This is a genomic window from Azospirillum sp. Marseille-Q6669 (genome assembly GCF_965111635.1).
The window spans coordinates 1-115343 of sequence record NZ_CBCOOP010000007.1 but is presented as its reverse complement, the minus strand read 5'-3'; the positions used below and the strand labels follow the sequence as shown (position 1 = coordinate 115343).

Here is a 115343-nt window from a genome sequence, read left to right as displayed (position 1 = left end):
TACGCCCCGGACATCGAAAAGGACAAGATCGCAAACCTCGACAAGTGCGAGGCACAGCTTCACGGCATGCGCATCATGGTCGAGGAGGCCTTGTCGATCCTTGGCAGCCCGCAGCGGGATCTGAATGATCTCGGCCGGCTGCTTCACGAAAGCTGGATGCTGAAGCGCACGCTGTCACCCAACGTCTCCAATGCCGCCATCGATGAGCTTTACAAGACCGCCCTCGGCGCCGGCGCCCTGGGGGGCAAGCTTCTGGGGGCCGGCGGCGGCGGCTTTCTCCTCCTGTTCGTTCCACCGGATCGCCAGGACAGCCTGCGCAAACGCTTGAAGGAGTTCACCGCGGTGAAATTCCGTTTCGACAATGCCGGTAGCAAAATCGTAGTCTACGAGCCCAACGATTTCGAGAAACAGGCAAGAGAGTAACGGAAGGGGCCGCTATCTTCGGCTGAAGCGGCTTGTTTTGGCATCTTGCAGTGAGGCTTTTGTGGACCCGGAAAATCAAGGGGATTTGGACCCGCAGACGATCATCCGCCTGTACCGCAGGATGCGCCTGATCCGCCACCTGGAGGAGGAAATCGCACGCGTCTATCCGACAGACAAGATCAAGAGCCCCATCCACCTGTCCATCGGGCAGGAGTTCATCGCCGTCGGCGTGTGCGACGTCCTGACGGCAAAGGACCGTGTTTCCATCACCTATCGCGGTCATGCAGCCTATGTCGCCAAGGGCGGCGACCTCCGCGCCATGGTCGCGGAGATGTACGGCAAACGCACGGGCTGCGCCAAGGGGCGTGGCGGCTCCATGCATCTGATCGATATGGAAGCCGGCCTGCTCGGCGCCTCGGCCGTCGTGGGCACCAACATCCCGGTCGCGGTCGGATTCGCGCTCGCCGCCAAGCGCCAGTTGTCCGGACAGGTGATTGTCTGCTTCCTCGGGGACGGCGCCACCGAGGAGGGTTGCTTTGCCGAGAGCCTGAACTTTGCGGCCCTGCACAAGCTGCCCATCCTGTTCGTCTGCGAGAACAATGGGTACGCCATTCACGAACCGCTTTCCAAGCGCTGGGCGACCGATCGCTTAGTCGAGCGTGTTGCCACCTATGGCATCCCGGCTGAGCGCATCTGCGACGGCAGTCTTGCGACCGTGCGGGCGCGCGCCGCCGAAGCGATCGCAGCGATGCGGGCCGGTGCGGGTCCGGCCTTCCTGGAGGTGCTGTGCTACCGCTGGCAGGAGCATGTCGGTCCCAGCCGCGACTATGACCAGGGGTACCGTTCGGCGGACGAACTCGCGCCTTGGAAGGCGAACGATCAGGTTGCGCGCCTTGCCGACCGGATCGAACCTGCCCTGCGCGAGCGGATCGACGCGGAAGTCCAAGTGCAGATTGCCGAAGCCTTCGCCTTTGCCGAAGCCAGTCCCTTTCCAGAACCCGAGGAGCTTTATGAGCACGTCTATGGCTGAAGGACGCCTGCTCCGCTATGTCGACGCTTTGCAGGAAGCGTTCGCGCAGGAAATGGCGCGCGACGAAAGCGTGTTTCTCTTCGGGCTCGATGTGGACGACCACAAATCAATCCAAGGGTCGACGCGGGGGCTGCTCCAGAAGTTCGGTCCCGAGCGCGTATTTACCACGCCGCTGTCGGAAGACGCCATGACCGGCGTGGCAATCGGAGCCGCGATGGCCGGTATGCGCCCCATACACGTACACATTCGTATGGATTTCCTGCTGCTGTGCATGAATCAGCTTGTGAACATCGCGGCTAAGGCCCATTCGATGTATGGCGGAGCGGTCAAGGTGCCGCTGGTTGTGCGCAGCATGGTTGGGAAGTCCTGGGGCCAAGGCGCCCAGCACAGCCAAGCGCTGCACTCTCTCTTCATGCATATTCCTGGCCTGAAAATCGTCGCACCGTCCAACGCGCACGACGCCAAGGGATGCATGATCGCAGCAATCCGTGACGATAACCCGGTCCTGGTGATGGAGCACCGGCTGCTCTATGGCACGGAAGCCTATGTCCCCGAAGCACCTTTCGAGGTGCGTCCTGGACGGGCGCGCGTCGTCGCTCAGGGCGACGACATCACCATCGTGGCGATCTCCAACATGGTGCCGGAATGCCTGCGCGCCCGCGACTTGGTAGCCGAGGTTGGCATTTCCGCGGAAGTGATCGACCCGGTCTGGCTGCAGCCGCTGGACATCGACAGCCTTGTCGCCTCAGCCCGGCGCACCCGCCGGCTCCTGGTCGCCGACAATGCCTGGCTTCCCTGCGGCGCTAGCGCGGAAATCATTGCCGCAGTGCTGGAGCGCGCGGGTCCGGACGCAGGCATCACGGTGAGGCGGATTGGGTTCGCCTCGGTCACATGCCCGCCGTCTCCGCCACTGGAGGCGGCCTTCTACCCCAATCCCGGTACGGTCGCCTCAGCCATCCACGCAATGGTGCGGCCTGCCGCACCAGCATGGGGGCCAGATCCGGAGCGCACCAGACTGTCGTACCAGAGTTCGTTCTGCGGACCGTTCTGAGGACGAGACAGACCCGGTTGCGGCAATAAAAACGACGAACGAGAAGGTTGATGTGGGCAGCGTTTCCCAGGCTCGGAAGGTCAACTGGATGCCGGTGGTACCAGCTATGAACAGAGTGGCTTGATCTGGGCAGCCACATGAAGAACAATCGCATCAACAGGTTCAACCTTCACGACACGGCAGTCCAGGATCACAAAAAACTCTTTCATACTCCATTACATAGGATCTGCCGACGGCGCCGGCTCCAGCGTCGTCAGCCTTTCCACGCAAACTCGCCAGGATTGCCTTGCCGCCCGGCTCACGGCGTACGCCACAAAGGGCGCGTCTCATCCCGGACAGCAATTCCAGCTCAGCTGGGCAAGCCGCAGCACAAGAGGTGACCGCCAGCGGCGGACATGGTCGGCAGAAACGAACAGCGCGTGCCGCCCATCCTTCACCACCGCGACTGTAAAACCGCTTGGTGGCCGCAGGTCGGCGATGATACGACGCCCCTCGAACGTCTCGGCCTCGGTGTGAAACAGCCGCAACCCGTCGGAAGGTTCCTTTCCCGTGCCGAGCACGAACACGGCCCGCCGCATCTCTTCCAGCAGGGCTTCGCGCTCCCGCTCATAGGCAGCAGCGCCCTGCCTCTCCTGCATGGCGTCATAGTTGGCGGCACGGGCATCGCCGCCCTCCATGAACACCTGTTCAATGAGGGTGGCGGCGGCCGGCGTGCGGTATTCCGGAAGCGCGTTGCATTCGGGCCCCGTGACGACATCGCTCATGTCGATGGAGCTGCTCCTTTGCACGGCATACCGCCAGCGAAACGCCTCCAGTATGTCCTCAATGCCCGGCGTACGCTCGGCGATCTCCACCAGTTCCTGCACGAAGCCGTCCCGGCTGCCCCTCCAGCGAATGGCCCCGCCGACCGGGAACGCGGTCACGCGATACCACGCGGCCAGGGACGGAACACCCATGCGTGCCAAATCAACGGCAAGCGTGCTCCAACTCGTGACGCCCGCGTCGGCCAACTCCATGAGATCGTAGCTTGAAACTGTGTCCGCCGGCCAGACGAAGCGCACATGCCGATAGGCGCATGCGAAACGCCGGCGCATGCGGGATAGATGCTCCGCCTCCACCTGCTCGCGCAGGTTTGCCCCTTCGCGCGGGTGGACGCGCACGACCAGCTGCAGGTCGCTGCTGGCTTCGACATGGTCGATCATCGTCGACAGCCAGTCGATCTGGTCCTCGAACGGCTGCGGGTCGTCGAAGATCGAGGTGCCTAGCCCATCGGCCAGATGCCTGTCCGCACTGATCTCGTCGACACTCGACGTGTAGGCGACGATGGTTCGGCGGCCATCCTCCAGACGGAGTTGCTCCCAGACGGCATCTGTGTTGGAGGTGCGTGCCGCAGAATAAACCATGCCGCTGCTGGCCGTCATCCGGAACAGTGAATCACTCATCAGGCCTCGGATGATCTCCGGACTGAGCGGACGGTGCTTCCATTGCTCCCACTGGTCCAGCGTGTCGAGATACCCTCGCGTAACCTGAATCTGCCGGCCAACCATGATGAAGCGCGCGTCAACCCCCAGCAGCGAGCAGTGCGTCATGTTAATGATCGGCACGGCATGCCGCCGCGCCGCCAGAGCAGCCGCTACATTCATCGGATACTCGGAGTAGAAGACGAGCTGCCGAACGTTTTCCTGCTCGATCAGCTTGCTCACCAGCAAGTGCGTGAGGATGCTTGTCTCGATAAGCCTCAGCAAATAGGAACGTCCGGCCTCGTCCATCCGGAAAGGATCGAGCGGCTTCAGGACCAAGCTGACCATCTGCGCGGAGGTCAAGCCAAAGCGAAGCCCCTGGAAGGAGAAGCGGGACAAATCTTCGGGAGCCTCATCCACGGCCTTCCTGGCCATCTCGCGCATCGCCTCGGTCAGCAACGTATCGAGATCCACCGTTTCGAGCCCGTACGTGGCCGTCATTTCGTCGAACCGTTCCACACAACGCCGACAGATTCGCGCGCGCCGCTCCTCGGGTTCAGGAATTTCGACGCGGTAGGAGTCGAACACCGTACAGCGAGGAAACAGGCCTGAGCATCGTGGCAGCAGAACGCGATGTCCGCGCTCCTGGAGAGTGCGTGCGAGCAATGCCTGTGCGACGAAGGACTGTACGAGGTTGGCGGTCGGAGCGAAGAACAGCGTTGCCGGCCGTGGTGTCGGCGCGTTCGCGGCATCGTCTTCAATGGTATCCGACCATATTGCTTCCATGACTGTCCCCACCAAGCGAGCGCCGGGAGGATGAAGGCGCTCATGGCTTTCCACTGGCGAATTGAACGAAATCCCTGGCGCGCGAAACCCGACAAGCCTGCAAGACGGCGCGTCGTCCACTTTTCAGCGCCAGGAAGAAGAGAAGCCGAGTTCGTCGTAGCGCTTCCACAGCCGATCGTGCGCCCACGGGCGGTACCGGGCTTGAATCGGGAGCAGACCGGGGGCCAACGCGATGGCGCCGCGATGCGCCTCCAAGGCTTCTTCGGTCTGGCCAACAGCCTCAAGCGCAAGAGCGAAGCCGGTGAGCATCCATGGATCGGTCTTCATGTGGGGGTCGGCTTTTCCGGCCTCCACCGCGGCGCGGCTAAGTTCCAGCGCGCTCTCCCAGTTGCCTTGCAGTTCACGGGCCATAGCCAGACCGGAGAGCTGGAGAGGGCCAATTCGGTTGAGCGCTGACGCCCGTTCATGCGCTTCGACCGCAGCGTCGGCACGGCCTTGCGCCTGCAAAACGAAACCAAGGCGGTTGAGCGGCATGGGCTCCTTGTCGTTCAATGCGATCGCTCGGCGCAGCGTTTCCTCTGCCCGCCCCAAGTCGCCGGCCGCCAGAAGGACAAGACCAAAGTCCGCCCAGAACGAGAAGTCGACCTCGAAGCGGCGGGCGCTTTCCTCAAACATTCCGAGTGCTGCATCCAGCTGCCCCGCCTCTCGCTGAATGCACCCCAGGTGATGATAGCCGAAGAGCTGATCCGGCCGATACCGGATGAAGGCCTCCGCAGTTCGGGACGAAATGGCGAACCAGGACGGTTCTCGGAAGCCCCGATTGTACGAAAGACTGGTGAGCAGCCAGTAATTCCGTCCCAGATCGAAGGCGGACACCGGATCGAAGCCGGATGGCACGTCCGGAACCGGGACGTCGGAATGGCCCAGCGTATGATGGACGAGCGCCAGATAACAACGAGCCTCCAAGAGGTCGGGAGCGTGTCGTAGCGCCTCTTCGAAGGATGCGGCAGCCTGTTCCAGCGATCCAGTGTCGTAAAGCTCGCATCCTTCGTGGTACAGGGCCTTTGCTTGATAGGCTGGATCGACCGCCATCGCCCTGTGGCGAGTTTCCGCCGCCTCCACCGGCCGACCGCACTCGTCCAGCAAGGTTTCCAGCTGCCTATAGGCCTGAACCAGATCGGGCATCACCTCGATCGCACGCTGGAGAGCCGCCATGGCGGTGTCCGCGCTGCCGGCTTTCCGAAGGGCGACCCCCATATTGTAATGATACAATCCGAAGGTGCTGGCCCGGATGTTGTGGCGCCAAGCCTCGAAGTCGATATCTGCCCCCATGGCGGGAGCATTGTCCAAGACACTCATTGGCTGTCAACTTCGCTGTTTTGCAGGTCCTGTCATCCGAGTATAGGCGAATGGTATTGCGGTTTGGAAGACTGGCCGTGTGCAGCTTAGAACCTATTCCGGTAGGGGGCGGTCTTCGCCTGATCTGTTGGACTTTCAGCCTTTCGGCGCGGAAGCCCCCATGGGCAAATTTGGTTCAAGATGACGGCTGGCGGTTGCCGGATGAGTTAGGGGAACGCATGGAGCCGCTGCTCCCGGAGCGTCCGCCGCACCCGCTGGGTTGTCATAATCCGCGGGTCCCGGATCGCGCGGCCATGAATGCCATCTTCTTTGTGCTACGGACCGGCAGCCAGTGGCAGGCCCTGCGGGCGAACGGGGTCTGTTCAAGCGTGTGCCGACAGCTTGAAGTCGATCACGTTGGCGCCAGCGACCGCGAGGCCGAGGGGAAGGCCGCGGCCATCGGTCAGCAGTGAACGCTTGGTTCCCAGTTTTCCGCGGTCGGTCGGGTTGGGACCGACTTTTTTCCCCCACCCAGGGGGGCCTTGGTCATCGCCCCCTTCACGGCCATCCAACTCCAGTCGATGCCGAGCAGTGCATCGTAGGCCAGCAGCCCCTGGCGCCAGAACTCATCGAACACCCCAGCATCGATCCACTCGCGGAAGCGACGGTAAGCGGAAGACGGTGAGACCATCGCCGTGCCGGGCCCCTCACCGACGATAGCGCAGCCGCAACATCTTTGCCTGGACAAGGGCAACGATTACGATGGCCCGCGCCAGATCGCCTACGACTACGGTCTCACCGCCCATATCCGGCGCCGGGGCAAGGATCGATCCGCCACCCCCGCCCAGCCCGGAAAACCACGAAGGTGGGTGGTGGGACGGGCGCACTCCTGGCTGAACCGCTACCGCCGCATCCTGGTCCGCTGGGAAAAGCTCGCCCTCATCTACAAGGTCATGCTCCACATCGTCTGCGCCGCTACCGTCTGGGAGCTTGTCTCCCTAATGGAATATATTCCTATATGATGCACGCCAAACACGGCGCAAACAACTCGGAAAAATTTTTCGGACACCCGACATGAATTGTCGGAGCGCTTGCGCCTTCCAGGCTTTATTTCGTGGCATAGACGATCCACATGCCTTGGACGTAGCTGGAAACACCGCGACGGTCAGCTTCCTCCCGCGGCAGCTCATAGGAGCTGTGACACGCGTCGACCGTCCGAAAACCGGGGAGCAGTTCGGCGAATTCCTCCTTGGAAAAGAAATGAGCAAGTCCGATCGTCTCCAGTCCGATGCGCCCTCCTCCGGCCTGCGACTCCAGCCGGACTGTGCCGGGATCGGTGGGGTTCTGATCCCCGCGGTGGTCCAGATAGGTGGTGTGGCGGTCGCTCAGCATATAGCCGACAAAGAGACCGCCGGGCTTGAGTACCCGCGCGACTTCGGCGAACGCCGCTTTCCGGTCCTCCCGTGTCAGATGTTGGAACACACAGCTTTCGAGAACGCCGTCGAACTGCCCGGCGGGGAACGGCAGGGCCGTCGCCGAGCCGTGCTCCAGGCTAGCGAGCCGTTCGGTCAGGCCGCGCGCTTGGAAGTTGCGGCGTGCGAGTTCCAGGGCGGCCGGGGAAATGTCGATGCCCGATGCCTTGATGCCGCGCTCCGCAAGCCAGACGAGATTGGGCCCGGCACCACAGCCGACTTCCAGGAAATGCAGGTTGGCGTAGTCCGCCGGGCTCATACGCGCGCGCAGATAGTGCGACACCGAACGCACCAGCGCCTCCACCGGCGCGGTGTTGTATGCGGCCTGGCGGATTTGGTCCCGGAAGGATTCCTCCCACAAGCTTTGCATGGCGGCGTCCCGGCCCGTCATCGGCATCGGCTTGGCAGCCGCCGGGCTTTCCGGCTGGCGCTCGGCCGACGGCCATTCGACAGCGGCCCCATCGAGCCAAGCCAGCACGCGCATGCCCTGCTCGTCGAGGTAGGCCCTGAACTCGCCCTCGCGGTCCCGATCGACCAGCAGGACGTACCGGCGGTCGCCACTTTCCACCAGCGCCGATCGGTAGCCGAACTGGGCGAGACGCCCGTTCAAGGACGGCGTCGCGTAGTACCCCCAGGTTTTGCGGACGATGTCGTACTCCCGGCCGTTCTCCGACACCAGAGTGATCTGCTCATCTGGAGCGAGACCGATATCGGCAACATGGCTAATGTTGATCGGCCGATCGGCGTGACCGACGGTGAATCGACGTGGCGGCGTGCGCAAATCGAACTGCATGGGTCACTTATCCTCGGTCCATCGGTATCATAACAACGTGTGCCGGCCATTTTCGCGCAACGTGGACGACCTCGCCAATGCTTGCCGTTGCAGCCCGCTCGCCGAGGTTCGCGGCAATCCAATCGGCTTTGGCAAGGTCGTCGGAGGTGTCGACCGTCAACGAGACGCCGTCGTAGCGCCAGTCCGGGGCAGCCACATTGACGATCGAGTATCGCTCCGGGTGGCGGTACATGAAACGAGTCACGTGCTCCCGGTCCTCGGGATCGGCGGCTTCCTCCGCCATGCGCCGGAGTGCGGCAGCGTCAACCGCCTCCACGCTCAGTCCTGGGGGATAGGTGCGTGGAAAGACGTTGGTCGCGATGTCCGCGGAGGAGTCCGTCGCGGCTTGGAGCACCCGTTCGATCAGGCCGGGGTCGATGAAGGGGCTGTCTGCGCTTACACGCACAAGCCGACCGATTCCGAGGGCCGTGGCGCACGCGAGCGCGCGCCCCGCCACATCGTCGGCATCACCGCGGAAAACCGACACCCCCTCGTCCTCGGCAAAGGCGACGATGGGATGGTCGACGGCGCGACTAGAGGTGGCGACCACCACGGGATGCCCGCCCGGCAGCCGCCGAACCCGGTCGAGAACCCGACCAAGCAGCGGGCGTCCCGCTATGGGGCACAACGTCTTTGCCGGTAACCGGCGCGAATCCATCCGTGCGAAGACGACGACGGCCGCTCGCATGCATTCGCCCGCCATCAGCGCCGCGACGCCCCCATCACAAGGTCCCATTGCTCGGCGTACCACCGGCAGTACCGCAGGTAACCGTCTTCCAGCCGCCACTTGGGGACGAACCCCAGGACGTCCCGGGCACGGTCGACGCTCAACGTGCCGCGGATCGGCTTCTCCTCAGCGCGGGGACGCACCTGCAATTCGACCCGAGGCACCACTTGGCGGACGATTTCGGCCAGTTCGGCAATGGTGCGGGCGTTCCCAAAGGTCAGGTTGAACGTCTCGGTACGCCCCTGTCCTTGGTGCAGCGCCAGCGACCGGACCATCCCCTCGACGAGATCGTCGATATAGGTGAAGTCCAAGCGGCCGTCTCCTCCGCCTTCAAGCAAAAGCGGCCGCCCCGCCAAGGCGTTCTCGATGAAGGCTTGGCTCACGCGGCGGCTGACGCAACGCTCGCCGTACAGGGCACTCGGTCGAATGATGGTGGTGCCGAGCCCGTGGTTGTGCGAATAGGTGCGGATCAGTCGCTCCGCCATGAACTTGGTGTTGGCGTATATTCCACGCGGTCGCGGGCGCGTGCTCTCGTCCACGGTCAACGTCTCGAAGTTGCCATAGACCGTGGAGGAGCTGAGCAGCATCACTTGGTCGATTTGGCTGAGGCGCGCCCGCACCAGTTCCAGGACGTTGCGAAGCGTCACCAGTTGCAGATCGAAGCACAGGCCAGGATCCTTGTTGGCCTCCACCGCACTGGCAATGGCCGAGAGGTGAACCACCTTCGTCGGCCGGAATTCGTCAAACACCCGGGTCAGGTCGATGAAATTGCGCGCGTCGATGTTGCGCAGCTGAACGCCGGCTTCGCGCATCATCTCGAAGCGCGACGTCAGGAAGTGGATGTTGAGGATGCGCTTGGCCGAGTCGCCGTAGTCGTGGAAAACGTTGTCGACCAAGCTGTTGACCATCAGATTGTCGACCACCATGGTCTCGATTCCGATTTTTCGCAGCTCAAGAGCCAGGTTATGCCCGATGAAGCCGCCTCCCCCAACGAGCATCACGCGATCATTCTGAAGCTTGCTGGCGACGGTTTCGTAGGGAATAGACTGCATGGCAACGTATCCTCGAAGACTGCGTTGTTCTTCCGGGTCGCCGCTCGACGGATCCCGGCCACCGGATCAGGCGCGCGACCGTCGGATCGCATTTCGCAACGCGTTGGCGATCGTGCGGGGGGCGTCGTCGGGCAGGTGCGGCCCGACCGGAAGCGATATGGTCTGCGCGGCCAGCCACTCCGCAACCGGGAACTGGCCGGGCCGGTGGCCGTACTTTTCCCTGTAGTAGGTCATCAGGGGAACGGCGCAGGGATAGTGGACGCTCGTGCCGATGCCAGCGGCCTTCAGTTCGGCGACCACCAAATCGCGGTCGATCCGGCCGTCCCGCGGCAAGACGGCGTTAAGGCAGTAATGCGACGAGCGTGCCTTGCCGCGCACCGGAGCGAAGACCGTCACCTCCTCGATGTCCGACAGCGCGCCGCGCAGGGCGTTGAAGTTGGCTTCCCGTGCTGCTTGGTGGGAATCGAGCTTGTCGAGTTGGACGAGCCCAACCGCCGCCTCGACCTCGTTCATGCGATAGTTGTATCCCAGCACCGTGACGTCGTAGACGCCGGGCTTGGTCCGTTCGCCAACGGTTCGGTCGTACCCAAAGGCGCGCCGCTGGACGATGGCGCGCGCCACATCGGGATCGTCGGTCGTCACCATGCCGCCTTCGATGGTCGTCATGTGCTTGATCGGATAGAAGGAGAAGCACCCCGTCAGACCGAGCGTGCCGGTCTTGCGCCCTTCCCAAGTCGCATCCAACGCGATGGCGCAGTCCTCGACGACAAAGGCGCCGACGCGGGCGGCAGCCTTCGCGACCGCGTCCATCTCGCACGGCAGGCCGAGAAAATGAACCACCATCACGGCGCGCGTCGCCGGCCCAAGCGCCGCTCCCAGAGCGTTGGGGTCGAGATTGCCGGTATCGGGCTGGACATCGACGAAGACGGGGCGCGCGCCGCAATACTCCACAGCGTGGGCGGTGGCAACATGGGTCATGGCGGGGACAATGACCTCGTCGCCCGTCGCCACTCCTTGCGCCAACAGTGACAGGTGGAGTCCGGCGGTGCACGAGGAAACAGCCACCGCATGGCGTGCCCCAATCCGTTCCGCGAAGCGTTCCTCGAACGCGTGCGTCACCGGCCCATGCACCAGGGTCGTGCCGGCCAGCACGCGCACCACGGCGTCGATCTCGCGCTTGTCGAGCATCGGCTGCCCGAAGGCGATCGTTTGGTCGGTCATGCGAAATCCCTTACCGGTTTTTGAGCCACCAGCCGCCACCATACGGGAGATTGCCTTAGCAATTCCTTAGCGGTTCATTAACCGCCACGCCGGCGATCCAGCGACATCCTCGCCATAGGCGTACCCGGCCGCGCCGCGTGCATCATGGACATGGCGAACGAGAAGGACGCCGGCGGCTCACGCCGGATCGACAATCCCCTTGCGCAGGAGGTAATACCGGCTTTCCTCAGCAGCGGCATCGCGCGGCGGGGTAAGGACGAACTCGCACGCTCCGCGGCGGGGCAGTGCTACCGCATCGGCGCCGGGGGCGCCGGCATGGCTGATGATGCTGTCCTTCAGCATCCACCGGCCCGCATCGCCGCGTTCCCAGATGCGCGGGTCGCGGTGGGCGTCCACATGTGCGAAGAGTTCGTCTTCCGACATGCCGCACCAATCGAGAAAGCGCGCGGTGCCGGGCGGCGGAACATCCTGATAACGGCGAACGAGGTCAATCCCTTCCGCCCGGCTGAGGCGCCCGAACCGGATCTCGCGGGTTGCATGATCGGTCACCACCCCATACCCCCATTTACGGAATTTGATAAGATCGTGAAGGCCGCTGTAATGAAAGCAGTCGACGTCGCTGTAACGATCAAACGTCCGAGCCTGATCGGCCGTCTCGCATCCGTAAAGTTCAATCATCCTCTCATGTTGCGCCTTGGTATCCCAACGAATGTAATTGGATAGGTAGATGCCACGGACGCCCACCTTTTCCAATTCTTTGTCGTTCGGATAGAAAAACTGTCCCAAATCGTCGAGAGTCAGGTTTTCCTCGCCACCGATCAGGTCTTCCGCCTCAATTCCCATCAGGTCGTGATCCTTACGGTACTTGCGGGTCATCTCAACCTCGTCCAGGTGTGAGAACATCCCGACCTGGTCGCACCCCTGATGCACGCCCCATACGATGAGAGGAATTTTCAGACGGACAGCCGTCTGCACCGGGAAGACCGTCCGACCGGCCAGACAATGCCAGTATATGCTGCCCAGACGCCGGATCGTTTCCCGCGTGATGCGCTTCAGCTTCTGGGGCGCGACCATCATGTGCAGGAAGTCGCGATCGGTCAGCGTCCGCAGGTAGTTCAGGTTCCGGATGCCGATTTGGGTGTTGTAGTGTTTGTTGTAGGAAACCAGCAGCGGGTTCATGCCGAAGTCGTGAACCAGCGTGTGGACGATGAAGTAGCTGTCGCGCGCGCCGCTGACCGGTACGATGCAGTCGTAGGATCGACCCGTCCGCGATTGGTAGGCGTTCAGGATGGTTCGCAGGCGCTCGGCGCGCTCGCCCCAATCGAGCGCGTCCTTTTCCTCGTGCACCCGGCAACCGCTGCAGACGCCGTCCTCATCGAAGGTCAGGTGAAGCGGATGGTTTGCTGGATACAGACAGCGCCGGCAATACTGCATGGTTTCTTGGCTTTCAGATGATCTCATCCGGGATGTGCTCATAGGCCAAGCCTTCAAGATAGTCATCCGGCCTCTTCGCCAGACGGCCATCGTCGGTGAAGCCGGTGTCCTGGTAATCGGCGTAGGTGTCGAGGCGGACGTCGATACCGTGGCGGCGCAGGAATGCCTTGATCAGAACCACACTGTGCTCCGTGAAGTGGAGCATGTTTCCCGCCGCCACCGCAGACAGCGGGGGGATGGACAGCGCCTCGACGAAGTGGCGCGGGTGGCCGGCGCCGCCCAAGCCGATGACCGGAACCCGAACGGCGTCCGCCATGGAACGCAACAGGTCGAGATCGAAGCCACGCTTTGCTCCATCCCGGTCCACCGTGTTGACGAGGATTTCCCCGGCGCCCAAGTCGGCGCAACGTCGGGCATGCTCCAAGGCATCGAGGCCGGTGTCGATCCGTCCTCCCTCGTCCATGACGCTCCACCGCCCGTTCTCGTCGCGGACGTCGATCGACACGACGACACACTGCCGACCGAACATCCGCGCCACATCGCCGATCAGGGCCGGACGATGGATGGCGGCGCTGTTGATGGAGATCTTGTCGGCACCGGACTGGATCACGCGGGCGATGTCCTCGACCGTACGGAGCCCACCGCCGATCGTCAGCGGGACAAAGGCCTTGCCCGCCGCGTTGCCGACCAGTTGCGTGTCGATGCAGCGGCCGTCGCGGCTGGCGGTGATGTCGAGCAGGACGATCTCGTCGATGCCCCAGCGGTTAAGATACTCGACGGCCACCGACGGCCGCCCAATGGGCAGGTGACGGCGGAAGCCGATGCTCTGCACCGCCACCCCGTTGCGCACCAGAACGGTGCCGATCAAACGTTTCCTCAGCATGGCTCAGGCCGCTTGTCCGGTGGATTGGCGGGCTCCAATGCAGCGGAAGAAACGCCGGAGAAGCTTCAGCCCGGCGGTTTGGCTCTTCTCGGGGTGGAATTGGGTGGCGAAAATGGTCCCCGTGTGAACGGCCGCAACCAGTTCGTCCCCATAGGTGCAGGTCGCCGCCACGATGTCCGGCGGGCAGATCAGATGATAGCTGTGGTCGAAATAGTACGCCACGTCCGCGCCACGGTCGGCAAACAGGCTGTCCGCCGGACCGGGCGATACGCCGTTCCACCCGACGTGCGGGACCCGCAGGCCGGGATCGTTCTGCCCGATGCGCTCCACGCGGCCGGGAATCCACCCCAGTCCCTGGTGAGCGCCTTCCTCGGTCGAATGCTCGGCAAGCAGTTGCATGCCGAGGCAGACACCGAGAAACGGTTTGCCCTTGCCATGGACCTCGCGGTCCAAGGCCTCGATGAGACCGAAGCGGCAGAGATTAGCCATCGCCTGCCCAAATGCCCCCACCCCGGGCAGAATGATGACGTCGGCCGCGGCAAGGGATGCCGCATCATTGGCCACTGTCGCGGAGTATCCGAGGAAACGGATGGCACCGGCCACAGATGCCAAGTTCCCCATTCCATAATCGACGATGCAGCAGTGTGTCATCGGCTCTGTCCTCACCATGTCGGCCGCATCAGTAGGGGGGATCCTTCAGACGCCATCCGTCGCCGTTCCTCTCGAACAGGTCCTGGTTGCGGAACCGGTCAACCACCGCTCGAAATTCGTCTTCCGACAGACCGATGTAACGGCAGAACCGCTGGAGAATCTTGTCACCCACCACACCGTCGTAGAGGCGCGCCAGTTCCTGCGCTTCCTCGCGGGTCATCACCCCATGGCGTATAGCGCCGCTGACCTGCTCCGTCACCTTGCCAAAGCCGAGCTTTATGTACTTCAGCATCTGATTGACCGCGACGAAATCGTCGTCCAGCGCATCGAAAGGATTGATCTGGCCCATGACTTCGGGGCGTGCGTCCTCGCCGCTGCGCGGCATCATGCCGTGCGCCATGGCGATCTCGGCGTTTTTGTAATCATTGAAATCATGAATGTAATAGCCAAGATAAACCAGGCGCAAGTTGGCGCGCGTCATTTCATCATCAGTGGGATAGCGATACCAGAACAGGTCGCGGTCGGTCATTCCCGCTTTGAAATAAGGCGTCAGGTCGCCACCCTGCAAAGTGTTGTTGTACTTCATCCGGTTAGCGTCGCCGTCCAGCGAGCCCCCGGCGCTGCCCCACGCGAGGGCCGGGTTCTCGCCAAGGAAGATCAGCGGCGTCTGGTAGGCGATGGCCACACGGGGCACGGAGGCATAGAGAGCCATTTCGGTGGACTTGCACCAGTTCGCGAACTCCAGGATGCCGAACCGCATGAGTTGGCGCCAGCGTTCGGGGGCCGGGCTGACCTGAATGGTGTCGAAGCCCAGTTCACACAGGTTCGCCAGATTGTGGGCGCCGCGTTCCGTTTGCTGCTCGGGCGGGTAGGTGCACGAGACAAGCAGCACGCGCAAGCCCAGCTCGTCGCGGGCATAGAGGGCCTGCCGGTGACTGTCCTTGCCGCCACTGACTCCGATGATGCAGTCGTAGTTGGACTTGGTGTTGCGCCGCCCCCATTCGGCGATTTCGTCCAGCTCGCGCCGGCGGCCCTGCCAGTCGATGTGCCCCAGCGTCTCGGAGTAACGACACGGCAGGCAGACGCCTTCATCGTCGAAAATGCAGTCCGGGCGGGTGTCCGGTTCCAGGCACTTGCGACAGTACCTCATGGCCGACCCTTTGCATCCGCAAGGGGCGACCATTGCCCCGCAAACGCCGCGAAGTGCAACACGTCCACCTCTTGTCCCTCCCAAAGGACGTGCCGGTGTCGGCATCCGTCGATGACCATACCGGATCGGCGCATCACCTCGACCATCCCGACGTTGACCGCAAGCGCGCCGGCCGTAACCTTTCGCAGACCGATACGGTGGAGCGCAAGGTCAATGAGCGCGATCCATGCTTCAAGACCCATCCCCTTCCCGCGGTGGCGGGGCGAACCGATCAGAATCCCGATGTCCCCGCGCCGGCCGTCCTCGTCCACGTAGACCGTCGCCGTGCCGATCGGCTCGGGCTTCGGCCCGCACGCGTGGATGGCCAGAAACCGGTTGGGGGTTCCCTGAAACGAACGCAGATAGGCCCCGCAGCTTTCAATCGTGTGCTGGCGGCGGCGCTGCTCGCTGAAACGCATGGTCGTCGAATCGTTCAGCCAAGCAACATACTCCGGTGTCAGGTGCTCTTCCCGAAACCGCTCCAAGACCAAACGGGGCGTGACGATCGTCCCGTCGTCGATCTCCATCAACTCCTCCACACTCGAACGGCCCCGCCGGGGCTTGCCCGGGGTGGGGCACATTTTGCGCCAAAGACGGCGATAGAAACGTCCGCTTGGCGCGGAATGTGCTAAAGCAGCCCAGGACACGACCCCTGAGGGAACACGCCCGCAGACAATAGCTGGAGCAGGATGTTATGGCCGAAGCAACCTTTTTCCGCCCCCTGTTTGGAACCGGGCTCGCCCGATCGGGGGGAGGCCTGTACACGGGCACGCTGGGTGTCCATTCTCGCATACATTATGCGATGTGCCCCTTTCTCCAGATCTATCGTCACCTGCGCAATGCCATCGTCCGCCAGAAGGTCGAAGAAGAGTTCCGCTTTGCGGTTCCGGAAACTGTTCCCCTCCAAGACTATTATTTTCAGCCCGCACTCCGTTCGGTCTTTCTTACGATCCAGAACAGCAATCTGTCGGATATCCGCTTTGACGACCAAGGTGTCGGTTTTCTTGACGCGGTACGCCGGCGCTGCGCGCTGGAATCCCCTGACATCGCCAAGCAGGTCGACGGGATCGGCGGCGACACCTACAAGAACGTGTTCGATTCCGCCCTGAAGGTGATCGCGGATGTCCGGGGCGCCGCCCCCGGAGACTGGGTCGGCTGGCACGAGCCGTGGACGGTCGAATTCTTTCCGCTGCTGGCACGCGCCTATCCGGACGCGCACTTCATTGTCATGCTGCGCGACCCGCGCGCGATCATCAACTCCAACCAGGCCGCGTTGACGCAAGAGCACCTCGACCCCGACGAGGTCGGCCAAGTGCTGTCCTACGCGCGGCATTGGCGCAAACTGGTGGCGTTCGTCGAGCGTATGCGGGCCGACCCGATTTTCGACGGCCGCCTCTACGTCGGAACCCATGATCGCTTGGTAAGCGAACCGGAACCAGTGTTGCGCTCCATGTGCCAGTTCCTGGATTTGGAGTTCGATCCCCGCATGCTCGACACGGACAACATCGTCGATTACGCAACCGGCGGCACATGGAGGGGGAACAGCAGCTTTGACAAGGTCGTAACGGGATTTTCGGCACAGACGACGGACCGCTGGAAGTCGAAGCTGCCGACCGTCATTCTGCAGGCTACCGAATTCCTCTGCGGCCCTGAGATGGTGCGGGTCGGCTACGAACCAGTGACGCCCTTCGCCACGCAGCCACCGAGCGGCGACATCGTCGAATACCTTGTCCAATCCAACAGTCGGTATGCGAATTGGCGCACCGATATCGGAGATTCGGTGTTCGATGTCGGTGCGGAAATGTTTCGTCGCAGCCTGCTGGGCGTCGGCGAGGCGGTATGCGACGACGATCTCGTGGACCGCTGCTTCCTGTTTCGGGAGGCATACGCCGCGTTGCGCGCGCTTCCGGGAAACTGAGCCCCCTGAGCGCGCGGCGAGGGGCGCGGAACGGGCGCTCGCATCCGTTCCGCCGGTTGCGCCGGTGCCGGGGCACACGCTGACGGGACCGCGGCGGCATCAAGCCGTCGGGCTTACCGAGGCCTCTGGTAGCGAAAGACGTCAGGATTCGCGCGGACGAAGGCCAGATAGTCCTCACGGTAATCGGGCCGGGGGGCGAAGAGGCCGTTTTCCGCCCGCCCCAGCAGCGCAGTGTCGATGAACACGAACTCCATCATCAGGCGCGGGCGCCGGACCGGACGCGAGCCGCGATGCCAGCACCGCGTGTTCCCCGCAATCACCGTGCCGCGCGGCGCGGTGACCGTGACCAGATCCTCCTCCGGGTAGAATTGCCGGATTTCCTCGTCCGTAATGCGGGCGTACCCTCGCGACAGCAACTCGCGCGGCCGGTTGCCGCGGCGGTGCGAACCGCGCACGTAGGCGTGGGGGCCGCCGTCGGAATCCACGTCCGTCAAATAGAAGAAGAAGTTGAGGAAATGCGACCAGTCCCCGTCGTAGTGGAACTGCTGCGCCATGTTTGACTCGCGGCCAGGGGATTCGGGGAACGGGAAGCTCCACCACATGTTCACCGACGCCAGGGCCGGTTCGCAGCCCAGGTACTCCCGTGCCAGAACGAGGAAGGACGGGTCCGTCAGCAACCGCTGCACGTCCGGCTGATCGAGGATCGGCCCGGCGTCACACCAGAACCCGTCCATCGGCTCGGTGGCCTTGTCCAGGCGCACGCTCGTCTGCGACAGGCCATGCGGATGTTGTGGACGCCCGGGCGCGGTGTGCGCGAAGGCCGTGAGACGCTCGACCACGTCGTCCGACAGAAGGCGGTCGAAGACGTGATACCCGTCGACAGACAGCCGTTCGACCGCCTGCGCCAGAACCCTGCCGTCCTCAAAGCCGAGAAGGCCAGCCCTGTCCGCGCATGGCCGGGGCGGCCGCGCCAGACGGAGCATCGCGTTGACCGCGTGGTTGAAATGCCCGTCCGTGCCGCAGAACAGGTTGATGCGGGCGGCATAGCCGTGGGGAGGCCGCTCGCCCGTCTCGCCGGTAACGACGACCGCCGACAGCGCCGACAGGAGGGAAAGGAGGTTCCATCGCCCGTCGGTCGCGACGGCGTCGACGATCGATGAAACGACGGCCTTGCCGTCCTCCACGTCGCCCCGTTCGATCAGCAAAACCAGCGCTTGGCCGGCCGAGCGCAGGTCGGCGAGCGCGGCTTCGAAATCATCGGTCTCCAACCGCGCCGTTCCCGTGCTGAAGAGTTCGAGAATGGCTGCCCGCTCGACGGGAACCGCCGCATTGGCGCGGACCTTCGGTCCGAGATTGTCCAGGTTCAACTGGTCGACAAAGGCGTGCGCTTGTTCCTTGGACGAGAAAAGAGTCTTCAAGGCAACATAGCCAAACAAGGCCAAAGCCGATCGAACCCGGGAATCGAGACGACTGGCATCCAGCCCGGACGTTCCCGAACCAGATCCGCTCTCCGATGCTTCGGAACTCCCAGCAGCGTCACCGGTCTCTTTCATGCTCGCATCCCGATTCAACGACCTCGCCGGCGCGACTGCGCCGTTGGAACGGTTTGGCAGCGCGCGAGCCGAACAGGCCAACATTGCTCCCGAGATGGCTTTGCAGATCAAGAAGGTTTCCTCTTCGTCCTCGCACCGTGGCGGTATGCCGCGATGCCTCCGCTGGGCCGTCCTCCGTCATGCTTGATCCGTCATGCTTGACAGGGGCCGCGCCGGTGGGATGCATTGAACGGTTGGGTCTGGGAAGGAAGGGGGGAATGCCGATCATGTTTCCATGGCTTGCCACGGCAGTGGGACGATAGCCTCCGTGCGCCTTGCCCTTCACAACCCATTCGGTTCCGAACGCGCCACGGCCGAACGTGAACTCGCTGCCCGCATGACGGTAGCGGGGACGCGCCGGGGGTGGGTCGTCCGCATCGTCCATTCCGCCACCGAGATCGAAAGCTTCGCCCCCGATCTGGTGGTTGCGCTGCATCACGAAGCGCCCAAGGCAACACCGCACACAACCCTAGGCTGTCTCTGGAATCCGCCTCAGGGGTTTGAAGATGATCCGCAAACCCTGGCGCGGGTGCTTTCCTACGACGGCTTTCTCACCGCTGGCGATGCGATGCGCCGGTTTGTCGACGCCCATCTCTTTCCAACGCACCGCCGCGCACCGGGCGCATCCCTTTATCCGACAACGCACGCCGAGGCACTGGCTCCGCGCATCGGACCGGAAAGCCGTTTGTTCTACGTCGGCTCGAACTGGGACGGTCGACGGTTCGAGAGGCTCTTCGGCGCGCTTGCCCAAGCGGGTGTCCTGGCGGCCTTCGGTCCCCGGGAAACATGGTCCTATCTACGCGACGGCTATGCCGGTCCTCTGGCATTTGACGGGAGAGCGCTGCTGGAAACCGCAAACCGTTGCGGCATTGGGCTGTGCCTGCATCTTCCAGGGCACACCGCTGCGGGTATCCCCAACATGAGGGTGTTCGAACTGGCGGCCGCGGGCGCGCTGATGATCTGCGGCCGGCATCCCTTCATCGAGGAACACTTCTCCGACGCCGTCCTGATGGTTGATGCCGGCTCGGCGGAGGCCGTTGCCGAAGCGATCGTTGGCCATGTCCGGTGGGCCCGCGAGCATCCCGCAGTGGCTAATGCCATGGCGGCACGCGCCCAGTCGGTGTTCCTCGAACGCTTCACGCTCGATCACCTGATGTCGGCTTGGCCGGATCTGGTGGAGGAGGCGCGCAACGCTTCCCGGCTCGGCCCGTCACCGGCGGAGGGCGAACTGGTTCAGTTCGTCCTTCCGGTCGACGGCGCCCCGTCGGCGGCCGTTTGGCGCACCATTGAGAGCGTAGCCGGGCAGCGCCATCCCGCGGTGGGTTTGATCCTCGCCGGATCCGCCGAATCCCTCGACGCCGTCACCACATGGGCAGCCACTCCGGCCCTTGCATCACAAACCGTCTTGGTTGCCGGCGCGCCCCGCCCCGGCTCTGCGATCTGGGCCGGGCTGCGCCGGGTGGAAGCCCCCTGGTTCGGCGTGATTGAACCCGGGGTCGAACTGTTCCCCAACCATGCGGCGAGCCTTGTCGCCACCGCCGAGAAGGCGGCGGCCGAATTGGTCTACAGCAGCGCCGCTCTCGACAGTGGCGGATCCTGGCCGATTGTTCCAGCTGGAGCGCTGCGGCGGGGCGAACTGCCCGGCGACCGTCTGGACATTCTGCCGGCGGCATTCCTGGCGCGCACGCGCGTGCTCGACGAACGGCTGCTGCGTGATCCTGGCCTGAACGCCGGCGCTCCGCTTTACCTGGTCCGTCGTCTTGCAGCGCGCACCTCGGCCGCCATGTCGGGGCTGACAACGGTACGCGCGGCTCGCACGACCCTGGATGCCGAAGAGCGGCTTCATCTTGAGCGCCTGGAGCGTCTGGACGCGGAACTGCCGGCTGGCCCTGGGCCGGTGCGGCCGCGGCCGGCCCCGGCCTCCGATGCCGGGGCCACCATCCTTGCCGACGTGCCCCTTCTTCACGAGGCCGCCGACTTCGCCGCCCTCGATCCGGAACGCGCCGTCTACATCTACGGGTCGTCGCGGGGCGGCCGCCTCGTGCAGCTTGAATTGATGAAGCACCCGCAGCTCCGCATCGCCGGCTTCCTCGACAGCACAGCTGCCGGGGAAGCCTGGGAACTTCCGGTCCATCACCTCGCGGAAGTGCCCTCATCCGCCTTGGCGTCCGCCACCATCGTGGTCGCGAGTCAGCATGTCGTGGAGATCGTGGACACGCTAAAGCGCCTGGGGTCTTTTGCGGTGTTCAATGCCTATCCTTACATCGCCACCTACACGATGCGATGCTGAACATGTCCGAGTGCGGCATGCCCTTGACAGCGTTACTGCGATCCAGGCGACGCCCCTCGATGCTATCGATCGGCTCTTCCTCAATGGAGTCTCATGAATAATTTCGATCAGCCTCTCGACGCCGAACTCGGCTGGGTTCGGGACGTGTTGTCCTCCCACCGGCATGCAAAGATCCTGGCGGATGAAATCCTCGTTTCAATTATTTATCCGTTCTTCGAACGCCCCGATTATATCCTGCGATCAATTGAGAGCGTCAGGGAGCAACGGGGAACATTGTTCAAGCCGGAGCAAATCGAGATAATTGTTATAGATGACGGCAGCAGCAACGACCGGAATGCGATCGCCGATCGGCTGCCGCCAGACATTGTTTATCTCTGGCAGAGAAAGGCCCGGTTTGGTGCCAGCCGAGCCCGCAACAGCGGCGCAAAGATCGCCAATGGCCGCTACCTGTTTTTTCTTGATCCCGATATTGTCGTTGGTCCGGGATATGTGGAAGCCGGGCTTGCGGCGTTTGGGAAGCATGGGGACCGCCTGCTCCAGACCGGTTACATATGGGATTATTTTTTTGCCGGCGCCGATGATCCGCGGGAGGAATTTGGCGTTTGGGATTGTCCCGACGCACCGTCCGACCGCTTCTTGCATCTTGCCGCCGGCTCCGCGGCCATCGCGCGCGCGCTCTTCCTGGAAAGCGGTGGGTTCGACGAGGATCTCATCTATGGCGGTTGGGAGGACATCGAGTTTGGCCATCGCGTCGGGACACGCCCGGGGACGGCCATGGTCTACAACACGGGGATGGAATGCCGTCACATCCCGCACCCTCCGTCCCCCCGGTTGTCCGCCACCGATCTCAGCAAGGAGATCTGTCGCATCAAGCATCCCGATTTTTACGAGCTTTACTTTGTGAAAGGAATGCGGTGATGGCGACCGAGCGGTTTTGGCCGGCCAGCACGCCCCTCCTTTCCAGCCCGTGGGAGGCGGTTGAGGCCGGCCGCGCCGCCGAGGCGGTGAGGAGGAAACTGGCCGCCCGAAACACACGAGACGGCACCGTGCTGGTCTCCCGGTTTGGCAGCGGCACAGCCCCGGCCTTCTGGGCAGGGCTGTTCGACCGGATCGTGACCATCCGGGACAGCGATTCGCCCTTCACCGTACGGGACGAAGCCGAACATCGCCTCATCTGCGGACCGATGTCGCCGGCGTTCCGCCTGCGCACCAGGGAAGCCATTCCACCGCTCGACGCCCTTGTGATTGACGCACCGGATCTCCCGGGAGCGGTGGTGCAGTATTTCCTGTTCCGTCGCTGCCTCCGGCCACCAGCGGTGGTGCTGTTTGCCGCCGACCCGCGCAATCCCGGTGCCGGCGCCTTGGCGGACCGGCTGCGGGAGGGGGCCTTCGGGGTCCCACCTGCCATCGAGACGGTCATCGAAACGGCAGACGGAGGCCGGGTGGCGCTGGAACGCATTGAGTGCTTGCCGGAGGCTCGCAGACCCACCGGGAACGTACCGGCTTGGACGCCTCCCTCTTCCGGTATCCCACCCGCTGACCCGACTCTGGACATCATCATCGCCGACCTGCATGGCTACCGGGTGTTCCGTTGGTTCGGCTGCTTCGCCGCATCCCGGCTGCCCATGTCCGATCGTCCGGAAACCATCTTCGACGGCACGCCCGAGGATTACCTCGTCGCCCGGACGCTGCCGGAGGTGGTCGCTGCCGTGCAGCGGGGCGGAGCGGGCACGGAGGACGCCGGTCACGCCCTTGCCGCGGTGATCCGTTCCGCTGCGGAGAGGAGGCAGGCGTTGATCTGGGGAATGGGCAGCGACTTGCTCCGCGCACTGTGCGGCCGTCCCGACCTGGGAGAGGCGTTGCGCGTGGGGCGGCTCCAAATCGCGGACCGCGACCAGGCCGGGAAGCCGTTCTGCGGCCACCCCGTCCTTACGCCCGATGATTTGGCCTCTCTCAATGGACCGATCATCCTGGCGGCAGCCGCCGCACGGGCGGGAATGCGCGCTCACGCCGAACGCCTGGGCATCACCGCCCGCCTCGTCGATCCTTATCCTACCGATGCGTGATCGTCCGCTTTCCCGGCGCGCCCCCCTTCTTGGTCCAGAAGCGCCAGGAACAGGTCGAGGTAGCGCCGGGCCTGGGCCTGCGGGGTGTGAAGCGCCTGGACCCGCCGGTGCCCGCACAATCCCAATTCGGCTCCGCGCCCTTTGTCAGCCAGGGCTTCCCGCAAAACGAGAGCCAACGCATCGGCGGCGTCGCTTGGCACAAGCCAGCCGTTTTCCCCCGACTCAACCATGTCCGGCACCCCACCCACAGCCGTCGCGACGACGGGCCGGGCACAGGCGAACGCCTCCAGGACGACGTTGGGCAGGTTGTCCTCACGGGTCGGCAACACCACAATGTCGGCAGCGGCATAGATTTGGCGCATGAGGGCAGAATCATCCACATGCCCAAAGGCCCGGTGCGGAGCCGCTGCCATTTCTGGCGGCGGGGCGCCTTGGCCAACCAGAAGGACGAAGGGGCGGCCCCCGTCCTCCATGCGGGCGAGAGCGGCGGTCAGAATGTCGAGTCCTTTGCGGGGATCGCGGAGATTGCTGGAGACGAACAGGACGACCGCCGCGTCCCCCGGCACGTGAAGCGCGCGTCGCGCCTCGCCCGCCTCGCCGGGATAAAAAGCGTCGCAATCGACCGCGTTCGGAATCACGGTCACCGGCAAGCCGGCGGTGATCCCGCTGGCGTGTACTGCCGCTGCCATCCAGCGGCTCGGGGCAACGAAATGCAGCGGCCCAGCGCGGTCGGCCAATGCCGCCCTCTTCCGAAGGAACGCCGATGCGGACAGGTCCGCCGGGTCACCGTTGCCCAAAAACGGGCACGCCCCGCAGCCTTTGGTAAACCGCCGGCACGAACCAGGATAGTGGCATCCTCCGGTCAGCGGATTGAGGTCGTGAAGGGTCCACACCACCGGCAAGCCGGGCGGCAGAGCCCCCAGCACCAAAGAAACGTCCAGAAATTCGGCCATCCAGTGCAAATTGAGGATGTCGGCGGGCGGCAGGCAATCGGCGAAGGCCGCGCCCGCCGCCGCCTGATCGGCCGAGAAGCGGTAACGCAACGGTTCACGCCCGCCGTAAGGGGCGAACAGGGCGTCAATGGCGCGCGCCCGGTTTCGGCACCCCTGCAACGTTTCCAAGTCAATCCGGTCCCGCACGGCGACCGTGTGCGCCGGATCCTCGTCGGGCTCGCGCGCCCAAACGTACCGGGTGACCGGGCAGTCGAGGTCTTCCAGCCCGGACTGAAGGCGCCGCGCCGCCGCCGCCGCACCGCCCCAGCGAAACGTAAGTCCGGCCATGGCGACGCGCGGCAGGCGGCGTATGGCGGAAGCCGGGGAGGCAACCGTCGTCCGCAATCTCATCATTCGCTCTTCTCTCAATCCATGCACGCCGAGGTCGCGCCGTCGCGTCACCTCGGCTTCACCCCTTCGACGAACAGGCTGTCCGGTTTGCGGGGGCCGCCGTCGGGTCCTGCATCCAAGCCAGCGTCCACAAAGGCCGGCAGACCGGAATCGGTTGCCGTGCGGACTTGAACGTCCCTGAAACCGATGCGCTGCAACAGGCGGGAAAGGGAATAGCGGTCGTACATCCACCGGTGCACCTCGCCGGACAGGCGGAACCGCCCAACAGCGTCGGCGCTGCGTGGCCGGGGCGTTGGATGTCCGGGCGCCCACCACGGTGCCGGCTCCGTCCGTCGGGTGGGAAGCAGCGCCTCTTTGCCGATGCGATCCACGATGAACGCTTCGGCGGGGACAGGACGCCGAGACAAGCAGCGCCCCATGGCGCCTCCAGGCTCGTGGCGGACGAGCTGGTCCAACAGTTCCAGCACGATCCACTCGTACCGCTCCACAGCCCCAACATCCCCGGCGGCGGCGGCGGCGGCGGTTTCGACATAGAGGCGGGCAATCTGTTCCAGGTCGGGAACGACGACCCGCAGAACGCCTCCCGGTTTGAGCACACGATAACATTCTCGCAGGAATCCGGGAGCCTCGTCACGATCCAGATGCTCCAGAACATGCGAGTGGTACACCCCATCAAACCGCTGGTCGGGGAATGGCAACCCAGTCGCGGCGTCGTGGATCAGCACGCCGTAGTCGTGCGCCGCCACGTCCATGTTGACCCACCGAGGATCGAAATGCCCGCCGCAGCCGACATTGAGCAGAAGAGGGCGGTCGCCCGCGGCACCTCCGAGGGGAGCGCACAGAAACGTCTTCACCGCGACCACCCGGCCTGCCGGGGAGGACAGGTCCACCGGTTCGCCGCACCGCCAGACCCGGTGGACCCGCAGCCCATGTCGGGCCAGCAGCAGCCTCAGCTCGCCCTCGTTGAGGATCACCACCGGCTCCGCCGGCCCGCACCCAGGGGAGGCCAGAACCGACGTTGGGCGTTGCAGCGTCACGGGCACCGCGTGGAACACGCAGAACCGGCGAGCGACACGCGCGCTCTCCGCAATGATGCTTTCATAGGACTTGGCGCGGGCCAGCGTTCCGCTGGCGAAGACCACGTCGACGGCACCGTCAGCCTCCGTCAGCGGGCCCGCCACCCTATGCGGCCATTCCAGCACCGTAGGATTCGCCAGCCCGCACGCCGCAAGGACTGCCGCGGCCACGCCGGCCTCCCCCGGCCGACGACCCAGCGCTTCAAAATCCGCCGACGGCGCGAGGCCTGCCCCGCCGGCCTTGTACCCCGAGGGCATCCGCCGGGGGCGCTGGAAGACTGTTGGGTCGGCTACGGCAAGACCGGCCAGCACCGTGCCGACGCGCTCCGCATAGGCCGCCACCAACTGGTGAAGGGTACCGCCATCTGGAACGTGTTCTGGAAGGTCCCAGGCACCCGAGGCATGGCAGCCCACGTTGTGGAAATCGGCGAACACCAGAGGATGCCCGTCCCGTTCCGGACCACCGTCGGGAACGGCGGGGTTCTCGTCCGATCCGGAACGGAGAACGAGGCCATATGCCCCAGGCAGAACCTGCACCCCTTCGCCCCCCCGCCAGCTCAGCGTCGGACGGCAGCCGGCGGCGATCCGCCACGTGATCCAGGAGGGCATCGGCCGGTCGTCCACCACCCCTGCCACCGTCACGGCGGCGTCGGCGGCGTCGAACAGCTCATCGGCCGTCCCGTAGAAGACCACGGATGGCGCCACCCACGTCACCGTCCGGGCATTGGGGCTCATCGCCGCCACCAACCTGGGAAGATCCGCCACCGATGAGTCCGGCCGGAACGTCGACAGGTCACCGGGCGTGATGATGCGGGCCTGGGGCAGCCGGTCGCGGACAACCCGCTCGGTGGGCTCATCGCGGCAAAGGACGTACACCGCCACCGATGCCTCGCAGACCGCCAGTGAATCGAGCATGACGAGACCACGTCCCACATCGTCGGCGCCCAGCGCCGTGCAGACGCACCGGAACGGGGAGGCCACGCGCTGATGGTCTGGAACGGAAGAAAGGGGCGCCGCCATTGTCACGATCACCGGTTCAGCCGGACACGACAGCCGCAGGCCTAAGCCCGCGACCGGTCCATGGGCCAGTTTAGCAAGCCCTGGACTTGGCCGCACGGGCCTTTGTCCGGGCGGCGGTTCGCCTTGGCGCTTCTCCGGTTCCGGCGGCTGGGCTACTGTCGCTCGACGTCGGACAACGGACGATGGACCGCGGGACGACGGGTGCAGTGCGATCATTCGCAAAAGGGGAACACAGGTGCCGACGCTTGAATGGATGCGCAAGGAATTCCATTACGGCTATGACAGCGGGAACATCCTAGCTCCAGAGCCGGATGAACAGCGCCGGCAGGAGGAAGAGCGCATAGGCGGTTCCTACAGGGAGGTGTTCCTGTCCCACGTGGCGCCGCACCTGCGGCCCGACAGCATGGTGCTGGAACTCGGCCCGGGACGCGGCTCCTGGACGACGGCCTTGCTGAGCGTTCTGCCGAATGGCTGCCTTCACACCGTCGACTTCCAGGATCTCCGGCAGTGGGTCGACATTCCCGCGTTCGGTGGCCGCCTCGTCCACCATCAGGTCGCGGACAACGATTTCGGCTGCCTGCCGGACGGCGCCTTCGACTTTTTCTTCAGCTGGGGGGTCCTCTGCCACTGGGCCAAGGGGGACATCGAGCAGATCCTTGCCCGGATCCGCCCCAAGATGAAGTCGGGGGGGAAAGCCGTCTCCGGTTACGCCGCCTGGGACAAGCTGGACCGCTACGGCTGGGAGCGCGGTCGCGTTCCGCTGACCTTCCGTGACCTGCCCGACGACCGGATGTGGTGGCCGCGCAACACAGTCGCGGAGATGGCCGAGGTTTGCGAGCGCGCCGGCTGGCGGGTGATCGCGGCCGACCTCAATGCCGTCCAGCGGGACGGCGTCTTCCTCATTGAAACCCCCTGACCCCAGCGCGTCCGCGGAAGGGATCGACCGCAACAGTCGCGCCGGCACCCATCGGTCACCCCAGCGGCCAGAGACCCGACGATGCGCTTCCTGCAACTCGCCACCTACTACGACGCCTATCTCGGCGTCTTCCATCGCGCCAACCCGGACGTCGCAACGCTTTCCTATGAACAGCGCCTGCACCGGCTTCTGGCCGATGGCTTTGCGGGCGGTTACGTCTTCGCCCCCTCCATGCGCGCCTTGGGTTGCGAGTCGTCCTACGTCGTCGCGAACTGGATTTCCGGCCAAGCCCAATGGGCGCGCGAGAACAGCGTCGAGATCCCCGAGGACCGGGCGGGTGCGTTGCGGACCTGCGTGGAGCAGGTGAACCGCTTCCGTCCGGACGTCCTGTTCATTACGGACCCCATCGCCCTGGACGCCCGCTTCCTGGGCAGTCTCGCCTGGAAACCCCGCCTGGTGGTGGCGTGGCGCCAAGCCACCATTCCGGATGGGACGGACTGGCGGGGAGTCGACATCCTTCTTTCGGGCGACGACGCCTGCCTGCGCAGGGCACGGGAACTCGGCGCCCGGCAGCAGCGGCGCTTCCGCCCCGGCTTTCCGCACGCCATCGCTGATGCGCTGGATCCCGAGCCGCGGCGGACCGACGTCGTCTTTTGCGGACAGATCAGCGACGAGCATCGCGGACGCTGCCGGGGGCTTGAGATGATCGCCGAAGCCGCGGAGGGATCGAAGGGCGGCTTCAGCCTGGACTTCCATCTGCTCGGCTCCGCAACGGGCGTTCTGGAGCGGCACAACCGGGGTGCGCTGTGGGGCATGGCCATGTACCGGGCCATCCGTCAGGGGCGGATCGGCCTGAATTTCCACATCGACGTCACCGGACGCGCGATGAACTACCGGATGGTCGAGACGACCGCGCTCGGGACCCTGCTGCTGACGGAAGCCGACCCGATGCTGGCAACTTGGTTCGCCCCCGGCCATGAGGTGGAAACATACACGTCCGTCGGGGAATTGATCGAGAAGGCCCGGTTTTATCTGGACCATACCGACGCCCGCGAGGCCATCGCCCGGCGCGGACGGGAGCGGTGCCTGCGCGACTCGTCCATGGAGGCTCGGTCGGCGGAACTGGACCGGCTGATCCAAGAGGCCTTGCGGTAGAGCGCCCCCGCTTCTACCGGCCACCGGTGAACCGCCGGCGCCGCCGGCGGAAAGGGGCCTAAGGCCGCGGCATCTCGGCCAAGCTGCGGAGATACGGATTGTCCCGCGGGTTCTGGCCGCGGAAGACAAAGGCGATCCACCGGTAGAACGCCACCCCGACGACGTTCCTGGCCTGCCAGGGGGCATCGTCGGTGAACTCGCTCAGGAACGGCCAATCCTGCGGGCGAAAGCCCTCCGGCCAGTGGTTGATGGCGTCGGTCAGGGAGCGCAGGTGGTTGATCACCCGGTTGCCGTAGTCGCCGACGCATCCTCCGGTGTCCTCCAGCGCATAGACGCCGTGCTCGCTCATCCTTGGAAAGAGGAAGTCGAAGGTGTCGATCTGATGCCGGGGGATGTGGCTGCCGTCGTCGATCACGATGTCGAACGGCGCGCCGGCCTCCGCGACGAGCTTTTCCAGGAAGGACCGGTCGGACTGGTCGCCGATGTGGATGCGGATCCGTCCCTGCTCGAATCTCTTGCAGTCCGGATCGATGTCGACCCCGTGGATCGTCGCGTTGGGGAAAAACTCTTCCCACATGCGCACGGAGCGATCGGTCTGTACCCCGATCTCGCAGACATTCCGGACCTCGTGAGCAATGTCTCTGAAATGGGTCCAGTAGTGCTGCAGATAATTGTGATTGCGCTTGCTCGGCTGGTACTTCTCTCCGAGAAGCTCAAGTGGATTTTTCCTATGGATCATGCGGGCACCTTGGAAACTGTGAAACGGTCCAGGAAGAAGAATCTGTTCTAAATCAGGTAGCTGACCGGGAGCGTGCGTCCCGATCGGATCGACTCCCAGCAGGCGAAGCAGACGTCCATGATTCGGAAGATGTCGCGCGCACCGACGTCCGGTTCATGCCCTTCGCGGATGGCCTGCACGAACTCGGGCAGCAGGTCTCCCTTGTCGATCGCCGGATAAGGGGTCATGACGGCGCTTTCGTTGCGCGGTTCGTCGCCGTCGAACAGCTTGGCGTGCGGCAGGTCGTTGATGAAGGTCCGCTTCACGCCGTAGACGTTGAGGGCGTGAAACTTGGTGCGCTGCGGTCCCAGGCAGGACATCGACTTGCCAAGCGTGCCCCGTTCGAAGCGGAGCAGATTGATCGTCGTGTCGTCGAATTGGTAGGCACTGCCTGCGGTGAGGATTTTGTTCGCCATGCCGCAGACCTCGGTCACCTCCTGTCCGATCAACCAGCGCATCAGATCGATGAGGTGAATGCCACCGCCGTAGGCCACGCAGTAGAAGCCCATCCGGCCACGCCAGCCTTCGGTCAGCTTCCACAGGATCTGGTGGAGGTAATCGCCCTCGATGGCGACGATCTCGCCGAACTCGCCGTCCGCGATCTGGCGGCGCAGTTCCCGGAAACGCGGGCTGCGGCGAAGGATCAGGTTGGATGTGATCAGCTTTCCGCTGTCCTGCTGAGCGCGCAGGACCGCTTCGGCATCCTTGCGGAACAGAACGACGGGCTTCTCGACCATGACGTGCTTGCCATTGCGGAACGCGGACAGGCATTGCGCGGCATGGGCATCGTCGTAGGAGCAGATGGAGACCACGTCGATCTCCGGATCCTCGGTGATCCCCCGATAGTCCGTGAAGCGCCCAGCCACGTCCTGGCGGTCGGCGACCTCCGCCAGACGCTGCGGATCGACGTCGCACACGGATTTGACCTCGATGCCCGTAAGACTCTTGTAGGTGGCGACGTGCCGCTCGCCGACGCCCAAACCGATCACCCCGGCTTTCAATCGCTTCACCGGCCGCCTCCCGGAGCCCAATGGAAGGTGAGGGCTTCCGACACCGCCCGGAACCCAAGCCCATGATAGAGCGCCAGCGACGCCTCGTTGTCCGCCTGGGTGCCGACGCGCATGCAGGATGCGCCCCGGGCGGCGTAATGGGCAAGCGCGGCCGCGCCCAAGCGCCGGCCGCACCCTTGCCCGCGGTACGCGCCGGCCACGGCGATCAGGTCGATGACGGCCGCCGCGCCGGACCGCAGGCACAGGACGAAGCCCGAGACCTGCCCGTCCGTCTCGGCAACCAGGGCCGCGTCAGCCCGTCCGTTCAGCCCGTTCTCGACCCACGCGGCCTTGATGGCGTCGGCGCTGCCCTCCGGCAGGCGCGCGTCCCGGTGAAACCGGTCAAACCGGAAGGCGGTTCGGCCGATGGCCGAACAGGCGGACAGATCGGTCGGCGTGGCCAACCGTACCCCCGCCGGCATCCGCCAAACGGGTTCCAGCGGGCGTTCCAGGGTGACCAACCGTTCCACCACCCGGAAACCCACCGCCTCCAACGCCGCAGCCTGTGCCGCCGCTACGGCCGGTATGCGCGCCGTCACCAGCCGCGCACCGTCGGCGATTGCGCGGCCGACCTCCGCCGCGAGCCGGACACGGTCGGGGTTGCCGTCCGGCGTCAACGAAAGCCGGTAGGCGGGCCCACCCAGAAAGCGGCTTTCGAATGGCTGGAACTCCAAGTGAATGCTCATGAGACGCCGCTTTCCGCCGGGACCAGGAAACCGCGCAACGTGTATTTGCCGCTGGGCTCGCGCAGGCGCTCCAGGCAAAGCGCCCGCAACCCGGCTTTGCGCGCCAGCAGGGCGAACGACGCCATGGAGAAGGCGCAGTGGTGCTCGATGAAGAATTCCTCGCGATCCGGTCCCTCGGCCAGGGCGGCCTCGCCATCCGGCAGTTCGACGTAAACGAAGCCTCCCGCGGCGAGCCGGTCGCGTGCCCGGGCCAACATGGGAATCATGAGCTCGACGTGTTCAAGGACCTTGTTGAAGGTCACGGCATCGTAGCGTTCGGTCAGGTCAAGCGTGGTGAAATCCCCGCAGACCGTTGCCACGCCGGCCAGTTCGGCAATCATGGCGCACGCGCGCGGATCGGGATCGAGAGCCGTGCAGCGCCAGCCGGCCTCCCGAATCGCCGCCGGAAACACACCGAGCCCGCTGCCCACGTCCAGGACGCTGCGATCGCCGCCCAGGCCCGATTCCTCGGCAAAGCGCTGGATGCGGGCAACCCGTTGCCGGTTGTCCGACCGGGAAGGCGGAAGCGCCATGATGCGAGCGAAGGTCTGCCGCATGCCGTCCCCATAGGTAGCCGCGGCATAGGCCCCCTCGTACAGCCGTGACGCGAGGTCAAACCCGTAACGGTTGACGACGTGCCCGCACCCGCGGCACCGCCAGAGGACCCTCCGGTAATCGATGATGCCGAAGTTGGTTTCCCCGGGGGGCGGAGCGGTGAACTCGGCGAGCCGATCATGCGCAACACAGCCGCACAGGATGCAGGCGGCGGGAGCGGCGGGGCTCACCACGCCCAGTCCTCGATGAGGAACCCGGGAATCGTCCAGCGCCCGTCTCGTTTCGCCCAGATCGCCGTGTTGCGGAAGGTCTCGGCCACCTCCCAGAACCACGCCTCCGGCTTGCCCGCAAAGGTGCAGAAGCGAGCGATGTCGTCGAACGGCGCCCGCAGCCCGTCCCGGCGCAGGGTCTCGATCGCCTGTTTCCGGCTGATCATGCCATACCGGATCTGGACGGACAGATTGTCAAAGCTGCGCAGGATGCCGAACTTGTACCACTTCAGGAAATGGTGCAGCGCGATGAAGTGGCAGTCGATGTCGGCGAACGCCCAGACGCCGGTCTTGAGATGGTCCTCTCCGCTCTCGAACCCGTGCGCCGCCGCAATCCGGGTGTTCTCGAAGGAGTTCCAGCGGAAGAACGACCCAAGGAACACCGATTTGGGGGAAAAGGCGTGGAACTCCTCGTCGCTGGGCAGGCGGTAACCGACCAGGTCGCGGGCTGTCAGCCCCTCGACACCCACCCAGTCGTCGAGCGCCGTGCCGTTGGTGACCCCATGACGGCGAATCCACGCAAGGTCGAGATCGGTGACGAGCCGGTCAGCCTCGCTCCCCCCAAACTCAAGCTGCGGGTTCTCGCCCCAGATCACCAGCGGAACGCGCAGTTGCACGGCCAGCCGGATGGGAATGGCGAACAGCGCCATGTGCATCGGAATGGCGGTCGCCCCCTTGCGCTCGAAGGCGCCGATCATGAAACGCCGCTCCACCGCGGGATCGAGCGTCACGTCCATGTGGTCGATGCCGACGCGGGCGATCAGGTTGTCGAGGTTGCGCTGACCGATGTCGGTGCGCGCCGGCGTGCGCCAGGTCACGCCCAGCACCTTCAGCCCGCACTCCCGAGCGCGGATGGCTTGATACCAGCTGTCCTTGCCGCCGCTGACCGGCACGATGCAGTCGTAGCCGGTGGACCGGGCCTTCGCCTCCGCCACCAGCGCGTCCCAGGCCGCCCGACGGGCGTCCCAATCGATCCGGTGGAGCTTGTCCTCGTGGCCGCGGCAGGCCGTGCAGACGCCCTCGGCGTCGATCACGATGCCCGGACGCGTGTCGGGCAGAACGCAGCGGGTGCAGTACCTCATGGCTGCCAAGCCCTGTGATGATCGAGGAACAGCTTGGCCGACACGACGCCGAAGAGGAACTTGGAATAGCTGTTGTCCGTCATGGAGCCGGCCAGAAACGCCTCCAGGGCATCGCGCCGGACGATGTCGAAGATGGGGCCATCGGCCAGCAGACGGTCGCGCGTGGTGCGATCGCCGCGGTTGATCAGGCTGTCGATCGACGCGTTGAAACCACGCTTGCGCTTGTCGAGGCGGACTCGGTCGTCGGCCACGCCCTCGGCCGCGGCGCGTAGCAACCACTTGGGATAGCCGTCCCTGATCAGGTGCTCGGCCGGTACGGTGTAGAGGAATTCCGCGAGTGCCCGATCCAGATAGGGCGACCGGTTCTCCACCGAGTACTGCATCGAGTTCAGGTCATCCTCTTTCAGAATGACCGGTGTGGCCTCGTGGAAAAGTTCGTTGAGCATGCGGTTGCGCAAGAGGTTACCGGTGTAGGCGGTCTCCTCGAAGGGTTCGTGGAACGGCTCGGTCAACCATGTCTGGAACAGGTCGGCGTTGAGATAGATGTGCGCGCGCTCGCCTGGATTACGCACAAATGCGGCGGGGTCCTTCAGGACCGGGTTCTGGACATAGGCGCCGTAGCTGGCGCGCCAGTCGTCCAGAAGTCGATCGTAATCGGCGCGCCCGTGCATTTCCGCCAGCCACATCGAATAGTGGTCGTAATAGCCGGTGAACAACTCGTCCGCCGCCGTGCCCGACAGCGACACCCGGTAGCCCGCGTTCGCGATCGCTTCGCTTAGAAAGGCGTGAAGATAGTAGGTGATGGTGGCGACGGGACCATCATGGTAGGCGACCTGCGCCGCCAAACGGTCGAAAAAGCCTTCGGTCGATGTGTGGACCTTAACACTCTCGGCCCCGAGATAGCGGACCGTCATGTCGATGTTGTCCGACTCGCAGTAGCGTTCGTCACCGTCGATGATGGAGAAGGTGTGTATGCGCTGGTCGAATCGCCGAACCGCCAGACCGGCGAGCGTGGTGGAATCGACGCCGCCCGACAGGCAGAAGGCGACCGGCACATCGGCGCGCAAGCGCAGGCGCAGGGCATTCTCCAGCCGGTCGCGCACGCCGGCCAGAGCCTCGGTGGCGGTCATCGGGCGCGGTGCGTAAGTGAGCGTCCAGTAACGCCGGGTCTCGATCGGTCCCGGGGCGGACAGCACGGCCCAGCTCGCGCGCGGAAACTCCTCCACGCCGCGGAACCAGGTGTGCGGCTGTTTGTAGAGCGCCTTGTAGCCGTTCACGAGGTAACGGCGGATCTGCTCCACGTTGACGTCCGGCTTGATTCCGCCCAACGCCGCCAGGAATTTCACCTCCGAGCCGAAGTAGAGCATCTCGCCGACTCGCCATGTGTAGAGCGGCTTCTCTCCGAAACGGTCGCGGCTGAGAACCACCTGCCCCGCCTTCCGGTCGAGGAGGGCAAAGGCCCACATTCCCTCCAGCCGGTCGAAAGCGGCGTCGCCCCACCGGCGCCAAGCCTGCAGCAGCACCTCCGTGTCGCTCGCGGTCCGGAAGACCTGGCCATGGCTTTCCAGCTCCCGGCGAAGCTCAAGGTGGTTGTAGATCTCGCCGTTGAAAACGAGGACTAGGCCGTCCTGTTCGAAGGGTTGGTCCGAACGCGCATCGAGGTCGACGATGGCCAGCCGGGAGAACAGGAGCGTGACGGACCACTGCCCGAGACGCTCCTCATGGAAAGCACGGGCGTCCGGCCCCCGGTTGCGCATGAGCGCCAGCGTACGCTCGACGCGGTCACGGCTTGGAGCGATGGGGCCGATGGCACCGGCAATGCCGCACATGGCGACTCCCTTGGAAGCGGCTAGGCAAGAACATCGGGCGCGATTATCGCGCCTGCGGGGAGATCCTGGCGCACCCGGCGCCCTAGAACCAGATCCTCCCGCCCCGGTTCGATTCCGCCGCCGGGCCGCAGCCAAACGATGTCGTCCGGACCGATCACGCTGCCGGCCGCAAGCGGTCGCGCCGCCGCAATGGAGCGCCGGATGGCGCCGATGGCTGCGGCTTCGTCCTCTTGTGGTTCTTTCACCCCAGTGCCGAGCATGGCTTCGGCCTCCGCGATGTCCTGCACCAGAGCCCGCAGCATCGCCGGATCGGCGGAGAGCTGGTGGTCGCGGAAGGAGGAGTGGTTCCGGTCCAGCGTGAAGTGCTTCTCCACGATGCGGGCGCCGGCGGCGACCGCGAGGACGGCGGCGCGGATACCCAGCGTGTGATCGGAATAGCCGACCGTGCAGCCAAAACGCCGCGACAAGGTGACCACCGCGGCGAGATTCTCCTGGCCGGACGGCACCGGATAGGACGACACGCAATGCAGCAGGGCAAGCCCTGGATCCGCGCCCCGGCTGGCCCAGACGCTCTCGACCAGGGCCTTGGCGAACGCCACCTCGTCCAGCCGCGCCAGCCCCGTGGACACGATCATCGGTTTTCCGGTGGCGGCCGCCGCGCGCAGGAGGGGAACGAAGGTGTTGTCCCCCGACGCGATCTTCACGGCGTCGACCAGGGGTTCCAGAACCGCCAGGCTGGGCAGATCGAGCGGCGTCGACAGGAACAGCAGCCCCGCCTTGCGCGCCCGCTCGGCGAGACGCACGAAGACCTCCGGGGCGAGTTCGAAGCGCCTCATCCGCTCAAACCGTTCCGACTGGACGGGCGAGACGAAACATTCGGTGCGGAAGGTCTGGAACTTGACAGCGTGGGCCCCGGATTCGGCGGCACGGTCCACCAGTTCCTCGGCGACAGCCGGGTTGCCCTCGTGATTGTTGCCGATTTCGGCAACGATCAGTACGCGCCGTGCCGTGTCGAACGAACCGATGCGCATCGAAGGTAACCCTTTCAGCCGCAGGCGGCGGGCGCCGCATGCGATCGCTTTGCCCGTCGGATCAACGAATTGTCAATAAAAAAGGCATGAGATGAAGCGCCTTCGGTGACCACGCGAGACCCCTATGCCTGACCATCCGCTCAGCCGCAATCCTTTTGGCAGTCTCACGGCCAAGGCCGCCCGCGAGATTTTCCGCACTCTGCGCCGCAATCCGGCACTGCTTCTGGAGACGCGCTGGGTCCGGCAATATCTGGCACGGAACCGGCTGAACCTGTATCTCGATCGTGCCGAGGACGTGGCGAGCACCCCGCCGACGGAGAAGGTTGCCGCCAACACGGTGACGTACAACATCCAGGCCGTCAAAGCCTCGGTTGAGGTGGACCGTCCAATCCACCTGATCTACCCGATCGTCGCCATCGAACGCGTCATGCACCAAGTCGGCAGCCTCAAGATCCTCTCGATCGGACCTCGGACGGAGATCGAACTCTTCGCCCTTATGGGCCTGGGATTCAAGCCCGAGAACATCACCGCGGTCGACTTGATCTCCTATTCGCCTCTGGTCGAGTTCGGCGACATGCACAACCTTCCCTATGAGGACGAGCAATTCGACGTGATCCTGCTGGGCTGGGTTCTGAGCTACAGCAAGGACATGCAGCACGTCGCGAACGAGGTGCTGCGCGTGGCCCGCAAAGGCGCTTACATCGCCGTTGCCGCGGACTGGAGCGACCCCAAGACGCAGGGCGGCGACTTCAATTTCGAAACGTCCCACATTCAGACGTGCGATGAAATGCTTGAGCTTTTCGGAAACGACGTTGACGAAATATACTTCCGACACGAAGCGAAACCGCCAAAGCGCTATCAAAACATGCTCGTGTTCGATGTGAAGAAGTCATGAGAGACGACGGCACGTCAAGCGCACTCCTGTCATTGACCGAGGAGCTGTGCGCGTTCGCGACGGGGGTAGTCGCCGACGACAACGAGGCGCTGTTCCGCAGGCTGGCGAGCGAATTGCCTTTCGTTGTCCACCGCTATCCCTCCGGATCGGAGCACAACGGCTGGGTCGTCCCGGACAACTGGCGCGTCAAGCGGGCGTTGATCCGGTGCGGCGACGCGGTGGTGTTCGACGGGCGCGCCCACACGCTCGCCGTCGCCCGCTACTCCCGGTCATTCTGCGGAGACCTCGACTGGGAAGAACTGAAGCCGCATCTGGTCACCAACCCGGACCTGCCTGACGCCTACATGTTCCATTGCATGTGGCAGTACCGTCCATGGGCTGCGGACTGGGCGTTCTCGGTCCCTCATGAGGTCTACCGGACGCTGGGTCCAGGCCGCTATACCATTGAGCTGGAGGCCGAGTACGAGCCGGGAGAGATGCTGGTCGGCATTTACGACCACCAGGGCCGGTCGGACGACGTCATCGTCTTCAACACCAACACCTGCCACCCCCACCAGGCGAACGACGGCTTCGCTGCAACGGCCATTCTCGTACGGCTGTTCCAGTGGCTGCGGGGGCGCAGCACGCACTACAACTACCGTCTGGTCCTGGCCCCCGAACACCTGGGCTCGGTCTTCTACCTGCGCGACCGTTCGGATGCCGAGATCGCGCGAATGGTGTCCGGCATCTTCATGGAAATGCCGGGAACGGCAGGCCCGCTGCGCGCCACCTCCACCTTTCTCGGCGGCCAGACGATCGACCGGGCCATGGCCAACGCGTTGCGCCACCACGCGCAGGGCCACGTCCTGGCACCCTGGCGGCGTGGGGCCGGAAACGACGAGACGGTCTGGGAGGCGCCCGGGCATGAGATTCCGTTCATCGAACTCACGCGGTCCGAAAACCCGGACTATCCCTTTCGCGAATACCACTCCAGCCTTGATGGCCCCGCCTTGATGGACGCCAGCCGGATGGTGGAGACCCAACGGGTGCTGCAGGCCGTCATTGACGTTCTGGAGAACGACGCGGTCATGCATCGGCACTTCAGGGGACTGATCTGCCTGTCCAACCCGAAATACGATCTCTATTTCGAACGGTTCGATCCTACGGTGGACAAGAGCCTGGATCAGGATGCCGATGCTTGGGGGCATCTGCTCGACTGCCTGTTCCGGTACTTCGACGGACGGACGACCCTGCTGGACGTGGCGGAGCGTCATGGGCTGCCCTTCGGGCGGCTTCACGCCTATCTCCGGCGCTTCGAGGAAAAGCGGCTGATCACGCTGGAGCACGCGCCGTTGCGGCGGCCTCCGCTCAGCACTGCGGCGGTACGGACGGAGGCTGAGGGATGAGCGCATTGGCCATTCTGGGAGGCACCCCGGTGCTTCGGGAGCCACTGCCCGCGCGCCGGTCGATCGGCCGCGCCGAGGTAGAGGCGGTGGCGCGCGTCGCCGAGTCCGGGTGCCTCTCCGGGTTCTACGGAAGCTGGGGGGACGAGTTCCTGGGAGGTCCCCTGGTCCGGCAGTTCGAGGAGGGGTGGCGGCGGCGCTTCGGCGCCCGGCACGCCGTGTCGGTCAATTCCGCCACTTCGGGCCTCTTCGCCGCCATGGGCGCCATCGGCGTCTCCCCCGGCGATGAGGTGATCGTGCCGCCCTACACCATGTCGGCGACGGCCATGGCGCCACTCGTCTACGGCGCGATCCCGCGTTTTGTGGACATCGAGGAGGAAACCTTCGCGCTCGACCCGGCCGCCGTGGAACGGGCCATCACGCCGCGCACCCGCGCCATTCTCGTCACCAATCTGTTCGGCCATCCGGCAAAGCTGGGAGCGCTGCGCGCCTTGGCCGACCGGCACGGCCTCTTCCTCGTCGAGGACAACGCCCAGGGGCCGCTGGCGTCCGAAGCGGGACGCTTGGCCGGCACCGTTGGCCATATCGGCGTCTTCAGCCTCAACTACCACAAGCACATCCACACCGGGGAAGGGGGGATGTGCGTCACCGACGACGACGATCTCGCGTTGCGGCTCCAAATGATCCGCAATCACGGCGAAAACGCCGTGGAGGCCGTCGGCATGGAAATGCCGGTGAACATGGTGGGGTTCAACTACCGCCTGACGGAACTTGGGGCGGCGGTAGGCATCACGCAATTGGCGCGCATCGACGAACTGGTGGGCTCACGCGAGCGGATCGGGCAACGGTTGAGCGCGGGTCTTCAAGGGCTGGAGGGGCTGACCCCGCCCACGGTGCGGCCCGGCTGCCGTCACGTTTACTACGTCTGGGCCCTGCGCGTCGATCCCGCGCAACTCGGCGCGACACGGACGCAGTTCGCCAAGGCCCTGGCCGCGGAGGGCTTTCCCAACTTCGAAGGCTACGTTCGTCCGCTTTATTTGCTGCCCGCGTTTCAGAAGCGGATCGCCCTGGGGCGCGACGGCTTTCCCTTTACCCTGTCCGACGTCCGCTACGAGCCCGGCCTCTGCCCAGTCGCCGAGCGCATGCATGCCGAGAGCCTCGTCGGATTCGAACCATGCGCGCACGATCTGGACGACGGGCAGATCGACGCGTTGATCGCGGCGATCTGCAAGGTCCATGCGCACCGGCACGACCTGCGGCGCATCGGCTGACGGAAGGAACGCGGCGTGAGCGGCAAACCACGGACCATTGCCTGCATCGAAGCGCGAATGGGATCCTCGCGGCTGCCGGGCAAGGTGCTGGCCGACATCGGTGAGCGGACGGCCCTGGACCGGCTGGTCGACCGTCTGCGGCGCGCGGTCACGCTCGACGACATCGTTCTCGCCACCAGCACCAACCCGGCCGACGACGCCCTGGAGGCATGGGCGACGGCACGGAACCTTCCGGTCCATCGCGGCAGCGAAGACGACGTGCTGGGCCGCGTCGTCGGCGCGCACCGGCAGATGAAGGCCGAACTCGTGGTCGAAGTGACCGGCGACTGCCCCCTGATCGATCCGGAGGTGATCGACGTCGGCGTGGAAACTTTTCTCGCCAACGACGCCGATGTCGTGTGCAACGTCGTACGCCCGTCCTTTCCCATGGGCGTCGACGTCCAGGTCTTCCGTCGCGGCATCCTGGAGGAGGTCGAACGCACCGTCGATGATCCGGCCGTGCGCGAACACGTCACCCTGCACTTCTACGAGCACCCGGAGCGGTACCGGATCATCCACCTCATCGCGCCAGCCCGCTACCGGGCTCCGGCACGCCGTTTCCAACTCGACTACCCCGAGGACCTTCAATTCATCCGCGAGGTGTACCGGCGGCTTGAGCCCCGGTACGGCGACCGATTCGGCACTCCCGAGATCCTCGCCCTCATCGCGGCCGACCCACATTTGGCTGCGATCAACAACGGTTGCGAGGAGAAGCCCCCCCGGTGACCACGCCCTATCGCACCGCTCTGGTAGGGCTCGGACGGATGGCCCTCGGGTATGCCGACGACCCCCGTACCCGCCGCTACTATCCCTACGCCGCCCATGCCCAGGTTCTTCGCGACCATCCGGCCTACCGGTGGGACGTCGCGGTCGATCCCGACGAGCGGGCGCTTGAGGCCGCGAGGGCGATCTGGGAAGTCCGCCACACGGCCAGGCGCATCGAGGACCTGCCAGCCGAGGCCGCGCCGGACGTGGTTGTGCTGGCGACGCCGCCCACCGTTCGAGGCTCGGCCCTCGCTCCCTTCGCCACGGCGAGGGGGGTGCTGGCCGAAAAGCCGCTGGGCTCGACGCTCGGCGAAGCGGAGGCGTTCGTCGCGCTCTGCCGTGAGCGCGGAGCGGCGCTTCAGGTCAACTTCTGGCGGCGCTGCGACCGCCGCTTGCGGGCGTTGGCCGAGGGCGGTCTGGTCCGGCGGATCGGTGCCCCGCAGGCCGTCACGGGTGTCTATGGGAACGGGCTGCTGAACAACGGTTCCCACGTCATCGACTTCGCCCGCATGCTGTTCGGAGAGGTCGCGTCGGTTCGAGCGCTCGCTCCTCCGCGCGACCATGGCGCCCTGCCCTTCGACGGGGACTTCGATGTCCCATTCGCCCTTACGTTCGACGGGGGGCTCCTCGCCGTGTTCCAGTGCCTCGATTTTCGCCATTACCGCGAGGTCGGACTCGATGTCTGGGGCGAACGGGGGCGCCTGCGGATCGCCAACGAGGGCCTGTCGATCACCATCGATCCATGCACGGACAACCGGGCGATCACCGGCGCGAAGGAACTGTGCCCGGAGCAGGCGGAACCGCTTGCGTCGACGGCGGGTCATGCGCTGTTCGAGGTCTATGACAACTTGGCCCGTTCTCTTGCCGACGGTTCGCCGCTGCACAGTCCGGGGGAGTCGGCCCTCCGCACCGCCCGAACGGTCGAAGCCGTCCGGCTGTCGGCGCTGACCGGCTGCCCAGCGTTAACGCCATGAGCCCGCCCGACATCCTCATCGCCGTCGAGGATCCGGGCGCAGCCAACTTCGCGGCCCTGCTGCCGGAACGTCTGGCGGCGCTGGGACATTCCGTGCGGCTGGTCGCCACCGGACCGGCCGTGGCGCACCTCCGGACCATGGGGGTGGACGCGGACCGTCTGCCCGACGGGGATCCGGGTGACCTGCTGGTCCAGTATCGGCCGCGGCTCCTGCTCGCCGGAACCTCGGAAAACCCGGACAGCCCGGTCCTGTCCATGATCGCGGCGGCGCGTGCATCAGGCATTCGTTCGGGAGGGCTTGTCGACGCATCCACCAACCTGGATCGCCGGTTCCGCGGCCGCGGCGGGGACCCGCTCGCCTTCCTGCCGGACGGACTGCTGGTGCCCGACGACACCACGCGGCAAGGCTTCCTCGCGCTCGGCGTCGCTGAATCACGGGTGGTCGTCACTGGTCACCCGCGTTACGATACGATCCGCGGCGAGCGGCAGCGGCTCTCCGCAGGTGACCGCCGCGCTCTGCGTCGGCGCCTCTTTCCGGAGCGGCCTCCTGGACGCCGGATCGTTCTGTTCGCGGCGGAGCGCTCCGACGGGCTGGACGCCGGGCAGTTCACCCGTTCTCCCGATTACACGCTTACCGGCGATGGCGGCCACGACGGGCGCACCGAGATCGTCGCCGAAGAGGTGCTGCGGGCTGTGGCCTCCCACCGCGACCGCATCCATCTGGTGCTGCGCCTTCACCCGAAGAACGACCCAGCCGACCTTGCGCACCTGCGGGAACGGTTCGACGCGGTTAGCCAGGGCGGTCCGTCCCTGAACGTTCTGCACGCCTCCGATCTGGTGGTCGGTATGACGTCCATGCTGTTGGTCGAGGCGGCCCTTCTCGGCCGCCCGGTCGCCTGCGTCCTGCCGCGCGCTGTGGAAGCGACTTGGCTGCCGCTGGCCACCGCCGGCGTCGTGCCGGTCGCCACGACGCGACGCGCCGCGAAGCGGGCGCTGCGAGCCCAGATTGAAACGCCGGCCGCTGTCGATGCGACGACCCTGGAGTGCCTGTTCCCCTCCGGGGCACTGGACCGCGCGGCGGCCGCGGCGGCCAGCCTCATCGTGACGGGAGCGAACGCAGCCAAAGCTCCAGATTGAGGAGTTGCCACAGGAACATCATGTGGTTGTCGCGCACTTCGCCACGCGCGACGATCCGGGTGTGCTCCTCAATCAGGGACTCCACGACCGCGGGTCGATAAATCCCGCGCTCCGCAAAATCCCGCGAACGGACGAGGTCGAGAAGCGGTTCACGCAGAGAGCCGGCGAACCACAGGTGCGCGGGTGCATTCCACCCGGTCTTCACAACGCGGGTGCGCGTTACCTCGGGCAAGGTCCCGCGCATCGCCAGCCGCAGGAAGTGCTTGGTCACGCCGTCACGGATCTTGAGCCTGCCCGGCACGCGCAGCATGAACGACACCAGTCGGTGATCGAGGAAGGGGAAGAAATCGTCGATGCCCGCGGCGTTGGTGTTGCGCTCGCTGGCCCTGAGACAGCAGGGCATCGTGTTGCGCGTCAGTTCGTTGACACTGTGGCTCTTCAGGTATTGGCGGAACGGGCGGTCGTAGACGGGTGCCAAGCGGTCAACGTCGAAGAAATCGGGATTGAGCGCCTGCCGGTAGCGGTCGCGCAGGGCAAGGTTGGGCCGGCATCGCCCGTGGTCGGCGGGATCTGTGAGCACGGCGATCATCTGTTGCGCCCGTTCCAGCGACTTGCGGTGAACGGGATGGTCGTGGTTGCGCACCCAGCAGCGGACCTCATGCGCGAACGAGGCCTCGTCTGTGTCCGCGAGCAGGTCGGCAAAGTGGTAGAAGAAGTAGTCATATTCGCCCGCATGCTGCTCGTCGCCGCCGAGCCCGCCGAACAGCGAACCGAACCCCCGGTCGCGGACGTCCTCCACCAGCAGATGATGGCACAGCCAGGTGACCGTCGCCACCGGCTCGTCGTGCAGCCGGACAAGGCGATCCACCAAGCCGAACAGGTCGGGCTGCTCGATGCGCAGGGGAAGCCAATCGCACGCTCCCGTGTCCACAACGTCGCGGATCTCCGCAGACTCGTCGTAGCTGGCACCGTCGTACACGGAGGAAACCGCAGTCAGGCGCTGACCAGTCAAACGATGGGAGGTCATCAGAACCGACGAGCTGTCGAGCCCGCCCGATAGGGTGAAAGCTGGACGATGAGCCCGCTTGAGCCGCCGAGCCACGGCGTCATGCAGCAGCGCTGCATACTCTTCGGCCAAGGCCTCCACCGGCGCATCGAACTCATCCTCCACGAAGGCGGCGTACGGCGCAACGACGGACCGGCCGTCACGCCATGTCAGCACGCATCCCGGCGGCAGCCGCTCGATGCCGGTGTAGGGAGAGCGGGTCGGCTCCACATCGAAGAACCGGTAATTCGCAACGGCCACCGCCGCGACGTAATCGTCCCGCGCCGCCGCCGACACACCGGGAAATGCAAGAAGCGAGCGGGGACGGGATGCAAACGCGAGCGGGCCATCGCCGGGGGTATGATAAAGCGGCTTGATGCCGAAGCGGTCAACGGCGAGCGACACCGTACCCGTGCGCCGGTCGACGATCGCAACGGCGAAGTCGCCGTTGACGTGAGCCAACGCACCGACGACGCCGAAGCGCCGGATCCCGGCGGCGAGCACCGCCGCATCCCCGTCGGCACCGCCTTCCGTCAAGTCCTCTGGATTGTAGATGCGCCCATCGACCGTCACCGCCAGCGTTCCGTCGTCGAAAACATCGACACCCGGTCCACCGGCAAACGCCGTCCCTCCCACGCCGGAAAGCGTGGCGGGCGTGACCCCGACCTCTGTCAGCAGTTTTCCCGCCAGTGCCGTTGCCGGTCCGGCGCCGTTCCAGCCCGCAACTCCCGCAATACGCGCCATCGGCCACTCCTACACTGCTCCGCCACGCCTGGACGGTCCCCGCCCCGAAAGGAGCAACGTCGATTGGTTCAAGCACGGCACGCCTGCGATTTTCCAGGCTTTCCTGGCGAAACCGACGAAGGCGCCATGCGCGCCGCATCCCCAGGACTCCGCGGAAACGATAGTGTTTGCACGACGCAAGCGGGTAGATATCGACACCACACTTCCGATCGCTCAGTGCTGGACTCAAGCCTTTACCCCGTGACAAGGAATTCTGTCATGCCGCTCAATATGGCGAATCTGAGTGCCGAACAGTTCCTGGCTGTTCTGAACAGCCCCTTCGCCGGCTTGTCCTATGCGCAGGAAGGCGAGGACCGGGTTCTCCAACGCCTGCTGGAACCGCGGACGACCGGCTTTTACGTCGATGTCGGAGCACACCATCCATACCGCTTTTCAACGACCTGCATCTTCTATTTGAACGGGTGGAGCGGCATCAACATCGACGCCACGCCAGGCAGCATGGAGGCGTTCCGCAAGCATCGGCCGCGCGACGTCAATCTTGAAACGCTGGTGGGGTGCGGGACAGAGCCGACGAACTTCGACCTTTACGACGAACCGGCGCTGAACACGGCCAGTTGCAAGCGTGCCGCCATCGTGAGCGGCCATTCCCAGACCATCGGGCAGGTGATGCTGGCGCCGCAGCGGCTTGACCATATTCTCGACACTCATCTGCCATCGGGGACGGCGATCGATTTCCTTACCGTCGATGCCGAGGGCATGGATCTCGACGTGCTGCGATCAAACGATTTCAGCCGCTACCGGCCACACTTCATCGTCTGCGAGGATCACAGCCTCGACCTGGAGTCCCTCAACGACAATCCGCTGCACCTGCATATGAAAGACTGGAGCTATCGGCTGGTCGCGAAACTGCGGGCGTCGGCAATCTGGGTCGATACGACCCGGTAGAGGTCCGACGCCGCGTTTCGCATGCCCATGGTCTCGGGCGCCGAACCATGGCCGGGGTGTGCATTTGATGGGTCCTCCCATGACCTATCAGATGTGTGATCACGAGCTGATCCCGTTTAGGATACGTTGACGGCATAACTCGTTGGGCTTATCCGCCGTTACGGCCAAACGGACGGATTGTGACAAATGGAACCGCGCATCTCTGTTGATCTCCTGCTGCGGTCGCGTCGTTATGGGGATGCGCTCCGCTACCTTGAGAACACCGCCGAAAACGTGCCGCGCAGCGAATTCGAGAGCCTGCGTCGGCAAATCCTGGCACGCATGGGACGGTTCCGGGACGCCGCCGAAGCCGGGTTCGCGGCGCTGGAGGCGGGAGCCACGAGCGTGGATGACGTCTTCCGACAATCACAGATCCTGATCGAATGCGGGGCCTGGGAGAACGCCTTCCGGCTGGCCCTTGATGGGTTTGCAAGGGCGCCTGCGGAGCATCGGTTCCTCGGGCCGCTGGCGCAAGCCGCGCTCGCCGCACCGCATCTGCTCGACCAGTTGTACGGCGCCATGCCGAAGACCGCGTCGGCGCCGCCGCTCTTCCCCCGGCGCTTCTTCATCCCGCAGCGCATGCCTTACTACACAGTTTTCGACGCCGACCATCCGGGCACCACGGGGATGCTCACGCGGACCCAGGGGCTGGATATCCATTTCCCGAGCCAGCCGGACCCCGGATGGCTGAATAAGGCGGCCTCGGAGGTGGAGCGGACGTTGCCGACGGTGGAAGCGTTGTGCGCCGCGCATCCGAAGATCAGCCGCGCCGACGCCGCACGTTTTCTCGGCGCAAAGCTCATCGCGACCTTGCCGGACGCCGGCGGTTCCGGGTTGGACTTCCTGACCAACCTGCCTCTCACCACGGGTCATCGGCCATTCGTGCTTTGGTTCGACGTGCTCCCGGCGCTGTTCCAGCCGTTCGTGCCATTCGATTCCCTGGCAGTCTCGTCAGAGGAATCCCCGCTCTATTGGATGATGCGGACACTCTTGGAATCGAATTATTGCCTGTCGATCATCACGCATTACCCGCTGGACGGCAACCCACTCACACGTTTGTTTCGCAGCACGCCCATCGCCGAGAAACTGGTGTTCGTCAATCCTTGCGAAGCCGAACTCGTGGACGGCGAGGTTTCGCGGCCGCCCCCGAAACCGATGGACGGCCCGTTGCGCCTGCTGTTCACCGCCAGTCACCGCTTCACCGACGAGGGATTCTTCTACCGCGGCGGGGTGGACGTGCTGTGCGCCTTTCTCGACCTCGCCGAAGAGCATGAAGACATCGAACTCGTCCTGCGAACGCCGTTACCAGCCACGCTGTCGCCACGGCTGAGAGCAGCCGCCGCCGCGCATCCGCGCATCCGGTGGATGCCGGAGCCTTTGGCAAAAGAAGATTACCAGCGTTTGGTGGCTCGCACCCACCTCTTCGTCATGCCGGCCTCAGTGGTCTATCGGAACGGTGTCGTGCATGCCATGAAGGACGGTATTGTCCCCGTGGTTTCCGACATCGTGGGAATGGACGCCTTGGTCGAGAACGGCGTGACCGGCGTTGTCGTCCCCGGCCGGGGGGGCGTTCTGGAGATAGCCGACGATCCTCCGGGCGTTCGACAGGACCTGTGCCCAATTTTGTGGGCAACCGATCGCCCCTGTGATCCGGCCTTTCATTCTGCGTTCCGCGCAGCACTGCACCGCCTGATCAAGGATCGCGCCACCCTTGCCGCAATGTCCGCACGCGCAAGCGTGGCGGCACGGCAAACCTGGAGTTCCGCCCCCCATATGGAAACGTTCCGGTCCTGCATGATCGCGGCTGCGGACCGGGCCGAGGCGATGTGGCGCACCGAAGAGCCCCTGCGCCTGCCCGTACAGCGTCTGTAGCAGCCAGGTCGTGTACCCCCCGCGGAACAGCAGGGCTCCTTCGGCGCGATGCCAGCTCTGTTGTCACACATCCAATCGATAGTGGTATGTCAATTCTGGGACGCGAGGGAGCATTCCGCAACCCTCGGGACGGGCGTTTTCCCGCCCGCAGGCTCCAGGATCCCGCATGTCCACGTCCCCGCAACGGACCATCGACATCCCGATCGTCGTGAACGCCTGGGGCGTGTCCGCTGGCCAAGCACCGCATTTCCGGTTGCTGGTCGATGGCGTGATGATCGGCGAGACGTGGGTCGCCGCCACCTCCAGCACGCCCTACCGCTTCACCGCCACGGTCGATCCTGATCAGGCCCATCGGATTTCGATCTGGTACGACAACGACGGGGTGGTGAACGGGGTGGACCGCAACCTCTTCGTCGGCTCCATCACCGTCGACGGGCAGGAGGTCCAATCCACCGACGCGCGGGTCACCTACGACAAGGGGGCGGTGGACGGAAAGGACGTGGTTGCCGGCCAAGTCGGGCTCTATTGGGGCGGCCTGCTGTCCTTCGGCCTGGGCGAGGAAATGTTCGGCGGTCCGCTGGTCCGCCCGCCGCCCAAGCCGGAAGAGGTCATCACCAAGCCCATCGCCATCGCCATCGAGGCGGCGGGCGGCGCGTCCGCCACCGGGCCGGTGCGCTTCAAGGTTCTGGTGGACGGCAATCTGGTCGGGGAGGCGGAGGCTGCGTCCGGCACCGCCGAACGCTTCACCTTCGGCGTGACTGTCGACCCGTCCGTTGCCCACACGGTGCGGATCCTGCCCGTGGGAGAGCTGACGCTTGGCGCCGTGGCGGTGAACGGCAAGACCCTTGCCACCCCCGCGCCCTCCAACGACGGCTCCATCACCCTGGCGGTCGCCGCCCCGGTCTTCCAGGGCAGCGCGTCGGACGCGCCGGCGACGCAGGGCGACGCCTTCTACGTGGCGAAGAATGGCAACGACAGCTGGTCCGGGCGGCTGGCCGCGCCGAACGCCGAAGGCACCGACGGCCCCTTCGCCAGTCTGGAGCGGGCGCAGGCGGCCATGCGCGCCGGCACCGTCAAGACGACCTACGTGCGCGAGGGCTCCTACAATCTGACGGGCACGCTCAGCCTCGGCGCGCCGGACAGCGGCGTCCGCATCCTGGGCTATCCGGGCGAGCAGGCGGTCCTCAGCGGCGGCGAGCGGGTCACCGGCTTCACCTATGAGGGCAACGGCGTCTGGTCGGCGCCCCTGTCCGCGGCGCCGGGGCTGGACGTCACCGTCGACGGCGTGCGCTACCGGCTGGCCTCCAAGGGCGCCTACGACCCGCAGGATCCGACCACCGGCTGGTTCGTCGCCGACGCGAGCGCCTATGGCGCCAGCAAGAACGCGCTGCGCTATCGCGCGGGCGATGTCACCGCCGCCGATCTGGTGCCCGGCAGCCGGGTCCAGGTCTTCGACACCGAGCGGCTCCAGGACGCGATCCTGACCGTCGCCGGCGTTGACACGGTGACGCGTACCCTGACCTTCACCGCCGACGCGCCCTTCACCATGCGCGACGGCTCGACCTTCAAGCTGCTGGGCAACAGCGCCCACGTCGATCAGGTCGGGGAGTTCGCCTACCGCGCCTCGGACGGGCGGCTGGTCATCAAGGCGGGGGAGGACTTCACCGGGACCGGGGTGGAGGTTGCCCGGCTCGGCACGCTGCTGCGGCTGAACGGCGCCAATGGAGTGACGGTCCAAGGGCTGACCTTCACCAACACGACGACGGGCGGCAACGCGCTCGACGTTCTCAACGGCGACGTCAACACAATCGCCGGCAACAGCTTCGTGAACGTCGGCACCGGCATCCGGCTGACCCAGGGATCGGACCGCAATCTGGTCAGCGGCAACTATCTGGACCATCTGGGCATCAACGGCATCGCGCTGACCGGCCAGTCGATCGGCAACACGGTCACCGGCAACCGCATCCAACACATCGGCGAGGTGCGCAAATACGCCGGCGGCATCATGGCGTCGGGGATCAGCGACACGGTGATCTCCCACAACGACATCGACCACAGCTCGCGCTACGGCATCTCGGTCAAGAACTGGGACACCGCGACCATCAGCCTGAACAACGCCATCCTCCACAACCGCGTCCGCAACACGGGACTGGAGACGGCGGATTCCGGCGGCATCGAGTTGCTCGGGCGGTCGAACCTGAACACCGGCACGCGGATCGAAGGCAACCGGGTCGAGCACACCGGCGGCATCGCCACCACCAGCACCGGCCAGTGGCTGCGCGACTACAAGGGCTACGGGATCTATCTGGACGACCTGACCAGCGGCGTGACCGTCCGGGACAACTTCCTGCGCGACACCGCCTGGGCCGCCGTCATGATCCATGGCGGCCACGACAACACCGTCACCAACAACATCGGCGTGCTGGGCGCCAATGGCGAGAGCTTCATCCGCATTGAGTGGGTGCCCTTGGCGGGCGCGGCGGGCATCCCGGCAAACAACACGGTCACCGGCAACCTCGTGTCGGGGGCGGTGCCGCTCGGCGGCTACGTGACGATCCTGTCGGCGGGGCAGAACGCCATCGACGCCAACTTCCTGCATCAGGTGGGCGCCTATGGGGCGAACGACCGGACCGGCGACCCGCTGTTCGCCGACGCCTACAACCACGATTACAGCCTGCTGCCACTGTCCCCGGCCCTGACGGCCGGCCTCCAGGATCTCGCCTGGACACTGATGGGCATCGTTTCCGGCACCGGCTCGGTGCCCCCGCAGGACGGCGGCGGGACCACCCCCTGCCCCCTTCCGATCCCCAGGCCAACGAGCCGCCCGCCCCGGTGCCGGTGCCCCAACCCGACAACAGCACCCCCGCCGCCCCGCCCGCCCCCTCTCCGACGCCGTCGCCGGCCGCCCCGTCGGTTTCGGCGCCGCTTCCCGACCCGGCTCCGGCGCGGCCCTCCGTGCCTTTCAGCCGGATCGTGGACGGTGTGCAGACGACGGTGGCGGCCTATGCTTATGAGGGGCCGGTCACCAACCTGCAGTGGAGCTTCCTGGGAACCGCCGAGGACGAGGTGGTCGGCGGGTCGGACGGCAACGACTTCATCAACCTGATGGGCGGCGACGACGCGGCGTCGGGTGGAGCCGGGGACGACGTGCTGGACGGCGGCTCAGGCTCCAACTGGCTGATCGGCGGGCCGGGCAAGGACACCTTCTTCGTCGATGGACGCGGGGGCGAAGTCACCTGGTCCACCATCGTCGATCTGGAGCGCGGCGAGTGGGCGACCCTCTGGGGCTTCGTGCCCGGACAGTCCCGGCTGACCTGGGAGGAGATGGGCGGCGCCGAAGGCTACAAGGGCGCCACCGTCCGCTGCGACATCGACGGCAACGGCACCATCGACGCCAGCATGACCTTCACCGGTATGGCCGTGAGCGCCATGACCGTCACCACCGGCATGGCCGGCAGCGAGCCCTACATCGCCTTCATCACCCTGTAGCCGGCTCCTTTTCCACCATGCACCGCCGGGACCACACGCAACACCCCGGCGGACGGAGCAGACGGCAGAAGCAGCGTTATCACCGCCACCTTCATAACACCATGAAGAACAACAATATTTTTTACTTTCCGGGTTGACGCTTGCACGGGAAGAGATCACGGTTCCGTCAACGCCTGATACAAGACACAGCCTTTGAAACGCCGTTTTGCGGGATCGACAAGGCGGGGCCACACCCGCTTGCCGCCGATTCCGCCGGATGCCTTTCCCTCGGACCGGACCGGGAGGAAACGGCCCCCACCGACATGCCTTCGAACCGAAAGGGAACAGCCCCTCATGACCAGCACGACAGCGGAGCTTGAAGCGCTCCTCATGCAGCGGTCGCTGACCGACGCGCAGCTTCTGGCGGCGGCGGACGTCGCGGCGGATTTCCGCATCCTGCCGAACGCGACGGTGCTCAAGATCGGTGGGCAGAGCGTCATCGACCGCGGCCGCGCCGCCGTCTACCCGCTGGTCGACGAGATCGTCGCCGCCCGCAAGGAGCACAAGCTGCTGATCGGAACCGGCGCCGGCACCCGCGCCCGTCACATCTACTCGATCGCGGCGGGACTGAACCTGCCGGCCGGCCTGCTCTCGCAGCTCGGCGGCTCGGTCGCCGACCAGAACGCCGCGATGCTCGGCCAGCTCCTCGCCAAGCATGGCATCTCCGCGGTGGACGGCGCCGGCTTGTCGTCGGTACCGTTATTCCTGGCCGAAGTGAACGCCGTCGTCTTCAGCGGCATGCCGCCCTACAAGCTGTGGATGCGCCCTGCCGCCGAGGGCGTCATTCCGCCCTACCGCACCGACGCCGGCTGCTTCCTGGTGGCCGAACAGTTCGGCTGCAGGGCGATGATCTACGTGAAGGACGAGAACGGGCTCTACACCGGGAACCCGAAGACCTCCAGGAACGCCACCTTCATCCCGAGGATCTCGGTGGACGAGATGAAGGCGAAGGGGCTTCAGGACTCGATCCTGGAGTTCCCGGTGCTCGACCTGCTGAAGAACGCCCGCCACGTCCGCGAGGTGCAGGTCGTCAACGGCCTCGTCCCCGGCAACCTGACCCGCGCGCTCGCCGGCGAGCATGTCGGCACCATCATCACCGCGCGTTGAAGGACCACACGCCATGTCCGACACCCAGCACAAGAAGCATGCCAACAACATCAAGCATGTGGCCTCACCGCTCGCGCGCCAGACCCTTCTCGACGGCAGCCTGACCGCCCCGGTCGCCGGCGTCCGCCCGATCCGCCTGCTGCCCTGGCTCCAGGTCGTGAAGATCGGCGGGCGGTCGATCATGGACCGCGGCCACGAAGCGATCCTGCCGATCGTCGAGGAGATCCGGAGCATCCTGCCGGAGCACCGGCTGCTGATTTTGACCGGCGCCGGCATCCGCGCCCGCCATCTCTACAGCGTCGGGCTGGATCTCGGCCTGCCGGTCGGCTCGCTCGCCCCGCTCGCCGCGACCGAGGCCGGGCAGAACGGCCACATCCTGGCCGCGCTGCTCTCGCCGGACGGCGTGTCCTACGTCGAGCACGGGACCATTGCGAACCAGTTGGCGGTTCATCTGTCCGCCGCCCGCGCGGTGGTGGGCAGCGCCTTCCCGCCCTACCATCACCACGAGTTCCCCGGCTCGCGCATCCCGCAGCATCGGGCCGACACCGGCGCATTCCTGCTGGCCGACGCCCTGGGCGCCGCCGGGCTGACCATCGTGGAGGATGTGGACGGCATCTACAGCGCCGACCCGAACGGCCCCGAGGGCGGCACGGCAGAGCTGCTGCGTGAGACCACCGCCACCGAATTGGCGAAGCAGGGCGGCACGTTGCCGCTGGACGGTGCGCTGCTGGAGGTGATGGCGAACGCCCGCCACCTGGAGCGCGTGCAGGTCGTCAACGGGCTGGTCCCGGGCCGCCTGACCGCCGCGCTGCGCGGCGGGCACGTCGGCACCATCATTCACACAGGTGCCCGCTCGCTCTGAGCGGCACCGGTCCGTCAAAGAACGACGAAGGCGTCCGATGGCAACACCGGACGCCTTTCGCGCATGAACGGCGCGCTTTCAGGAATTCAGTTGCTCGTCACCGGCTTGCGGACGGCCTTCTGTCCGTCGACCTTCGCCACGGCCTTGACGGCGGGCGGCGCCATGTCCTCCGAGGATGCCTGCTGAAGCCGGCCCTGCGGGCTCGCCTTCGACGGGAAAGCCACCGGCAGCAGCATCGCGGCGAAGACGGCGACGGCGATCAGGGTCTTCACGGCCTCCCAGGCGAAGCCGCCGCGGCGCGGGGTGTTGGACAGCAAGAGGGCGTCATCCGCCTCCAGGGCGGTCGCCGAAGCAGCCGGCATCGGCTGGACTGCGGTCATGGACATGGCAGGCACTCGTGTTCGGGTTCGCCGGATTGGTACCCATACCATCGCAAGGGTCATGCCATGCCCCGCGCCTTGATCCGGCGATTCCCCACGCCTTCGTTTGGAAATTATCTCAAAATAAAATCAATGCCGGGGGTTCCGCCCCGCCGCCGCCGCCGCCGCCGCCGCCGCCGCCCTCGGTACGGGCATCGCGTTTCGCGGGCGCAAAAAAGCCATTTTTGGCTCACGCGCCCGGCAAAAACCTCCCTATGGGCGGCGGCTACTGCCCACCCACCGGGAAAATATTGCCTCTTGGAGTGGGGGTTTTCCTCGCCTCAGGCCATCGCGCGGATCAGCGCGATCTGGCGTTCCAGGCAATGGGACAGGTCGAACCGCTCCACCGCCGTCTCCCGCGCGGCGCGGGCCAGCGGGGCGAAGGCGCCGGGGTCCTCCAGCACCGCGACGGCTTTGCCAGCGATATCGTCGGGGGAGAAGAAATCGGCCAGCAGTCCATTCTCGCCGTGCCGGATGACTTCCCGCACTGGAGCGGTGTCGGAGCCGATCACCACGCAGCCGAGCGCCATGGATTCCACCATCGACCAGGACAGGACGAAGGGATAGGTCAGGTAGACATGCGCCCGCGACAGCCGCAGGACCGACAGATACTGATCGTAGGGAAGGTGCCCCAGGAAATGGACGCGCGCCGGGTCCAGCGGCACCTCGGCCAGCATGGTTTCCCGCCAGCTCTTCCCGCCGGGAGGCGCCGAGCCGTAGCTGACCTCGTCGCCGCCAGCGATCAGCACATGGGCCTTGGGACGCGCCTCCAGGATGCCCGGCAGGGCGCGCATGAAGCTGGGGAAACCGCGGTAGGGCTCCAGGTTGCGCACGGCGTAGGTCAGCACCTCGTCCTGGCGCGTCAGCACCGTGCCGTCGGCCAGGGTGACCCGGATGTCCGGGTCGGGCAGAAGGTGGGCGGTGTCCACCCCGTCGTGGATGACCTCGATCTTCGGGTGGAACGGCGCCGGGTGGGAGTCGCGCTGCCACTCGGTCGGGGCGATGCCGCGGTCGCAGGCCTCCAGCGCCAGCAGCAGCGGCGTGCTGCGCATGCGCAGCCGCAGCACGGTGTCCACATTGACCGGGACCGACGGGTCGAAGCCGACGTCCAGCCCCTGGGCGCGGTAGAAGAACTCGCAGTAGTTCAGGTAGGGGGCGTTGGGGAACACGTCCTTGACGAACAGCGTCTCGCCCCAACCCGGATGGCCGACGATGACGTCAGGGCGGAAGCCCTCCTCGCGCAGGCCCATCAGCAGCCGGGCCGCGGCCTGCCCGTGCAGGACCGCGTTCTCCGTGGACACCAGATAGGGATGCGCGTTCTCCCGCGCCTTTCGGCTGGGCTGGTAGGAGAGGCGGCGGACGTTCGGGATGTCCCGGTCGGTGCGCTTGGTGATGAAGACGACACGGTTCGCCGGGTCGGCGGCCAGGCGGGCGGCCAGATGCTTGTACTGGCCGGGCATGTTCTGGTGAATGAAGACGATGTTCATGGTGTCTCCGCAAGGACCATGCAAGGCGGCGCCGTCAGGCGCGCCCGGCGCCGAACTTCTCCCGCAGCTTCGGCCCGACCTTCGGCAGCAGAACCGACAGGATCAGCAGGCTGAGCCCAATGACGGTCGGCGCGATCCAGTCCGGCTTGCCGGCCAGGGCGTGGTCGCCCGCGGCGCCGAACTGCACGAAGGCCACGGTCATCGGCAACTGCCCGACCAGCGACCCGAAGGCGTAGGCGCCGAGCCGCACCCGCGTCAGGCCGAGCGCGTAGTTCACACCGCTGTGCGGCAGCACGGGAACCAGCCGCAGCATGGCGACGGCGCGCCAGCCGCCGGTCTCCAACCGGCGCAGGACGTCGCCCCAGCGCGCCCGGTCCAGGGCCGGAACCAGCCCGTCGCAGACGTAGCGGGTCAGCAGGAAGCCGGTGGAGGCGCCGATCACACTGCCCGCCGCCGCCAGCACCCCGCCCCACCAGACTCCGAAGACCAGCCCGGCGACCATCGCCATGACGGAGCGCGGGAAGAACAGCAGGCTGGCCAGGATGTGCAGGAACAGGAACAGGACCGGTGCCGCGGGGTGATGGCGCAGGATGTCCTGGAGCGCGTCCATCCCGAAGGCGCCATGCCATGCCCACCAGGCCCCGGCTCCGCCAAGCAGGAGCAGGACGAGCAGCCCCCGCCCGAGGTTGCGGAGGGTGGACAGGGAGGGTGTACGGCGCTCGGCCATGGTGCGGGCCTTCGGTTCAACGAACGGGGCTTCTATGGTCCGGCTTGCATATCATGGGCGCTACTGCGCCGCGAGAGACGATCGCACAGGCGCCGGGCGACACCCCCACAGGCCGGAGTCAAGAAAAAGGCCGCAGCCAGGACGGCGCGGCCTTCAAGTCTAGGGAGGAAACGCCCAAAGGGCATCCGGGACTCAATTTATGCTGCAATGCAGCAAAGATCAAGCCCCTGCTGAGCGGTCCTCGCAAAAATACCCCGCGCTTTGTCGCCCCCCACCCCATCCCTTTGAATGACAGGATCCGGAAAAAGAAAAGGCTGCAGCCGGTGAGGCGCAGCCTAGTTCTGGGAGGGAGGAAACCAAGAGAACTTGGTGTGGCCATTTATGAACTGATTTGATTAACAGCGCGTAAACGGGCTATGTATTCCGAAGACATACTCATTTTTTGACAAAGATCAAAAAAGCCAAGCTTCCGCTTGGCTGGAGGAAAGGCGGCTTGCTGCACAGCGGCAAGCGAAGCCGCGTCACCGGTGACGGTGGCTGAGCGCCGTCCGGATGTCGTTCTGCCACACCATGCTGACCAGGGCGATCTGGGTGAGCAGGGCGATCTCGCCCTGTCCGATGGCGGTCAGCAGTTCCTCCCGCGTCATGAACAGGATTTCCGTCTCCTCCAGATCGTCGGACAGCGGATCGGCCACTTGGCGGCAACCGGTGGCGTGAAACATATGGGACACCGCACCGCCCTGGTTGGCGTTGACCGTATAGCCGCCAAGCGCCGTCCAATGGTCGGAGACGAAACCGGTCTCCTCCAGAAGCTCCCGCCGGGCCGCTTCCAGCGGGTCTTCGTCCGGCGACAGATGGCCGCCGGGAAAGGTCAGATTCACGCGCCGCGGCCCGTGCCGATACTGGCGATAAACGATGGCGCGCCCATCCTCCATCTCGGCGAAGATACAGGCAAAGGACGGCATGTCGAACTGGTAGTAGTCCCGGATGACCCGCCCATCGGGTAGTTCCACCGTCTCGACATGGACTTTCAAGAATGGATCGGCGTCGAGCAGTTCGCGGCTTTCAAGCACGGTCCACGGGCGCAGGCGGCGCGTCATCCCCTGATCTCCTTCGTCCTGTCCTTGTTTACGGCGCGCCCTGGGTAACGGGCATGCGCCGCCGGGGCAAGAAACATGAAAGGGCGGCTTTCAGATTTCGCAGCGCTGCGTGCATTCGAAAACACTCATCAACCTTTCAGTGATTCATCAGTCAGAAAGGCAAGCCTTCGTCCTCACACTCCGGCTCATTAGCAGCACAAACACGCGATGATTCGATGCTCTTGCCCTTTTTGGTAATCTGATTAGGATGCATAAACAACGAGGGATAAAGATTTCCTGTTGAATTTTATCCTTATGCTTGTGAAAGGCGATGGGTCGGCGACCGGAGCCGCACTCACCCCCTCCGAAAGCCGCCCATTGAAAGCCGTGGAAGCCCCATGCCGAGCCTGCCCTTCTCAGACCTCCGCCCCCCTTCTTCCACGACCGCCCCACCCCGCGGCCTGTCCACAGCCGCTCGCGACACCGCGCGAGACGCGCTCGAAAACACACTCCCAACCATCGCGGATGGCAGGGAGGCGCCTTTGGGGATTCCGGTCCGGGCGCCGCAGGATCTGGCCGCCGGCCTGCTGATCGCGGCTTTCGGTCTGGCCGCCCTGTGGCTGGGGCGCGATTGGCCCACCGGGACGCTCGCCTACGTGCAATCCGGTTTCTTCCCGCGGATGATCGGGTTTCTGATGGTGCTGGCCGGCGCCGTGGTGACCGGGCGAAGCCTGCTGGCCCATGGCGCCGGCCTGCCGGCCTGTGGCTGGCGCCCTCTTCTTGGCGTGACGGCGGCGGTGCTGGCCTTCGCCGGAACGGTGGAACTCCTGGGGCTGGTGCCCGCGGTGCTGATTCTGGTGGGGCTGGGCAATCTGGCCGGCCAACCGTTGCGCCCGGTTCCTCTGGCCTTTCTGGGCGGCACCCTGGCGGCGGGCTGCGTCGCGCTGTTCGTCTGGGGACTGGGCCTGCCCCTGCGGGTGTGGCCATGACGGAGTTGCTCGGCAACCTGCTGCTCGGCCTGTCGGTCTCGCTGTCCCCGGACAATCTGCTGCTCTGCTTCGGCGGGGCGTTGATCGGCACGCTGATCGGTGTCCTGCCCGGTCTGGGTCCCACCGCGACGGTGGCGATGCTCCTGCCCCTGACCTTCCACCTGCCGCCGGTCGGCGCGCTCATCATGCTGGCGGGCATCTTCTACGGTTCGCAGTATGGCGGGTCGGCGACGGCGATCCTGGTGAATCTGCCCGGCGAATCCTCCTCCGTCGTCACCTGCCTGGACGGCCACGCCATGGCGCGGCAGGGCCGGGCAGGAGTGGCGCTCGCCACGGCGGCGCTCGCCTCGCTGTTCGCCGGCATCGTCACGACCCTCCTGATCGCCGTGGCGGGCCCGCCGCTGGCCGGGGTGGCGCTCGCCTTCGGGCCGGCGGAGTATGTGTCGCTGATGCTGCTGGGCCTGATCGGGGCGGTGACGCTGGCCCACGGATCGGTGGTGAAGGCCATCGCGATGATCCTGTTGGGCCTGCTGCTGAGCATGGTCGGCACCGACGTGAATTCCGGCGACACGCGTTTCACCTTCGGCCTGCCACAGCTTTACGACGGCATCGACTTCGTTCCGCTCGCCATGGGCCTGTTCGGGCTGGCCGAGATCATCGCCAGCCTGGAGCAGACCGGCGGCGTCGGGCGGACCACCGCCCCCATCGCCAGCCTGTGGCCGAAACGCGAGGATATCCGCCAAGCTTGGCCGGCGACGGTACGCGGCACGGTGATGGGGGCGCTGCTGGGCATCCTGCCCGGCGGCGGCGCCACGCTGGGCTCCTTCGCCGCCTATTCGCTGGAAAAGAAGGTGTCCCGCCGGCCGGAGCGCTTCGGCCAGGGCGCCATCGAGGGAGTGGCCGCACCGGAGGCCGCCAACAACGCCGCCTCGCAAGCCTGCTTCATCCCGATGCTCAGCCTGGGCATCCCGCCCAACGCCATCATGGCCCTGATGATCGGCGCCATGACCATCCACGGCATTACGCCGGGGCCGCAGATCATGGCCAAGCAGCCGGAGCTGTTCTGGGGCATGATCGCCAGCATGCTGATCGGCAACGTGATCCTGGTGATCCTGAACCTGCCGATGATCGGGCTGTGGGTGCGGCTGCTGCGGGTGCCCTACGGCTATCTGTTCCCGGCCATCCTGGTCTTCTGCTGCATCGGCACCTACACGCTGAACAACAGCGCTTTCAACGTTCTGCTGATGGCTCTGTTCGGCGTCCTGGGCTACGTCCTGCGCAAGCTGGACTGCGAGCCGGCGCCGCTGATGCTGGGCTTCGTGCTGGGTCCCCTGCTGGAGGAGAATCTGGGGCGCGCCCTGCTGCTGTCGGGTGGCGACCCCACCGTCTTCGCCACCCGCCCGATCAGCGGCAGTCTGCTGGTCGCCGCCGCCCTTCTGCTCCTCCTGATGGTGATGCCGGCGGTGCGCCGCCGCCGCGACGAGGCCTTCAAGGACGAATGAGTCCCAATGCTTCCTTATCCCCGCCCGCCCTCTCTTCCGGAAGCGGGCGGCCTTCACGCCGTGAAAGGTGCCTGTGCGATGAGCGTCGTCAAAGAGTTTCCCCGTCCCGCCCCCGATCTGGTCGCCGCGTTCCGAGGCCAGTCCCCCGCCACGCTGCACGAAGCGATGGGCAAGAAGGGCGCGATGTCCTTTCCGATCAAGCCTCTCTATCAAGGCATGACGCTGTTCGGCACCGCGGTGACCGTATCCGGCGGCCCCACCGACAATCTGATGATCCACGCCGCCATGGCGCTGACCCGTCCGGGCGACGTGCTGGTGGTGGATTTCAAGGGCATGACCGAGGCTGGCCCCTGGGGCGACGTGCTGACCGAGGCGGCGATCCAACGGGGCTTGGCCGGGCTGGTCATCGACGGTTGCGTGCGCGACGCCGCGGCCATCCGCAACATGGGCTTTCCCGTCTTCTGCCGGGGGACCAGCATGAAGGGCACCACGAAGACCCAACCCACAGGCGACGTGAACACCCCCATCGTCTGTGGCGGCGTGATGGTCGCGCCGGGCGACATCGTGATTGGCGACGACGACGGGGTGGTCGTGGTTCCCCAGGCCGAAGCCGCCGCCACGCTCGCCAAGGCGGCAGAGCGCGAGCGGATGGAGGAGGGCCTGCGCGAACAGCTCCGTGCCGGACGGACGACGGTCGAGGCGCTGACGCTGGAATCCTATTTGGAAGCCGGCGGCATCAGGCTGTGACGCGGAGCGCCGCGGGCAGGCGGGGCCAAGTCCCGCCTGCCATTGCCTAGAGTGGTATTACCGGTTCTCGGCAAAGGAACGGCGATAGGCAAAAAAAAGCCGCGTCCGGACACGAGGTCGGCGCGGCAGACGAATGCTCTTAGAGCATCATAATGTTTTTGGTTTCCTCCCCAGACCTCAAGGCCTTTGTTTTGTGAGAGGAAATTTCCACAGTCGACGCAGGGAAGTCAACAGCATTGAGCGGGTTATAACTTTAAGCCTAACGTCTCCTTCCGATGCGCCAAGAAGGCGGATGGAGACGTCCGAAGAGAAAAATCTCAGCGCAAGCCAAACAGGGGGCTTGCGTTCCGCCGGGCGCGTGCGGTATCTCCCTGCCTCCTTCGTTGGAGCGGCGCGGGCGTAGCTCAGGGGTAGAGCACAACCTTGCCAAGGTTGGGGTCGAGGGTTCGAATCCCTTCGCCCGCTCCAGTATCACGAAGCCTTTTCCATATCATCGCCGGTCGGATGAAAAGCGCGCCGCAGCGCCGTCCCTGCGCGCGGAAGCCGCGGATTCCTTGCTGGAATGTTAACCCGCTGCTAGGGGTCTCGGGCTAAGGTCGATCGAACCGGCCTGAATGAACCACGAAGCACGAACGCCCCTGACCATGCAGCAGCTTGACCGTCCGAACGAATCGCCCACCGAGGCGCTGCTCCCCGGCTTCGGCATGCTGAACGGCCAATCGATCCTGGTGACCGGGGGAAGTGGGTCCTTCGGAAAGCGTTTCGTGGAGACGGTGCTGCGCCACGCCAGCCCGCGCCGGGTCATCGTTTTCTCCCGCGACGAGTTCAAGCAGTACGAGATGCAGCAGCAGCTCGGCCCCGAATGGGCGTCCACGCTGCGCTTCTTCATCGGCGACGTGCGCGACCGCGAGCGGCTGGAACTGGCCATGCGCGAAGTGGACGTGTGCGTCCACGCCGCCGCGCTGAAGCATGTGCCTGCCGCCGAATACAACCCCATGGAGTGCATTCATACCAACGTCTATGGGGCGGAAAACGTGGTGCGAGCCGCGCTGAACACCGGCGTGAAGCGAGTGATCGCCCTGTCCACAGACAAGGCGGCCAACCCGGTCAACCTCTACGGCGCCAGCAAGCTGGCCTCGGACAAGATCTTCATCGCCGCCAACAACCTGTCCGGCTCGCTCGGCACGCGCTTCTCGGTGGTGCGCTACGGCAATGTGGTGGGGTCCCGCGGGTCGGTGATCCCGCTGTTCCGCCGGATGATCGCGGAAGGGGCGAAGTCCCTGCCGGTCACCGACGACCGGATGACCCGCTTCTGGATCACGCTGCAGCACGGGGTGGACTTCGTCGTCTCCTGCATCGCGATGATGCAGGGCGGGGAGATCTTCGTGCCCAAGATCCCCAGCATGCGCATCACCGATCTAGCCCGCGCGATGGCTCCGCATCTGCCGCACAAGCAGGTCGGCATCCGCCCCGGCGAGAAGCTGCACGAGGTGATGATCACCGAGGACGATTCCCGCCAGACCTTCGAACTGCCGGACCGCTTCGTCATCGAGCCGGCCTTCGCCTTCTGGACGCACGAGCCCTATCAGCGGCTGGGCGCCAAGCCGGTCGCCGACGGCTTCCGCTACGCCAGCGACACCAACGGCGACTGGCTGGACGGCGCGCGGCTGATGCGGCTTCTCGCGGAAGCGCCGTGATGGGCGAACCGGTGTCCCGGCCGCCACTGCCTTTTCTGCCCTACGGGCGCCAGGACGTCGATCAGGCCGACATCGACGCGGTGACCGCGGTCCTGCGCGGCGACTGGCTGACCCAGGGGCCGACGGTGGAGGCGTTCGAGCGCGCGCTGTGCGAGCGCACCGGCGCGGCCCATGCGGTGTCCTGCGCCAACGGGACCGCCGCCCTGCATCTGGCCACCCTCGCGCTGGGGCTCGGCCCCGGCGACGCGGTGGTGGTGCCCACCATCACCTTCCTCGCCACCGCCAACGCCGCCCGCTACGTGGGGGCGGAGGTCGCCTTCGCCGATGTCGATCCCGAGACCGGCCTGATGGGACCGGAGCAGGCGGAGGCGGCGATGGAGCGGGCCACCCGCGCCGGCTGGCGGGTGCGCGCCCTGGCGCCTGTGCATTTCGCCGGGCAGACCGCGGACATGGCCGGGCTCGCCGGGCTCGCCGCCCGCCATGGGCTGGCGGTGATCGAGGATGCCTGCCACGCCATCGGCAGCGTGGACGTGACGCCGGACGGGCGGACCCTGCCGGTCGGCTCCAACGGCTTCGGCACCCTCACCGCCTTCTCCTTCCACCCCGTGAAGACCATCGCGGCGGGCGAAGGCGGGGCGGTGACCACCAATGATCCGGCCCTCGCCGCCCGCCTGCGCCGCTTTCGCAATCACGGGATGGAGCGGGACCCGGCGGGATTCGAAGACCGCGGGGCCGCCTTCACCGCCGATGGGACCGCCAATCCCTGGTATTACGAGATGGCGGAACCGGGCTTCAATTACCGCCTGACCGACATTCACTCGGCGCTCGCCCTGAGCCAGCTCGAGCGGCTGGACGCCTTCGTGGAGCGGCGGCGCCATCTGATGGACCTCTACACGGAGCGACTGGCCCCGCTGGCCCCGCTGGTCCTGCCCGCCGCCCGCGCGCCCTGGTGCCGTCCGGCCTGGCATCTCTGCGCCGTCCGCGTCGACTTCGCCGCCGCCGGACGGGCACGGGCACAGGTCATGACCGATCTGCGGGTCCTGGGCATCGGCACCCAGGTTCATTATATTCCGGTCCACCGACAGCCCTACTGGCGCGAACGCTACGGTGACCTCGCCCTGCCCGGCGCCGACGCCCATTACACCCGGACGCTGTCGTTGCCCCTGTTTCCAGCCATGGCGGACGCCGATGTGGACCGGATCGTCACAGCCCTGGCCGGAGCGCTGGGACGGCCCTCACCGGCGTGACAACCCGGCGTCATTGCTGGACAGTTTTCTCTCTTCCAAAAATGCGCTATGCCAAGCGACATCTGGAATGCTTCGGAGCAGGGTCATGGCCGAGGGTACTGTGGACTATTACGCGATGGTCGAAGAGGCCTGGCAACTGAGCGACACCGCGCGCGACTATGTGAAGAACGCGGGCCGCGACGTGGACAACGCCGAGCTGTGGGAAAAAGTCTTCGCCGCCTCGCCCCTGATCGACCTGGAGCGCACCCGCGCCGAGGGGGGCCAGCCGCTGCAGAAGATCTTCTTCAAGAACCCCTACGGCCTGCAGTACCGGGCCGACCACAAGGATTGGATACCGTTCCGTCACGGTGCCCTGGACCCCGCTTACCTCCAGGCGATCTGATTTCAGACGATCCGGGGCGTCTGGGATTTCCAGGCGGTTCCGCGGCGGCCGGCCGCGCCGGCACGGCAACCCCGGCGCGGCCGCCATCGACGCCCCGCATCGACTTTCAGAAGGCGCGCCCTCCACGCGGCAGGCTGCCGCAGGTGGTGTCCGCATCACGGCTATCCTGATAGAACAAGGCAACCATTGAAGGCGGTCACCGTTCTGCTCCATGCCGAAAGCTGGACCGGGAACGGACGGCCTTAAGGGTGTTGAAAACAAGGGTTCCTCATGCGCATCGCGATGATCGGTACGGGCTATGTCGGGCTGGTGTCCGGCGCCTGCTTTTCGGAATTCGGCGTCCACGTCACCTGCGTCGACAAGGACGCCGGCAAGATCGAGCGCCTGAAGCGTGGTGAGATCCCGATCTATGAACCCGGCCTGGATGAACTGGTCGCGCGCAACGTCGCCGCCGGACGTCTTTCCTTCACGCTCGATCTGAAGGAAGCCATGGCCGGCGTGGACGCCGTGTTCATCGCGGTGGGCACCCCGACCCGGCGCGGCGATGGCCATGCCGATCTCTCCTACGTCTACGCCGCCGCCGAGGAGATCGCCGCCAACCTCGACCACTACACGGTGGTGGTGAACAAGTCGACCGTGCCGGTCGGGACGGGCCGCGAGGTCCAGGCGATCATCCGCCGCGCCAACCCCGGCGCCGATTTCGACGTGGCGAGCAATCCGGAGTTCCTGCGCGAAGGCTCGGCCATCGGCGACTTCATGCGCCCCGACCGCGTGGTCATCGGCACCAGCTCGGAGCGCGCCGCCGAGGTGATGCGCCGCCTCTATCGCCCGCTCTACCTGATCGAGACGCCGATCGTCCTGACCTCGCTGGAAACGGCGGAGTTGACCAAATACGCCGCCAACACCTTCCTGGCCGCCAAAATCACCTTCATCAACGAGATCGCCGACCTCTGCGAGAAGGTGGGCGCCAACGTCCATGACGTGGCCCGCGGCATCGGGCTGGACGGGCGCATCGGCAAGAAGTTCCTACACCCCGGTCCGGGTTATGGCGGCTCCTGCTTCCCCAAGGACACGCTGGCCCTGGTGCGCACCGCCCAGCAGGTGGGCAGCCCGCTGCGCATCATCGAGACGGTGGTCGACATCAACGACAAGCGCAAGAAGCAGATGGCCGAGCGTATCATCGCCGCCTGCGGCGGGTCGGTGGCCGGCAAGACGATCGGCGTTCTGGGCGTTACCTTCAAGCCCAACACCGACGACATGCGTGATGCCCCGTCACTGGACATCGTCCCGGCACTGCAGGCCGCCGGCGCCACCGTGCGCGCCTATGATCCCGCCGGCATGCACGAGGCCGAGAGGCTGCTTCCCGGCGTGGTCTGGGCGAAGGACGCCTACGGCGCCCTGGACGGAGCCGACTGCGTCGCCATCCTGACGGAATGGAACGAGTTCCGCGCGCTGGATCTGAAGCGGGTCAAGGCCCTGCTGAAACGGCCGGTCATGGTCGATCTGCGCAACGTCTACAATCCGGGGGACATGGCGGCTGCCGGCTTCGCCTACTCCTCCATCGGACGGCCCACCGCACTGTCCCAGAACGTCTGAAGCGATCCGGTCCAAGGAGAACTGTCGAGACCATGAGCGAAGCCCACATTTTTCACCCGACCGTGCTGCGCGAATACGACATCCGCGGCATCGTCGGCAGCACCCTGACCGCGGCGGACGCCCGCGCGGTCGGACGGGCCTTCGGCACCGTGGTCGCCCGCGGCGGCGGGAAGACCGTCTGCGTCGGCTACGATGGCCGGCTCTCCTCGCCGGAGCTGGAAGCCGCCATGGTGGAGGGCCTGGTCGCCTGCGGCCTGCATGTGCTGCGCATCGGGCTCGGCCCCACCCCAATGCTGTATTTCGCCACCCGCGACCGCGAGGCGGCGGCCGGCATCATGATCACCGGTTCGCACAACCCGCCGGACTACAACGGCATCAAGATGATGCTGGGCAAGGGTCCGGTCTATGGCCAGCAGATCCTCGACATCGGCACCATCGCGTCGAAGGCCGACTACGTCTCCGGCGAAGGGTCGTCGGAACAGCTCGATATCAAGAACGCCTATGTGGAGCGCCTGCTGCGCGACTATGACGGCACCCGCAACCTGACCATCGCCTGGGACGCCGGCAACGGCGCCTCTGGAGAGATCCTGCGCCGCCTGACCGCGAAGCTGCCGGGCAACCACGTCCTGCTGTTCGACGAGATCGACGGCAACTTCCCCAACCACCATCCGGACCCGACGGTCGAGAAGAACCTCGTCGACCTGAAGGCGGCGGTGGCGGAGCATGGCTGCGACATCGGCATCGGCTTCGACGGCGACGGCGACCGCATCGGCGCCATCGACCATCTGGGCCGCGTGGTGTGGGGCGACCAGCTCGTGGCGATCTACGCCGCCGACGTGCTGAAGAGCCACCCCGGCGCGACGATCATCGCCGACGTGAAGGCCAGCCAGACGCTGTTCGACGAGATTGCCCGGCTCGGCGGCAACCCGCTGATGTGGAAGACCGGCCATTCGCTGCTGAAGGCGAAGATGGCCGAAACCAGCTCGCCGCTGGCCGGCGAGATGTCGGGCCACATCTTCTTCGCCGACAAATGGTATGGCTTCGACGACGCGCTCTACTGCGCGGTGCGTCTGATCGGTCTGGTCAGCAAGCTGAATCAGCCGCTGTCGGAACTGCGCGACCGCCTGCCGGACGTGGTGAACACCCCGGAAACCCGCTTCCAGGTGAGCGAAGAGCGCAAGTTCCAGGTCGTCCAGGAGGTCAAGGCCCGCCTGAAGGCCGAGGGTGCAGACGTCAACGACATCGACGGCGTGCGCGTCAAGACGGCGGACGGCTGGTGGTTGCTGCGCGCCTCCAACACCCAGGACGTGCTGGTGGCCCGCGCGGAGTCCGGCACGCCTGAAGGGCTGGAGCGGCTGAAGGGCATGGTCGTGGCGCAGTTGGAAGCCTCCGGCCTCCAGGCCCCGTCCTTCGAGGACGGCGGCAGCGCCCACTGATCGGCCGAAATCGAAAAGGCCCTTCCCTGCGGATGCGGGGAAGGGCCTTTTTCTTTGCTTGGGTTCCGACAATGCCGGTGAGAATTCTCACCGCTTCGCGTGAGGAAAAGGATCGGTGAGAATTCTCACCGGCTCCGGTCAGTTTTCCTCACCGTCCAGAATGGCGTCGATGGAACGGCGCAGGTCGCGCAGGACCTCGCGGTCCACATCCCCCAGCCGCTTCGGCTTCTCCTGGAAAGCGTACAGGGCCTCGCGCGTGCGTAGGATGTTGCGGGAGACGCGCAGGCTGAAGGCGCTCAGCACCGCCTCCGGCTCGTCCCGCGCACCCGGCGTCGCGGCGACGGGGGCGCGGGGTTCAGGCTGGGGCTGGTCGTCGGCCAAGCGGTCGAGCAGGCGCATCTGCTCCTCCGCGTCGTCGAGCGCGGCGATCTGGTAGAGCCTGTAGCGGGCGACCTTCCTCTCCGCACTTTCACAGCGTTCCCTTACCGCCGGGGCGACCCGGGTCAGCCCAAGGGTCCGGGTGATCTCCGCCTTGTCGCGCCCCATGATCTGGCCGAGATCGGCGTGGGAATAGCCATGCTTCTCCACGAGCGCCACGAAGGCGTCGGCCTCTTCGAAGGGCGTCAGATCGGCGCGCAGGACGTTCTCCACCACCGCCACCTCGGCAGTGTCGATGCCCTCCGGCACGAGGATGCAGGGCACCGTCTGCTGGCCGAGCGCGCGGACCGCGCGCAGGCGCCGCTCCCCGAAGACGAGCTGGAAGCGGCTCGGCCCCAGCTCCCGCACGCCGATCGGCTGCTGCAGGCCGTATTTGCGGATGGAGTCCGTCAGGGCGGCCAGTTCCGCCTCGTCGAAGCGGCGGCGCGGCTGGTCGGGGTTGGCCTCGATCCAGTCCACGTCGGGATAGACGAGACGCACACCCTGTTCCGGCTCCGCGAAGACGGCGAGCGCGCCGCGGCTCATAGCGTTCAGCCGGGCAAGGTTCCCGGTTCCGAGTTTACGCGACATTGGCCACCTCCACGCGCTTGCGCCGCTCCACGACGATGGCGTCGGCGAGCGCCCGGTAGGACGAGGCGCCCGGTGCGTCCGGCACCGCCTCCAGGGCGGCGCGTCCGGCAAGGGCGGCGTCGCCGTAGATTGTCGCCCGCGGCACCGGCGGGAAGATGCGCAGCGTGCCGCCCAGCGCGCTGTGGAGTTGCTCCAGGGTCACCTGATGCTGATTCAGCCGGGCGTTGTGCATGGTCGGCAGGATGCCCAGGACGGCGAGGCTGGGGTGGCAGCGCCGCTTCAGCTTGTTGATCGTCTTCAGCAGATGGTTCACGCCGATGGAGGACAGATACTCGGTCTGGCAGGGGATGACGATGAGGTCCGACGCCACCAGCCCGTTGGCGGTGCATTGGCCCAGGTTCGGCGGGCAGTCGATGAAGATGAAGTCATAGGCCGACCGCGCGTCCTGAAGCCGTTCCCGCAGGGCCATGGGGCCGCTGGGGTCGGCGGTCAGCTCCACCTCGACCGACGCCAGTTCGATGCTCGACGGGGCGATCTCCAGCCCGATGTCGCCGACCGGGACGACGATGTCCTCGACGGCGACCTCCTCACGCAGCACGTGGGCAAGCGACTTGCGCCGGCCCTCCTCGTACTCGATCAGGTCGATGCCGAGATGCGCCGTGGCGTTGGCCTGCGGGTCAGCGTCAATGATGAGCACGCGGTAGCCCTCGCGGGCCAGGATGCTGGCGGTGTTCACCGTGCAGGTGGTCTTTCCGACCCCGCCCTTCTGGTTGGCGAGGCAGATGACCAGCGCCGGGCCATGCTTGCCGTCCACCACCGCCGTCTCCTTCAGGAGGAAGCGGACCACCGCGTCGGGGATCTTCTCGCTGTTGCTTTCCCAGCGGGAGATCTTGGACCGGTCGTAGCGCCGCTCCAGCCGCTCGTTCAGCCAGGCCGCGAAATCCGGCTGTGAAAGTTTGCGCTCCTCGCGCAGGAGCCTCATGTCTTCGCCACGCAACGTCAACCTCCACAGCGAATGCGCTTGCCGTGTTCAACCGATACGATGGACGCCCGAATCGGTCAAGGTTGACGGTCACCCCCGTTGCATCAACAGCCGGCATCAACAGGAAAAAGCCGGCCCAGGGGAGGGCATCCCCCGGACCGGCGCGTTTCGCACGACCTCAGCTTACAGGTTGATGAAGGCGATGTAATTCTGGTCGCCCATGGTGCCGGTGGTGGTGGTCATGGCACCCACAGCCTTGCCGGTGAAGGTCATGCTGGCGTCGATGGTGCCGTTGCCGTCGATGTCGCAATGGACCGTCGCGCCCTTGTAGCCTTCGGCCCCGCCCATCTCTTCCCAGGAGAGCTTGGAGACGCCCTCCTGGTAGCCCCACATCGTGGCCCACTCGCCCTGCTCCAGGTCGGTGACGGTGGACCAGGTGGTCTCGGTGCCGCGGCCGTCGACGAAGAAGGTGTCCTTGCCCGAACCGCCGATCAGCCAGTTGGAGCCCGAGCCGCCGTCCAGCACGTCGTCACCGGCCCCGCCCCAGGCCGCGTCGTCGCCGCCCAGCAGGTTGATGAAGTCGTTGCCGTCCGACCCGCCCAGCACCTCGCTGCGGGAGTCGCCCAGGAAGGTCCACTGCAGGGTGGAGACCGGCCCCTCGTAGGCGTAGGCCTTCACGTCCTCGGTCACGCCGTCCACGATGCGCTGCATGGCGGCGGAAGGGCGGTCGTCCACCGGCGGGGTGGTGGTCGGCGGCTCCGTCGTGGGGGGCGTCGTGGTCGGCGGTTCCGTGGTGGGAGGCTCGGTCGTCGGTGGGGTGGTGGTCGGCGGTTCCGTCGTGGGAGGCGTCGTGGGGGGCGGCGCGTCGATCAGCGTGACGGTGTCGCCGTTGAGCTGGAACTGCCCGGCGGTGAAGCTGCCGACGAAGCGCAGGGTCACGTCGGCGCCCGCCGTGGCGTCGGTGCCGATGCGCAGGAAGGTGACGCCATCCACCGTCTCCGCCTGCACCTGCCCGGCGCCGAGCTGGCTGCCGTTGCCGGCGGTGGCCGTCCCAGTCATGGCCGTGCCGGTGATGGTGAAGGCGTCGCCCACCACGGCCCCGGTCACCCCGCTGGTGAAGTTGCTGGCTTGGGCGGTGGTCATCGTCACCGTGTGGCGGACGCTGCCGACCAGATCGAGGTTTTCCACGCTGGTCAGGGTCATGCCGGAGATGTCGATCTGCGGCGTCGCCGTGGTGATCTTGCCTTCCGGATCGGTCACGTTGTCGGAGCTGACGCGCAACGTGTCGGTGCCGGTGCCGCCGTCGTAGGAGACCGTGCCGGCGTCGCCCTGCGCGGCGATGATAAAGGTGTCGTTGCCGGCGCCGCCCTCGATGACGTCGGCCTCGTTCAGGTCGCCGTGCTCGCCGCTGTAGAAGACGTCATCACCGTCGCCGCCGATCATCGTGTCGGCGTCCCAGTCGCCGACCAACGTGTCGTTGCCGGCCCCACCCATCAGGCTGTCCTTGCCGCCGCCGCCGACCAGCAGGTCGTCGCCGTCGTCGCCATAGAGCATGTCGTCGTCGGCGCGCCCGAAGATCTGGTCGTTGCCGGCCCCGCCATGGACGGTGTCGTTGCCGTTGCCGCTCTCCAGCGTGTCGTTGCCGGCCCCGCCGGTCACCAGATCGGCGCCGTCATGGGCCCAGAACCACACGGGGTCGTTCCCGGCCACCATGGTGTCGTCGAAGTTGGAGCCGACCCAGCGCTCAATGTTGATGAAGGTGTCGCCCGCGGCGTCACCCGTGCTGTTGCTCGGGTTCAGCAAGTCCAGCACGAGGCCGGAGGTCGCGGTCTCGTAGGACGCCTCGTCGAAGCCGGCCCCGCCGTCCAGCAGGTCGGCACCCGCACCGCCGATCAGCGTGTCGTTGCCGCCGCCGCCAATCAGCGTGTCGTTGCCAGCCCCGCCTTCGATCACATCCGGCTCGTCATCGCTGGTCAGCAGGTCGGGGCCCGCCGTCGTGGTGCCGGTCACGGCCAGGACATGGGTCCAGCCCTCAACCGCCGCGAAGGGGGAGGGGGCGCCGACCGGCGCGGTGCTCAGATCGAGCGTCCAGGAAGCGCCCCGAGCCGCCGGACCGACCAGACCCGAGGAGGCCGCGACCGCGGCGCCCGTGGCGGCGGCCAACCGGTCGAGGAGGAGACGGCCCTTGGCACCCGCACCGGCATGGCAGGCGTGGATATGGATCTCGGTGCCGCGCGCGTCCGGCCAGGAGCGGTCGAGCAGCGACCGCGCGTCCAGCGGCTGGGCGCCCAGCAGGACCCGTCCCGGCTCGCCATGGGCGACCAGATGCAGGACGGACGGGCGCGCGGCGAGCGCGGCGGCCAGAACGGCATGGGCATCGTCGACGGCGGAGACGAGCATGACCTGGACGTCGGGACGGCGGCGGCTGAGCAGCCCGTCGAGATCCTCAAGTCCAGCGTCCGCGATGATGACTTCGTTCAAGGGAAACTCTCCGTGCATTCTGTGGTGATCGCTGGGGCGCCCGGTCGCATCGTTCGCGTTTACGGGAGGTTCGCGGATACGGGGAAGCGCGACACACAATCACATGCGCTTTCGGAGAGCCTTTTCGCAATTGCCCAAGAAGAAATAACACGTACTCATCAACGGAACATAGTTGTTGGGTTATCTTGATTGATAACGGGAAACTCAATGATCCTATGAACGGTCATTGTCCTATGAGGAAAAGAAACGAAAACTATACATCAAGAGCGAATACAGGGAAAACAGGCGATGTCATCACAATCTTTAGAAGGGGTAGCCCTCCTGCCGATGGGCTGCCTCAAATGGCGGCGGCGAACGAGAAACGGCCTGGGGAACACTCCCCAGGCCGTTTTTTCCGCTCGGTGCCTCAGATCACGAACCGCGCCGGATCACAGGCTGATGAAAGCGATGTAATTCTGGTCACCCATGGTGCCGGTGGTGGTGGTCATGGCACCCACGGCCTTGCCGGCGAAGGTCATGCTGGCGTCGATGGTGCCATTGCCGTCGATGTCACAGTGGACCGTCGCGCCCTTGTAGCCTTCGGCACCGTCCATCTCCTCCCAGCGCAGGGTGGAGACGCCTTCCTTGTAGCCCCAGAGGGTGGACCACTCGCCCTGCTCCAGGTCGGTGACGGTGGACCAGGTGATCTCGGTGCCGCGGCCGTCGACGAAGAAGGTGTCCTTGCCCGAACCGCCGATCAGCCAGTTGGAGCCCGAGCCGCCGTCCAGCACGTCGTCACCGGCCCCGCCCGCCGCCGCGTCGTCGCCGCCCAGCAGGTTCAGGAAGTCGTTGCCGTCCGACCCGCCCAGCACTTCGCTGCGGGAGTCGCCCAGGAAGGTCCACTGCAGGGTGGAGACCGGCCCCTCGTAGGCGTAGGCCTTCACGTCCTCGGTCACGCCGTCCACGATGCGCTGCATGGCGGTCGAAGGACGGTCGTCCACCGGCGGGGTGGTGGTCGGCGGTTCCGTGGTGGGAGGCGTCGTGGTCGGCGGTTCGGTGGTGGGCGGCTCGGTCGTGGGCGGGGTCGAGGGGGTTCCGCTCAGGGTGATCCCGCTGCCGTTGACCTGGAACTGGTCCGCCGTAAAGCCACCGGCGAAGCGCAGCGTCACGTCGGCGCCCGCGGTGGCATCGGTACCGATGTGCAGCAGGGTAACGCCGTTCACCGTCTGGGCCTGGACCTGCCCGGCGGTGAGCTGGCTGCCGTTGCCGGCGGTGACCGCGCCCGCCATGGCCGTTCCGGCGATGGTGAAGACATCGCCGCCGGTGGCGCCGGTGATGCTGGCGAAGCCGTTGGCCTGGGCGACGCTCATCGTCACCGCATGGCGGACGCTGCCGACCAGTTCCAACCTCTCCACGCTGGTCAGGGTCATGCCGGAAATGTCGATCTGCGGCGTCGCCGTGGTGATCTTGTTCTCCGGATCGGCCACGTTGTCGGAGCTGATGCGCAGCGTGTCGGAGCCCTCGCCGCCATCGTAGGAAACCGTGCCGGCGTCGCTCTGCGTGGCGATGATGAAGGTGTCGTTGCCGGCCCCGCCCTGGATGATGTCGGCTTCCGGCAGGGGATCGTGCGCGCCGCTGTAGAAGACGTCGTCGCCGTCACCGCCGATCATCGTGTCGACGCCCCAGTCGCCGATCAGCGTGTCGTTGCCGGTGCCGCCATCGAGCAGGTCGTTGCCGCCGCCGCCGGCCAGCAGGTCGTTGCCGGCCTCGCCATACAGCATGTCGTCGTCGGCCCGCCCGAAGGCCCGGTCGTCGCCGCCGCCGCCGTAGATCGTGTCGTTGCCGATGCCGCTTTCCATCGTGTCGTTGCCGGCGCCGCCGATCTCGACATCGTTGCCGCCATGACCCCAGAACCAGACGCCGTCGTCGTTGCCGACCAGCCGGTCGTCGAACTCGCTACCGATCCAGCGCTCGATGTTGGTGAAGGTGTCGCCCGCGGCATCGCCCGTGCTGTTCGCCGGGTTGCGCAGATCCAGCACGACGCCCGCGGTGGCGTTCGCGTAGGTCACCTCGTCGAAGCCGTCGCCGCCGTCGAACACGTCGGCTCCGGCGCCGCCTTCCATGGTGTCATGGCCGATGCCGCCGATCAGCGTGTCGTTGCCATCGCCGCCATACATCAGATCGTTGCCCTGGCCGCCGTCCATGCTGTCGTCGCCGGCGCCCCCGTACATGGTGTCGGCATCCCCTTCACCAAACAGGGTGTCGTTGCCGGCGCCGCCGTCGAGCATATCGTTGCCCCAGCCGCCGTAGATCAGGTCGTTGCCGTCCTCGCCATAGAGCACGTCGTTGTCGGCACGGCTGTAGATCTGGTCGTCGCCGGCGCCGCCATAGACGGTGTCGTTGCCGTCGCCGCTCTCCATGGTGTCGTTGCCGGCGCCGCCGATCTCCACGTCATCGCCCGCGTGACCCCAGAACCACACGGGGTCGCTGCCGGCCACCATGGTGTCGTTGTAGTTGGAGCCGATCCAGCGCTCGATGCCCGTGAAGGTGTCGCCCGCGGCGTCGCCCGTGCTGTTCGCCGGGTTGCCGATGTCGATGACCATGCCGGAGGTCGCGTTCTCGTAGGTGACGACGTCGAAGCCGTCGCCGCCGTCGAACACGTCAGCCCCGGCACCACCGTCCATGGTGTCGTGGCCGACCCCGCCGATCAGCGTGTCGTTGCCGCCGTTGCCGATCAGAATGTCGTTGCCCGCTCCGCCGTTGATGTTGTCCGCCGCGTCATCGCTGGTCAGCGTGTCGTTGCCGTCGGTCGGCGTGCCGGTGACGGCCAGCTCATGGGCCCAGCCGTTCGCCCCGGCGCCCTCGACCCCGGCGAAGGGGGAGGGGGTAAAGACGGGCGCTGTGCGCACGTCGAGCTTCCAGGACGCGCCGCGCACCGCCGGGCCGACCGGCCCCGAAGAGGCCGCAACCACGGCACCCGTGGCAGCGGACAGACGGTCGAGAAGGAGCCGGCCCGCCTCGCCCGCGCCGGCATGGCAGGCGTGGATGTGAATCTCGGTACCGCGCGCATCCGGCCAGGAGCGGTCGAGCAGCGACCGCGCGTCCAGCGGCTGGGCACCCAGCAGGACCCGCCCCGGCTCGCCATGGGCGACCAGATGCAGGACGGACGGGCGCGCGGCGAGCGCGGCGGCGAGAACGGCATGGCCATCCTCGGCGGAGGAAACGAGCGTAACCTGAACGTCGGGACGGCGGTGGCTGAGCAGTGCGTCGAGATCCTCAAGCCCAGCGTCCGCGATGATGACTTCGTTCAAGGGGAACTCTCCGTAAATTTTGTTGTGATCGTTGGGATGCCCGAGCGCCCCACCCGCGTATATGGCAAAGCGTGCGACTTCCTATGACATGAATTTCCAAGGTGTACTCCTGCAACTGCCTAATAAGTAATAACTCCTACTCCTCGCGCAAAACGCCAATTCTATTCATATTCATTCCATACGGAGGCCTTCTTCAGAACCATCACTTTAGGAAAACTTAAGTCCTTTGGATGGATCGAAGTCCCGTGCGGTGAAGGATGGGCGCAATCGATATTGCCACGATGTATTTCGAAGCCTTGACGGGCGGCGGCGGTGACGCGGATGCGCTGCCCTCTCCTTCGCGCTAAGCCCCCCGCCCACGCTACCGCCTTATGCGCCTCCAGGGCTCTCGTGATACTTATCTCGCAGATCACTGCCGCACCTCATCGCAACACATGCAAGGTTGCCGAGACGTGGATCGCCGCATCGGTTCCATGAACGGTTGTCGCCGTCGGTGTCGTTGTCGGGTAGATCAGTTTAGAAGCCGGCTTTACCCGGCTTCCGCTCCGGATCGGCTGGCGTTTTGCAGACCAGATCCGTTTAGAAGAGAGTAGATCGGTTTAAAACCGGACCGCCGCCGCCGAGATCGGCCGCTCCAAGCGCGCCAGGGCGCTCGATTTCAGCCCAATCGCCGTGCCATTCCGCCAATGTCCGCAGCCCGGTTTTGCGGTCCGCGGTCCGGCGCCCTGATCCACGTCGCAGATCTCCTTTGGGACGCTCCCGATCACGGGACAACCGACTGCACGGTCGCTGTAAAAGAATTGGCGCGCTCCGAAACGGTCGTTTACTCTCATTCTCCCAGACTTTACAAAGGGGGCCTCCGGAGGTCTTTTTCCGGCTTGGGAGAAAGGGTATGGCCCTCATCGGCTACGCGCGCGTCTCGACCGACGAGCAGACCACCGCCGGCCAGCTGGACGCGCTGCGCGCCGCCGGCTGCACCGAGATCTTCGAGGAGAAGGCGTCGGGCGCGTCCCGGGCCCGGCCGGAGCTGGCGCGGGCGCTCGCCCGCATCGCCCGCGGCGACACGCTGGTCATCTGGAAGCTCGACCGGCTCGGCCGCTCGCTGGCCCATCTGCTGGAGGTGATCGAGGACCTGCGCGGCCGCGGTTGCCACTTCCGCTGCCTGACCAGCCCGATCGACACCGCCAGCCCGCACGGCACGTTGGTGCTGCAGATGCTCGGCGCTGTGGCGGAGTACGAACGCTCGCTGATCCGCGAGCGCACGCGGGCCGGGCTGGCGGCGGCCAAGGCGCGCGGCCGGGTCGGCGGTAATCCCAAGCTGAAGCAGGGCGACGCAGCGACCGCGCAACGCCTCGCCGACCGGCAGCGCCAGCTCTACCTGCTGGAGCTGACTCGTACGGCGGAGGAGTGGCTGCCCACCGTGCGGCGCCTCCGGCCGTCCCGCTCGTGGGCGGCGGTGACCCGCGCCGTCAACGCCAAGCTGCCGCCGGGTCGGCACTGGACCGCCGAGCGGTTGCGCCGCGCCGTCCGTGCCTTCGTCGCCGAGGGGCTGGCCGACCGGGCGTTGCTCGACAAGATGCCATCCGTCCGCGGTGACGACCGGCTCATGGTGCTGGTCGCCGGCATCGCGCGGGCAAACCCCAAGCTGTCGCTGCGGGCCATCGGCGCCCAACTGGAGGCGATGCGGGAAACCACGCCGCGGGGTGGGCGCACCTGGGCGGCGGCCTCGGTCAAGAGCCTGCTGGACCGCGCGCGAGCGCAAGGGTTGATGGGGCGCGAACAGCGCGCGGCGGTGAAATAGCTCACGCATCGGATGATGATCCCAACCGGGAGTGCGTCCGTGCCTTGTTTGCGGTGCGCAGCATCGTGTGACGGCGGCCGGCCCCCGTGATCCCGTCGGCCTGAACGGGCAAGTCATCGCGCTGCCCCGCCAGGTCGTCGCCACGTCAGTGTGACCCGGCCAGACCAGCCTCCGACGAACCGGACGCGTTTTACCTTGAAGCGGCTCATGGCCGCGTCTTTTCCTGAACGACCGTTTGAATTGGAGCGCACCTTTCGGCGGTGGCGGACGGCGACACCGCCGCCCTCACCGCAACGGCCAGACCAGCGGAATGAGAACGGACCCGACGACGACGATGATCACCGAGAGCGGCAGGCCGAGACGCCAGTAATCACCGAAGCGGTACCCTCCAGGCCCCATGACCAAGGTGTTGCATTGGTGCCCGATCGGGGTAAGGAAGTCGCAGGCGGCACCGACGGCCACAGCCATCAACAAGGGATCGGGGTTTATGCCGAGCCTTTGCGCCAGGCTCGCGGCGATCGGAGCCATGATCAGCGCGGTTGCCGCGTTGTTGAGGAAGGGCGTCAGGATCATCGCCGTCACCATGACGAGCGTGACAACCCCGGTTGGGGGCAAGGCCCCGGCGACCGCGGCGAGGCCTTCGGCGACCAGATCCGCCGTGCCCGTGCGGCCGATCGCATCGCTGATCGGGATCAGGCAGGCGAGCAGAACCAGGATCGGCAGCTCAATCGCCTGATACGCTTCTTGCAAGGTCAGGACACCGAACAGCACGATCAGCACCGCCGCTCCGAAGAAAGCCGCCGGCACGGGAATCAGATCGAGGGCGGCCGCACCCATGGCGAGCGCCAGCAGCATGAGCGGCAGGTACTCCTGGCGCCGCCGCTCCAACCCTGTCGCCCGATCGACGAGCGGCAGGCAGCCGAGACCGCGCAAGGTCTCCAGCATGGCCTCGGCGCTCCCCGCCAGGACGAGGACGTCACCGGCCTGGAAGCGGAGGTTCCGCAGGCGGGTCGTGATGCGGTCGCCGTGTCGGCTGATGCCGAGAAGGTTCACGCCATGCCTCTGGCGCAGCCCCAACTCAACCGGAGAATGGGCGATCAGAGGCGAGTTCGTCATCACGACAGCCTCGACCACACCAACGTCGCTGGAAGCCAGCCCCTCGGCCAATCCCTTGCCCGCCCCTTCGAGACGCAGGCCGGCGTCGCTCATGATCGCCTTCAAGGCGTGGGGATCGCTTTGCAGAACAAGAATATCGCCAACGAACAGCGTCCAATGCCCCGCAGGGATGGAGCGCCTTTCCCCCTCGCGAATGATGGCGATCACACTGACGTTGCCTTCGCCGAGGGCTTCCAGATCGGCCACCGTTTTCCCGACCAGAGGCGATGTGGCTGGCAGACGCGCCTCCGAAAGGTAAGGCTCGACGTCGAAGGCGGCGGCCAGCGGCCTTGCTCCCCGCCGGCCGTCCGGCAGGAGGCGCCAGCCGACCATCAGAAAGGCGAAGCCCGCCGCCACGATCCCAAGGCCGACCGGCGCGAAGTCGAACATGGCGAATGGCGTGCCGGTGAGTTCGGCGCGCACGCGCGAGACGAGGATGTTGGGGGATGTGCCGATCAGCGTCACGAGGCCGCCGATCAGAGAACCGAACGCCATTGGCATAAGGAGCTTGGAGGGTGGGGTGCCGCTGCGCCGGGCGACCTGCATGGCGATCGGCAGGAAAATCGCCAAGGCACCAATGTTCTTCATGAAGGCGGACAGGATCGCGACGCTTCCCGTCAGCACCGCCACCTGGGTTCCGGCTGTCCGCATACGAGGTTCCAGGTTTCTGACGGCCCGTCCGATCACGCCCGACTTGCCGACCCCCGCGCTGACGACGAGCGCCGACGCGACGATCACCACCACCGGATCGCTGAACCCGATGAAGGCCCGATCCGGCGGGACGACGCCGCAGGCCATCGCCACAAGGAGTCCAAGGAGCGCCGCCAGATCGTAGCGAAGCCGGTTCCAGACGAACAGCGTCACCAGCCCGATGAGGATCGTGACGGCCAGGGCTTGATCAAGTGTCAGAGGCGGCCTCGATGTGTTGGGACGGGGGCGGGCCACGGTCCTGTCAGCCGGTGGTGTTTGCGGCGCAACCGGCCGTCGTGCCGGGAACGCGGTCAAGGGAAGCAGCCAAAGAAACAGCAATCAAAGGCTGAAGTCGTGTCGCGCCCCATGACCGGTCCCATCGCCGCACCGGCGGAGCGGCGTCGGCACGCCAAGGGGAGCATGCCGAGGGAAGCAGGCCAAGGGGGGCATCGGGGCAGGAGCGTGTGATGGCCGTTCCTCTTGAAAATCAGCGAGGACATTGGAGGGCAGCTCGGAAAAGGTTTGCAACCGGCGGAAGGCGGGACGATGCTGCATAGATGCGGAACAAGCTCCATATATGTCGAGCGGCGACATAGAAATACATGCCTTGGCCGTAATTTCTCCCAAAGGCGGGCAGGCTTGAATTATCCCTTGAACCGTCGGCTTTCCGCATCGCTTGCCGACCGTTGCCGTGGGCCTGAACGCTGCCACGGAACAATGCGCCGTTCGATTTTAAACCGGAAACGCACAAAGCCGCCGGCTCGGGGCACGCATCCCAATCGGCGAAGGTGAAGGCATGATGACCACTTCCAGCGACCCCGCCGGCCAGAACGACGCGCAAACCGATCCTGGAAAGCCCATGCCCGTCTGGCTTCCCGTGGCGCCGGCCGCGGTCGTCGGAATCGGCGCCTCGGCTGGCGGGCTGAAGGCCATCACCGCCCTTCTGCAGGCCGTGCCGTCGGCAAGCGGACTCGCCCTGGTGGTCATCCAGCACCGCACGCCGAACAACGAGCGGCTGATGGTGGACCTGCTGATCAAGGTCACGCCGTTGCCCGTCCGCACCGCCGAACATGACATGCCGCTCGCGCCGGACCACATCTACATCGCGCCGGCGGGCCGGACGCTGTCCATGACGCAGGGGCGCTTCGTTCTCGGCCCGGCGGTGGATGATGGGGTGACCCTGCCGATCGACGTCTTCTTCCGGTCGCTGGCCACCGAGTGGGAACAACGCGCCATCTGCGTCGTGCTGTCCGGGTCGGGGGCGGACGGTACGATCGGGTTGAAGGCGGTCAAGGAATGCGGTGGGCTGGTGATCGTCCAGGACCCTGGGACGGCGGCGTTCGACGGCATGCCGAACAGCGCGATCGCAACCGGACTGGCCGATTATGTCCTGGCGCCGGAACGGATGGCCGACGCGTTGATCCGCTACGTCCGGCAGCCATATGTCCAGGCCGGCGATGATGGCGGCGACGAATCCGACTCCGGCGGAGAGGATCTCGATCGCATTCTCGAACTGATGCAGGCGCGCAGCCGTCACGACTACCGTGCCTACAAGACGCGCACATTGATCCGGCGCATCGAACGGCGCATGGGAATCCACCAGATCGACGGCATGCGCCGATACCGGGAGTTCCTGGGAACCCACCCCGGCGAGGTCGAGCAGCTTTCCCGCGACATCCTGATCAGCGTCACCCGGTTCTTCCGCGACTCCGAAGCGTTCGAATTCCTCAAGGACGTGATCATCGATCCGCTGGTGGGGGGCCGTGTGTCCGGTCGGCCGATCCGCGTGTGGGTGCCTGGCTGCGCCACCGGCGAGGAGGTCTACTCCATCGCCATGCTGCTGATGGAAGGCTGTGCGGCCGCGAACCGATCCTGCGACATCAAGGTGTTCGGCACCGACATCGACGTGCACGCGCTGGACGTCGCGCGGAGCGGCGTCTATCCGGAAACCATAGTGGTCGACGTTTCAGCGGACCGGCTGGCCCGTTTCTTCATCCGCGTCGACGCCGGCTACAAAGTGAATCGGCTGTTGCGCGAGACGGTGACCTTCGCCGTCCAGAACATGATCAGCGATCCCCCCTTCTCCAACCTCGACCTGATCAGTTGCCGCAACGTCCTGATCTACATCGATCCGGCGGTGCAGCGGTCGATCCTGGAACTGTTCCATTTCGGCCTGGGCGATGGTGGCGGGTTGTTTCTGGGATCGGCCGAGACCATCGGCACCCGGACCGATCTGTTCGCGCCGCTCTCCAAGAAATGGCGGCTGTACCGCAAGCTCGGCAACGGTCGCCGGTACAGCCCGGCCCTGCCGAGAACCATCGGCGTGTCGGTGGGGGCGGCCCTGGCATCACCCGTCGCGGCCCGTGTCAGCCCGGCCGAGGTCACCCGGCACGCGCTTCTTCTCGCCTACGCACCCGCCGCCGTGCTGATCGACCAGCAGCACCGCATCCTCTACCTGTACGGCCCGACCGGCGACTTCCTCGACCTGCCGACCGGGGAGATGCCGCAGGACCTGACGGCGATGATGCGGGGCGACCTGCGCCTGAAGGTGCGCGGTGCCGTGAAGAAGGCTCTGTCGTCGGGGCAGCGCGTGACCGTCACCGGGGTCCGCCACGCGCGTGGGGGCGTTCTCTCCCTGCTCACCGTCACCGTGGCTCCGATCCGCCCGCCCCAGGCGGGGGAGGACGTGCTGCTGGTGACCTTCGTCCGGGGCGCGGTCACGGAACCGGCCCATCCGGTCGGCGGCGGGGCGGGCGACGGCGAGGCGCAGGAGTCCGTCGAAGCTTCCGCCGTCGAGCAACTCGAACATGAATTGAGGGTGACCCGCGAAGACCTGAGCGCCACCATTCTTGAACTGGAAGCGTCGAACGAGGCCCTGCGCGCGGCCAACGAGGAAATCCTTTCGATCAATGAAGAGTTGCAATCCTCCAACGAGGAGATGGAGACGTCGAAGGAGGAGCTGCAGTCCCTGAACGAGGAACTCGGCACGCTCAACAGCCAGCTTCACGAGAAGGTCGACGAGTTGGAATCCGCGACCAACGACCTGACCAACCTGTTGACCAGCACCGACATCGCCACGTTGTTCCTGTCTCCCGATCTGCGCATCAAACGCTTCACGGCACCGGCGACGCGCCTGTTTTCCCTCATCCCGACGGACATCGGGCGTCCGATCACCGACGTGTCCCGCCATTTCACCGATCCGGAGCTGACGGCGGACATCCGCAGGGTTCTCGACACCCTGTCGCCTCTGGAACGCGAGGTGCAGGCCGAGAACGGCAGCACGCTGCTGCGCCGGATCCATCCCTACCGCACGCAGGACAACCGGATCGAGGGAACCGTCATCACCTTCAGCGACGTCACGGCGCTGAAGCGCACCGCCGCCGTCCTCGCCGAGCGGGCCCGGCAGCAGAAGCTGGTCGCCGATCTGGGACGCAAGGCGCTGAGCGACGAGCCCACGAACATTTTTCTCCAGGCGTCCACCCGCCTCATCGCCGAAACGTTCGGAGCCGATTGTGTCGGCATCTTCGTCCCGTCCGCGGAAGACGGGATGTTGAGGCTGTTGGCGGGCTGCGGTTGGGACCAATCCGAGACGGTCCCGAACAAGGTGCCGGGCGATCCCTCGTCGCACCTCGGCCAGACCTTCTGGTCGAGGCAGCCTTTGGTCGTTCGTGATTTCGCCCTCGACCGGCGCGTGCCCGGCGGTCCTCCCGTTCCGGGGATCGCCAGCGGGATCGGCGTGTCCTTCGGTGGCGACGGCACGACGGCGGCGGCGGTCCTGGCTTTGTACAATCGGGAGTCGAAGCGGTTCGACGACGACGACGTGGAATTCGTTCAGGCGGTCGCCACCGTCCTGGGGCTCGCCATGGAGCGGGGCGCCATCCAGGATTCGATGCGGACAGCCCGTGACTTCGCTGAGTCCATCGTCGACACCGTGCGCGAAGCGTTGCTGGTGCTCGATGCCGGTTTGGTCGTGGCGGCCGCCAGCCAAGCCTATTACCGCATGTTTTCCACCACGGCGGAGGCGACGCTCCGGCGTCCGCTGGTGGAGCTTGCCGACGGGATGCTCCGGGACGTCGCCCTGGACGGACGTTTGAAGGCGATGATCACCGCCGGCTCCACCATCGAGGAGTTGGTGATCGACGCCGGACAGGATGCCGAAGGGGGGCGGGCCCTGCAAATCAACGCCCGGCCGCTGAGCCGTTCAGACCGTCCGCTGATCCTGCTGGGCATCGAGGATGTCACCGAACGCAACCGCGCCCAGAAGGCGTTGGACGCCGCCAAGGCGTTGGCGGAGCAGGCGAGCGCCGGCAAGACCCGCTTCCTCGCCGCCGCCAGCCATGATCTGCGCCAACCCGTGCAGGCCGCGGTGTTGTTCCACCATCTGCTGTCCACCCAGGACCTTCCACCGGCGTCGGCAAAACTGCTTTCCAGTCTGGGCAACACGCTGGCCGCGCTCCATTCGATGCTGGAGGAGATCCTGCATGTGTCGCGTCTCGATGCCGGCGTGGTCGACGTTCGGATGAAGCCGTTCCGGCTGCGCAGGCTCATCGACCGCCTTGTCGAGGATTTCGGCCCCCTCGCCCACGCCGCGGGTCTGAGCCTGCGCTCGGTCGACACCGGCGTCACCGTCCGCAGCGACCCGAAGCTGCTGGACCGCATCCTTCAGAACCTGCTCGCCAACGCCGTGAAGTACACCGACAGCGGCCGTATCCTCATCGGATGCCGTCATGTCCGCGGTGCGGTGCGCATCCAGGTCTGGGACACCGGACGGGGAATTCCCGAAGGGCAACTCAAGGCGATCTTCGAGGAGTTCCATCAGGTCGGCAATTTCGCGCGCGACCGCCGCCAGGGGCTTGGGCTTGGCCTGTCGATCGTGGACCGTCTCGCCCTGCTGCTCCACCATCCGATCGGCGTCCGGTCGAGACCGGGGCGGGGATCGGTCTTCGAGATCGTCGTTCCGGTCACCGACGACGCCGAAGCCTTGGAGGACGCCGCCACCGAACCGGATCTCGACGGAACCGGACGGCGTGTGCTGGTGATCGACGACGACCCCGTGGTGCTCGACAGCATCCGCCAGTATCTCGAACGGCATCGCTTCGATGTGTTCGCCGCGGCGGATCGGGAGGCGGCATTGATGCTGATCCCCCCGCAGCGGCCGCCCCATCTGGTCATCGCCGACTACCGTCTCATTGGCGAAGAGACCGGGGCGGATGTCATCAGAAATTTGAGAACCGCTTTCGGGATCGCCGTGCCTGGCATCATCCTGACCGGAGACACCTCGCCGGAGCGAATCCGGGAGGCCAGCCGCAGCGGCTTCTCGCTGCTGCATAAGCCGATCACTCCACAAGACCTCGCGGTGGCCGTGAGGGGCGCGTTGACGGACGACGGCATCGGCACCTGACGTCCTGCCATCGGATGGTTGGGAAAGGCGCATGCCCTTCTGGGCCGCGCGTGCATGGGGCCTGAAGCCGGTGACCGCGGTGTCGAGCCGCTCGATAGCGGCAGCGCGGCCACGATTGCCGACGGCCTCTTTGAAAATACTATTAAGGACAGCATCGCACTGAATACATCAGGGCATATAAAAATTAAAAGGCTGCATTTTTCTATACACGCACCGCTCTCTTTTGGGCGTGATGGGCTTTTTTATTTATAGTGAACTTGTATTTTTGCGGCGCAGCATAATGTAATTGCAAGACGATACAGGTCGAGCACAGCGCTCCCTGGCCACTCAATCAATCAATGGAGACGATTATGGCCGACGGCATGCCCCCGGTTCGCACGATCCGCAGCGCCAGCGACGAGGCGGCGGCAAAGGCGGAGAACTCCAAGGCTCACGCCATCCGGAGCGCCAGCGACGAAGGGACGGCGAGGGGCGGCAGTCCCGTCACCGCGCATTCCCGCGACCATTCGGCCCGGCCGTCCGATGGAACGGCGGCGCAAGCCGGCCGCATGGGCCAGGGCGTCGCCCGCCATGCCGATCGGAACCCAACGGCGGGCATGGAGTTCGGCACGGTCATGGCCTCGAACTATGAGGCGGCGTGTTCCGAGATCGTCCGCTTCATGCATCAAGCGGCCCAGCGCCAGAGCGACATGCTGAACGACATGCTCCGTGCACGCAGCCCGAGCGATGTCATGCTCGCCGGAAACCGCTACCTGCTTGGCGGGCTGCAGGCCTTCTTCGACACCCACGGCCGCATCGCCCGGGCCTCCGCCCATACGGCGGAGGAGGCGGATCGCAGGCCGAGCCGTCACGCCGCCTGATCCGGCCGGCATCCGCCGCTTTTTCGAGGGATGGCAGCGCCACCCCATGCCGTGGCAGGAGGATTTCCGTGAAAGCGCCCACGAACGACCGGACCACGTTCCCGGTGGCCGAAGAACAGGTGACCATCCGCAAGCGTCAGCGGGTCACGGAAACGCTTCAGGTCCACACCGTCACCCACGAGCACGAGCAGCCACTCGAAGCCGAGTTGTCGACGCAGACGCTCCGCATCGAGCGGGTGCCATGCGACCGGTTCGTCGACCACGCGATCCCCGACCGCCAGGAGGGTGAGACGACCATCATCTCGGTCGTCGAAGAGGTCGCGACGTTGAGTGTGCGGCTGAAGCTGGTGGAGGAGGTGCGCATCACCCGCCACACCGAAATCCGCAGGGTTGATGACGCGGTCAAGCTGCGCCGCCAGGAAATCATCGTCGAACGGGGGCGGTCCCCACCCGACACCGAGGTCTGACCGCCCCCCGCAATCATCTGAATTCAACGGAGACCATCATGAGCACGATCGTCGTAGGGCTCTACAAGGAGCCGCGCGCCGCCAAGAAGGCCTTTCACGCCCTCGTCGCGGCGGGGTGCCGGGAAAAGGACATCGACACCTTCGACGGGGCCGGCAACGCCGACAAGGCAACGCAGCAACTGCTCGGTCACGGTTTCACCAAGGACGTGGCACAGCGGTACGGTGCGGCCGTCAAGGAGGGGCATACCCTGGTGGCCGCCGACATCGCCGATCAGGACGCGGATGCCGCAGAGGCCATTCTCGACGAGAACGGTGCCGTCGGCCTTCCCGAAACCGCCTCCCAGCCGGGGAAGGCGGCTCGCGGGGCGACGGTCGGGGAGGAAACCGTTCCCGTGGTCGAAGAGGATGTGGACATCGGCAAACGCCGCGTCGGCACGGGCGGGATGCGGGTGACGACGGAAGTCACCGAAACGCCGGTCCGGGAGACCGTCCGGCTGCGCGAAGAGACGGTGGATGTCGAACGCCGCAGGGCCGACCGCGTTCTCGGTGAAGGGGAGACGGACGCCGCCTTCGAGGAGAAGACCGTCGAGATGACGGCCACCTCCGAAACGCCGGAGGTGACCAAGGAAGCGCGCGTGGTCGAGGAGGTCGTGCTGTCCAAAAAAGCGGTCGAGCACGAGAAGACCGTCGAAGCCACGGCGCGGCGCACCGATGTGAAGGTTGAACCCACCGGCAACCGCTCCGGCACCAAGCGCTGACCTGAAGCCGCCCACCCAGGCCGTCTCCCAAAAGTCGCCTGTCATTGCCGGCGAACGCCTGCTCCACGACGGGGCAGGCGCCTCGGGACGGCCCGATCCAATGAGGGGAAGGCGGTTGGCCCCCGCCCGCATCGCCTTCCCCTTCGCACCATGTCGATCACGCTTCAGGAGACGTCCTATGCTCGCACGCACCAGCCGCAGAACGGTGACGTTCTCGCACCCCTTCGAATTATCGGGGATCGACGGCGTGCAGCCGGCGGGAACCTACATGGTCGAAACCGATGAGGAACTGGTCGATGGCCTGTCCTTTCCGGTTTACCGGCGTGTCGTGACGGTGATCCTTCTGCCGGCGCGCGCCGGCGGCACGACCCTCGCCCAGGCCGCCACGATCGATCCCTTGGACCTGGAGCGGGCCGAGCAGGCCGACGCGGCCATCCCACAGGCCACCCCATAGGCTGGTGCCGCGGGCTATGATCCTGCGGCCCGGTTACAGCGCGCTCGGCAGCCAACCGGCGGCGCTCATCGCCTGCCAGGCCGCTCCCACGACGATCATGGAGAAAAGGAGGGCGCCGACCAGCGCGACGCAGAGCAGCGCGCCGTCCTCCTCCAGATAGGCGAAGGCGATCAGGACGATGAGAAGCGCCGGGGGAAGGTTGCTCAAGGGGACGGGGATGAGGAGGCTCGCGCCAAGCAGCAGGACAACACCACCGACCGCCCGCTTGGTTGCCGTGAACGGGGTGGCCCAGCGCGGGCGGATGAACCGTTCCAGGCAGCGCAACACCGGAACGGCCCGGCGGATGATCGTGGCCAGCCGGCGGGTCTCGACGTGACGGGTGGCGATGCGGCGGGGGAAGGCGGGGCCGGGGTGATCCAGGACCATCTGGAACGCGACGATGGTGAGCAGCACGCCGGCCATGGCCGATACGCCCGGAAGCACGCCGAGGAGCGCCAGCAGGAGCAGGACGACGCCGAAGGAACGATGACCGAGCCTGCCGGCGAGCCAGTCCAGCGTCACATACTCCGCGGGCGCTTCGCCGAGAATTCCGTTCAGCATCACGGACGTGGGCGGACGCGTGATCATGACAATGCCCCCTCAGACTGTTGAGCCATCGGGAGATGGGGGCGGACGGTCGGCTCGGAAGGGTGAAACGCATGGGGGAGATGGCATGAGCCAGTCGCAAGTGGGCCTGTTCATCGCCGCCGCCTCGGTCATCGCGGTTTCCGTCGCCTTATACCGGCGCGGCCGTCTCAGCGAGGCTGGGCTGGGCGGCGTTCTGGTCGGCATCGCCGCCGTGGTGGCGTGGATGCTCTCCAGTCCGTGATGGGTCTCACCTGGCGTTGGACAGAACGAAAGACCACCCGCGATGTTGATGCCGGGGTACGTCCTCATCGACCGTCTCCGGAGCCGATCGAATCCTGATCGCCCGCCACGGTCGGCCAGCCACGGCCAGATGGGACGAACGAAAGAGGGGCTTCTCCCATGGGCACCGATAGAGGCACGGAACACCGCCGCCAGCGGCACCAAGCCGCTGGAGATGATGCAGCCGCAAATCGACAGGCCGGGATGGATGGCGATCCGGATCGGCGGCCCTTGAGGCCTGACATGGCCTTGGGGCTCTGGACATCCTGGATGGAAGCCAACGTCGGTGCCGTCCGCGATTGGAGTGGAGCCGTCAGGCCATGGTGGCAGGTTTCGCCCAACGATCTCACCGGCACCCTGCGGGACGCCGGAACCCGGCGGCTCAACGACGTCCTGGCCAACGACCCGGTGCTCCGGTCCATCGACGGCCTATGGAGCGCCAATCCCTTCCGCACCATCGTGCCGGTCGACTGGGCGGAAGTCGCCCGCGCGCTCCGGACCGTGTGGATGCTGTCGCTCAGCCGTCCGGACAAGGCCGCCCGCAAGGCCGCCGATGTTCAGGCGGCCGTCTGGACGTCCGCGATGGAGGCCTGGAACGACGCGGGCCGCCGCTGGTGGGGCATGGCCGCCGGCAAGGGGGCGGACGCCGCTGGGTCGGGATCGGCGCCCCAAGGCGACAAGCGCTTCGCCGCGCCGGAATGGCACACCAATCCGGCCTACCGCACACTCAAGGAGATGTACCTGCTGGCCTCCGACTGGCTGCTGGAACAGGGCGAGCGCGCCGACGGCCTCGACGATGCCGAGCGGCGGCGGCTGACCTTCCATCTCCGCCAGTTCGTTGACGCCATGAGCCCGACGCTTTTGCTGTTCTCCAACCCGGCCGCTTTGCGCCGGGTGTTGGAAACCGGTGGCGTCAGCTTGGCCGACGGTGCGCGCAACCTGCTCTCGGACCTGAGGGAAGGCCGCCTCAGCATGGTGGACGCCACCGCCTTCGAGCCGGGGCGCAATCTGGCGACCACCCCCGGCAAGATCGTCCACCGCAACCGGCTGATCGAGCTGATCCAGTACCAGCCGGCGGGTGGGGCGGTGCACGCGGTGCCGCTGCTCATCCTGCCGCCGTGGATCAACAAGTACTACATCCTCGACCTCCAGCCGAAGAACTCGATGGTGCGCCATCTGGTCGAGCAGGGTTTCACGGTGTTCATGATCTCGTGGAGGAACCCGGACGCCTCGATGGACGGCGTCGGCTTCGACGATTACATGGACCTCGGCCCGCTGGAAGCCGCCGACGTGGTGCGTGACATCACCGGAGCCACCTCCATCAATGTGATGGGCTACTGCATCGGTGGCACGCTGCTCGCCATCACGCTCGCCTGGCTGGCGGCGAAGGGTGACACCCGGTTCAACGCCGCCACCTTCATGGTGTCGCTCCAGGATTTCTCCCATGTCGGCGACACCGCGGTGTTCATGGGCGAACCGGCGGTGGACTTCATCGAACAGCAGATGATGGAGCGCGGCTACCTCGACAGCCGGGAGATGAGCAACATGTTCAACCTCCTGCGCTCCAACGACCTGATCTGGTCGAACGTCGTCAACAACTACCTGATGGGCAACAAGCCCCCGGCCTTCGACCTTCTGTATTGGAACAGCGACGGCACCCGCATGGCGCGGGCGGCGCACAGCTGGTACCTACGCAACACCTATGTCGAGAACAACCTGATCGCTCCGGGCAAGGTCAGGCTCAAGGGCGAGGCCATCGACCTCGGACGCATCCCTCAGGACGTCTACGCGGTCGGCGCGGAGAAGGACCACATCGTGCCCTGGGACTCCGCGTGGCGCGTCACGCAGCTGCTCAAGGGGAGCAAGGTGCGCTACGTGCTGGCGTCCAGCGGGCACATCGCCGGCATCATCAACCCGCCCGGCGGCAAGGGCACCTACTGGACCAACGGCGCCGGAGAGCCTGGCGCGACCGCTCAGGCGTGGCGCGGGAAGGCCACCGCGCACAGCGGCAGTTGGTGGACGGACTGGACGTCATGGTTGGCTGAACGGTCGGGTCGAAAGGGAAAACCGCCGACGCTGGGCAGCGCGACACACCCGGCGCTCGCCGACGCGCCTGGAACCTATGTCCTGGAAAAGTAAGCCCGCCACGCTTCCCCGCGGGCGCGGACGGGGGGTCAGGACCAGAAGCTCATCATTCCCCAGGCGCCGAGCACCGCCGTGAGCAGAAGAAAGAACCAAGGGTTGACGATGCCCGTGCGGCGGCTCCGGTCGACGACTTCGCCGTTCGGAGCCGTGGCGGACCCGCCTTCCGGCAGAAGCTTCACCAGACGATCCGCGGTTGCGACGGCATCCGGGGCTTCGGGCTGTTGGGCCGGAAGCCGGCGGAGGATGACGGCGAGCGCCGATGCCGCGGCGTCCTTCGGCAGCGCCGCCAGGCGGGCCGCCTCGGCCCAGGGATCAATGTCGAGCCGCGCGAGCGCGGACAGAACGCTGAGGCGGCTTCCGTTCTCCTCGTCCCACAGCGGGGCGGACAGGAACTCGTTCAGATCGGATTGATGCAGGGTGTATTCAGGGCGTAACGGCATATCAGCCTCCCATAAAACTTTATGTTCTGTTCATGTATATGGCGACCATCTTGCAAAAATCAGCGGTGAACCGAGGAGATTTGTTGACGGATGGATTCTCAAGAGAGTTTCATTCCCGAGATTTTTGTAAGGTTCATCTTCTTGAATGAGGGGAACGGCGTTAATTTTCTCAGCGGTTGAGACGTTCAAGACTTTGCACTTTCCTCCACTCCGATGTCCGTCAATCCGGCGGCGGCGCCTCGTCGCGGTGCTGGCGCAGTTCCGGCGCCCCGCGCCAAGGCTCTCCGTGCCGCCGCTCGTAGACGCCGCCCTCGCCCGCGATGCGAACCCCCTGGACCACGGCCCGCGCTTTGTCGCCCGAGGAGCCGAAACTGCGCAGGGCGTAGTCCATCAGCCCGAAGGCGAGTTCGCGCTCCCCCATGATCGCCAGCCCCACGCCTTGCCTTTCCAGGTGGGCGACCTCCGCCTCGCTGTGGGTCCGCACCGCCGTATCGATGGAGGGGTTGATCCGGCGCGCAAGATCGAGGACGCGCCGTGTCTGGTAGCCCTGGGGTGTGGCGACGACGATCAGCCGCGCCCGCCGGGTGCCGGCGGCCTCCAGAACGCCCGGCGTCGTCGCGTCCCCATAGACCGCCGGCACGCCGCGTTCACGCAACGCCTCGACCCGCCGGCGGTTCTGGTCGATGACCACGATCGGCAGATTCTGGCTCCTCAGCCCCTTGCCGACGACGCTGCCGACCCGTCCATAACCGACGATGACCGCATGATCCCGCGGGCCTTCGTGGGCCGGAGGCAGCATCGAGAGGCGGTCGTTTCTCTGGCGTTCGAGACGGCCCAGCATGCCCGGCCTCCGGCGCAGCCAGCCGGAGAGACGGTCGAGGCCGGCGAACACCAACGGATTGAGCGTGATCGAGAGCAGCGCGCCCGCGAGGATCAAGTCGCGTCCCTCCGGCGGCAGCAGCCCGAGCGTCACCCCGAGGCCGGCCAGGATGAACGAGAACTCGCCGACCTGCGCCAGACTGGCCGACACAGTGAGCGCGGTCGAGGCCGGGTAGCCGAACGCCATCACGATGCCGAACGCCGCCAGCGTTTTGCCGAGGACGATGACCAGGACGACGGCGAGCACGGCGAACGGCTCGTGGACCAGGATCATCGGGTCGAACAGCATGCCGACCGAGACGAAGAACAGCACCGCGAAGGCATCCTGAAGCGGCAGCGCGTCGGCCGCGGCTTGATGGCTGAAGTCGCTCTCGCTCAGGACGACACCGGCGAAGAAGGCTCCGAGAGCGAAGGAGACGCCGAACCACTCGGACGAGCCGAAGGCGATGCCGAGCGCGGTCGCGAGCACCGAGAGCGTGAACAGCTCGCGCGAGCCGGTCCGGGCGACCTGCATCAGAAGCCACGGGATCGCGCGCGTGCCGACCACCAGCACGAGGGCCAGGAACAGCGCGACCTTGCCCAGCGTCAGGGTCACGGCCAGGACACCGCCGCCGGCTTCGTCCGCCGCGCCGCGCGGCGTCCCGCCGAGCATGCCCGCCAGGGCCGGCAACAGCACCAGCGCCAGCACCATGGCGAGATCCTCGACGATGAGCCAGCCGACGGCGATCCGTCCGTTCGCCGAATCCAGGAGGTTGCGCTCCTCAAGGGCACGCAGCAGCACCACGGTGCTGGCGACCGACAGCGCCAACCCGAACACCAGACCCGCGCCGAACGGCCAGCCCCAGATGTGCGCGACGCCGATGCCGAGCGCCGTCGCCATCACGATCTGGCCGAGGGCGCCGGGAATCGCGATGGCGCGGACAGCGAGCAGATCCTTGATCGAGAAATGGAGGCCGACTCCGAACATCAGAAGGATGACGCCGATCTCGGCGAGTTGGGACGCCAGCCCTTCGTCGGCAACGAAGCCGGGCGTGAAGGGACCGGCCGCGACGCCGGCCAACAGATAGCCGACGAGTGGAGGCAGCCGGAGCTTGCTGGCGAGAAGGCCGCCCAGGAAGGCGAGAACCAGACCCACGACGATGGTGGCGATGAACGTCGTCTCGTGCGGCATGGCGATCCTTGTCCGGCCTCGGGCGGTGCGATGCATGGCCGTACGGACGGCAGGTGTTCGTCTGCGCCGTCGCCTGTGCCCTCGCGCGTCTCCATGTCCATTGGATGATGATAGAATATGGGCTTCGCTTTGATTTCGATGGCTGGATGGTCATCGACACCACGGTGGTGAACGGCGAACTGGTCTGCGAGGCGGTTCAGCGTGGTTTGTCCTTCGCTGAGGCGGAGTATCTGGCGGAGTGTCTGACGCGGTATGTGACCGATCTTCACGCCAATCGGAACTGAAGACGCCGGGCGGCTGACAAAATGCGCGGGGTCCAGTGCGCACCCTCGCAAGATGGAGGGTGGAGCGCCACATAAGGGAGGGCCGCGGCTCGAACGTTGCCCTTGAGGACACCATGAAGCCCGCCGTCATTGCCCTTTTTCTTTTCTTCGCCATTGGAGCCGCCGCCGCGGCCGGTGAGCACACCCCTACGCACCTCTTCGCCCCCGGCAATCACGTCGATGCCGCCGGCGTCGTGCGCGACCGCGGGAACCGGCCCATCGGGCATATCGAGGCGGACATCAAGGGAAGCCATGTGTTGCGCGACAGCGCCGGACGCCACATCGGCAGCGTCGAGCGCGGCTTCTCCCATGGTGAATTGGTCGTCCGGGACAGCGAAGGCCGCCGCCAGGGCACGCTCGAACGCCGGCAGTGATACGGAACCCTCGCGGCCTGCACCGGTTGATCGCCGGATCAGTAGAACACCCCATCGTCCAGATCCTTTCTGAACGGTTCGCACCAGGCGGAGGGGAGCGACGAACGGTAGACCCGACAGGTTCGGGTCGGCGCATAGGTCACCGTGATGGTGTGGAATCGGACGGTGCCGCCCCTGACGACATGAGCCTCGACACGGTCCTTCATTCTGAAATCGTCCGGGCGGAGCGTGACGTGGGCGACGCACCGTTCGAAGGCTTCCCTCTCGACATCCCTGAGCATGGTAATTCCTCCGGTTCAGGCCACGGGCCCATGAATCAAGACGAAGAGTACGACCGCCAGCACGACGGCGACCGGGATCACCAGCGGCGGCACAACATACCCCATTGCAGCGCTCCAAAAGGTTGTGGAGCCTGGGGATCTGGGCGTTTGAAGGATCATGGTCATGCTCCGTATGGTCGGCGGACCGCATCGGGTATGCCCTGGCGACGTCCTATCGCCATTGCACCTCCAAATGAGGCTGATCAAGGGACTGCGATGGGCTTCATGGAAGAGGTGGTGCTGAAATGAGCTTCGCACCGTGGCAATTCCGGCCTATGAACCCATGAACCGCAGAAGAAGGACGAGGGGTGGCGGCGGCCTGTTAAAGAGTAAATCCTATCGGCCGCTGCGGCAGTTGTATTCTATATCGTTTGCGGACGAGTTTCTCACCCGTGTCCAAGTTCGGCTCCTGCCGAAGATCGGCAGGCCGATATAGGCGTGAACTTTCAATGTCTGATCCGACAGAGCGGTGATGGTGCCGCGGTAGGTCCGGCCATCCTGCGGGTTGTAGACTGACCCGTCCCACGTATCGGGGCCGGTGGATCTGAGACCGGTTATGACAACAAGCCCACAGATCCGTTGTGCATGCCTGGCAGGATCGGGATTGTTCCGGTCCAGTCGAAGCGATCCACCCGGCTCTGTCGAACTCTCCAACCAGACAATTCGGCCGCAAAGCTGACCGGCGCATTCAGAAATTTTGAGGGCGGCGTCCTTGTCCTCCGTCAGCCAGACACCGTGCAGGTCTGTGGCCGAAACCGCCCCCGACATCGTGGCAAGCACCAGAAATCCTGCCCGCAATGTCATTGATGACAACGTCGTTAAGGAATGAAGCAGAATGCGCAACGCATGGTCCAATGTGCCGATCACCTTCAGCGCCACTCAGGAACTGGTTGCGCGACGCTGCGTGTTGATGACGCCTGGATTGCAATCGGGAGCCTTGCCCAGTGCGGGCCGGGCAACGACGGCATCGCATCCGGCAGACCGCCCGCATCAATCGTTCAAGGCTGATTGCCGCCCATTGTACCGGGAATGAGCGGTCGGATACTCCCGCTCGCTCCATGGTGAGCGCTTGTGCATCACCAATGTTGCCAACAGTCGCATTGGCATCACATCACGGTTCGAGACAAAGATCCGAGAGCCATTTTAGGCGGGGCTGCACCCTGGACTTCAGTCAATTTGGGCAGCGGCGGGGCTGGCGTGTATCCACAAGCTTGGCTTGTCGGCAACGCGGTCTTTTTTAAAATCACAGTGGCCACGAAATCGACATCGTCGCCCATGCCGGGGCGGATGATATTGCGTCGCATCAAAATGCGATAAAGTTATTATTATTATATTTTGGAGAAAGCCGCTGTATTTTTCTTGGGAACTTGGATGAGGCACCCCATGTTATTTTTAGTTATTTTAGAAGCGCCAAGACATTGCCGGCGGACCCGCCGGAACAGGCTCGTCCGTCCGAAATCCGATGGCCCCGCGAGGCCTGTCCACTGAACCCCGCTGATCAAACGCCGTGGAGAAGTCCCGCCATGCCGCGCCGAATCTTCGAAGCGATGCCCGCCACGGATGCGGTGGTCCTGCCCCCCTCGGCCACGGTCCACGCCGCGGCGGTGGCGATGAAGGAACGGCGGCAGTGCGTGGTGCTTGCCATGACCGCCGGCCGGTTGGACGGCATCCTCACGGAACAGGACGTGGTTCGCCGCGTCGTCGCCGAGCGGAGGGACCCGGACCGTGTCACCGTGGCCGAAGTCATGACCCGGCATCCGGACACGATCCCCGCCACGGACCTCGCGCTCACAGGGCTGCAGATGATGGAGGACGGAGGGTACCGGCACCTGCCGGTCATCCATGACGGGCGCGTCGTCGGGCTGATTTCGCGCGTTGATTTCGTGGGATCGGAGAAGACCGAACTGGAAGCCGAGCGCCAGTGCTGGGAACAGCTCCGGTGATCCCCAACCGGACCACCGTCACACACGTCCCCCAACGGCCCCGGCACGGCAAGAACAGGCACGGCAAGAACACGGCAAGACCGGCCGGGCGCGCAGCCATACCGGCGAAGCGGGAGGGTTGAAGCATGGGACGCGCGCACTATCTCGTCGCGCAACGCGGAACCGGCTGGTTCATCCTTCTGGAGAAGAAACGGTACGGCCCCTTCCTGAGCGGGCGGAACGGCGCTCTGACCGCCGCCGTGCAGGCCGCGCATCAAGCCGGCAAGGACGGTCACGACGCCCGCGTGTCGTTGCGCGCCGTGGACGGCATCGCGCGGACCGTCTGGTGCTTCGGGGTTGACGGCTATCCTCCATGCTGGGTGGAGCCGTTGCGGATCGTGGCGCCGAAACCGCGTCCCAAGCGGCCGCGCCCGGCGGCGCTAGCGCCGAGGCGGCCCGAACCAGGAGGAGTTCCATGATCGACCGCGAACTTCTGGGGCGTTACCAAATGGTGTTCGGTTGCACTTTCAACGTGGCGCTCTGGACGCAACGGCCCGGCGATGGTGTGAATGACATGATGCGCGCCGCACTTGCCGGATATGGTCCGCCGGTGACCGACGAGCGTATCACGTCCCGCGTGCGTGAGCGGTTTGTATTCCCGGACGTCCCTTAGAGCGGAGCGAACCCATGTCCGTTTCCTCCGGCCCGGCGACGGCCGACCATTGGCGCCGTGGTGAGGGTGCCGGTCGCGTCACGGGGGGCCTCTCGGTGGCCGGACGGTGGCCGGGCGCGTCTCAGAGACCCGCGCGACCGACGGCATCTGGACTCCGCCGTCCGATGCCGTCCGTGCCTTGCTGCCGACCATGAACGGCTTCCGTCCAAACCTCCCCGGCACACCGGAGCGCTCCGATGCGGAATGGAAGGTGGGAGCGGTGCGGCAACAGGGAGGAGTTTTCGTAAAAGCGGTCGCGGTCACGCGGATGCCGATGATCGTCGCCGATGCAACGCTGCCGGGGAACCCGGTGATCTTCGCCAACGGCGCCTTTCTGGACATGTCCGGCTACACCATGGACGAAGTCCTCGGGCAGGAGCCGCATTTCCTGGACGGGCCGGACACCGATCCCGCGACGATCCAGCGGTTCAAGGCGGCCCTTGCCGAGCAGCGCGACGAAACGCTGGAAATCCTGCAGTACCGAAAGGACGGCGGCACACTGTGGGCAGCGCTGTTCGTCGGCGGTTGGGCCGACGCCAGCGGCCGGGTCGTCCACCATTTCCTGTCCTTCCTGGACATCACGCGCCGCCGCGCCGCCGAGGACGACCTGCGGCGCCTCACCCAGGACCTGGAGCGGCGGGTGGCCGAGCGGACGCAGGAGTTGACGGCGGCCAACGCGCGCCTGTCCCGCCTTCTGGCGGAGAACGGGGTGCTGCTGCGCGAAGTGGACCATCGGGCCAAGAACAGCCTTGCCATCGCGTCGTCGCTGCTGATCACCCAGGCCTACCAGCAAGCCGACCCGGCGGTCAGGGCGCTCTTCCTGGAAACGCAGGAACGGTTGGGGGCGATGGCGCAGGCCCATGACCTGCTCAGCAAGTCCCTGGACCCCAGCCGGATCGGGCTCGCTCCCTACCTGAGGGATCTCTGTGCGTCCCTGATGACGGCGGCCGGCACGAACGCCGGCATCCGGATCGAGGCGCAGGCGGACGAGGACATTCACGTGCCGGCCAATCACGCCATCGCGCTGGGGCTGGTGGTGAACGAACTGGTCACCAACGCCGTGAAGCACGCGTTTCCGTCGTCTCGAACGGGGCACATCAAGGTGACGGCCCGGCGGTCAGGCGCCAGCCATGTGATGCTGCGCGTGCGCGACAACGGAGTGGGCATGTCCGGCGATCGCGAAGGTGCCCTTGGCTATGGGATCGTCCGCTCCCTCGTCGAACAGATCGACGGCGAGATGGACATCGACCGCGATTCCGGTGTCGCCGTGACGGTCACGTTTCCGGGATGACGACACCGCTGCCCGGACCAACGCGGAACCACCGGTGAGGAGCACGATCGGCGCATCCGGCAGGCATTATGCCGGCTCGATCACCCACTGGATGGCCACGACAAGGTCCGCCATCGAAATTGGTTTCACGAGGAGCCGCATGCGACCGGGATCGCCCCTTTGAATGCTGGCCACGCCGTCCTCCGGCGGCGTCCCGGTCACGACCACGACCGGAAGACCGGGCCGCCCGCCACGCAACCGTTGGATCAGGACCTTCCCGTCCATGATGGGCATCCTGAGATCGGTCAGCAACAGGTCGGCCCGGTCCTTGGCATCGGCTTCCAGCGCGTCCCGGCCATTGTGTGTTACCGTGACACGGAACCCCGCACAGACCAGGGTATCCTCCATGGCCATGGCTACGAGAGCCTCGTCCTCGACCAGAAGGATGTGAACAGAAGGTGTCGACGGCGCGTTCATCCGAAAGCCTTCGTCGTGGCGGCGGGTCCCGTTGGATTGGCACGGCGTGCGCCGGCCGGTTTGAGCGGGCCGCATCGGTTTCCGCTTCCCGGCCGTCAGGCTTTGCGAACTGACAGCCCGCCGGCCGTGTCGTCAAACGGCGACGACGAGGCGCACCATGCGTGCCGTGATGTCCCGGTTGATGCACGGGCCTTCGCGGACCGGATTCCCATCGCAGGGGCTGGCTATGTCCCGTCTCCAATGGTTGGGCCAGTAAAGCTCCGGAATGGGGCCTGACGACCTTGAGGCCGTCGATCGGTCTGTGGAACCGGCGGTCGCGAATAACCCCTCGCGCGTCATCTTCCTTTTCAGAACCCGCAGGGCGCTCCCCATGTTGTTGTCGCGGATCGGACGGCTGTTCTCCGGTTGTTCTTGGAGTGGAGGCTGTTCGGCGTGAGACGCGCTCAGCCCAGAGGGTCGAGAGCGATCCGGCGGACCTCGCGCGGGGTGAAACGGGGCCATCCCGGCGCCCATGCCTGGTCAACGCCGGGCGCAGGCGATGGATGTTGGGGGCGGGCGACCTGGGTGGTCCCGGTCGAAAGAGGTTTGATGGTCATGAGGGTCCTCCGGCTGATGCTGACAAAGTCCGCCGGCCGTTGCCGTTTTCTGTTGAATTTCGGCAGCCGCGGCGTTCAAAGCGCGCGCCGATTCTCGGCCGGAACCTTGCCCCGCCGCAGGTCGCGGACGGCCTCGAACGACAGACTCTATCCTTCGTTGAGATGGCCGCTGCCGGAACGGTCGACGGCGGAGATCTGGACGAAGACGTCCCCCGAGCCGTCCTCCGGCTGGATGAAGCCGTAGCCCCTGGTGGAATTGAACCACTTCACGGTGCCGATGGCCATGGGCCTGTTCCCTTTTTGATGGTGCCCCGCCCGACATCGGGAGGAGATCAAATTCACTTCGGGAAAAGACACCCAGACCGGAGACCGGGGCTGGAGATAACAGGCCCCGGAGCAAACTTGATGTTTTCCACATGGGAACCGGCACCGGCGTTGGCAAGCAGATCCTGGCCGGTTGTCGGGAGACGGCGGTGCGCCTGTCCGAATGCGCCGCAGCCCCGTCAGCGCTTATCGGCGCCAGCAACGTCTACGAACTTGCCGCGGCGACCGCCATCAGCCTGTTCGAGTTGGGCCCAGCGCCGCGTTGGCCACTGTGACGGGCATGCCGCTTGACGTTCAGGTGATGCTGTTTTGGCAAGGATCGTGACGGCGGTTTAATATCAACGCTTCTTCCGGGATGGAGCGGGCGGGTGGTGTAGTATGGCGCCGATCATTCCGCACCACGCCTCTTGATTCAAGCATTGGACCGCCGCGGCGGACAGTTTGCGCAGCACCGCTCGCCGTTGGCGCGCACGGAGCTTTCTGGTCGGCAAGGGGCCATAGGTCTCCAAGGCGAATTGGACGGCCTGCGTGATGTGCGTCGGGATAGCGGGCACCGACACCGGTTGCGGTGGAGCTGTGTGCGCCTCCCGGATCGCCGGTGCTGGTTTCGCCAGGAACCGTCCCAGACCAGTTCGCTCATCCTGGCTGGCCCTCCACGCGTCCCGGCGGACCTGCCCGATCAGGCTCGCCGCCTTCGTGTTAGCGGCCACAAACCCGGCATGGAACGGCCGGTCGATCGGAAACCGCGATCTCCATCCGGTATGACGGTTGCGGATCGCGTCGGAAAACAGAACCCTCGTCCAGGCGGTGTGATTCCACTGCGCCTCGGCCAAGCGCGCGGAATGGCTCGGATCGTTGCTCCATTGATCGGTCGCGGCGATGGCCAGTCCGGTGCGGACGCCATCACCGCTCCAGTCCCGGCGGGACAAGGCGTGCCCAGTCAGAAGCAGAGACAGCATCTCGCCCGGCCAAAATTCCAGCAGGAGCCCGACCAGCCCCATGAACTGTCCGGCGTCGCGTTCGGTCTTGCGGTGAACCGGGTTGGCGGTGTGCAGACCGGCCAGCAGCGTGCGCATCGGATCGGCTACGAGTTGCCACGCCAGAACCAGGGAGATGACCGGGTCGTTCCGTTCCGCCGGCGGCAGCGGCATCGGTTCGCCGGCCTCGTTCCGGGAGAAGGCTTGCCGAATGCGGAACCCGGCCAGATCACGGAACTCATCGAACTCGGTGACGCGGACGCTGAGATATGCGTTCAGCACAAACACAAACCGCACGAAGGCCGCGACCGTGAGGGCTGGAGCCATCCGTGTGCCGACGATGCCTTCAAAGGCCCGCGGATCGAACGCCGCCCGGTCGAGAAATGTGATGATGGTCCGCACCTGGCCGTAGAAGGGCGCCAGCGGGAGCCCTTCCGCCACGTCCCTCGGCTTCGGGCAGGGCGGATGATCGGGGCAGACGACGCGCCACACGGCCCACGCATGAAGCAAGCCGACAGGCCGCCCGGCCCGACGAGACGCCTCGTCCACGCAGGCTGCGCAAGGGAGGTGGTGGTCGTGGCAGGCGTCCTCCAGCTCACGGTCCAGCCCGGAGAAGGTCATGCGCTGCAGAACCTCCGGAGCTACCCTGGTGTCGGCCTGAAGCCGCTCCATCACGCTCGGCAGCGGCCGGATCACCAGGTCCAGGTGGATATCCTTGGTCACCCAGCGATGCGGAATGCCCAACCGTCGAAGGTATGTTCCTGGCATCAGCCCGTAGGTGCGAGCGATCGCCCAGACCCAGCTGCCCAGAGCCTCTCCGCTCGCCGGCAACGGCACCACCGGCAATTCCGGCATGGTGGTGAACAGAGGTTTGTCGGTCATGCCAGAACCGGCAGGCTGACGTAATCCTTGATCATCTCCGGCGTGATGCGTTCTTCCCCGGAGCGGATGGCATCGATGCCGAGGTCGATCAACGTTTCGAACAGCTTGGCGGTCCCGCCGTCGCTGTGGGTCAGCAGGGTCTTGAGCGCGCGTGCCGTCAGGGGCGAGGGGCGGCGCAGCGGCAAGGAGCGCAGGATGCTGCCGACCAAGGCCTGGAACTCCTCCCCGGCCCCCCACATCGGCAGTTCGATGAAACGGAAACGCCGTGTCAGCTGGCGGTCGTGCATCAGGGCCTCGCGGGCGTCCTGAATGCCGAAGAGCACCAGCGGAATGCCCAGCTCGTTGGACAGGTTCCGGATCACCGCCAGCATCATGCGCTGCTGCCGCACGCTGCCCATCAGCATGTTGTGCGCCTCGTCGACCAGGATCTGACGGACGCCCATCAGGCGGTAAAGGGCAACCACCCGATCCGCCATGACCGGCATGCTGCTGCAGGATTCGCTGACCGGCGCGTCGATGGCGCTGAGCAGCTTGATGTAGAACCAGCGGACGTCGCACATCGGCGGCATTTCCAGGCCGACCACCGCCGTGCGCCGCACACCGGTTTTCTTGTCGAAGACCGCCGGGTGGTCGCGCAGGTGCTTTTCCATGATGGTCGACTTGCCCTGTCCGGACTCGCCCCAGACCAGCAGGTTGGGCTTCACCACGCCGCTCGGCTGGTTGATCTGGTCGCTCAGCAGGTCGAGCACCATGCGGCAGCGCGGGTATTCGGTGAAGCGGCGGGTTTGCATCCGGGCGATGCGCTCCTCGGGGGACAGCCCGATCACATCGCGCGCCGAGGTTCCCAGATGCCCGTGTGCGTCAGTCATCCCACTCCTCGGTCTCGTAGAAGGGCAGGTCGAGAGGAACATCGTCGGCGTCCTCGGCGATGACCTGGAACTCCGCGTCGATCGTCCGCGTGGTATCGGGGGCCGGCAGCGTCGGTCCCGATCCCGGCCGGGCACCGCGGGCGTGCTCCAGCCGCGCCCGCCGGCTGCGGCCGCGGGCCTCGTCGACCAGCTTGCGTCGCGCCAGCACCATCTCGAAGATCATCGCCTCGTCGACGCCGGCTCGTCCCTGCCGGCGCAGCGCGCGGGTGGCCGCCTTCAGCTCCCACTTGGAGATGGCCGGACGGCGCAGGTTCCGGTAGGGCACCTCCAGGTACTCCCCCGACACGCCCCGGACGAAGACCTTAAACAGGTTGGCCGGGGCGTAGTGGACCGTCACCCACGCGTTGTTGTGAAGGAAGGGTGTCAGCGCGTCGTGCCAGTAGAGGACGTTGAAGAGGTGGATGCCGTCCTGCTGGACCTTCCGGTCCTCGAACGGCAGGAAGTCGCGGTGGAACGTCCGCAAGTCAGCCGGCGTGCGGAAGGTTCGCCCCTCCGTGTCGGCGGTCCATTTGGCGAGCGGTGCCGTGCCGATGCCTTCGTGGAAGCTGGCGTGATGCTCCAGGATGATGCTGGCCACCAGCCACTCGATCTCGGCGATGGTGAGGCAGGCGTTGCCGGCCGGATCGTAGATGCCCCGCTCCTTGATGTTGGAGAAGGTGGTGCCGGGCAGCAGGTGCAGCTCCTGCATGAGATGGCCGATGCGTCGCTCGACATGGCCGCCCATGTGCGGCGTTCCCGGTGGCCGGTACCGCACCTCGATGCCGTAATCCTCGCAGGCCCGGGTGAAGGCCTTGGAGTGGAACTCCTTGCCGTTGTCGACGTGGATGACCTCGCACAGGCCCGCGACCGGCCATTTGGCCGGAAGACCGCGCGTCGACAGCCAGTCGCTCTTGTCCATCACCGCGTGGGCGACGCAGGCCGCCACGCTGGACGCGCTGGGCCGATCGAAGGTCAGGTAGAAGCCGCAGTACATCCGGGTTCGGATGTCCACCGCCAGGGTGATGAACGGGCGTCCGATGACCTCCAGCGTGTCGGGCTCCACCCCCATCACGTCGGTTGGGGTGTGGTCGATCTGGACGATCTCCAGGGCACGCTCGGCCTCCAGCGATCCGCGGATCAGGTTGAAGTCCTCGCGCGCCTTCTTGGGGCCGTGGCGCCGCTTGGTCTGCTCCCGCTTGCTGATGACCGCCAAGCGGGCTTCGACGGTTTCGCGGGCCGGCTTGCCCAGCCCTTCGGCGGCGCACCGGGCATGGATGCCCTTCATCAGCAGCGATTTCTTCGGCTTGAGAAGATCCATGTAGCGGGTCTGGATCTCCTCCTCGATGATCGTCTCGACACGAGGATGCAGGCGCCGCAACCCTGCTTGCGGCCCAGGGATCTTGGGCAGCAGGGAGCGGGTTCGCGGGTCGGCGGCATACGCTTTGACGAGGCGATAAAGGTACTGGAGGGTGATCCCAAGCTCGTTGGCCGCGGCAACCATGGCCTCGCTGCGGGCTCCGTACAGAACCGGCTGCTGAACGAGCGTTCTGATGACCCGTTCACGCTTCCGCGCGGTCTGCCAGACCTCGTCAGGCACCTTGGTCAGGGGAGTATCAGTCGGAGATCGGGCCAAGACTTTTCACCTGATCCGCTCAGCACTTTTAACCAGAATACCTCTTTTTCTAAACTGATCTATTCAACCAAATTTCCTACAACCCCGCGGTTTTCCTGGTGAGCTTTTAAACAGATCTACTCTGCGGCGACAGTCGGTGTCGCTGACGGGTAGATCAGTTTAGAAGCCGGTTTTCCGCGGCTTCCGCCCCGGACCGGCCGCCGTTTTGCAGACCAGATCCGTTTAGAAGAGAGTGGATCGGTTTAGAACCGGGCCGTCGCCGCCAAGATCGGCCGCTCCAAGCGAGCCAGGGCGCTCAACTTCAGCCAGATTGCCAAGCCATTCCGCCAATGTCCGCAGCCCGGTTTTGCGGTCCGCGGTCCGGCGCCCTGATCCACGTCGCAGATCTCCTTTGGGACGCTCCCGATCCCGGGATGTCGCTCCGGCTTTATGATACCGACGGCGTGTGAAGGCTTCCTTTGAGGCGAGCCCGATCCACCTGATTTGGCATGGGCAGCAAGGTTCACCTGGTTCATCACCTTGACGCCGATGAGTTGCATCGGCTGTACAAGGCCGCGACGGATGCGACGGAGCGGACGCATCTGCAAATCATCTGGCTGCTGACCAGTGGGCGCTCGGCCCAGTTCGTGGCCGAGGTGACGGGGTACACGCCGCGCTGGGTCAGCGTCATCGTGGGACGCTATAACGAGGCCGGGGTTGCGGGGCTGGGTGACCAGCGCCAGTTCAACCCCGGCGCCAGACCGCTGCTCGACGAAAACCAGCGACAAAGCCTGAGGACTAGCCTGGCCGATCCGCCGCCCGGCCGCGGTTTGTGGACGGGCCACTCGGTCGCCCAGTGGATCGCCGGCATGCTTGGCCGGCTCGTCTCACCCCGGCGCGGCACCGATTATCTGGGCCGGCTCGGCTTCACCCGCCAAATACCGCGCCCCCGCCATGCCGAAGCCGATCCCTTGGCCCAGGAGGTCTTCAAGGCCCGGTTCCGCCGCCGTGTGCAGGCCCTCCAGCAGGAAGACCCGGACACACCCTTGGAGGTGTGGGCGATGGATGAGCATCGCGTCGGGCTGAAGCCGGTGCTCCGCCGAGTGTGGGCGCCGCGCGGCCGCCGGCCGGTGGCGCGCGGCCACCAGCGCTTCGAGTGGATGTATCTCGCGGGCTTCGTACGGCCGAGCACCGGACAGGTGATCTGGTTTCTCGTCGATGGCCTCGATGCGCCCATGTTCGGTGCTATCCTGGACGCCTTTGCCCGCGAGGTCGGGGCCGGGCCCACCAAGCAGGTGCTCATCGTCCTCGATGGCGCGGGCTGGCATGTCGCCGGCTCGCTGGACATCCCGGAGGGCATCACGCTGGAGTTCTTACCCCCGTATTCCCCCGAATTGCAGCCCGCCGAGCATCTCTGGCCACTGACCAACGAGACGATCGCCAACACCTACTTCGAGGATCTCGATGCCCTCGATCAAGCACTCGCCGATCGCTGCTGCGGTCTCGCCGATGATCCCGACCGTATCCGCGCCGCCACATGGTTCCACTGGTGGCCGCAATTCGCATGAATTCCAAGCAATGGAAGCCTTCATGCGCCATCGGTATCACTTCTTCGAGAGGCGCGGCGCGTAGCGAGTGGCCGGAAAAGGTCCGCTCGCGTAGCGCGGCCTGCAGCAGAGGGCCGTGTGACGGACGCTTCACTGACCGGGGTTTTCAGCCAGAAAATTTGACCGTTACGGCAACACCGGCATCGTGGGTGGTGTCCAGTTCGCTGTTGATCTGTTCCACGAAGGAGCGAGCAATCCCAATGCTGGGGGCTTTGCGTCATGCCATATGGGGCTTTCTTCGGCCCTTCGCCTGTGGGGCCCTACGCGAAACTCCCGACAGTCCCCACCACTTCCAACCCTGGTTCCAAGATGAAGCCTGCTTCGACCAGAAGGGCCGCAACGTACATCGCTGGTGGGTGCGTGGGCAACGGTCGCGCACAGCCTTTCTTCCGCGTTCTCTAAAGTATAAGGTTGTTTGCGTTTGGTCACACCACCAATGTCATATTGGTTGTATGAGTAAGTGCGGTACTGGGCCGCCTCGAAGACCGACTAAGGTCACGTTCACAACGTGGCGTAAATGGCTAGCTGCGATCACAGAACACAGTAAGGCGTATTATGATTAAGAGCCCGCTTTCTGTTTTTGTTAAGAAAATTTCCGGGAAAAAAACTGAAGAGCGTTTGCTCAATGATAAGTTGCGAATTGATGATCGTTTTATCAGTCAAGATGAGAGAAACTTTTGTTTCGATTATATTATCCTTGGTGGTAGCAATATACATGCGTTTGAAGATTTTTTTAACGCAGTTGGTCGTACTCATCGTATTTGGCGTGGATCAACGATCTCGTTTGTATCAAAGCCAATAGCTCCGCCGTCATTGCCGTCAGAGATGCCTTCCGGATTGGCGAGGCAGATTGTGGAAGATTGCACGAAATCTGCAGCATTGCGTTTGTTGTCGAATCTTCACTCTGCTCTCATTGTGGAGTTCTTGCGTGATATTTCGACCGGATGCATTCGCATTAATGACAGCTATATTTCAAATAATAACCAAACTTCTTGGCATGTCTCCGTTGATAATAAGGCGATTTTTGGGGAAGGTGTCATTGAGATTGACGCTGTTTCTGAATTTCATGACATTCTTTTGCGTGATTCTCTGAAGAAATTTTATGAATTGTATATTATGCCTAGACTGAATATTTCAGTACCTGTTTTTGTTATTAGGCAGTATTTTGTTGAATTTTTTTTGAACGAGTCTGGGGATTTCGAAACCGGATGGGGAAAGCATGGGTGGTTTAATATTGAAAGGAGAAATTTTATTAATGGAAAGCTTGACTGGATATACAAATACCTTGAAGAGCTAGACGATAGAATCGTATTTATTGATCAACCAAAGGAGCTTCTTTTTTCGGATTGTTTGGCGCCATTTGGCGAGAATGAAAGGCATGCGTGTGTAGAGGCGCAAAACGAAATGGCAAGGGACATACTTCATACATCTACCAAGATATTTGAAGCGGCGGCTCTTCCCGCTGAATTCGAGCAACGCGAGCATTTTTTCAGGAATAGCATTCCGATTTCCCATTATAGAAATATTCTTCGCGAAAAAGTAGTTGAACGCACTAAAGGTAACTATTTTAGAAAGAAATTCGAGGAGGCGCAATCTATAGTTGCCGCGCAGGGCGCCGAGCTCACCGGAGCGCAGGCGGCACTCGCCGCACGGGATGCCGAACTCACCGGAGCGCAGGCCGCACTCGCCGCGCAGGGCGCCGAGCTCACCGGAGCGCAGGCGGCACTCGCCGCACGGGATGCCGAACTCACCGGAGCGCAGGCGGCACTCGCCGCACGGGATGCCGAACTCACCGGAGCGCAGGCCGCACTCGCCGCGCAGGGCGCCGAGCTCACCGGAGCGCAGGCCGCGCTCGCCGCACGGGATGCCGAACTCACCGGAGCGCAGGCCGCACTCGCCGCGCAGGGCGCCGAGCTCACCGGAGCGCAGGCCGCGCTCGCCGCACGGGATGCCGAGCTCACCGCAGCGCAGGCCGCACTCGCCGCGCAGGGCGCCGAGCTCACCGGAGCGCAGGCCGCGCTCGCCGCACGGGATGCCGAGCTCACCGCAGCGCAGGCCGCACTCGCCGCGCAGGGCGCCGAGCTCACCGGAGCGCAGGCCGCGCTCGCCGCACGGGATGCCGAACTCACCGGAGCGCAGGCCGCGCTCGCCGCACGGAATGCCGAGCTCACCGGAGCGCAGGCGGCACTCGCCGCACGGGATGCCGAACTCACCGGAGCGCAGGCGGCACTCGCCGCACGGGATGCCGAACTCACCGGAGCGCAGGCCGCGCTCGCCGCACGGGATGCCGAACTCACCGGAGCGCAGGCCGCGCTCGCCGCACGGGATGCCGAGCTCACCGGAGCGCAGGCCGCACTCGCCGCACGGGATGCCGAACTCACCGGAGCGCAGGCCGCACTCGCCGCGCAGGGCGCCGAACTCACCGGAGCGCAGGCCGCACTCGCCGCACGGGATGCCGAACTCACCGGAGCGCAGGCCGCACTCGCCGCGCAGGGCGCCGAACTCACCGGAGCGCAGGCCGCGCTCGCCGCACGGGATGCCGAGCTCACCGCAGCGCAAGCCGCACTCGCCGCACGGGATGCCGAGCTCACCGCAGTGCAAGCCGCACTCGCCGCACGGGATGCCGAACTCACCGGAGCGCAGGCCGCGCTCGCCGCACAAAGTGAAGTATTGCCACGTGGTAATAAAATTTTATCTCTAAGCCCATTGATTGTTATATAACTAAAATCATTAAATCTGATATTTACGGATGATAGGTGTGTCCAAGAAGCAGATTTATGTCAGGCCATAGCATTATTATGTCTCGCTATATTTTTTAAAAGTGAATTCATTAATAATAAATGAGGTACAAATACTAGATAATTGATAAAATTTGCCTTTTCGAATTGCTTTTTACGTTTCATACTACGTTGTAAATGCTGTCAGTATTAGCTAATGCTTTGTTTTTTGAGGAACTCTGTGGGATAGTTCAAGAAACCATTGCCAAACGTGTGAAGAACTGCGACGAATGCCCTTCGCCGAAACTAGAATCCCTGGTTTCGGTTTGCCTCCGGCCTCCGTCTACCAGCGGATGGCCGAAGACATTCTCCGCGGTCCGGTTTGGCAAGCCGCGTGCCGGCTCGATGCCAAGGACCGATCAAGCTTTTGGGGCGCTTGGCGCGTCAGGTGCCCGGCGACGAGCCCGCCTCCCCTCGGCCACTGGGATGATCAGTCCGAACCGCTCAGCGCGGTCAAGCAGCGCTTTAACCGAAGACGCCGACCAAGTCGTGCCACGGCGCGGCGTGCGGATGTGCATCTCCTCCAAGCGCGCGGCGATCGCGCGCAGGCTGATGGTCGGGTCAGCCCCCTTGATGCCGGCGATGACCAGCAGGAGGTCGTCCTTGGGCGGCTTGCGCGGTGCCGGCGCGATCAGGTCCGGCTCGGCCAAGCCTTCCGCGACAAGGCGGTGGACCGCCCGCGACAGCCGGTCGGCGGTCCAGGTCCGGTCGGGCGAGCCAAGCCGGCCGAGCGTCTTGGCCACTTTGCCCCAAGAGTTCCCCGGGCGCATGGAGCGCACCTTGGGCAGCCAAGCCTCCATGCTTGCCAACAGATCGGCCACATATTGCCGGTCGCGGATGGCGGAGAGCGTCGCAATGGCGTCGGGATCGCGGCGCTTGAGGGCGGGATTGCCTCCCACCCGTCCACGCGCCTTGGCCGCCCGCAATCCGGCCTTGGTGCGCTCACGGATCAACGCGCGCTCCAACTCCGCCGCAGCGCCCAAAACCTGCAGGGCGAACTTGCCCTGCGGTGTGGAGGTGTCGATCGGGTCGCGCAGCGACTTGAAGTGGGCGCCGACCGTTTCCAGCCCCTCGATCACGTCGAGCAGGTGGGAGAGCGAACGGGCCAGCCGGTCAATGCGCGCCACGACCAGGATGTCACCGCGCTTCACCTGGGCGACGGCCTTGGCGAGTTCCGGGCGTGCCCGGCTGGCGCCCGATGCCTTTTCCTCGAAGATCACCGAGCAGCCGGCGGCTTTCAGCTCGTCGAGCTGGCTGAGGGTGGCTTGGTCTTCGGTGGAAACGCGGGCGTAGCCGATGAGGGCCATGGAGTCCGTTCATGAAAGCGGAAAAACTGCCCCACTGTACAATTCAATCCGTTATGAGGAAACGATCGTTTGGCCGCCTGTACAATCCATTTGAACAGCCTGACGCGCCAGCCAGCGTCGCTCGCAAGGTGGGCGCGAGGATGGGTATGGGATGGGTGGGAGTCGGCTCATAAATAAAGCCGGAGAAAAGTTCGGTCTTGAAGCCGGAAGACGGGCCGAAATGGCTGAAAACCACGAGAGTCCGCTCATACCGATGGCGCATGAAGGCTTCCATTGCTTGGAATTCATGCGAATTGCGGCCACCAGTGGAACCATGTGGCGGCGCGGATACGGTCGGGATCATCGGCGAGACCGCAGCAGCGATCGGCGAGTGCTTGATCGAGGGCATCGAGATCCTCGAAGTAGGTGTTGGCGATCGTCTCGTTGGTCAGTGGCCAGAGATGCTCGGCGGGCTGCAATTCGGGGGAATACGGGGGTAAGAACTCCAGCGTGATGCCCTCCGGGATGTCCAGCGAGCCGGCGACATGCCAGCCCGCGCCATCGAGGACGATGAGCACCTGCTTGGTGGGCCCGGCCCCGACCTCGCGGGCAAAGGCGTCCAGGATAGCACCGAACATGGGCGCATCGAGGCCATCGACGAGAAACCAGATCACCTGTCCGGTGCTCGGCCGTACGAAGCCCGCGAGATACATCCACTCGAAGCGCTGGTGGCCGCGCGCCACCGGCCGGCGGCCGCGCGGCGCCCACACTCGGCGGAGCACCGGCTTCAGCCCGACGCGATGCTCATCCATCGCCCACACCTCCAAGGGTGTGTCCGGGTCTTCCTGCTGGAGGGCCTGCACACGGCGGCGGAACCGGGCCTTGAAGACCTCCTGGGCCAAGGGATCGGCTTCGGCATGGCGGGGGCGCGGTATTTGGCGGGTGAAGCCGAGCCGGCCCAGATAATCGGTGCCGCGCCGGGGTGAGACGAGCCGGCCAAGCATGCCGGCGATCCACTGGGCGACCGAGTGGCCCGTCCACAAACCGCGGCCGGGCGGCGGATCGGCCAGGCTAGTCCTCAGGCTTTGTCGCTGGTTTTCGTCGAGCAGCGGTCTGGCGCCGGGGTTGAACTGGCGCTGGTCACCCAGCCCCGCAACCCCGGCCTCGTTATAGCGTCCCACGATGACGCTGACCCAGCGCGGCGTGTACCCCGTCACCTCGGCCACGAACTGGGCCGAGCGCCCACTGGTCAGCAGCCAGATGATTTGCAGATGCGTCCGCTCCGTCGCATCCGTCGCGGCCTTGTACAGCCGATGCAACTCATCGGCGTCAAGGTGATGAACCAGGTGAACCTTGCTGCCCATGCCAAATCAGGTGGATCGGGCTCGCCTCAAAGGAAGCCTTCACACGCCGTCGGTATGAGACGGGGGGCCGGTCCTCAAGCGCTGGAGAGGTCAGGGGGCGGCAATCATGGCCATGTGCTCAGTGGCAACCGACATCATGTGCCGGGCACTCTCCGCATGCTCGGGCACCTTCTGGAGTTGTTCGGCCAAACGCTGCAGCCATCGCAGCCGGTCCACGACACGGTCTTGCCGGGCGTAGACGTTCAAGTCCAGGATCGCCAGACAGAAAGCCAGATGCAGAAGGGTGCCGTCCTTCGGCAAGGACTGCTCCACCAGTTCCTGATCTTCGAAAAGATCGAACAGGCGAACGGCCAACCGATAATCGCCGTCATGGACAAGCCGCACGAACAGCTGGGCGGCCTTGTTTAGGCGCAGGACCAGCGGAACGACCGTCTGGCCGTCGAAACGGCTTCCCGTCGGCCGCCCCAGAGACACCAGCGCCTCGATGGCGGCGTCGGGGTCGATCGGCCAGAGTGCATCGACGGCCTCGCAGCGTGCCTGAAAGACGGTGTTCTCCAAATCCCCGTCGAACAGCCCGCCGGCCTGCAGAGCGCCCCCCATCTCCACCGCCAGGCGTTCCGCCACCCGCAGGAAGGCCAAGGTTTCCAGCGAGTCCTGCGCCGGCAGGCACCGCGCCAGTAGACCCCGCGTGAACAGGACCGAGGCAAGGTTGTACGGTGCGCGCCTTGGCCGGCCCGGTCCGCCGGTGGGATCGCAGGACCCGATGGGAATCCGGCGGGGCCGCAGCAGGTCGATCCCGAAGCTCTCTTCATAGGCCTTGGCCAGCGTGCCGTAGAGTTCCAACGCTTCCAGGAACCGGCCGCTCAAGGCGTGGTGCCGGAAAAGCCGTGCTGCGGCACCGTTCCACACCGGCCCGCCCGGTGGCGAGACGCGCATGCGCTCTTTGAGATAGCGGGCGTAGACGGACGCATGCCCGCCCGCACCCCCCGCCGAGGACAATGTGATCGGTGCATCCGACGCGAAGGCGGTCAGTCCTGACCCGTTGACTTCCACCATGACATGGTTGAAGCCGGCCTTGCGCAGCGCGCGCCGGATCGACAGGGCTGTGTAGAGGATGAGGTGAGAGCCCGGCGCCAACAGGGCTCGAAGCATCCCCGGGGCGAAGGACGGCGTCAGAGCCTCCGCGTTGGGCGTCTTCAGCACCACGATGCCGCCGGGTGCCAGATGGTGGCGCAGGATCCCGATGAAGCCGTAGGGATCGTCGATGTGCTCGATCACTTCGGAGGAGTGGACGAGGTCGAACGGCTCTCCGATGCCGCTGTCGCGGTCCAGGTAGCGGGTGACGATCGGCGCGTCGAGCAGCTTCGCCCCGGAGCGCGCCAGACCGCAGGGGTCGACCCCCACCGCCCGCCAACCGAAACAGCGGGCCGCCATGTCGACGGTGAAGCCGAAGCCGCAGCCCACGTCCAACAGGCTGGCTGGCCGGTGCGCCCGCAGCCGCGACAGCGTGTCGGTCATACCCCAGACATCCGCGCCCTGCTCGGCGTAATATGCGGTGTAGTCGTCGGACGGGTCGTCTTCGTAGGAGGGGGGCGTACGGTCCTCGTAGAAATGCGCCGTGCAGACCCCGCAACGCAGCAGGACATGGGTCCTGTGCGTCTCGGTCACCGTCAACACCTCCGGATGATCCCCGTTCTTCCCACAGACCGGGCAGGCGTGACGGCGGCTCCGTCCGGAATCGGACCAAGCGATCACCGCTCGCCCCGCCGGGTAAGAGCTGCCGCGCGGACGGCACGCGCCGCCTTGAGATGCTCGATCTGCGGCGCGCGGTTGTTCGCCGTGGTGCGCAGGTCGTTCAGGCTGCCGATCAGGTTGGTGAACATTTGAAGCCCATCGCCCAACTGCTGGACACCGCCATGGCCGCGTTTCTCCAAGAAGCCGCGCAGCTTGTAATGCTCGTAGGCGTTCTCGAAGACGCCGTCGCGCAAGGCCTGATCCACGTCTCCGTTGACCTCCAGATAGGCGGCCTCGTTGAACTCGTCCGGGCTTAGCATCCGCCGGGTCATGCGGTTGAAGACGAAGGCGTAGGCGTCCTTCAGCGCGCGCAGGTGGAAGGGAGCATCCAGCCGTGCCGCCCGCAGCGCGTCGAGCCAAGGAGCCACCCCCCGGCGCCCGATCTGGCGGTCGTCCGGGATCATCGGCTCCTCGCCTCCCGCGATGAGCGTTTCGCGCGCCGTGCACAGGCCGTCGTACCAGGACTGGTATGTGTTGTCGCACAGTACACCGGCCCGCAGGGTGCTGTCGGCGAAGGGCGCCGCGGCGCTGAAGGCGCCGGCCAAGCCGGTCGCCAGGCACTCCAGCATCTTGATGTCGCTCTTGCCGTCGATAAAATCCTGGGTGGCCGGATCGGCGTGGGTTTCCAGCGGGCAGAACAGGATGGCCGGGGCCAGGGAGGACAGCAGCCGGAGATAATCCGCATAACGTTGCATCGGCAGCCTGTGGACGCGCACCCCGCTTTCGGTGATCAGCACGGGGGGCGTGTGGCCAACACAGACAAGCGTGAGGTCGAAGGCGAGGCAGAAATCCCGCAGAGCCTTCAAGACCGGTGCGGAGGAAACGGTGAGCGCCGGCATATCGCTCGACACCCAAACCACCGCCCCTGGTGGGCCGGACGGTCGCGGAGCGGCCGGACCCAGAGCCAAGTTCGGCGTGACGACGGCCTTGGTCACCACATCCGTGGCGGCGTAGTAACCGAGCTGGGAGGCCAGCCGGGCGGTGGAGCAGGACAGGACGGCGCATTGGCGCACGAGCAGCCGGCCCATCTGCATGTGTTCCGGCGGGAACGATTCCCGGTAGGTGGGCGAAACCAGAAGATGATCGTCGAGGTCCAGAACGAAGGGCTTCCCCAGCACATGCAGCGCCAGAGCGGTGGCGGAGGACGGCCGGCGCTGCAGCCAGATTGCGTCCACCGGAGTCTGGTCCGGGTTGTTCAGGGTGCTCATCACCATGCGGTCGCGCGACCAGACGGTGTAGCCGCCGATTTCGCCGCGCCGGTACAGTTCGCCAAACGGCGCATGAAGCCGCAATTCCCGCAGGTTTTCCGGTTCGTCGGACAGGACGAGGACATGGCGGGGAGCATCCTCGGAAACCGGTGCGCCGGCCGCCAGCCCGGCAGTTTTCCGCTCGGGCGTCCAGGCGATCTTCCGCCTCAGCCGCGTGAGCGCACGGTCCAGGCCATCGGCCAGCCGGTCGGCCGCGGCCTCCCACTGGAACGGTCCATCCTCGGCCATGCGGCGGGCGGCGGCGCGCATCGCGGCATAGCGCTCCAAGTCGGTGTCCACAGCGGCATCAAGCGCGCGCTCAAGGTCCGGCATACCTTCGTCGGCCGTTCCTCCCTGCGGTAGGATCAGGCCGCAACCGGCCTCCACGAGCCGCCGGTTCAGCACGGTCGGCAGGTTGCCAAGAACCGGGAGACCACAGGCGAGCGCGTTGACGGTGCGGATGGGAACCGCCATCCGGCGCTCGGTCGTGTCCGGGTAGACGTCGAGCGCGAAGCCTCCCACGCCAAGTCCGCGGAACAACTCTCCCACGCTGCGCCCGAAGGAAAGGGAAACCTGCGGCGAGTGACGGAGCCGTTCCAACTGGGCGCGCACAGCGATGTGGTCACGGCTCGCCGGATCGATCGTCCCCACAATGTCGACGCGCACGTCACCCCGCCGCTCCGCCCAGGCGACGATCCCGTCCAGATAGGCCAGGGACGAGTTCCAGGGATAAATGGTCCCGGCCAGACACAAGCGTTTTGGCGATCCGGCGCCGGACGCGTCCTCCGGCACCAGCGAACGCGGGGTACAGTAGGGAACGACGGCGGTGGGCGTGCCGGCCAGCCTGTGTCCGAACTTGGCGATCCAGTAGCCGTTCTGTTCCTCCGAGCCGGTAAGGGCGAGATCCGCCCCCGCTGTGGCAGCGATCACCTTGCCTTCTGCGAACGGCAGAAGGCCCGGAATGCCATGGGCGATCTCGTGGTCTTGCAAACCGTTCAAGTCGCAAATCTGCACCACATCCCCACAACCGGTCATCGGAACGGCGCGGGTGGTCGGCCACTGCCAGACGATAGCGTTCGGCTGGACCCGGCGGATCAGGCTGGACTGGTTTTTGGCGTCATACAGAAGGACGCCGTCGAGCCGGGCCGGGTCCTGGCGCCGCAGCAGCGTCACCATCTTGCTGGCGGCGGGAACGGCCGCGACGACCTCGTGCCCGGCCCCGCGCAGCATGTCTACAATCTGGCGAGAGCGCAGGCCACCCCCGGTCCCGGTGTCGCCGTCATCGGGTAGCCAGTCGATTGCGAAGACGAGAAGACGCGCCATTCGTGTATTCCGCCAAGGAGCAAGGGAAGGGTAGGCTTATTGGCCTGCACACAAGGAGTGAGTCCTGTCAGACGACTTCGTTGGCGATGGCCATGACCTCGGAAATCTGCTGGTCCTGTATGCGGAGGATATCGACCATGTCGGCAAAGGCCTGGAAAGCCCGATCGTCGAAGGTCCATTCCGCTTGGTCGGCCGTTCGCCTGGGGGCCGACAGGGTTGTGGCGGCGGCGTTCAGCAGAAGCATCAGGGCGTCACGGTCTTCATCCTGGATGTCCAGCCCGGTGGCGAGGCGTGCGGATGCCTGCTGGCAGGCGACCGTCAGGCTGTCTTCCTCGATCCATCGCAGAACACTCGATAGGAAATCCGAAGCGCTGGGCGTTTCTTGGCGGATGAGGGTGGAAACGGGGCTTGGCATGATCTGGGGCATCAGAGACCGGCTTGGCTCGTGGCATACCTGTTGATGGGAGCACATGCCCAGAAGTTGACTAAAGAATCATTTACATTCGCGCAGAGGATGGATGATTGCGGCAAAACCGATGAAGAGGAGAGTTGCGTGGGCGATTGAACACGCTTGCCCCATTTCGCCTGGGCAGGCGACGCGCCGGCCTTGCGGCATGCCCGTCAGGCGAGATGGGGGATCAGGTCCGAAAGCTGCCGGATGGTCAGTGTCGCCATGCCTTCCGGGACCGTGCCGGATTTCGTCAGCATGATCCGCCGCGGGATGCCGGCGGCTTGCGCTGCAGCCATGTCGGTTGGCTGGTCGCCCAGAAACACTGACCGGAAGAGGTCGAGGTTCAGCCTCCTGGCTGCTTCCAGAATCATGCCAGGGTTGGGTTTGCGCCAGAAGCTGTCGCGGGTGTAACGCTCGACCTTGCCGGTGCGATGATAGGGGCAATGGAAAACTCCGGCGAGTTCCACGCCTTGGGCCAGGAACATTTCCCGCATCCAGTCGCTCAGATGCAGAAACTCGGCTTCGGTGAAGTAGCCGCGTGCGATGCCGGATTGGTTGGTGATCAGGGCGACCCGGAAACCGCGGTCCACCGCGTGCCGTGCCAAGGGGAAGATGCCATTCATGAACGTGAAGCGGCCGATATCACCGACGTAGCCGTGGTCGACGTTCACGACTCCATCACGGTCCAGCAGCAGCGCCTTGCAAGGCATGAAGGCCCCTGATCGAATGGGGTGGTTTGGAGTGTTGTCGCGAGGCGTTGCGCGGCGCTATTTGGAGTCTTGTCGCGTGTCCCTAAACGCGCCCGCAAGCCCGGTTCAGCGCATGAACTGGGTCATTTTCCGTTCCGGAATAGGGGGGGGTGAGGGATGCAGGAGCAGCCCGTGATCCTCGACATCGACCCGGGCTTCCGGATAGACGGCAAGAGCGAGCTGAAGCGCTTCAATGAAGCGTTTCCGGAAATCACGCAGACGGGAATAACCGGCGCCGAACTGTTCGAACACTGCGGGCCAAGTGATGGTCGTGGACTTGCTCAGGCTGTGCAGTCTGTAAGCCAGCCAGATGTAGATATCGATGCTGGTGCTGTTGTTCTGGATATGGCGTAGCGCCGGTTCCCAGATCGGAACAGGGTGGGCTTTCAGTTCGCGGAAGAACGCTTCTGAAAGCAGAACGCGGTCTTCCCACAGAGTGCCTTGCGGGGAATTGTGTTCCGACGAGAAATGGATGCCGCCCTTGACAATCGAATCCTTTTCAAAGCCCAGGCTGTTGGCGTCTTCCCAGGCGAAGGTCAGGTTGCAGGCGGCGATCCGCGACGCTTGTTCCCGGATGTCGCGGTAGGTTTGACCACCGACCGACAGGCCCATGCGGTCGAGCCAGTCGTGCATGCTGCGGCCCAACTCGACCTCCCGGCTGTCGGTCTGGAGGGCCCGTGTCTGTAGATAAAGCAGGATCATGCGCGCCCGGCTGCCATAGGGAACGCCATAGAGTTTGAAGCCGCCACCACGAACAGGCAGTCGGCCCGGCTCGATCAGCAAACGAATCCGATGCCCGCGCCTTTCCCAAGGCTGGTCGTCGGGAAGGCGTCGATGCGGAAGCGCGGTCAAGGCAAAGCCTGAATAGGTAATGCCAAGGTCCTGGCGTTCTTCTTCCAGTACCGCAGCCGCGATGTCCACCAGAGACCGTTGATCAGGGTCGGTCTGGAGTGCTTTGGCCTGTTCACGGCCCACTTGGCTGATCAGGCGATGCAACTGGCCCAT

At 65.5% G+C, this 115343-nt stretch carries 94 protein-coding genes, 1 tRNA gene and 3 pseudogenes (1 of these 98 running past the window's edge); 49 read left to right on the top strand and 49 right to left on the bottom strand.

From position 1 onward, the window contains the following. The 3 genes from ACWPXE_RS31980 to ACWPXE_RS31970 form a co-directional block, all read left to right on the top strand. A protein-coding gene (locus ACWPXE_RS31980; RefSeq protein WP_454021065.1) for a GHMP family kinase ATP-binding protein crosses the window boundary here: on the top strand, positions 1–423 show its end. Its footprint begins 591 nt before the window's first position; only the last 423 of its 1014 coding nucleotides appear in the window; its start codon lies beyond the left edge, outside the window; its stop codon occupies positions 421–423. An 85-nt stretch (positions 424–508) separates the two neighbouring features. Further along, positions 509–1453 carry a thiamine pyrophosphate-dependent dehydrogenase E1 component subunit alpha gene (locus ACWPXE_RS31975; protein ID WP_454021064.1) on the top strand — a complete coding sequence of 315 codons (945 nt, stop codon included), beginning with the start codon at positions 509–511 and terminating at the stop codon, positions 1451–1453. Continuing rightward, on the top strand, positions 1446–2504 hold the full coding sequence (locus ACWPXE_RS31970; protein WP_454021063.1) for an alpha-ketoacid dehydrogenase subunit beta: 1059 nt from the start codon (positions 1446–1448) through the stop codon (positions 2502–2504). The genes ACWPXE_RS31975 and ACWPXE_RS31970 overlap by 8 nt, the downstream gene beginning before the upstream one ends. A 326-nt stretch (positions 2505–2830) precedes the next feature. Here the strand turns inward: ACWPXE_RS31970 and ACWPXE_RS31965 are convergent, their stop codons facing one another. Both ACWPXE_RS31965 and ACWPXE_RS31960 read right to left on the bottom strand, forming a co-directional pair. Next, the gene (locus ACWPXE_RS31965; RefSeq protein ID WP_454021062.1) at positions 2831–4750 is read right to left on the bottom strand and encodes a hypothetical protein; all 1920 of its coding nucleotides are present in this window, start codon (positions 4748–4750) and stop codon (positions 2831–2833) included. A gap of 123 nt (positions 4751–4873) precedes the next feature. Continuing rightward, positions 4874–6109, bottom strand: a complete 1236-nt coding sequence (locus ACWPXE_RS31960) for a tetratricopeptide repeat protein (RefSeq protein ID WP_454021061.1) — start codon at positions 6107–6109, stop codon at positions 4874–4876. Between the two features lie 218 nt (positions 6110–6327). On the opposite strand from ACWPXE_RS31960, the pseudogene ACWPXE_RS31955 reads away from it, so the two are divergent. Further along, positions 6328–6481 (top strand): annotated as a pseudogene (locus ACWPXE_RS31955) (transposase); the annotation flags it as partial. A 5-nt stretch (positions 6482–6486) separates the two neighbouring features. Here ACWPXE_RS31955 and ACWPXE_RS31950 read toward each other — a convergent pair. Next, a pseudogene (locus ACWPXE_RS31950) lies at positions 6487–6785 on the bottom strand (IS5/IS1182 family transposase); the annotation flags it as partial. Between ACWPXE_RS31950 and ACWPXE_RS31945 the strand changes: the two are divergent. After that, positions 6784–7110 (top strand): transposase, encoded by a 327-nt coding sequence (locus ACWPXE_RS31945; protein WP_454021060.1) that lies wholly within the window; start codon positions 6784–6786, stop codon positions 7108–7110. The pseudogene ACWPXE_RS31950 and the gene ACWPXE_RS31945 overlap by 2 nt on opposite strands. An 85-nt stretch (positions 7111–7195) precedes the next feature. On the opposite strand, the gene ACWPXE_RS31940 is transcribed toward ACWPXE_RS31945, so the two are convergent. The 9 genes from ACWPXE_RS31940 to ACWPXE_RS31900 form a co-directional block, all read right to left on the bottom strand. Beyond that, a complete protein-coding gene (locus ACWPXE_RS31940) occupies positions 7196–8353 on the bottom strand; it encodes a class I SAM-dependent methyltransferase (protein ID WP_454021059.1) in 1158 nt (385 codons plus the stop codon). A gap of 7 nt (positions 8354–8360) precedes the next feature. Further along, a complete protein-coding gene (locus tag ACWPXE_RS31935; RefSeq protein WP_454021058.1) occupies positions 8361–9080 on the bottom strand; it encodes a cytidylyltransferase domain-containing protein in 720 nt (239 codons plus the stop codon). A gap of 14 nt (positions 9081–9094) precedes the next feature. Then, on the bottom strand, positions 9095–10171 hold the full coding sequence (locus ACWPXE_RS31930; RefSeq protein WP_454021057.1) for an NAD-dependent epimerase/dehydratase family protein: 1077 nt from the start codon (positions 10169–10171) through the stop codon (positions 9095–9097). 66 nt (positions 10172–10237) lie between these two features. Beyond that, on the bottom strand, positions 10238–11392 hold the full coding sequence (locus ACWPXE_RS31925) for a DegT/DnrJ/EryC1/StrS family aminotransferase (RefSeq protein WP_454021056.1): 1155 nt from the start codon (positions 11390–11392) through the stop codon (positions 10238–10240). A gap of 177 nt (positions 11393–11569) precedes the next feature. After that, the gene (locus ACWPXE_RS31920) at positions 11570–12868 is read right to left on the bottom strand and encodes an N-acetyl sugar amidotransferase (RefSeq protein WP_454021055.1); all 1299 of its coding nucleotides are present in this window, start codon (positions 12866–12868) and stop codon (positions 11570–11572) included. Further along, positions 12840–13709, bottom strand: a complete 870-nt coding sequence (gene hisF, locus ACWPXE_RS31915; protein WP_454021054.1) for an imidazole glycerol phosphate synthase subunit HisF — start codon at positions 13707–13709, stop codon at positions 12840–12842. Before hisF ends, ACWPXE_RS31920 begins: the two co-directional genes overlap by 29 nt. Before the next feature lie 3 nt (positions 13710–13712). Further along, positions 13713–14360 carry an imidazole glycerol phosphate synthase subunit HisH gene (gene hisH / locus ACWPXE_RS31910; RefSeq protein ID WP_454021053.1) on the bottom strand — a complete coding sequence of 216 codons (648 nt, stop codon included), beginning with the start codon at positions 14358–14360 and terminating at the stop codon, positions 13713–13715. 28 nt (positions 14361–14388) lie between these two features. After that, positions 14389–15510, bottom strand: coding sequence for an N-acetyl sugar amidotransferase (locus tag ACWPXE_RS31905; protein WP_454021052.1), 1122 nt, complete (start codon positions 15508–15510; stop codon positions 14389–14391). After that, a complete protein-coding gene (locus ACWPXE_RS31900) occupies positions 15507–16076 on the bottom strand; it encodes a GNAT family N-acetyltransferase (protein WP_454021051.1) in 570 nt (189 codons plus the stop codon). The genes ACWPXE_RS31905 and ACWPXE_RS31900 overlap by 4 nt, the downstream gene beginning before the upstream one ends. A gap of 167 nt (positions 16077–16243) precedes the next feature. On the opposite strand from ACWPXE_RS31900, the gene ACWPXE_RS31895 reads away from it, so the two are divergent. Next, positions 16244–17467, top strand: a complete 1224-nt coding sequence (locus ACWPXE_RS31895; protein WP_454021050.1) for a sulfotransferase family protein — start codon at positions 16244–16246, stop codon at positions 17465–17467. Between the two features lie 113 nt (positions 17468–17580). Here the strand turns inward: ACWPXE_RS31895 and ACWPXE_RS31890 are convergent, their stop codons facing one another. Further along, on the bottom strand, positions 17581–19020 hold the full coding sequence (locus ACWPXE_RS31890) for a phytanoyl-CoA dioxygenase family protein (protein ID WP_454021049.1): 1440 nt from the start codon (positions 19018–19020) through the stop codon (positions 17581–17583). A 307-nt stretch (positions 19021–19327) separates the two neighbouring features. On the opposite strand from ACWPXE_RS31890, the gene ACWPXE_RS31885 reads away from it, so the two are divergent. From ACWPXE_RS31885 to ACWPXE_RS31875, 3 genes are all read left to right on the top strand, one after another. Continuing rightward, a complete protein-coding gene (locus tag ACWPXE_RS31885) occupies positions 19328–21349 on the top strand; it encodes a glycosyltransferase family protein (RefSeq protein ID WP_454021048.1) in 2022 nt (673 codons plus the stop codon). 93 nt (positions 21350–21442) lie between these two features. Next, positions 21443–22267: a glycosyltransferase family 2 protein gene (locus tag ACWPXE_RS31880; RefSeq protein WP_454021047.1), complete on the top strand. Its 825-nt coding sequence runs from the start codon at positions 21443–21445 to the stop codon at positions 22265–22267. Further along, entirely contained in the window at positions 22267–23415 is a 1149-nt protein-coding gene (locus ACWPXE_RS31875; protein WP_454021046.1) for a hypothetical protein, read from the top strand. Before ACWPXE_RS31880 ends, ACWPXE_RS31875 begins: the two co-directional genes overlap by 1 nt. Here ACWPXE_RS31875 and ACWPXE_RS31870 read toward each other — a convergent pair. Both ACWPXE_RS31870 and ACWPXE_RS31865 read right to left on the bottom strand, forming a co-directional pair. Then, a complete protein-coding gene (locus ACWPXE_RS31870) occupies positions 23397–24695 on the bottom strand; it encodes a glycosyltransferase (RefSeq protein ID WP_454021045.1) in 1299 nt (432 codons plus the stop codon). The two genes, ACWPXE_RS31875 and ACWPXE_RS31870, sit on opposite strands and share 19 nt — an antisense overlap. A gap of 110 nt (positions 24696–24805) precedes the next feature. Continuing rightward, the gene (locus ACWPXE_RS31865) at positions 24806–26749 is read right to left on the bottom strand and encodes a class I SAM-dependent methyltransferase (protein WP_454021044.1); all 1944 of its coding nucleotides are present in this window, start codon (positions 26747–26749) and stop codon (positions 24806–24808) included. A 340-nt stretch (positions 26750–27089) separates the two neighbouring features. On the opposite strand from ACWPXE_RS31865, the gene ACWPXE_RS31860 reads away from it, so the two are divergent. Both ACWPXE_RS31860 and ACWPXE_RS31855 read left to right on the top strand, forming a co-directional pair. Then, entirely contained in the window at positions 27090–27770 is a 681-nt protein-coding gene (locus tag ACWPXE_RS31860; RefSeq protein WP_454021043.1) for a methyltransferase domain-containing protein, read from the top strand. An 81-nt stretch (positions 27771–27851) separates the two neighbouring features. Beyond that, complete coding sequence (locus ACWPXE_RS31855) at positions 27852–28925, top strand: glycosyltransferase family protein (protein WP_454021042.1); 1074 nt, start codon at positions 27852–27854, stop codon at positions 28923–28925. Positions 28926–28983: 58 nt separating this feature from the next. On the opposite strand, the gene ACWPXE_RS31850 is transcribed toward ACWPXE_RS31855, so the two are convergent. Genes ACWPXE_RS31850 through ACWPXE_RS31820 form a run of 7 tightly spaced genes read right to left on the bottom strand, consistent with a single transcriptional unit; the run spans position 28984 to position 36243 of the window. Continuing rightward, positions 28984–29664 carry a hypothetical protein gene (locus ACWPXE_RS31850; RefSeq protein WP_454021041.1) on the bottom strand — a complete coding sequence of 227 codons (681 nt, stop codon included), beginning with the start codon at positions 29662–29664 and terminating at the stop codon, positions 28984–28986. 47 nt (positions 29665–29711) lie between these two features. Further along, positions 29712–30713, bottom strand: a complete 1002-nt coding sequence (locus ACWPXE_RS31845; protein WP_454021040.1) for a Gfo/Idh/MocA family protein — start codon at positions 30711–30713, stop codon at positions 29712–29714. Then, entirely contained in the window at positions 30710–31438 is a 729-nt protein-coding gene (locus tag ACWPXE_RS31840; RefSeq protein WP_454021039.1) for a GNAT family N-acetyltransferase, read from the bottom strand. The genes ACWPXE_RS31845 and ACWPXE_RS31840 overlap by 4 nt, the downstream gene beginning before the upstream one ends. Beyond that, positions 31435–32262, bottom strand: a complete 828-nt coding sequence (locus ACWPXE_RS31835) for a class I SAM-dependent methyltransferase (RefSeq protein ID WP_454021038.1) — start codon at positions 32260–32262, stop codon at positions 31435–31437. The genes ACWPXE_RS31840 and ACWPXE_RS31835 overlap by 4 nt, the downstream gene beginning before the upstream one ends. After that, complete coding sequence (locus tag ACWPXE_RS31830) at positions 32259–33383, bottom strand: N-acetyl sugar amidotransferase (RefSeq protein ID WP_454021037.1); 1125 nt, start codon at positions 33381–33383, stop codon at positions 32259–32261. Before ACWPXE_RS31830 ends, ACWPXE_RS31835 begins: the two co-directional genes overlap by 4 nt. Next, the gene (gene asnB, locus ACWPXE_RS31825; RefSeq protein WP_454021036.1) at positions 33380–35212 is read right to left on the bottom strand and encodes an asparagine synthase (glutamine-hydrolyzing); all 1833 of its coding nucleotides are present in this window, start codon (positions 35210–35212) and stop codon (positions 33380–33382) included. The genes ACWPXE_RS31830 and asnB overlap by 4 nt, the downstream gene beginning before the upstream one ends. Positions 35213–35232: 20 nt before the next feature. Beyond that, complete coding sequence (locus ACWPXE_RS31820; protein WP_454021035.1) at positions 35233–36243, bottom strand: N-acetylneuraminate synthase family protein; 1011 nt, start codon at positions 36241–36243, stop codon at positions 35233–35235. Positions 36244–36367: 124 nt separating this feature from the next. On the opposite strand from ACWPXE_RS31820, the gene ACWPXE_RS31815 reads away from it, so the two are divergent. From ACWPXE_RS31815 to ACWPXE_RS31790, 6 genes are read left to right on the top strand one after another with little or no spacing between them, the layout of a single operon-like run. Further along, entirely contained in the window at positions 36368–37138 is a 771-nt protein-coding gene (locus ACWPXE_RS31815; protein ID WP_454021034.1) for a class I SAM-dependent methyltransferase, read from the top strand. Continuing rightward, complete coding sequence (locus ACWPXE_RS31810) at positions 37135–38523, top strand: DUF4910 domain-containing protein (protein ID WP_454021033.1); 1389 nt, start codon at positions 37135–37137, stop codon at positions 38521–38523. The genes ACWPXE_RS31815 and ACWPXE_RS31810 overlap by 4 nt, the downstream gene beginning before the upstream one ends. Then, positions 38520–39791, top strand: a complete 1272-nt coding sequence (locus ACWPXE_RS31805; RefSeq protein WP_454021032.1) for a DegT/DnrJ/EryC1/StrS family aminotransferase — start codon at positions 38520–38522, stop codon at positions 39789–39791. Before ACWPXE_RS31810 ends, ACWPXE_RS31805 begins: the two co-directional genes overlap by 4 nt. 15 nt (positions 39792–39806) lie before the next feature. Next, positions 39807–40556 (top strand): cytidylyltransferase domain-containing protein, encoded by a 750-nt coding sequence (locus ACWPXE_RS31800; RefSeq protein WP_454021031.1) that lies wholly within the window; start codon positions 39807–39809, stop codon positions 40554–40556. A 38-nt stretch (positions 40557–40594) separates the two neighbouring features. Then, positions 40595–41569 carry a Gfo/Idh/MocA family protein gene (locus ACWPXE_RS31795; RefSeq protein WP_454021030.1) on the top strand — a complete coding sequence of 325 codons (975 nt, stop codon included), beginning with the start codon at positions 40595–40597 and terminating at the stop codon, positions 41567–41569. Beyond that, positions 41566–42705 carry a hypothetical protein gene (locus tag ACWPXE_RS31790; protein ID WP_454021029.1) on the top strand — a complete coding sequence of 380 codons (1140 nt, stop codon included), beginning with the start codon at positions 41566–41568 and terminating at the stop codon, positions 42703–42705. The genes ACWPXE_RS31795 and ACWPXE_RS31790 overlap by 4 nt, the downstream gene beginning before the upstream one ends. On the opposite strand, the gene ACWPXE_RS31785 is transcribed toward ACWPXE_RS31790, so the two are convergent. Further along, positions 42665–44494 (bottom strand): asparagine synthetase B family protein, encoded by a 1830-nt coding sequence (locus ACWPXE_RS31785; RefSeq protein ID WP_454021028.1) that lies wholly within the window; start codon positions 44492–44494, stop codon positions 42665–42667. The two genes, ACWPXE_RS31790 and ACWPXE_RS31785, sit on opposite strands and share 41 nt — an antisense overlap. 258 nt (positions 44495–44752) lie before the next feature. On the opposite strand from ACWPXE_RS31785, the gene ACWPXE_RS31780 reads away from it, so the two are divergent. The 6 genes from ACWPXE_RS31780 to ACWPXE_RS31755 all read left to right on the top strand — a co-directional run bounded on the left by ACWPXE_RS31780 (position 44753) and on the right by ACWPXE_RS31755 (position 52847). Beyond that, positions 44753–45439, top strand: coding sequence for an FkbM family methyltransferase (locus tag ACWPXE_RS31780; protein ID WP_454021027.1), 687 nt, complete (start codon positions 44753–44755; stop codon positions 45437–45439). Positions 45440–45625: 186 nt separating this feature from the next. Further along, positions 45626–47350, top strand: a complete 1725-nt coding sequence (locus tag ACWPXE_RS31775) for a glycosyltransferase (protein WP_454021026.1) — start codon at positions 45626–45628, stop codon at positions 47348–47350. Positions 47351–47516: 166 nt separating this feature from the next. Beyond that, positions 47517–50456 (top strand): carbohydrate-binding domain-containing protein, encoded by a 2940-nt coding sequence (locus ACWPXE_RS31770; RefSeq protein ID WP_454021025.1) that lies wholly within the window; start codon positions 47517–47519, stop codon positions 50454–50456. After that, positions 50345–50839, top strand: coding sequence for a hypothetical protein (locus ACWPXE_RS31765; RefSeq protein ID WP_454021024.1), 495 nt, complete (start codon positions 50345–50347; stop codon positions 50837–50839). The genes ACWPXE_RS31770 and ACWPXE_RS31765 overlap by 112 nt, the downstream gene beginning before the upstream one ends. Positions 50840–51172: 333 nt before the next feature. Further along, positions 51173–51985 (top strand): amino acid kinase family protein, encoded by an 813-nt coding sequence (locus tag ACWPXE_RS31760; protein ID WP_237908273.1) that lies wholly within the window; start codon positions 51173–51175, stop codon positions 51983–51985. A 13-nt stretch (positions 51986–51998) separates the two neighbouring features. Then, positions 51999–52847: an amino acid kinase family protein gene (locus ACWPXE_RS31755; RefSeq protein ID WP_454021023.1), complete on the top strand. Its 849-nt coding sequence runs from the start codon at positions 51999–52001 to the stop codon at positions 52845–52847. An 86-nt stretch (positions 52848–52933) separates the two neighbouring features. Here ACWPXE_RS31755 and ACWPXE_RS31750 read toward each other — a convergent pair whose 3' ends face one another. The 4 genes from ACWPXE_RS31750 to ACWPXE_RS31735 all read right to left on the bottom strand — a co-directional run bounded on the left by ACWPXE_RS31750 (position 52934) and on the right by ACWPXE_RS31735 (position 56580). Continuing rightward, on the bottom strand, positions 52934–53233 hold the full coding sequence (locus ACWPXE_RS31750) for a hypothetical protein (RefSeq protein ID WP_454021022.1): 300 nt from the start codon (positions 53231–53233) through the stop codon (positions 52934–52936). Positions 53234–53547: 314 nt separating this feature from the next. Next, complete coding sequence (locus ACWPXE_RS31745; protein WP_454021021.1) at positions 53548–54753, bottom strand: glycosyltransferase family 4 protein; 1206 nt, start codon at positions 54751–54753, stop codon at positions 53548–53550. A gap of 34 nt (positions 54754–54787) precedes the next feature. Continuing rightward, positions 54788–55480 (bottom strand): TVP38/TMEM64 family protein, encoded by a 693-nt coding sequence (locus tag ACWPXE_RS31740; RefSeq protein WP_014200319.1) that lies wholly within the window; start codon positions 55478–55480, stop codon positions 54788–54790. Positions 55481–56001: 521 nt separating this feature from the next. Further along, complete coding sequence (locus ACWPXE_RS31735; RefSeq protein ID WP_454021020.1) at positions 56002–56580, bottom strand: NUDIX hydrolase; 579 nt, start codon at positions 56578–56580, stop codon at positions 56002–56004. A gap of 521 nt (positions 56581–57101) precedes the next feature. Here ACWPXE_RS31735 and ACWPXE_RS31730 point away from each other — a divergent pair. From ACWPXE_RS31730 to pgmG, 9 genes are all read left to right on the top strand, one after another. Continuing rightward, on the top strand, positions 57102–57548 hold the full coding sequence (locus ACWPXE_RS31730) for a tripartite tricarboxylate transporter TctB family protein (RefSeq protein WP_454021019.1): 447 nt from the start codon (positions 57102–57104) through the stop codon (positions 57546–57548). Continuing rightward, positions 57545–59050, top strand: a complete 1506-nt coding sequence (locus ACWPXE_RS31725) for a tripartite tricarboxylate transporter permease (RefSeq protein ID WP_454021018.1) — start codon at positions 57545–57547, stop codon at positions 59048–59050. The genes ACWPXE_RS31730 and ACWPXE_RS31725 overlap by 4 nt, the downstream gene beginning before the upstream one ends. A 78-nt stretch (positions 59051–59128) precedes the next feature. Next, complete coding sequence (locus tag ACWPXE_RS31720) at positions 59129–59797, top strand: 4-carboxy-4-hydroxy-2-oxoadipate aldolase/oxaloacetate decarboxylase (RefSeq protein ID WP_454021017.1); 669 nt, start codon at positions 59129–59131, stop codon at positions 59795–59797. A 393-nt stretch (positions 59798–60190) separates the two neighbouring features. Next, positions 60191–60265 (top strand) — tRNA-Gly (locus ACWPXE_RS31715). Between the two features lie 146 nt (positions 60266–60411). Beyond that, positions 60412–61494, top strand: coding sequence for a UDP-N-acetylglucosamine 4,6-dehydratase (inverting) (gene pseB, locus ACWPXE_RS31710; RefSeq protein WP_454021016.1), 1083 nt, complete (start codon positions 60412–60414; stop codon positions 61492–61494). Next, positions 61494–62741, top strand: a complete 1248-nt coding sequence (gene pseC, locus ACWPXE_RS31705; protein WP_454021015.1) for a UDP-4-amino-4,6-dideoxy-N-acetyl-beta-L-altrosamine transaminase — start codon at positions 61494–61496, stop codon at positions 62739–62741. Before pseB ends, pseC begins: the two co-directional genes overlap by 1 nt. Before the next feature lie 85 nt (positions 62742–62826). After that, positions 62827–63123, top strand: coding sequence for a hypothetical protein (locus ACWPXE_RS31700; RefSeq protein ID WP_109068154.1), 297 nt, complete (start codon positions 62827–62829; stop codon positions 63121–63123). Between the two features lie 270 nt (positions 63124–63393). Continuing rightward, entirely contained in the window at positions 63394–64719 is a 1326-nt protein-coding gene (locus ACWPXE_RS31695; RefSeq protein WP_454021014.1) for a UDP-glucose dehydrogenase family protein, read from the top strand. A 32-nt stretch (positions 64720–64751) separates the two neighbouring features. After that, positions 64752–66155: a phosphoglucomutase/phosphomannomutase PgmG gene (pgmG, locus tag ACWPXE_RS31690; RefSeq protein WP_454021013.1), complete on the top strand. Its 1404-nt coding sequence runs from the start codon at positions 64752–64754 to the stop codon at positions 66153–66155. A gap of 138 nt (positions 66156–66293) precedes the next feature. On the opposite strand, the gene ACWPXE_RS31685 is transcribed toward pgmG, so the two are convergent. From ACWPXE_RS31685 to ACWPXE_RS31670, 4 genes are all read right to left on the bottom strand, one after another. Continuing rightward, positions 66294–67163 (bottom strand): ParB/RepB/Spo0J family partition protein, encoded by an 870-nt coding sequence (locus ACWPXE_RS31685; RefSeq protein ID WP_237908285.1) that lies wholly within the window; start codon positions 67161–67163, stop codon positions 66294–66296. Beyond that, a complete protein-coding gene (locus ACWPXE_RS31680; protein WP_014200331.1) occupies positions 67153–68145 on the bottom strand; it encodes an AAA family ATPase in 993 nt (330 codons plus the stop codon). Before ACWPXE_RS31680 ends, ACWPXE_RS31685 begins: the two co-directional genes overlap by 11 nt. A 183-nt stretch (positions 68146–68328) precedes the next feature. Continuing rightward, positions 68329–70626, bottom strand: coding sequence for a DUF4347 domain-containing protein (locus ACWPXE_RS31675; RefSeq protein WP_454021012.1), 2298 nt, complete (start codon positions 70624–70626; stop codon positions 68329–68331). 428 nt (positions 70627–71054) lie between these two features. After that, positions 71055–73916, bottom strand: coding sequence for a DUF4347 domain-containing protein (locus ACWPXE_RS31670; RefSeq protein WP_454021011.1), 2862 nt, complete (start codon positions 73914–73916; stop codon positions 71055–71057). Between the two features lie 892 nt (positions 73917–74808). On the opposite strand from ACWPXE_RS31670, the gene ACWPXE_RS31665 reads away from it, so the two are divergent. Further along, the gene (locus tag ACWPXE_RS31665; RefSeq protein WP_103041215.1) at positions 74809–75717 is read left to right on the top strand and encodes a recombinase family protein; all 909 of its coding nucleotides are present in this window, start codon (positions 74809–74811) and stop codon (positions 75715–75717) included. 285 nt (positions 75718–76002) lie between these two features. Here the strand turns inward: ACWPXE_RS31665 and ACWPXE_RS31660 are convergent, their stop codons facing one another. Further along, a complete protein-coding gene (locus ACWPXE_RS31660) occupies positions 76003–77736 on the bottom strand; it encodes an SLC13 family permease (protein ID WP_454021010.1) in 1734 nt (577 codons plus the stop codon). A gap of 622 nt (positions 77737–78358) precedes the next feature. On the opposite strand from ACWPXE_RS31660, the gene ACWPXE_RS31655 reads away from it, so the two are divergent. From ACWPXE_RS31655 to ACWPXE_RS31635, 5 genes are all read left to right on the top strand, one after another. Continuing rightward, entirely contained in the window at positions 78359–82963 is a 4605-nt protein-coding gene (locus tag ACWPXE_RS31655; RefSeq protein WP_454021009.1) for a chemotaxis protein CheB, read from the top strand. Positions 82964–83313: 350 nt separating this feature from the next. Continuing rightward, positions 83314–83823: a hypothetical protein gene (locus tag ACWPXE_RS31650; RefSeq protein ID WP_454021008.1), complete on the top strand. Its 510-nt coding sequence runs from the start codon at positions 83314–83316 to the stop codon at positions 83821–83823. Between the two features lie 68 nt (positions 83824–83891). Then, entirely contained in the window at positions 83892–84290 is a 399-nt protein-coding gene (locus ACWPXE_RS31645; RefSeq protein ID WP_103041220.1) for a DUF2382 domain-containing protein, read from the top strand. A 38-nt stretch (positions 84291–84328) separates the two neighbouring features. Next, positions 84329–85048, top strand: coding sequence for a YsnF/AvaK domain-containing protein (locus ACWPXE_RS31640; RefSeq protein ID WP_454021007.1), 720 nt, complete (start codon positions 84329–84331; stop codon positions 85046–85048). A 178-nt stretch (positions 85049–85226) separates the two neighbouring features. After that, complete coding sequence (locus tag ACWPXE_RS31635) at positions 85227–85502, top strand: hypothetical protein (RefSeq protein ID WP_454021006.1); 276 nt, start codon at positions 85227–85229, stop codon at positions 85500–85502. A 33-nt stretch (positions 85503–85535) separates the two neighbouring features. On the opposite strand, the gene ACWPXE_RS31630 is transcribed toward ACWPXE_RS31635, so the two are convergent. Continuing rightward, a complete protein-coding gene (locus ACWPXE_RS31630; protein ID WP_454021005.1) occupies positions 85536–86129 on the bottom strand; it encodes an exopolysaccharide biosynthesis protein in 594 nt (197 codons plus the stop codon). A gap of 85 nt (positions 86130–86214) precedes the next feature. Here ACWPXE_RS31630 and ACWPXE_RS31625 point away from each other — a divergent pair, with 85 nt between their 5' ends. Both ACWPXE_RS31625 and ACWPXE_RS31620 read left to right on the top strand, forming a co-directional pair. Continuing rightward, the gene (locus ACWPXE_RS31625) at positions 86215–86370 is read left to right on the top strand and encodes a hypothetical protein (protein ID WP_172428794.1); all 156 of its coding nucleotides are present in this window, start codon (positions 86215–86217) and stop codon (positions 86368–86370) included. 308 nt (positions 86371–86678) lie between these two features. After that, positions 86679–88547, top strand: coding sequence for a PHA/PHB synthase family protein (locus tag ACWPXE_RS31620; protein WP_454021004.1), 1869 nt, complete (start codon positions 86679–86681; stop codon positions 88545–88547). Between the two features lie 35 nt (positions 88548–88582). Here the strand turns inward: ACWPXE_RS31620 and ACWPXE_RS31615 are convergent, their stop codons facing one another. Both ACWPXE_RS31615 and ybaL read right to left on the bottom strand, forming a co-directional pair. After that, a complete protein-coding gene (locus ACWPXE_RS31615) occupies positions 88583–88993 on the bottom strand; it encodes a hypothetical protein (RefSeq protein WP_454021003.1) in 411 nt (136 codons plus the stop codon). Positions 88994–89213: 220 nt separating this feature from the next. Further along, positions 89214–91043: a YbaL family putative K(+) efflux transporter gene (ybaL, locus tag ACWPXE_RS31610; protein WP_454021002.1), complete on the bottom strand. Its 1830-nt coding sequence runs from the start codon at positions 91041–91043 to the stop codon at positions 89214–89216. A gap of 146 nt (positions 91044–91189) precedes the next feature. Between ybaL and ACWPXE_RS31605 the strand changes: the two genes are divergently transcribed. Both ACWPXE_RS31605 and ACWPXE_RS31600 read left to right on the top strand, forming a co-directional pair. Next, positions 91190–91327, top strand: coding sequence for a hypothetical protein (locus tag ACWPXE_RS31605; protein ID WP_454021001.1), 138 nt, complete (start codon positions 91190–91192; stop codon positions 91325–91327). Positions 91328–91440: 113 nt separating this feature from the next. Further along, a complete protein-coding gene (locus ACWPXE_RS31600; protein WP_103041227.1) occupies positions 91441–91740 on the top strand; it encodes a hypothetical protein in 300 nt (99 codons plus the stop codon). Positions 91741–91778: 38 nt separating this feature from the next. On the opposite strand, the gene ACWPXE_RS31595 is transcribed toward ACWPXE_RS31600, so the two are convergent. Next, entirely contained in the window at positions 91779–92021 is a 243-nt protein-coding gene (locus ACWPXE_RS31595) for a hypothetical protein (RefSeq protein WP_454021000.1), read from the bottom strand. Between the two features lie 375 nt (positions 92022–92396). Beyond that, positions 92397–92939 carry a DUF2147 domain-containing protein gene (locus ACWPXE_RS31590; protein WP_454020999.1) on the bottom strand — a complete coding sequence of 181 codons (543 nt, stop codon included), beginning with the start codon at positions 92937–92939 and terminating at the stop codon, positions 92397–92399. A gap of 644 nt (positions 92940–93583) precedes the next feature. On the opposite strand from ACWPXE_RS31590, the gene ACWPXE_RS31585 reads away from it, so the two are divergent. The 4 genes from ACWPXE_RS31585 (at position 93584) to ACWPXE_RS31570 (ending at position 95985) form a co-directional block, all read left to right on the top strand. Beyond that, a complete protein-coding gene (locus tag ACWPXE_RS31585) occupies positions 93584–94003 on the top strand; it encodes a CBS domain-containing protein (RefSeq protein WP_454020998.1) in 420 nt (139 codons plus the stop codon). A 125-nt stretch (positions 94004–94128) separates the two neighbouring features. After that, complete coding sequence (locus ACWPXE_RS31580) at positions 94129–94461, top strand: hypothetical protein (protein WP_454020997.1); 333 nt, start codon at positions 94129–94131, stop codon at positions 94459–94461. Continuing rightward, positions 94458–94655 carry a hypothetical protein gene (locus ACWPXE_RS31575; protein WP_454020996.1) on the top strand — a complete coding sequence of 66 codons (198 nt, stop codon included), beginning with the start codon at positions 94458–94460 and terminating at the stop codon, positions 94653–94655. The genes ACWPXE_RS31580 and ACWPXE_RS31575 overlap by 4 nt, the downstream gene beginning before the upstream one ends. Before the next feature lie 307 nt (positions 94656–94962). Next, positions 94963–95985 carry a histidine kinase dimerization/phosphoacceptor domain -containing protein gene (locus tag ACWPXE_RS31570; protein WP_454020995.1) on the top strand — a complete coding sequence of 341 codons (1023 nt, stop codon included), beginning with the start codon at positions 94963–94965 and terminating at the stop codon, positions 95983–95985. A gap of 66 nt (positions 95986–96051) precedes the next feature. Here ACWPXE_RS31570 and ACWPXE_RS31565 read toward each other — a convergent pair whose 3' ends face one another. Continuing rightward, positions 96052–96441: a response regulator gene (locus tag ACWPXE_RS31565; protein ID WP_174449697.1), complete on the bottom strand. Its 390-nt coding sequence runs from the start codon at positions 96439–96441 to the stop codon at positions 96052–96054. Positions 96442–97112: 671 nt separating this feature from the next. Next, positions 97113–97322: pseudogene (locus ACWPXE_RS31560) on the bottom strand (cold-shock protein). A 131-nt stretch (positions 97323–97453) separates the two neighbouring features. Between ACWPXE_RS31560 and ACWPXE_RS31555 the strand changes: the two are divergent. Continuing rightward, complete coding sequence (locus tag ACWPXE_RS31555; protein ID WP_454020994.1) at positions 97454–97636, top strand: hypothetical protein; 183 nt, start codon at positions 97454–97456, stop codon at positions 97634–97636. 63 nt (positions 97637–97699) lie between these two features. Here the strand turns inward: ACWPXE_RS31555 and ACWPXE_RS31550 are convergent, their stop codons facing one another. Genes ACWPXE_RS31550 through ACWPXE_RS31540 form a run of 3 tightly spaced genes read right to left on the bottom strand, consistent with a single transcriptional unit; the run spans position 97700 to position 101761 of the window. Then, complete coding sequence (locus ACWPXE_RS31550) at positions 97700–99220, bottom strand: TniQ family protein (RefSeq protein ID WP_454020993.1); 1521 nt, start codon at positions 99218–99220, stop codon at positions 97700–97702. Next, positions 99217–100089, bottom strand: coding sequence for a TniB family NTP-binding protein (locus ACWPXE_RS31545; RefSeq protein WP_454020992.1), 873 nt, complete (start codon positions 100087–100089; stop codon positions 99217–99219). Before ACWPXE_RS31545 ends, ACWPXE_RS31550 begins: the two co-directional genes overlap by 4 nt. Next, a complete protein-coding gene (locus ACWPXE_RS31540; protein WP_454020991.1) occupies positions 100082–101761 on the bottom strand; it encodes a Mu transposase C-terminal domain-containing protein in 1680 nt (559 codons plus the stop codon). The genes ACWPXE_RS31545 and ACWPXE_RS31540 overlap by 8 nt, the downstream gene beginning before the upstream one ends. 488 nt (positions 101762–102249) lie before the next feature. Between ACWPXE_RS31540 and ACWPXE_RS31535 the strand changes: the two genes are divergently transcribed. Both ACWPXE_RS31535 and ACWPXE_RS31530 read left to right on the top strand, forming a co-directional pair. After that, positions 102250–103308, top strand: a complete 1059-nt coding sequence (locus ACWPXE_RS31535; protein WP_454018128.1) for an IS630 family transposase — start codon at positions 102250–102252, stop codon at positions 103306–103308. A gap of 594 nt (positions 103309–103902) precedes the next feature. Beyond that, entirely contained in the window at positions 103903–106068 is a 2166-nt protein-coding gene (locus ACWPXE_RS31530; protein ID WP_454020990.1) for a hypothetical protein, read from the top strand. 415 nt (positions 106069–106483) lie between these two features. On the opposite strand, the gene ACWPXE_RS31525 is transcribed toward ACWPXE_RS31530, so the two are convergent. The 7 genes from ACWPXE_RS31525 to ACWPXE_RS31495 all read right to left on the bottom strand — a co-directional run. Further along, positions 106484–107431, bottom strand: a complete 948-nt coding sequence (locus ACWPXE_RS31525; RefSeq protein ID WP_454020989.1) for a recombinase family protein — start codon at positions 107429–107431, stop codon at positions 106484–106486. A gap of 284 nt (positions 107432–107715) precedes the next feature. After that, complete coding sequence (locus tag ACWPXE_RS31520; RefSeq protein WP_454018128.1) at positions 107716–108774, bottom strand: IS630 family transposase; 1059 nt, start codon at positions 108772–108774, stop codon at positions 107716–107718. A 90-nt stretch (positions 108775–108864) separates the two neighbouring features. Further along, positions 108865–110442 carry a class I SAM-dependent methyltransferase gene (locus ACWPXE_RS31515; RefSeq protein WP_454020988.1) on the bottom strand — a complete coding sequence of 526 codons (1578 nt, stop codon included), beginning with the start codon at positions 110440–110442 and terminating at the stop codon, positions 108865–108867. Positions 110443–110525: 83 nt separating this feature from the next. Beyond that, positions 110526–113138, bottom strand: a complete 2613-nt coding sequence (locus ACWPXE_RS31510) for a hypothetical protein (RefSeq protein ID WP_454020987.1) — start codon at positions 113136–113138, stop codon at positions 110526–110528. A 67-nt stretch (positions 113139–113205) separates the two neighbouring features. Further along, positions 113206–113565 carry a hypothetical protein gene (locus tag ACWPXE_RS31505; RefSeq protein ID WP_237908290.1) on the bottom strand — a complete coding sequence of 120 codons (360 nt, stop codon included), beginning with the start codon at positions 113563–113565 and terminating at the stop codon, positions 113206–113208. Between the two features lie 194 nt (positions 113566–113759). Further along, positions 113760–114299, bottom strand: a complete 540-nt coding sequence (gene gmhB, locus ACWPXE_RS31500; protein ID WP_454020986.1) for a D-glycero-beta-D-manno-heptose 1,7-bisphosphate 7-phosphatase — start codon at positions 114297–114299, stop codon at positions 113760–113762. Between the two features lie 105 nt (positions 114300–114404). Then, positions 114405–115343 (bottom strand): replication protein RepA (locus tag ACWPXE_RS31495; RefSeq protein ID WP_109067617.1); only part of this gene is annotated, 939 nt, incomplete at its 5' end.

What these genes read in the sequence shown, in the direction of transcription:
- ACWPXE_RS31770 (WP_454021025.1), top strand. Translation starts at nt 47,517, where the DNA reads ATGTCCACGTCCCCGCAACGGACCATCGACATCCCGATCGTCGTGAAC.
- ACWPXE_RS31575 (WP_454020996.1), top strand. Translation starts at nt 94,458, where the DNA reads ATGATCGACCGCGAACTTCTGGGGCGTTACCAAATGGTGTTCGGTTGC.
- ACWPXE_RS31505 (WP_237908290.1), bottom strand. Translation starts at nt 113,565, where the DNA reads ATGCCCCAGATCATGCCAAGCCCCGTTTCCACCCTCATCCGCCAAGAA.
- ACWPXE_RS31565 (WP_174449697.1), bottom strand. Translation starts at nt 96,441, where the DNA reads ATGAACGCGCCGTCGACACCTTCTGTTCACATCCTTCTGGTCGAGGAC.
- ACWPXE_RS31550 (WP_454020993.1), bottom strand. Translation starts at nt 99,220, where the DNA reads ATGACCGACAAACCTCTGTTCACCACCATGCCGGAATTGCCGGTGGTG.
- ACWPXE_RS31810 (WP_454021033.1), top strand. Translation starts at nt 37,135, where the DNA reads ATGAGAGACGACGGCACGTCAAGCGCACTCCTGTCATTGACCGAGGAG.
- ACWPXE_RS31960 (WP_454021061.1), bottom strand. Translation starts at nt 6,109, where the DNA reads ATGAGTGTCTTGGACAATGCTCCCGCCATGGGGGCAGATATCGACTTC.
- ACWPXE_RS31930 (WP_454021057.1), bottom strand. Translation starts at nt 10,171, where the DNA reads ATGCAGTCTATTCCCTACGAAACCGTCGCCAGCAAGCTTCAGAATGAT.
- gmhB (WP_454020986.1), bottom strand. Translation starts at nt 114,299, where the DNA reads ATGCCTTGCAAGGCGCTGCTGCTGGACCGTGATGGAGTCGTGAACGTC.
- ACWPXE_RS31940 (WP_454021059.1), bottom strand. Translation starts at nt 8,353, where the DNA reads ATGCAGTTCGATTTGCGCACGCCGCCACGTCGATTCACCGTCGGTCAC.
- ACWPXE_RS31920 (WP_454021055.1), bottom strand. Translation starts at nt 12,868, where the DNA reads ATGAGCACATCCCGGATGAGATCATCTGAAAGCCAAGAAACCATGCAG.
- ACWPXE_RS31735 (WP_454021020.1), bottom strand. Translation starts at nt 56,580, where the DNA reads ATGACGCGCCGCCTGCGCCCGTGGACCGTGCTTGAAAGCCGCGAACTG.
- ACWPXE_RS31655 (WP_454021009.1), top strand. Translation starts at nt 78,359, where the DNA reads ATGATGACCACTTCCAGCGACCCCGCCGGCCAGAACGACGCGCAAACC.
- ACWPXE_RS31970 (WP_454021063.1), top strand. Translation starts at nt 1,446, where the DNA reads ATGGCTGAAGGACGCCTGCTCCGCTATGTCGACGCTTTGCAGGAAGCG.
- ACWPXE_RS31530 (WP_454020990.1), top strand. Translation starts at nt 103,903, where the DNA reads ATGATTAAGAGCCCGCTTTCTGTTTTTGTTAAGAAAATTTCCGGGAAA.
- hisH (WP_454021053.1), bottom strand. Translation starts at nt 14,360, where the DNA reads ATGACACACTGCTGCATCGTCGATTATGGAATGGGGAACTTGGCATCT.
- ACWPXE_RS31535 (WP_454018128.1), top strand. Translation starts at nt 102,250, where the DNA reads ATGGGCAGCAAGGTTCACCTGGTTCATCACCTTGACGCCGATGAGTTG.
- ACWPXE_RS31785 (WP_454021028.1), bottom strand. Translation starts at nt 44,494, where the DNA reads ATGGCGCGTATTGCGGGAGTTGCGGGCTGGAACGGCGCCGGACCGGCA.
- ACWPXE_RS31580 (WP_454020997.1), top strand. Translation starts at nt 94,129, where the DNA reads ATGGGACGCGCGCACTATCTCGTCGCGCAACGCGGAACCGGCTGGTTC.
- ACWPXE_RS31935 (WP_454021058.1), bottom strand. Translation starts at nt 9,080, where the DNA reads ATGCGAGCGGCCGTCGTCGTCTTCGCACGGATGGATTCGCGCCGGTTA.
- ACWPXE_RS31875 (WP_454021046.1), top strand. Translation starts at nt 22,267, where the DNA reads ATGGCGACCGAGCGGTTTTGGCCGGCCAGCACGCCCCTCCTTTCCAGC.
- ACWPXE_RS31615 (WP_454021003.1), bottom strand. Translation starts at nt 88,993, where the DNA reads ATGCCGTTACGCCCTGAATACACCCTGCATCAATCCGATCTGAACGAG.
- ACWPXE_RS31925 (WP_454021056.1), bottom strand. Translation starts at nt 11,392, where the DNA reads ATGACCGACCAAACGATCGCCTTCGGGCAGCCGATGCTCGACAAGCGC.
- ACWPXE_RS31620 (WP_454021004.1), top strand. Translation starts at nt 86,679, where the DNA reads ATGGAAGCCAACGTCGGTGCCGTCCGCGATTGGAGTGGAGCCGTCAGG.
- ACWPXE_RS31695 (WP_454021014.1), top strand. Translation starts at nt 63,394, where the DNA reads ATGCGCATCGCGATGATCGGTACGGGCTATGTCGGGCTGGTGTCCGGC.
- ACWPXE_RS31555 (WP_454020994.1), top strand. Translation starts at nt 97,454, where the DNA reads ATGGGAACCGGCACCGGCGTTGGCAAGCAGATCCTGGCCGGTTGTCGG.
- ACWPXE_RS31635 (WP_454021006.1), top strand. Translation starts at nt 85,227, where the DNA reads ATGCTCGCACGCACCAGCCGCAGAACGGTGACGTTCTCGCACCCCTTC.
- ACWPXE_RS31855 (WP_454021042.1), top strand. Translation starts at nt 27,852, where the DNA reads ATGCGCTTCCTGCAACTCGCCACCTACTACGACGCCTATCTCGGCGTC.
- ACWPXE_RS31625 (WP_172428794.1), top strand. Translation starts at nt 86,215, where the DNA reads ATGAGCCAGTCGCAAGTGGGCCTGTTCATCGCCGCCGCCTCGGTCATC.
- ACWPXE_RS31815 (WP_454021034.1), top strand. Translation starts at nt 36,368, where the DNA reads ATGCCTGACCATCCGCTCAGCCGCAATCCTTTTGGCAGTCTCACGGCC.
- hisF (WP_454021054.1), bottom strand. Translation starts at nt 13,709, where the DNA reads ATGCTGAGGAAACGTTTGATCGGCACCGTTCTGGTGCGCAACGGGGTG.
- ACWPXE_RS31965 (WP_454021062.1), bottom strand. Translation starts at nt 4,750, where the DNA reads ATGGAAGCAATATGGTCGGATACCATTGAAGACGATGCCGCGAACGCG.
- ACWPXE_RS31585 (WP_454020998.1), top strand. Translation starts at nt 93,584, where the DNA reads ATGCCGCGCCGAATCTTCGAAGCGATGCCCGCCACGGATGCGGTGGTC.
- ACWPXE_RS31895 (WP_454021050.1), top strand. Translation starts at nt 16,244, where the DNA reads ATGGCCGAAGCAACCTTTTTCCGCCCCCTGTTTGGAACCGGGCTCGCC.
- ACWPXE_RS31665 (WP_103041215.1), top strand. Translation starts at nt 74,809, where the DNA reads ATGGCCCTCATCGGCTACGCGCGCGTCTCGACCGACGAGCAGACCACC.
- ACWPXE_RS31600 (WP_103041227.1), top strand. Translation starts at nt 91,441, where the DNA reads ATGAAGCCCGCCGTCATTGCCCTTTTTCTTTTCTTCGCCATTGGAGCC.
- ACWPXE_RS31790 (WP_454021029.1), top strand. Translation starts at nt 41,566, where the DNA reads ATGAGCCCGCCCGACATCCTCATCGCCGTCGAGGATCCGGGCGCAGCC.
- ACWPXE_RS31750 (WP_454021022.1), bottom strand. Translation starts at nt 53,233, where the DNA reads ATGTCCATGACCGCAGTCCAGCCGATGCCGGCTGCTTCGGCGACCGCC.
- ACWPXE_RS31525 (WP_454020989.1), bottom strand. Translation starts at nt 107,431, where the DNA reads ATGGCCCTCATCGGCTACGCCCGCGTTTCCACCGAAGACCAAGCCACC.
- ybaL (WP_454021002.1), bottom strand. Translation starts at nt 91,043, where the DNA reads ATGCCGCACGAGACGACGTTCATCGCCACCATCGTCGTGGGTCTGGTT.
- ACWPXE_RS31740 (WP_014200319.1), bottom strand. Translation starts at nt 55,480, where the DNA reads ATGGCCGAGCGCCGTACACCCTCCCTGTCCACCCTCCGCAACCTCGGG.
- ACWPXE_RS31820 (WP_454021035.1), bottom strand. Translation starts at nt 36,243, where the DNA reads ATGCGCATCGGTTCGTTCGACACGGCACGGCGCGTACTGATCGTTGCC.
- ACWPXE_RS31510 (WP_454020987.1), bottom strand. Translation starts at nt 113,138, where the DNA reads ATGGCGCGTCTTCTCGTCTTCGCAATCGACTGGCTACCCGATGACGGC.
- ACWPXE_RS31680 (WP_014200331.1), bottom strand. Translation starts at nt 68,145, where the DNA reads ATGAGGCTCCTGCGCGAGGAGCGCAAACTTTCACAGCCGGATTTCGCG.
- pseC (WP_454021015.1), top strand. Translation starts at nt 61,494, where the DNA reads ATGGGCGAACCGGTGTCCCGGCCGCCACTGCCTTTTCTGCCCTACGGG.
- ACWPXE_RS31905 (WP_454021052.1), bottom strand. Translation starts at nt 15,510, where the DNA reads ATGAGGTACTGTCGCAAGTGCCTGGAACCGGACACCCGCCCGGACTGC.
- ACWPXE_RS31725 (WP_454021018.1), top strand. Translation starts at nt 57,545, where the DNA reads ATGACGGAGTTGCTCGGCAACCTGCTGCTCGGCCTGTCGGTCTCGCTG.
- ACWPXE_RS31605 (WP_454021001.1), top strand. Translation starts at nt 91,190, where the DNA reads ATGGTCATCGACACCACGGTGGTGAACGGCGAACTGGTCTGCGAGGCG.
- ACWPXE_RS31805 (WP_454021032.1), top strand. Translation starts at nt 38,520, where the DNA reads ATGAGCGCATTGGCCATTCTGGGAGGCACCCCGGTGCTTCGGGAGCCA.
- ACWPXE_RS31840 (WP_454021039.1), bottom strand. Translation starts at nt 31,438, where the DNA reads ATGAGCATTCACTTGGAGTTCCAGCCATTCGAAAGCCGCTTTCTGGGT.
- ACWPXE_RS31760 (WP_237908273.1), top strand. Translation starts at nt 51,173, where the DNA reads ATGACCAGCACGACAGCGGAGCTTGAAGCGCTCCTCATGCAGCGGTCG.
- ACWPXE_RS31870 (WP_454021045.1), bottom strand. Translation starts at nt 24,695, where the DNA reads ATGGCCGGACTTACGTTTCGCTGGGGCGGTGCGGCGGCGGCGGCGCGG.
- ACWPXE_RS31570 (WP_454020995.1), top strand. Translation starts at nt 94,963, where the DNA reads ATGCCGATGATCGTCGCCGATGCAACGCTGCCGGGGAACCCGGTGATC.
- ACWPXE_RS31795 (WP_454021030.1), top strand. Translation starts at nt 40,595, where the DNA reads ATGGCCCTCGGGTATGCCGACGACCCCCGTACCCGCCGCTACTATCCC.
- ACWPXE_RS31830 (WP_454021037.1), bottom strand. Translation starts at nt 33,383, where the DNA reads ATGAGGTACTGCACCCGCTGCGTTCTGCCCGACACGCGTCCGGGCATC.
- ACWPXE_RS31685 (WP_237908285.1), bottom strand. Translation starts at nt 67,163, where the DNA reads ATGTCGCGTAAACTCGGAACCGGGAACCTTGCCCGGCTGAACGCTATG.
- ACWPXE_RS31700 (WP_109068154.1), top strand. Translation starts at nt 62,827, where the DNA reads ATGGCCGAGGGTACTGTGGACTATTACGCGATGGTCGAAGAGGCCTGG.
- ACWPXE_RS31595 (WP_454021000.1), bottom strand. Translation starts at nt 92,021, where the DNA reads ATGCTCAGGGATGTCGAGAGGGAAGCCTTCGAACGGTGCGTCGCCCAC.
- ACWPXE_RS31650 (WP_454021008.1), top strand. Translation starts at nt 83,314, where the DNA reads ATGGCCGACGGCATGCCCCCGGTTCGCACGATCCGCAGCGCCAGCGAC.
- ACWPXE_RS31850 (WP_454021041.1), bottom strand. Translation starts at nt 29,664, where the DNA reads ATGATCCATAGGAAAAATCCACTTGAGCTTCTCGGAGAGAAGTACCAG.
- pgmG (WP_454021013.1), top strand. Translation starts at nt 64,752, where the DNA reads ATGAGCGAAGCCCACATTTTTCACCCGACCGTGCTGCGCGAATACGAC.
- ACWPXE_RS31775 (WP_454021026.1), top strand. Translation starts at nt 45,626, where the DNA reads ATGGAACCGCGCATCTCTGTTGATCTCCTGCTGCGGTCGCGTCGTTAT.
- ACWPXE_RS31745 (WP_454021021.1), bottom strand. Translation starts at nt 54,753, where the DNA reads ATGAACATCGTCTTCATTCACCAGAACATGCCCGGCCAGTACAAGCAT.
- ACWPXE_RS31780 (WP_454021027.1), top strand. Translation starts at nt 44,753, where the DNA reads ATGCCGCTCAATATGGCGAATCTGAGTGCCGAACAGTTCCTGGCTGTT.
- ACWPXE_RS31545 (WP_454020992.1), bottom strand. Translation starts at nt 100,089, where the DNA reads ATGACTGACGCACACGGGCATCTGGGAACCTCGGCGCGCGATGTGATC.
- ACWPXE_RS31720 (WP_454021017.1), top strand. Translation starts at nt 59,129, where the DNA reads ATGAGCGTCGTCAAAGAGTTTCCCCGTCCCGCCCCCGATCTGGTCGCC.
- ACWPXE_RS31890 (WP_454021049.1), bottom strand. Translation starts at nt 19,020, where the DNA reads ATGAAAGAGACCGGTGACGCTGCTGGGAGTTCCGAAGCATCGGAGAGC.
- ACWPXE_RS31755 (WP_454021023.1), top strand. Translation starts at nt 51,999, where the DNA reads ATGTCCGACACCCAGCACAAGAAGCATGCCAACAACATCAAGCATGTG.
- asnB (WP_454021036.1), bottom strand. Translation starts at nt 35,212, where the DNA reads ATGTGCGGCATTGCCGGTGCCATCGGCCCCATCGCTCCAAGCCGTGAC.
- ACWPXE_RS31630 (WP_454021005.1), bottom strand. Translation starts at nt 86,129, where the DNA reads ATGATCACGCGTCCGCCCACGTCCGTGATGCTGAACGGAATTCTCGGC.
- ACWPXE_RS31865 (WP_454021044.1), bottom strand. Translation starts at nt 26,749, where the DNA reads ATGCTCGATTCACTGGCGGTCTGCGAGGCATCGGTGGCGGTGTACGTC.
- pseB (WP_454021016.1), top strand. Translation starts at nt 60,412, where the DNA reads ATGAACCACGAAGCACGAACGCCCCTGACCATGCAGCAGCTTGACCGT.
- ACWPXE_RS31900 (WP_454021051.1), bottom strand. Translation starts at nt 16,076, where the DNA reads ATGGAGATCGACGACGGGACGATCGTCACGCCCCGTTTGGTCTTGGAG.
- ACWPXE_RS31880 (WP_454021047.1), top strand. Translation starts at nt 21,443, where the DNA reads ATGAATAATTTCGATCAGCCTCTCGACGCCGAACTCGGCTGGGTTCGG.
- ACWPXE_RS31520 (WP_454018128.1), bottom strand. Translation starts at nt 108,774, where the DNA reads ATGGGCAGCAAGGTTCACCTGGTTCATCACCTTGACGCCGATGAGTTG.
- ACWPXE_RS31640 (WP_454021007.1), top strand. Translation starts at nt 84,329, where the DNA reads ATGAGCACGATCGTCGTAGGGCTCTACAAGGAGCCGCGCGCCGCCAAG.